Annotated in this window: 90 protein-coding genes, 2 tRNA genes and 2 pseudogenes; 24 read left to right on the top strand and 70 right to left on the bottom strand. The window is 61.2% G+C overall.

Annotated elements, in window-relative coordinates:
* Positions 1-354 precede the first annotated feature (354 nt).
* The gene (locus tag HGEM_RS01435) at positions 355-732 is read left to right on the top strand and encodes a MerR family transcriptional regulator (protein WP_019127619.1); all 378 of its coding nucleotides are present in this window, start codon (positions 355-357) and stop codon (positions 730-732) included.
* 220 nt (positions 733-952) lie between these two features.
* On the opposite strand, the gene HGEM_RS01430 is transcribed toward HGEM_RS01435, so the two are convergent.
* Positions 953-1,501 (bottom strand): TetR/AcrR family transcriptional regulator, encoded by a 549-nt coding sequence (locus HGEM_RS01430; protein WP_035100934.1) that lies wholly within the window; start codon positions 1,499-1,501, stop codon positions 953-955.
* 133 nt (positions 1,502-1,634) lie between these two features.
* Between HGEM_RS01430 and HGEM_RS01425 the strand changes: the two genes are divergently transcribed.
* Entirely contained in the window at positions 1,635-2,336 is a 702-nt protein-coding gene (locus tag HGEM_RS01425) for an ABC transporter ATP-binding protein (protein WP_019127617.1), read from the top strand.
* Between the two features lie 9 nt (positions 2,337-2,345).
* Complete coding sequence (locus HGEM_RS01420; protein ID WP_019127616.1) at positions 2,346-6,230, top strand: FtsX-like permease family protein; 3,885 nt, start codon at positions 2,346-2,348, stop codon at positions 6,228-6,230.
* A 460-nt stretch (positions 6,231-6,690) separates the two neighbouring features.
* On the opposite strand, the gene HGEM_RS01415 is transcribed toward HGEM_RS01420, so the two are convergent.
* Together HGEM_RS01415 and HGEM_RS01410 are read right to left on the bottom strand one after the other, a co-directional pair.
* Positions 6,691-7,716: an aspartate-semialdehyde dehydrogenase gene (locus HGEM_RS01415; RefSeq protein ID WP_019127615.1), complete on the bottom strand. Its 1,026-nt coding sequence runs from the start codon at positions 7,714-7,716 to the stop codon at positions 6,691-6,693.
* Between the two features lie 429 nt (positions 7,717-8,145).
* Positions 8,146-9,540 carry an aspartate kinase gene (locus tag HGEM_RS01410; RefSeq protein ID WP_019127614.1) on the bottom strand — a complete coding sequence of 465 codons (1,395 nt, stop codon included), beginning with the start codon at positions 9,538-9,540 and terminating at the stop codon, positions 8,146-8,148.
* A gap of 96 nt (positions 9,541-9,636) precedes the next feature.
* On the opposite strand from HGEM_RS01410, the gene thrC reads away from it, so the two are divergent.
* The 3 genes from thrC to HGEM_RS01395 all read left to right on the top strand — a co-directional run bounded on the left by thrC (position 9,637) and on the right by HGEM_RS01395 (position 14,352).
* A complete protein-coding gene (thrC, locus tag HGEM_RS01405) occupies positions 9,637-11,160 on the top strand; it encodes a threonine synthase (protein ID WP_019127613.1) in 1,524 nt (507 codons plus the stop codon).
* A gap of 6 nt (positions 11,161-11,166) precedes the next feature.
* Complete coding sequence (gene thrB / locus HGEM_RS01400; RefSeq protein WP_019127612.1) at positions 11,167-12,048, top strand: homoserine kinase; 882 nt, start codon at positions 11,167-11,169, stop codon at positions 12,046-12,048.
* 117 nt (positions 12,049-12,165) lie between these two features.
* On the top strand, positions 12,166-14,352 hold the full coding sequence (locus HGEM_RS01395; RefSeq protein ID WP_019127611.1) for a YgiQ family radical SAM protein: 2,187 nt from the start codon (positions 12,166-12,168) through the stop codon (positions 14,350-14,352).
* Between the two features lie 304 nt (positions 14,353-14,656).
* Here HGEM_RS01395 and yihA read toward each other — a convergent pair whose 3' ends face one another.
* The 8 genes from yihA to HGEM_RS01355 all read right to left on the bottom strand — a co-directional run bounded on the left by yihA (position 14,657) and on the right by HGEM_RS01355 (position 22,054).
* On the bottom strand, positions 14,657-15,247 hold the full coding sequence (gene yihA / locus HGEM_RS01390; RefSeq protein ID WP_019127610.1) for a ribosome biogenesis GTP-binding protein YihA/YsxC: 591 nt from the start codon (positions 15,245-15,247) through the stop codon (positions 14,657-14,659).
* Between the two features lie 50 nt (positions 15,248-15,297).
* The gene (mtnN, locus tag HGEM_RS01385) at positions 15,298-16,029 is read right to left on the bottom strand and encodes a 5'-methylthioadenosine/S-adenosylhomocysteine nucleosidase (RefSeq protein ID WP_019127609.1); all 732 of its coding nucleotides are present in this window, start codon (positions 16,027-16,029) and stop codon (positions 15,298-15,300) included.
* Between the two features lie 435 nt (positions 16,030-16,464).
* Entirely contained in the window at positions 16,465-17,355 is an 891-nt protein-coding gene (locus HGEM_RS01380; protein ID WP_019127608.1) for a MurR/RpiR family transcriptional regulator, read from the bottom strand.
* A 492-nt stretch (positions 17,356-17,847) separates the two neighbouring features.
* Positions 17,848-18,750 (bottom strand): ketose-bisphosphate aldolase, encoded by a 903-nt coding sequence (locus HGEM_RS01375; RefSeq protein WP_019127607.1) that lies wholly within the window; start codon positions 18,748-18,750, stop codon positions 17,848-17,850.
* A gap of 129 nt (positions 18,751-18,879) precedes the next feature.
* Positions 18,880-19,743, bottom strand: a complete 864-nt coding sequence (locus tag HGEM_RS01370) for a class II fructose-bisphosphate aldolase (protein ID WP_019127606.1) — start codon at positions 19,741-19,743, stop codon at positions 18,880-18,882.
* Between the two features lie 142 nt (positions 19,744-19,885).
* The gene (locus HGEM_RS01365) at positions 19,886-21,013 is read right to left on the bottom strand and encodes a PTS fructose transporter subunit IIC (protein ID WP_019127605.1); all 1,128 of its coding nucleotides are present in this window, start codon (positions 21,011-21,013) and stop codon (positions 19,886-19,888) included.
* Between the two features lie 38 nt (positions 21,014-21,051).
* Complete coding sequence (locus tag HGEM_RS01360; protein ID WP_019127604.1) at positions 21,052-21,360, bottom strand: PTS fructose transporter subunit IIB; 309 nt, start codon at positions 21,358-21,360, stop codon at positions 21,052-21,054.
* Positions 21,361-21,562: 202 nt separating this feature from the next.
* Entirely contained in the window at positions 21,563-22,054 is a 492-nt protein-coding gene (locus tag HGEM_RS01355; RefSeq protein ID WP_019127603.1) for a PTS sugar transporter subunit IIA, read from the bottom strand.
* 378 nt (positions 22,055-22,432) lie between these two features.
* Between HGEM_RS01355 and HGEM_RS01350 the strand changes: the two genes are divergently transcribed.
* Positions 22,433-23,323 (top strand): ROK family protein, encoded by an 891-nt coding sequence (locus HGEM_RS01350; protein WP_035100927.1) that lies wholly within the window; start codon positions 22,433-22,435, stop codon positions 23,321-23,323.
* 192 nt (positions 23,324-23,515) lie between these two features.
* Here the strand turns inward: HGEM_RS01350 and HGEM_RS01345 are convergent, their stop codons facing one another.
* Together HGEM_RS01345 and pflA are read right to left on the bottom strand one after the other, a co-directional pair.
* A complete protein-coding gene (locus HGEM_RS01345; RefSeq protein ID WP_019127601.1) occupies positions 23,516-24,505 on the bottom strand; it encodes a hypothetical protein in 990 nt (329 codons plus the stop codon).
* A 215-nt stretch (positions 24,506-24,720) separates the two neighbouring features.
* Positions 24,721-25,518, bottom strand: coding sequence for a pyruvate formate-lyase-activating protein (pflA, locus tag HGEM_RS01340; protein WP_035100921.1), 798 nt, complete (start codon positions 25,516-25,518; stop codon positions 24,721-24,723).
* Positions 25,519-25,854: 336 nt separating this feature from the next.
* On the opposite strand from pflA, the gene HGEM_RS01335 reads away from it, so the two are divergent.
* The gene (locus tag HGEM_RS01335) at positions 25,855-26,775 is read left to right on the top strand and encodes a ketopantoate reductase family protein (protein ID WP_019127599.1); all 921 of its coding nucleotides are present in this window, start codon (positions 25,855-25,857) and stop codon (positions 26,773-26,775) included.
* A gap of 436 nt (positions 26,776-27,211) precedes the next feature.
* Here HGEM_RS01335 and grcA3 read toward each other — a convergent pair whose 3' ends face one another.
* From grcA3 to HGEM_RS10565, 3 genes are all read right to left on the bottom strand, one after another.
* The gene (gene grcA3 / locus HGEM_RS01330) at positions 27,212-27,463 is read right to left on the bottom strand and encodes an autonomous glycyl radical cofactor GrcA3 (protein ID WP_019127598.1); all 252 of its coding nucleotides are present in this window, start codon (positions 27,461-27,463) and stop codon (positions 27,212-27,214) included.
* 149 nt (positions 27,464-27,612) lie between these two features.
* On the bottom strand, positions 27,613-29,709 hold the full coding sequence (gene pflB, locus HGEM_RS01325) for a formate C-acetyltransferase (RefSeq protein WP_019127597.1): 2,097 nt from the start codon (positions 29,707-29,709) through the stop codon (positions 27,613-27,615).
* 273 nt (positions 29,710-29,982) lie between these two features.
* Positions 29,983-30,114, bottom strand: coding sequence for a hypothetical protein (locus tag HGEM_RS10565; RefSeq protein ID WP_019127596.1), 132 nt, complete (start codon positions 30,112-30,114; stop codon positions 29,983-29,985).
* Positions 30,115-30,676: 562 nt separating this feature from the next.
* Here HGEM_RS10565 and HGEM_RS01320 point away from each other — a divergent pair.
* The 5 genes from HGEM_RS01320 (at position 30,677) to HGEM_RS01300 (ending at position 35,131) form a co-directional block, all read left to right on the top strand.
* Entirely contained in the window at positions 30,677-31,711 is a 1,035-nt protein-coding gene (locus HGEM_RS01320) for an SPFH domain-containing protein (protein WP_019127595.1), read from the top strand.
* A gap of 151 nt (positions 31,712-31,862) precedes the next feature.
* Complete coding sequence (locus HGEM_RS01315) at positions 31,863-32,051, top strand: type II toxin-antitoxin system antitoxin (RefSeq protein ID WP_019127594.1); 189 nt, start codon at positions 31,863-31,865, stop codon at positions 32,049-32,051.
* Positions 32,052-32,142: 91 nt separating this feature from the next.
* Positions 32,143-32,970, top strand: a complete 828-nt coding sequence (locus tag HGEM_RS01310) for an ABC transporter ATP-binding protein (protein WP_019127593.1) — start codon at positions 32,143-32,145, stop codon at positions 32,968-32,970.
* Entirely contained in the window at positions 32,971-34,647 is a 1,677-nt protein-coding gene (locus tag HGEM_RS01305) for a hypothetical protein (protein ID WP_019127592.1), read from the top strand.
* Positions 34,648-34,849: 202 nt separating this feature from the next.
* Positions 34,850-35,131: a hypothetical protein gene (locus tag HGEM_RS01300; RefSeq protein WP_019127591.1), complete on the top strand. Its 282-nt coding sequence runs from the start codon at positions 34,850-34,852 to the stop codon at positions 35,129-35,131.
* A 467-nt stretch (positions 35,132-35,598) separates the two neighbouring features.
* Here HGEM_RS01300 and HGEM_RS10560 read toward each other — a convergent pair whose 3' ends face one another.
* The 4 genes from HGEM_RS10560 to HGEM_RS01285 form a co-directional block, all read right to left on the bottom strand.
* On the bottom strand, positions 35,599-35,721 hold the full coding sequence (locus tag HGEM_RS10560; RefSeq protein WP_019127590.1) for a hypothetical protein: 123 nt from the start codon (positions 35,719-35,721) through the stop codon (positions 35,599-35,601).
* Positions 35,722-35,825: 104 nt separating this feature from the next.
* Positions 35,826-38,024: an FtsX-like permease family protein gene (locus HGEM_RS01295; protein WP_019127589.1), complete on the bottom strand. Its 2,199-nt coding sequence runs from the start codon at positions 38,022-38,024 to the stop codon at positions 35,826-35,828.
* Entirely contained in the window at positions 38,014-38,835 is an 822-nt protein-coding gene (locus HGEM_RS01290) for an ABC transporter ATP-binding protein (protein WP_019127588.1), read from the bottom strand. The genes HGEM_RS01295 and HGEM_RS01290 overlap by 11 nt, the downstream gene beginning before the upstream one ends.
* 226 nt (positions 38,836-39,061) lie before the next feature.
* Positions 39,062-39,256, bottom strand: coding sequence for a hypothetical protein (locus tag HGEM_RS01285; protein WP_019127587.1), 195 nt, complete (start codon positions 39,254-39,256; stop codon positions 39,062-39,064).
* Between the two features lie 320 nt (positions 39,257-39,576).
* Here HGEM_RS01285 and vsr point away from each other — a divergent pair, with 320 nt between their 5' ends.
* Positions 39,577-40,425: a DNA mismatch endonuclease Vsr gene (gene vsr / locus HGEM_RS01280; RefSeq protein WP_019127586.1), complete on the top strand. Its 849-nt coding sequence runs from the start codon at positions 39,577-39,579 to the stop codon at positions 40,423-40,425.
* A gap of 708 nt (positions 40,426-41,133) precedes the next feature.
* Here vsr and htpG read toward each other — a convergent pair.
* A complete protein-coding gene (gene htpG / locus HGEM_RS01275; RefSeq protein ID WP_019127585.1) occupies positions 41,134-43,167 on the bottom strand; it encodes a molecular chaperone HtpG in 2,034 nt (677 codons plus the stop codon).
* Between the two features lie 968 nt (positions 43,168-44,135).
* On the opposite strand from htpG, the gene HGEM_RS10165 reads away from it, so the two are divergent.
* Positions 44,136-44,975: a hypothetical protein gene (locus tag HGEM_RS10165; RefSeq protein ID WP_154646788.1), complete on the top strand. Its 840-nt coding sequence runs from the start codon at positions 44,136-44,138 to the stop codon at positions 44,973-44,975.
* A 66-nt stretch (positions 44,976-45,041) separates the two neighbouring features.
* Here HGEM_RS10165 and HGEM_RS01265 read toward each other — a convergent pair whose 3' ends face one another.
* The 6 genes and pseudogenes from HGEM_RS01265 to HGEM_RS01245 all read right to left on the bottom strand — a co-directional run bounded on the left by HGEM_RS01265 (position 45,042) and on the right by HGEM_RS01245 (position 51,446).
* Positions 45,042-45,554, bottom strand: a complete 513-nt coding sequence (locus HGEM_RS01265) for a GNAT family N-acetyltransferase (RefSeq protein WP_019127582.1) — start codon at positions 45,552-45,554, stop codon at positions 45,042-45,044.
* A gap of 235 nt (positions 45,555-45,789) precedes the next feature.
* Complete coding sequence (locus HGEM_RS01260; RefSeq protein WP_019127581.1) at positions 45,790-47,211, bottom strand: sensor histidine kinase; 1,422 nt, start codon at positions 47,209-47,211, stop codon at positions 45,790-45,792.
* Positions 47,212-47,249: 38 nt separating this feature from the next.
* Positions 47,250-47,930, bottom strand: a complete 681-nt coding sequence (locus tag HGEM_RS01255) for a response regulator transcription factor (RefSeq protein ID WP_019127580.1) — start codon at positions 47,928-47,930, stop codon at positions 47,250-47,252.
* A 401-nt stretch (positions 47,931-48,331) separates the two neighbouring features.
* A pseudogene (locus tag HGEM_RS10645) lies at positions 48,332-48,580 on the bottom strand (ATP-binding protein); the annotation flags it as partial.
* Positions 48,581-48,988: 408 nt separating this feature from the next.
* Positions 48,989-49,315 (bottom strand): annotated as a pseudogene (locus tag HGEM_RS10640) (histidine kinase dimerization/phospho-acceptor domain-containing protein); the annotation flags it as partial.
* A gap of 1,435 nt (positions 49,316-50,750) precedes the next feature.
* The gene (locus tag HGEM_RS01245; RefSeq protein WP_035100908.1) at positions 50,751-51,446 is read right to left on the bottom strand and encodes a response regulator transcription factor; all 696 of its coding nucleotides are present in this window, start codon (positions 51,444-51,446) and stop codon (positions 50,751-50,753) included.
* A gap of 392 nt (positions 51,447-51,838) precedes the next feature.
* On the opposite strand from HGEM_RS01245, the gene HGEM_RS01240 reads away from it, so the two are divergent.
* Entirely contained in the window at positions 51,839-53,200 is a 1,362-nt protein-coding gene (locus HGEM_RS01240; protein ID WP_019127577.1) for a D-alanyl-D-alanine carboxypeptidase family protein, read from the top strand.
* Positions 53,201-53,292: 92 nt separating this feature from the next.
* Here HGEM_RS01240 and HGEM_RS01235 read toward each other — a convergent pair whose 3' ends face one another.
* From HGEM_RS01235 to HGEM_RS01210, 6 genes are all read right to left on the bottom strand, one after another.
* Positions 53,293-54,573 (bottom strand): PHP domain-containing protein, encoded by a 1,281-nt coding sequence (locus HGEM_RS01235; RefSeq protein WP_019127576.1) that lies wholly within the window; start codon positions 54,571-54,573, stop codon positions 53,293-53,295.
* A 226-nt stretch (positions 54,574-54,799) separates the two neighbouring features.
* Positions 54,800-55,765, bottom strand: a complete 966-nt coding sequence (locus HGEM_RS01230) for a TatD family hydrolase (protein ID WP_019127575.1) — start codon at positions 55,763-55,765, stop codon at positions 54,800-54,802.
* Positions 55,762-56,715, bottom strand: coding sequence for a 16S rRNA (adenine(1518)-N(6)/adenine(1519)-N(6))-dimethyltransferase RsmA (rsmA, locus tag HGEM_RS01225; RefSeq protein ID WP_019127574.1), 954 nt, complete (start codon positions 56,713-56,715; stop codon positions 55,762-55,764). Before rsmA ends, HGEM_RS01230 begins: the two co-directional genes overlap by 4 nt.
* A gap of 375 nt (positions 56,716-57,090) precedes the next feature.
* Positions 57,091-58,713 carry a methionine--tRNA ligase gene (gene metG, locus HGEM_RS01220; RefSeq protein WP_019127573.1) on the bottom strand — a complete coding sequence of 541 codons (1,623 nt, stop codon included), beginning with the start codon at positions 58,711-58,713 and terminating at the stop codon, positions 57,091-57,093.
* A 185-nt stretch (positions 58,714-58,898) separates the two neighbouring features.
* Positions 58,899-59,813, bottom strand: coding sequence for a 16S rRNA (cytidine(1402)-2'-O)-methyltransferase (gene rsmI, locus HGEM_RS01215; RefSeq protein WP_019127572.1), 915 nt, complete (start codon positions 59,811-59,813; stop codon positions 58,899-58,901).
* An 18-nt stretch (positions 59,814-59,831) separates the two neighbouring features.
* Positions 59,832-60,893, bottom strand: a complete 1,062-nt coding sequence (locus HGEM_RS01210; RefSeq protein ID WP_019127571.1) for a glycoside hydrolase family 5 protein — start codon at positions 60,891-60,893, stop codon at positions 59,832-59,834.
* 201 nt (positions 60,894-61,094) lie between these two features.
* Between HGEM_RS01210 and HGEM_RS01205 the strand changes: the two genes are divergently transcribed.
* A tRNA-Phe gene (locus HGEM_RS01205) sits at positions 61,095-61,167 on the top strand.
* Between the two features lie 687 nt (positions 61,168-61,854).
* On the opposite strand, the gene HGEM_RS10630 is transcribed toward HGEM_RS01205, so the two are convergent.
* The 13 genes from HGEM_RS10630 to HGEM_RS01135 all read right to left on the bottom strand — a co-directional run bounded on the left by HGEM_RS10630 (position 61,855) and on the right by HGEM_RS01135 (position 75,823).
* Positions 61,855-62,163 (bottom strand): hypothetical protein, encoded by a 309-nt coding sequence (locus HGEM_RS10630; protein ID WP_338081876.1) that lies wholly within the window; start codon positions 62,161-62,163, stop codon positions 61,855-61,857.
* A 125-nt stretch (positions 62,164-62,288) separates the two neighbouring features.
* Entirely contained in the window at positions 62,289-64,334 is a 2,046-nt protein-coding gene (locus HGEM_RS01190) for a translocation/assembly module TamB domain-containing protein (RefSeq protein ID WP_019127568.1), read from the bottom strand.
* Positions 64,306-64,788, bottom strand: a complete 483-nt coding sequence (locus HGEM_RS01185; protein ID WP_035100903.1) for a TadE/TadG family type IV pilus assembly protein — start codon at positions 64,786-64,788, stop codon at positions 64,306-64,308. Before HGEM_RS01185 ends, HGEM_RS01190 begins: the two co-directional genes overlap by 29 nt.
* 34 nt (positions 64,789-64,822) lie before the next feature.
* The gene (locus HGEM_RS01180) at positions 64,823-65,050 is read right to left on the bottom strand and encodes a hypothetical protein (protein ID WP_019127566.1); all 228 of its coding nucleotides are present in this window, start codon (positions 65,048-65,050) and stop codon (positions 64,823-64,825) included.
* 91 nt (positions 65,051-65,141) lie between these two features.
* Positions 65,142-65,516 carry a hypothetical protein gene (locus tag HGEM_RS01175; protein ID WP_019127565.1) on the bottom strand — a complete coding sequence of 125 codons (375 nt, stop codon included), beginning with the start codon at positions 65,514-65,516 and terminating at the stop codon, positions 65,142-65,144.
* 341 nt (positions 65,517-65,857) lie between these two features.
* Entirely contained in the window at positions 65,858-66,046 is a 189-nt protein-coding gene (locus HGEM_RS01170) for a class III signal peptide-containing protein (RefSeq protein ID WP_035100897.1), read from the bottom strand.
* Positions 66,047-66,156: 110 nt separating this feature from the next.
* Positions 66,157-66,654 (bottom strand): type II secretion system F family protein, encoded by a 498-nt coding sequence (locus HGEM_RS01165; protein ID WP_230197198.1) that lies wholly within the window; start codon positions 66,652-66,654, stop codon positions 66,157-66,159.
* 149 nt (positions 66,655-66,803) lie between these two features.
* Positions 66,804-67,751, bottom strand: coding sequence for a type II secretion system F family protein (locus HGEM_RS01160; protein ID WP_019127562.1), 948 nt, complete (start codon positions 67,749-67,751; stop codon positions 66,804-66,806).
* Complete coding sequence (locus tag HGEM_RS01155; protein ID WP_035100519.1) at positions 67,727-69,082, bottom strand: TadA family conjugal transfer-associated ATPase; 1,356 nt, start codon at positions 69,080-69,082, stop codon at positions 67,727-67,729. Before HGEM_RS01155 ends, HGEM_RS01160 begins: the two co-directional genes overlap by 25 nt.
* Positions 69,079-70,620 carry a CpaE/TadZ family protein gene (locus tag HGEM_RS01150; protein ID WP_019127560.1) on the bottom strand — a complete coding sequence of 514 codons (1,542 nt, stop codon included), beginning with the start codon at positions 70,618-70,620 and terminating at the stop codon, positions 69,079-69,081. Before HGEM_RS01150 ends, HGEM_RS01155 begins: the two co-directional genes overlap by 4 nt.
* Complete coding sequence (gene cpaB, locus HGEM_RS01145) at positions 70,617-71,375, bottom strand: Flp pilus assembly protein CpaB (protein WP_019127559.1); 759 nt, start codon at positions 71,373-71,375, stop codon at positions 70,617-70,619. The genes HGEM_RS01150 and cpaB overlap by 4 nt, the downstream gene beginning before the upstream one ends.
* 315 nt (positions 71,376-71,690) lie before the next feature.
* The gene (gene rsgA / locus HGEM_RS01140) at positions 71,691-72,854 is read right to left on the bottom strand and encodes a ribosome small subunit-dependent GTPase A (RefSeq protein ID WP_420870374.1); all 1,164 of its coding nucleotides are present in this window, start codon (positions 72,852-72,854) and stop codon (positions 71,691-71,693) included.
* A 293-nt stretch (positions 72,855-73,147) separates the two neighbouring features.
* The gene (locus HGEM_RS01135; protein WP_019127557.1) at positions 73,148-75,823 is read right to left on the bottom strand and encodes a cation-translocating P-type ATPase; all 2,676 of its coding nucleotides are present in this window, start codon (positions 75,821-75,823) and stop codon (positions 73,148-73,150) included.
* Positions 75,824-76,606: 783 nt separating this feature from the next.
* Between HGEM_RS01135 and pyk the strand changes: the two genes are divergently transcribed.
* Positions 76,607-78,076, top strand: a complete 1,470-nt coding sequence (pyk, locus tag HGEM_RS01130) for a pyruvate kinase (RefSeq protein WP_019127555.1) — start codon at positions 76,607-76,609, stop codon at positions 78,074-78,076.
* Positions 78,077-78,525: 449 nt separating this feature from the next.
* On the opposite strand, the gene HGEM_RS01125 is transcribed toward pyk, so the two are convergent.
* The 5 genes from HGEM_RS01125 to HGEM_RS01105 all read right to left on the bottom strand — a co-directional run bounded on the left by HGEM_RS01125 (position 78,526) and on the right by HGEM_RS01105 (position 86,524).
* On the bottom strand, positions 78,526-79,590 hold the full coding sequence (locus HGEM_RS01125) for a hypothetical protein (RefSeq protein ID WP_051008417.1): 1,065 nt from the start codon (positions 79,588-79,590) through the stop codon (positions 78,526-78,528).
* 507 nt (positions 79,591-80,097) lie between these two features.
* On the bottom strand, positions 80,098-80,937 hold the full coding sequence (locus HGEM_RS01120) for a hypothetical protein (protein WP_019127553.1): 840 nt from the start codon (positions 80,935-80,937) through the stop codon (positions 80,098-80,100).
* 316 nt (positions 80,938-81,253) lie between these two features.
* The gene (gene pheT, locus HGEM_RS01115; RefSeq protein WP_019127552.1) at positions 81,254-83,749 is read right to left on the bottom strand and encodes a phenylalanine--tRNA ligase subunit beta; all 2,496 of its coding nucleotides are present in this window, start codon (positions 83,747-83,749) and stop codon (positions 81,254-81,256) included.
* A 78-nt stretch (positions 83,750-83,827) separates the two neighbouring features.
* Positions 83,828-84,904 carry a phenylalanine--tRNA ligase subunit alpha gene (gene pheS / locus HGEM_RS01110; RefSeq protein WP_019127551.1) on the bottom strand — a complete coding sequence of 359 codons (1,077 nt, stop codon included), beginning with the start codon at positions 84,902-84,904 and terminating at the stop codon, positions 83,828-83,830.
* A 483-nt stretch (positions 84,905-85,387) separates the two neighbouring features.
* Complete coding sequence (locus HGEM_RS01105; RefSeq protein WP_019127550.1) at positions 85,388-86,524, bottom strand: C45 family autoproteolytic acyltransferase/hydrolase; 1,137 nt, start codon at positions 86,522-86,524, stop codon at positions 85,388-85,390.
* A gap of 335 nt (positions 86,525-86,859) precedes the next feature.
* On the opposite strand from HGEM_RS01105, the gene HGEM_RS01100 reads away from it, so the two are divergent.
* Entirely contained in the window at positions 86,860-88,368 is a 1,509-nt protein-coding gene (locus HGEM_RS01100; RefSeq protein ID WP_019127549.1) for a carboxypeptidase M32, read from the top strand.
* Positions 88,369-88,677: 309 nt separating this feature from the next.
* Here HGEM_RS01100 and HGEM_RS01095 read toward each other — a convergent pair whose 3' ends face one another.
* The 3 genes from HGEM_RS01095 to HGEM_RS01085 all read right to left on the bottom strand — a co-directional run bounded on the left by HGEM_RS01095 (position 88,678) and on the right by HGEM_RS01085 (position 92,676).
* A complete protein-coding gene (locus tag HGEM_RS01095) occupies positions 88,678-89,511 on the bottom strand; it encodes a class II fructose-bisphosphate aldolase (protein ID WP_019127548.1) in 834 nt (277 codons plus the stop codon).
* An 87-nt stretch (positions 89,512-89,598) separates the two neighbouring features.
* Positions 89,599-90,738, bottom strand: coding sequence for an alpha/beta hydrolase (locus HGEM_RS01090; protein WP_019127547.1), 1,140 nt, complete (start codon positions 90,736-90,738; stop codon positions 89,599-89,601).
* A gap of 24 nt (positions 90,739-90,762) precedes the next feature.
* Entirely contained in the window at positions 90,763-92,676 is a 1,914-nt protein-coding gene (locus HGEM_RS01085) for a glucose PTS transporter subunit IIA (protein ID WP_019127546.1), read from the bottom strand.
* A 193-nt stretch (positions 92,677-92,869) separates the two neighbouring features.
* Here HGEM_RS01085 and HGEM_RS01080 point away from each other — a divergent pair, with 193 nt between their 5' ends.
* Positions 92,870-93,730, top strand: a complete 861-nt coding sequence (locus HGEM_RS01080) for a MurR/RpiR family transcriptional regulator (RefSeq protein WP_019127545.1) — start codon at positions 92,870-92,872, stop codon at positions 93,728-93,730.
* Between the two features lie 391 nt (positions 93,731-94,121).
* Here HGEM_RS01080 and HGEM_RS01075 read toward each other — a convergent pair whose 3' ends face one another.
* Positions 94,122-95,117, bottom strand: a complete 996-nt coding sequence (locus HGEM_RS01075) for a DMT family transporter (RefSeq protein WP_019127544.1) — start codon at positions 95,115-95,117, stop codon at positions 94,122-94,124.
* 351 nt (positions 95,118-95,468) lie between these two features.
* On the opposite strand from HGEM_RS01075, the gene HGEM_RS01070 reads away from it, so the two are divergent.
* Positions 95,469-98,603 (top strand): insulinase family protein, encoded by a 3,135-nt coding sequence (locus tag HGEM_RS01070; RefSeq protein WP_019127543.1) that lies wholly within the window; start codon positions 95,469-95,471, stop codon positions 98,601-98,603.
* A 320-nt stretch (positions 98,604-98,923) separates the two neighbouring features.
* Here HGEM_RS01070 and metA read toward each other — a convergent pair whose 3' ends face one another.
* The 11 genes from metA to HGEM_RS01015 form a co-directional block, all read right to left on the bottom strand.
* Complete coding sequence (metA, locus tag HGEM_RS01065) at positions 98,924-99,871, bottom strand: homoserine O-acetyltransferase MetA (RefSeq protein ID WP_019127542.1); 948 nt, start codon at positions 99,869-99,871, stop codon at positions 98,924-98,926.
* Between the two features lie 430 nt (positions 99,872-100,301).
* Entirely contained in the window at positions 100,302-101,420 is a 1,119-nt protein-coding gene (locus tag HGEM_RS01060) for a Gfo/Idh/MocA family protein (protein WP_035100514.1), read from the bottom strand.
* A 369-nt stretch (positions 101,421-101,789) separates the two neighbouring features.
* The gene (locus HGEM_RS01055) at positions 101,790-103,787 is read right to left on the bottom strand and encodes a RecQ family ATP-dependent DNA helicase (protein ID WP_019127540.1); all 1,998 of its coding nucleotides are present in this window, start codon (positions 103,785-103,787) and stop codon (positions 101,790-101,792) included.
* Between the two features lie 10 nt (positions 103,788-103,797).
* Complete coding sequence (locus tag HGEM_RS01050; RefSeq protein WP_019127539.1) at positions 103,798-104,520, bottom strand: GntR family transcriptional regulator; 723 nt, start codon at positions 104,518-104,520, stop codon at positions 103,798-103,800.
* A gap of 121 nt (positions 104,521-104,641) precedes the next feature.
* The gene (locus tag HGEM_RS01045) at positions 104,642-105,271 is read right to left on the bottom strand and encodes an HAD family hydrolase (protein WP_035100512.1); all 630 of its coding nucleotides are present in this window, start codon (positions 105,269-105,271) and stop codon (positions 104,642-104,644) included.
* A gap of 105 nt (positions 105,272-105,376) precedes the next feature.
* Positions 105,377-106,360: an SIS domain-containing protein gene (locus HGEM_RS01040; RefSeq protein ID WP_019127537.1), complete on the bottom strand. Its 984-nt coding sequence runs from the start codon at positions 106,358-106,360 to the stop codon at positions 105,377-105,379.
* 139 nt (positions 106,361-106,499) lie between these two features.
* Positions 106,500-107,327, bottom strand: coding sequence for a PTS system mannose/fructose/sorbose family transporter subunit IID (locus tag HGEM_RS01035; RefSeq protein WP_019127536.1), 828 nt, complete (start codon positions 107,325-107,327; stop codon positions 106,500-106,502).
* Positions 107,328-107,341: 14 nt separating this feature from the next.
* Positions 107,342-108,145, bottom strand: coding sequence for a PTS mannose/fructose/sorbose/N-acetylgalactosamine transporter subunit IIC (locus HGEM_RS01030; RefSeq protein ID WP_019127535.1), 804 nt, complete (start codon positions 108,143-108,145; stop codon positions 107,342-107,344).
* Positions 108,146-108,214: 69 nt separating this feature from the next.
* A complete protein-coding gene (locus tag HGEM_RS01025) occupies positions 108,215-108,706 on the bottom strand; it encodes a PTS sugar transporter subunit IIB (RefSeq protein ID WP_019127534.1) in 492 nt (163 codons plus the stop codon).
* Positions 108,703-109,152: a PTS sugar transporter subunit IIA gene (locus HGEM_RS01020; protein WP_019127533.1), complete on the bottom strand. Its 450-nt coding sequence runs from the start codon at positions 109,150-109,152 to the stop codon at positions 108,703-108,705. The genes HGEM_RS01025 and HGEM_RS01020 overlap by 4 nt, the downstream gene beginning before the upstream one ends.
* A 201-nt stretch (positions 109,153-109,353) precedes the next feature.
* Positions 109,354-110,346, bottom strand: coding sequence for an SIS domain-containing protein (locus HGEM_RS01015; protein WP_019127532.1), 993 nt, complete (start codon positions 110,344-110,346; stop codon positions 109,354-109,356).
* Positions 110,347-110,556: 210 nt separating this feature from the next.
* Here HGEM_RS01015 and HGEM_RS01010 point away from each other — a divergent pair, with 210 nt between their 5' ends.
* Positions 110,557-111,276 (top strand): GntR family transcriptional regulator, encoded by a 720-nt coding sequence (locus HGEM_RS01010; RefSeq protein ID WP_019127531.1) that lies wholly within the window; start codon positions 110,557-110,559, stop codon positions 111,274-111,276.
* Between the two features lie 86 nt (positions 111,277-111,362).
* Positions 111,363-112,472, top strand: a complete 1,110-nt coding sequence (locus tag HGEM_RS01005; protein ID WP_019127530.1) for a YitT family protein — start codon at positions 111,363-111,365, stop codon at positions 112,470-112,472.
* A 207-nt stretch (positions 112,473-112,679) separates the two neighbouring features.
* Here the strand turns inward: HGEM_RS01005 and HGEM_RS01000 are convergent.
* Positions 112,680-112,755: transfer RNA gene (locus HGEM_RS01000), tRNA-Arg, on the bottom strand.
* A 161-nt stretch (positions 112,756-112,916) separates the two neighbouring features.
* Between HGEM_RS01000 and HGEM_RS00995 the strand changes: the two genes are divergently transcribed.
* Positions 112,917-113,549 (top strand): TetR/AcrR family transcriptional regulator, encoded by a 633-nt coding sequence (locus tag HGEM_RS00995; protein WP_019127529.1) that lies wholly within the window; start codon positions 112,917-112,919, stop codon positions 113,547-113,549.
* Positions 113,550-113,618: 69 nt separating this feature from the next.
* Here the strand turns inward: HGEM_RS00995 and HGEM_RS00990 are convergent, their stop codons facing one another.
* The 3 genes from HGEM_RS00990 to HGEM_RS00980 form a co-directional block, all read right to left on the bottom strand.
* Positions 113,619-114,158 (bottom strand): hypothetical protein, encoded by a 540-nt coding sequence (locus tag HGEM_RS00990; RefSeq protein ID WP_154646786.1) that lies wholly within the window; start codon positions 114,156-114,158, stop codon positions 113,619-113,621.
* A 69-nt stretch (positions 114,159-114,227) separates the two neighbouring features.
* Positions 114,228-114,671, bottom strand: a complete 444-nt coding sequence (locus HGEM_RS00985; RefSeq protein WP_019127527.1) for an aconitase X swivel domain-containing protein — start codon at positions 114,669-114,671, stop codon at positions 114,228-114,230.
* On the bottom strand, positions 114,671-115,343 hold a 673-nt coding region (locus tag HGEM_RS00980), incomplete at its 5' end, for an aconitase X (RefSeq protein ID WP_035100507.1). The genes HGEM_RS00985 and HGEM_RS00980, both read right to left, overlap by 1 nt.

Raw genomic sequence — 115,343 nt, 5'->3', positions numbered from 1 at the left:
GGCATTCGCCAAATTTCACTCTGCGACAGGGCATTTTTGCTGAACGAGCCCTCCAAACAAGGTTCGTTCCACTTTTGGGAACTTCTTTTCTACAAACCGTGGCCACAGCTCGTTCGTACTAACAAAACCGCAGGATTCGTTTCACGTGGTAAACGAATACTCCAGGCATTTGAAAAAGATATTCCCAATAGTGGAACGAACTCTGCAAGAGCACCTCCAACCGCCACATTTCAAGTTCGAAAGCGCCCGAATAGCCCGGCGCAACCCTCGCGAGGACCAACCTAACGCGTCTCTTGACTTGGAGTTCGCTTCAAGCACTATGGTGTACAGTGAGCGAACAGAAGGAGAACCACCATGCGCATTGCGGAAGTTTCCAAAAAGTACGACATCAGCGCGGACACCCTGCGCTATTACGAGCGCATCGGGCTCCTTGAGCACGTACGACGCAACGAGAGCGGCATCCGCGATTACAGCGAGGCGGATTGCGCGCGCATCCAGTTCATCAAGTGCATGCGCGGCGCCAACGTATCCATCGAGGCGCTCATCGAGTACATGCAGCTCTTTGCCGAGGGCGACTCCACCGTCGCCGCACGCAAGGCGCTCCTTGAAGAGCAGCGCGATCTCGTGCAGGAACGCATCAACGAGATGCAAGCGGGCCTCGATCGCCTCAACTATAAGATTGAGAACTACGACAGCATCATTCGCAAGGCGGAGCAAGGGCTCGAGAACTAGAAAGCTCATCCCGGCACGGCGAGCCAGCTAGGCAGCTTCGCGATCCGACGTCGAAGCTCATCCCGGCACGGAAAGCCGGTCGGGCAGCTCCGCAGGCCGAACCAGCCGGGCAGTTCCGCAGGCCGGCGACGTCTCCCAGCCGCATCGCCCCAGCACCAGAATGACCAGGGCTGCGCAGTCCCGGCCAGCACCGCCCGCATGCCAGAACAGCCAAAGCCGGCTAGAGCCCAACCGCCTTCACGATAAGCGCAATAAGCCGGTCGATGGGCATGCGCTCGGCTGGATCGGTCATCATCCAAGCGATAATGGCGCTCAGCACGCCGCTCGTGTAGAACTCACGTACAAGGTAGCGCTCCTCCTCGGAAAGGTTACGCGCCGGCAGGATGAACCGGTCGAGCAGCGGGGCGATGATGACCTTAAGCCGCGCCGAAAACGACGGATCGCTCGTAAGCAGTTTCGGCATGTAGGTCGCAAATCGCTGGGCAAGCTCAAGGATGAACCCCATATGGTGCGTAAAGTCCAGCGTCTCCTCCCCTAGGAGGCGATCGTTGACCAGCTGCCGGACCTGGCCCAAAATGCTCTCTTCAAGCTGGTCGAACAAATCGTACACGTCGCGATAATACAGGTAGAACGTCGCACGGTTGTAGCCCGCGCGATCCGTAATCTCCCGTATGGTGATCTTCTCAATTGGTTTTTCGAGGTAAAGATCCCAGAACGCCTGCATAAGATTCGCCCGCGTCTGTTCGGTCACCTGCGGCTGCTTTCTCATGGCGGCCCCCATCGCTCGACAATTCGTTTCCATGTGTCGAACATTCCTCGCCTTCCCCCTACGCCGCCACTATACTACATTTAGACAACATGCTGTCGAGTAATATCGCAGCACGACATAGCTAGGCGGACCCATGGCATACATCGAGTTCAACGACGTCGTTAAAACATACGGCGCAGGCGAGTCGCAGATCAACGCGCTTGATGGCGCGAACTTCACCGTCGAGCGCGGCGAGCTTGCCGTCATTCTCGGCGCATCCGGCGCTGGCAAAACCACGGCGCTCAACATCTTGGGCGGTATGGACACAGCCACGTCGGGAACGGTCATGGTCGACGGGCGCAACATCACCCATGCAACCGAACGCGAGCTCGTGGAGTACCGCCGCACCGACGTGGGCTTCGTGTTCCAGTTCTACAACCTTGTCCCCAACCTCACCGCGCTCGAAAACGTCGAGCTCGCGGCACAGGTGTGCGCCAACGCCCTCGATGCCGAGGAATCCCTCTGCAAGGTGGGCCTCGCCAAGCGCCTGGGCAACTTCCCCGCCCAGCTTTCGGGCGGCGAGCAGCAGCGCGTCTCCATCGCTCGCGCTATCGCCAAGGCCCCCAAGCTCCTGCTCTGCGACGAGCCCACGGGCGCCCTCGACTACCAAACAGGCAAGCAGATCTTGCAGCTCCTCCAAGATACCTGTCGGCGCGATGGCATCACCGTCATCATCATCACGCACAACTCTGCCCTCGCCCCCATGGCCGACCGCCTCATTCGCTTCAAGAGTGGCCGCGTGACCGACATGAAGCTCAATCCGAACCCAACGCCCATCGAGCGCATCGAGTGGTAGGGGCGAGCGATGAGGGCGTTTTCCAAGGACATCCTGCGCACGATCGGCGGCAGCAAGAAACGCTATCTTTCCATCGTAGCGATTTGCGCGCTTGGCGCCACGATGCTCACCGGGCTCTCCATCGCCTGCCTCGACCTGCGCGAATCGGCCGAGGCGCTCTACGAACGCCAGCATCTCTACGATATCTCGGTGCAATCGACGCTCGGTCTCACCCAGGACGACGTCGATGAACTCGCCGGCATCGAAGGCGTCGCCGTGGCGGAGGGCGGCTACGAGATCGAAACCTACACCGACGTCGATGGCATCCGCTCGACCGTAATGCTCAAGACGCTGCTCAGCTCTGGCATCAACGAACCGTATGTGGTGGAGGGCTCGCTTCCCGACGCGCCGAACGAAATCGCGGTCACGGAAAACTACCTGCACGCGGCGAACAAATCGATCGGTGACACCGTGACCTTCGAGGATGCCGTTGCAGAAGACCCCACAGGACTTTCCGACCTCAACACGAGCGCAGACACCGGAAGCGAAGCGGATCCAGGCGAATCGGACGACGAGCAGGGCTCCGCCGACGACCCGCTCATTCCCGGCGGCACGTATACCATCGTTGGCGCGGTCATCGACCCAACCAATATCACGCAGCCTGAAGGCCCCATCGCGTTTCGCGCGAGCACCTCGAGCGATTACACGTTCTTCGTAGACGAAAGCGCCGTGGCCGATACAAGCTCCTATACCGTTGTCTACCTCACCGTTTCGGGAACCGAAGGGCTCTCCTCGTATTCGAGTGAATATGAGGCACGCGTGGACGAGGTCCAGAGCCGTGTTGAAGACCTGGCACCCCAGCGCGAGCGCGCACGCACCGAAGAGATCAAGTCGGATGCCCTTGACGAGATCGCTGTAAGCGAAGCCGACGCTCGCCAGCAGCTTGCCGATGCCGAGCGGGAGCTCATCGATGGGCAGGCAACGATTGACGAGAGCCTCGCCGATGCGCTCGCCGGGCAACAGGAACTCGACACGCAGCGTGCCAACGCCCTTAGCGAGCTGAACGACGCCCAGGCAACCATCGATGAGCAGCGCGCAGCAGCGCTTGACGGCATCGAGCAAGCACGCGAAGGCTTGGCGACGATCGACCAGACGCGCAGCGAGTTGAACGGGCAGCTCGACAGCCTCGATGCGCTTGCAGACACGAAATATCAAGCAGAAGCAGGCGCGGCCGAAGCCAAGCAGCGAGGCGACGAGCTCGTGAGCAGGCTCAGCAACGACCAAATCGCCGCCAGCGCCGAGCTGGCCGCGACCTGGAACACGCTCTCCTCCTGGACAGGAACGGAAGAGCCCGTTGCCGAGGAGCAGGCCTTCATCAATGCCGTCGACGCCTACGCTAGCGAGGTCTCGCAACTGCTCAGTCTTGCACGACTCGGCCAGCAAATTATGGAGGCCCAGTACGCGCCCGAGCTTGTACGCCGCACCGAGATCGATGAGCGCCTACAAGAGATTGCGGCACGCGCCGGCGAGATCTCCGACCGCCAAGCGGCTATCGATGAGCGCCTCGCCCAAATTGAAGCCGAACTAGCATCACCCCCCGATGGCGACGCCCAGCGCACCGAGCTACTCGACGAGCAGACTACCCTGCAAGAAGAGCAGCAAACGCTCAGCGCCGAGCAGGAGACACTCGCCAACGAACAAACTACGATCACGCAGGAACGCGTGGCGATCACCGAAGCGCTCGTGCTTTCCTATGGCGACATAACCATTCACTACGACGACCTACCGAGCGTGATTGCGCAGCTTGAGCAGGCGCAAGAGCAACTGCAGCAACTCACCGCCGGGGGCGAAGAGAGCACAGTCGCCCAGCTCGCTCAGGGCATGGGCCAAGCTGCCTCCGGCCTCGCCCAAGTCAACGCGGCGATCGCACAAATCGACGGAGGCCTCGAGGGGGCCCGAGCCCAGATCAATGCCGGGCTCAAAGCGCTCGATGCAGCCGAGCGCGACGCCCGCGCCGGCCTCGCCACCGCGCAAAGCGGTCTCGGGCTCCTCGATGCTGCGCAATCGGAGCTCGCCACACAACGTGCCTCAGCACTCGCCCAGCTTGCCGACGCTCAGCAGACCATCGACGAAGGCCTGTCCCAGCTTGCCGACGCCCAAGCCGAGCTTGACGAGGGCCGTGCCACCTTTGAGACAGAGCGCGCCGATGCCCTGCAGCAGATCGCCGACGCCCGCGCGCAAGTAGATGAGGTCGAGAGCGCCACCTGGTACGTGCAGGACCGCAGCGCCCTCGGCAGCTTCTCGAGCGTCGATTCCGATGCATCATCCATCGAGGCCATTGCCCGCATCATCCCGGTCATCTTCTTCGTTGTAGCCATTCTTGTGAGCCTCACCACGGCGACGCGCATGGTAGAAGAGGAGCGCGGGCTCGTTGGCCTCTACAAGGCGCTCGGCTACTCGAACGCGCGCATCCTCTCCAAGTACCTCATCTATACGGGTTCCGCGGCGCTCATCGGCGGCATCATCGGCGATATCGCTGGGTTTGTGGTCATCCCCTACGTGCTGTTCTATATCTTCCAGGCCATGTACCTGCTGCCCCTCTTCAGCCTGCACTTCGACCTGTTCTACGCCGTCCTTGGCATCGTGGCGTTCGTGGCAGGCATCGCGGGGGCGACGTTCATCACCTGCCGCAAGGACCTCACCGAATCGCCCGCGTCGCTCATGCGCCCACGCGCGCCGCGAGCGGGATCGCGCATTTTCCTCGAGCATATCCGCCCGCTTTGGCGGCGCCTCGGGTTCCTCAACAAAGTGACCGCGCGCAACCTCTTCCGCTATAAGAAGCGCCTCGCCATGACCATCTTCGGCATCATGGGCTGTACGGCGCTCCTCATCTGCGGCTTCTCGATTAAGAACACCGTCGAGTCGCTTGCACCGCGCCAGTACGAGCAAATCTACCGCTACGACCTCATGGCGGTCACCTCGGCCGACGACTTCGAGGCGGCGCGCAACGTGCTCGAAGGCGCGGATGAGGTCACGGACCTCGAAGCCATTGGCGTAGACACCATCACCGTCGAGTACGAAGGCGGCAAGGAGAGCATGCAGCTCTACATCATCCCAAGCGGCATGCAAATCAGCGATTACGTGTCGCTGCAAACGCTTGAGGGCGGCCCCATCAGCCTCGACGACACTGGCGTTGTTATAACCAACAACGCTGCGACGGTGCTCGGCCTAAGCGCGGGCGACACAGCGAGCATCACCACGAGCGCCCTCAACAAGGCCGAGGTAACGGTCGAGTCCATCACCCGCAATTACCTGGGTAATGCCATCTATATGACCGAAGACGCCTATGAGGAGCTCTTCGGTACGCTCGAGTTCAACGGTTTCTTCGCGCACCTTACCGGCGGCGACACCGAGCAGCGCGCGTTCGCCGACGAACTCGAGGGTGATGACATCTTCCTGAGCATCACGAGCGTGGCCAAGATGCGCGAGCAATTCGAGCAGAGCTTCACGCTGATCAACGTGGTCGTTTACGTTGTCATCGGTCTGGCAGCCGGTCTCGCCTTCGTAGTTCTGTTCACCCTCTCCACGGTGAACATCGGCGAGCGCGAGCGTGAGATTGCCACCATCAAGGTGCTCGGCTTCCGGGCGGGCGAGGTGCGCACGTACATCAACAAAGAGACGCTTGTGCTCACAAGCCTCGGCATCCTGGTTGGCCTGCCCGCCGGTTGGGCGCTTTCCGAGAGCTTCACGTACATCCTCAAGATGCCGTCGATCTTCTTTGACGTGGTGGTGGACCCGTGGTGCTACGCGCTCGCAGCGGCGTTCTCCATCGTGTTCGCGCTCGCCGTAAGCCTCATCACCAACCGCATGCTCGCCCGCATCGATATGGTCGAGGCGCTCAAGAGCCCGGAGTAAGCGGAGTAAGGTGTGCTGGGCAACGGCGCGGGGTACGAGCCGGCATACGGGCCGCTCCTTCATACAACACACGATAGCCTCTGAGACAGTTTGACCTGGCACAGTTGTCTCACTCTGAGACAGTTTGACCCGGCACAGTCGTCTCACTCTGAGACAGTTTGACCCGGCACAGTTGTCTCACAGCTGCCTCAGAGCGGCTGCGGGGCACCGGGATAGCAGCTCATCGCGCCGCAGGAAAGGGGCGCCCCGCGGAGCCTTTCAACTTTTGGGCACTTCCAGCGCGGCCTCCCGTATATAGGAGCATATGGCGATATCGTTTCCGCAGGTAGACGGGCACCATCTATCGCGGATACTCGGCCCGCCCTCGTTGAAGTGCCCAAAAGTTGAAAAGGCATTCGCCCTACACCGAGCGCGGGGGCATACCGACGTCCCAGCAGGCGTTCGGACGGCCTTCATGCAGCTAGCCGATCAGGAGCCTCAGGATCTGCACGGCGTTGGTCGCGGCGCCCTTGCGAATCTGATCGCCGCAGCACCAGAAGGTGATACCGCGGTTGGGCTCGGGGTTCGAGATATCGCGGCGCACACGGCCCACCCAGATAAGGTCCTGGTCAGAGGTATCGATGGGCATGGGGAAGCGGTCGTGCGCGTTCTCGGCCTCGCGGTCGTCCACGAGCTTCACACCCGGTGCGGCGGCAAGCGCCTCGCGCGCCTCCTCGAGCGTGATATCGCGCTCGAATTCAAGCGTGATGCTCTCGGAATGCGAGCGCAGCACCGGCACGCGAACGCAGGTGCAGTTCACGCGGAGCTCCGGCAGGTGCATGATCTTTCGACCCTCGTTCTGGAGCTTCATCTCCTCCGAGGTGTAGCCTTCTTCCTTGAAACCGCCAATCTGCGGAATGAGGTTGCTCACCAGCTGCGCCGCGAACGCGCGGGGCTCGGGCAGCTCTTCCCCGCGGCCAAGCGCCGCCATCTGCGCCTCGAGCTCCGCCATGCCGGGAGCACCGGCGCCGCTCGCAGCCTGGTACGTCGACACGACCATGCGCGTCACGCCCGCGAGCTGGTGAAGCGGCCACGTGGGCACGAGCCCGATGATGGTCGCGCAGTTGGGATTTGCGATGATGCCCTTGTGCCAGGCAACATCGGCGCCGTTGATCTCGGGCACCACGAGCGGCACCTCGGGGTCCATGCGGAAGGCATGGCTGTTATCCACCACCACAGCACCGGCCTTCACGGCCTCGGGCAGCAGCTCTTTGGCAATGGCGTCGTCCGCCGCGCCGAGCACGAAGTCGCAGCCCTCGAACGCCTCGGGGCACGCCTCTTGGATGGTGACGGTTGCCCCACGGAACTCCACCGTCTTGCCCGCGCTGCGCGCACTTGCCAGCAGACGCAACTCGCCAACAGGAATCTCCTGCTCGTCGAGGCACTGGAGCATCTGCGTGCCCACCGCGCCCGTCGCACCCAAGATGGCGATCGTGTACTGCTTCATGAGTTCCTCCCGTTGTGCCCGCGCCAGCAGCTCGCGCGCCCTGCGCAGGCTCGCGGTGCCATGTTTTGCCGCTATGTTTCGCCGCTGCGTTTGTCCAGTTAAGCGAGTGTACCGTGCCCATGTTTCCATTTAGAAAACAAGCACAGGTACTCGCGAGAGAAAAATCCAGAGAACGAGCGCGGCAGCCTGCTCTCTGTCCATAAACCGTTCACAAACGTGCTGAGTGTGGCGAGTCGACCACACTCGTCACGTTTGCGAACGATATTCGGCACGTTTGTGAACGATTCTGCGCGTTGCCTGCCAAAAAAAGCATCCAGCCGGGCCGGGCTCTCCGCTTCGAGAACATCCAGCCCGGCTGGGTAGCACCAACTCGTGAGGATTCCGGAACAGGTGGGTCGCAAACGCCCGCGCCCCATGCAGCGCCCGGGCCTAGCGATTCGCGAGCACCGCCGCCTCGGCGCGGGCCTCTTCCTCGGCCCGCTTGAGGTCCGAGAGCTCCAGCAGGTGGTCGCCATCGGAAAACGCCCGGTAAATAGCGCGAATGGCCCGCTCGAAATCGTCGTCGCGCACGCCCACGATGATGTTGATCTCGTCGGAGCCCTGCGCGATCATGCGGATGGAGATTCCCTCCTGGCCAAGCGCCGCAAACAGGCTGCCCGACACACCCGGACGGCCAATCATGTTGCGGCCCACCGTGGAGATGAGTGCGAGGTTGTCCACGACCTTGATGCTATCGGGCGTGGCCTCGGTCTTGATGTCGGCCACGATCGACCAGAGCGAGTCCTTCACATCCGAGCCCTGCACCACCACGGCAAACGAATCGATGCCCGAGGGAATGTGCTCGATCGACACGCGATAGCGCTCGAAGATCGAGAGCACGCGGCGCAGATAGCCGACCTCGTTGGACATGTGGTCCTTGAAGATGTGCACCGCTACAAAGTTCCGCTTGCCCGTTACACCCGTGATGATGGGCTCGTCGGAAACGAAGTCCTCGCGGTCGGAGATGATCGTTCCGGGGTCGAGCGGGCGGTTGGTGTTCTTCACCGCGATGGGAATGCCCGCCTCCATGACGGGGAATACGGCCTCCTCGTGCAGGACGCTCGCACCCATGTACGAAAGCTCGCGCATCTCCTGGTACGTGATGCGGCCGATGGGCTGGGGATGCTCGACGATGCGCGGGTCGGCGGAGAGAAAGCCGGAGACATCGGTCCAGTTCTCATACAGATCGGCATCCAGGCACTTGGCAAGAATCGAGCCCGAGATATCGCCGCCACCGCGATCGAGCAGCTTGATCTGCCCCTCACGCGTGGCGCCGTAGAAGCCCGGCATCACGAAGCCGCCCGGAATGCCCCGTTCCTGGATGAGCGCGTGCGTGCGGGTCATGGAAAGCGAGCCGTCGTGGTGGAAGGCAACGACGTCGGCGGCGTCGAGGAACGGCAGGCCCAGGTATTCGGCCATCAGCTGGGCGGTAAAGTACTCGCCGCGGCTCACGAGCTCCTCAGTCGTAAGCTCCCCGGCACGAGCCCGCTCGGCAAAGGCCGCAAATTCCTCGTGAATGGGATAGTTGAGCCCCAGCTCTTCGGCGATATCGAAATAGCGCTTGCCGATGTCTTCGAGCAGATCGTCGCACGACACGTGGTAGCGCACGTGCGCGGCCACAAGATACAGCAGGTCGGTGACCTTGGCATCGGACTTGTAGCGGCGCCCGCAAGCGGAAACCACCACGAAACGGCGGGAAGGATCGGCGTCGACGATCTTCTTGATCTGGCGGAAATGCTTGGCGTCGGCTACCGACGAGCCTCCGAACTTGGCAATCTTAATCATAACGAAGAGGTTACCTTTCTGACCCAGCCACCGGACGCATATGCGCTCTGATACCATGAGCGTATTGCTAACACCGGGGCCTACGAGGAGCTTCACATGAATTCGTATCATAGTACACGTTCACGTGCGGTGTCGTGCACAGCTAAGGAAGCGATTCGCACAGGAATCGCACCAGACGGCGGGCTTTTCGTCTCGGACGCGCTCGGTTCGGAAAAACTCGACGTAACAGGCCTTACCGAGCAGTCCTATGCAGACATTGCGAACTCGGTGCTCCAATTGTTACTACCTGATTACACAGCGGATGAAATCGCCGCGTGCGTGCATGAAGCGTACGATGGCACCTTCGCCTCGGCCGAAGTCACCCCCCTCGTGCCCCTTGTTGGCCATGAGGCCGAAGAGGACGGCCAGCCCTTCGTGCTTGAGCTCTTCCACGGCCCCACGAGCGCCTTCAAGGACGTGGCCTTGCAGATGCTGCCGCGCCTCATGGCGCGGACGGGAAGTGCCTCGGATACTCCGGCAGAGAGCATCATGATCGTAACCGCCACCTCGGGCGACACGGGCAAGGCCGCGCTCGCCGGTTTTGCGGACGCTCCCGGCACAGGCATCACCGTCTTCTACCCCGAGGGCAAGGTGAGCCGCGTTCAGGAGCTCCAGATGACCACCCAAACGGGCGATAACGTCTCGGTGTGCGGCGTGCGCGGCAACTTCGACGACGCCCAGAGCGCCGTCAAGCGTATCTTCGCCGACCGCGAGCTTGCAGAGCGCCTGGCCGAGCGCGGCGTGGTGCTCAGCAGCGCTAACTCCATCAACGTTGGGCGCCTAGTGCCGCAGGTTGTCTACTACTTCGCCGCATACGCGCAGCTTCTGCGCGCCGGTGCCATCGAGGCGGGCGACGAGGTCGAGTTCTGCGTGCCCACGGGCAACTTCGGCGACGTGCTCGCCGGCTACTACGCCAAGCTCCTGGGCCTGCCCGTTGCCAAGCTCATCGTGGCGAGCGATAAGAACAACGTGCTCTACGACTTCCTCACCACCGGCGTCTACGACCGCAAGCGCCCGTTCTTCACCACCATCTCGCCGAGCATGGACATCCTCATCTCCAGCAACCTCGAGCGCATGCTCTACTACCTGAGCGACGGCGACTGCGAGCTCGTGGCCTCGCTCATGGAGCAGCTTGCCCATGAGGGCCGCTACGAGGTGCCCGCCGAGCTCCTCGCCCGCATCCAAGAGGTGTTCGCCTGCGGCTGGGCAGATGAGGACAAGGTCCGCGCGGCCATCGGCTCCTGCTGGCGCGACCACCGCTACGTGATCGACCCGCACACCGCGTGCGGCTACCACGTCTTGGAGCAGGTTCCCGCCGCGTCCGCGGCCCGCGCCCGCGTGCTGCTTTCGACCGCGAGCCCGTACAAGTTCCCGCGCGCCGTGGCCGAATCGCTCGGGCTCGACGTGCCCGCGGACGATTTCGCCTGCATGGAGGTCCTGGCTAAGGCGACCGGCACCACCCCGCCTATGCAGCTCGCCACCCTGCAACAAGCCGCCGTGCTGCACGACGACGTGGTGGATGTGGACGGCATGGCCTCCTATGTCGAGCACGCCTGCCATGCAAAATTAGGACAGAGGTAATTTCGCATGATCAAAGTTACCGTTCCCGCAACGAGCGCAAACCTCGGTATTGGCTACGACACGCTCGGCATGGCGGTCTCGCTCTATTCCCACTTCACCTTCGACCATGCCGATACGCTCACGATCACCGGCTGCCCGGAAGAGTTCCAAAACCGCGACAACATGGTCTACGTGGCCTTTGAACAGGCACTTGAGCAGTGGGGTATGGAGCCCTTCCCCATCTCTATTGACATCCAGACCGAGATTCCCGTTGCCCGCGGCCTTGGTTCCAGCTCGACGTGCGTGGTCGCGGGCATCATGGGCGCGGCTGCGCTCACGCGCCGCACCGTGACGCGCGAGGAGCTCGTCGCCATGGCGACCGCGCTCGAAGGGCACCCCGATAACGTTGCGCCTGCGCTCCTTGGCGCCGCCGTGTGCTCGTTCACCCCCGAGGGCGAGCTGCCGCGCTGCCTTCGTTACAACGTGAGCGAACGGCTGCGGTTCATCACCATCATCCCGCCTTACGAGGTGCATACAAGCGAGGCGCGCAAGGTTGTTCCGCAGGAGGTGCCGCTCAGCACGGCCGTGTGGCAGATGGGCCGCATCGCGGGACTCACGCGGGGGCTCGAAACCGGCGACACCGAGCTTATCGCCGCCGCCAACGACGACCGCCTGCAGGAGCCGTACCGCCGCAAGCTCATTCCCGACTACGATGCGATCCGCGCCACCTGCCTTGAGGGCGGGGCGAAGACCATCTGGATCAGTGGTTCGGGCTCCACGCTCATGGCAGTGACCGACGACACCATTGTGGCGAAGTTTTTGCAGGTGCGCCTGCGCGAGCAGTTCCCCACGTGCGAGACGCACATCCTCACCTGCGACACCCAGGGCGCGCAGATTGAGTACCTGTAGCGAGCGTGAGCGGCATGCCCTCCGGTGACAAACGTGGGCTCGCGGCCAAGCGCTTCAACACATTGCCTGCATGCCGCCTCTGCTAGGATGTGAGCATTACATCTGAACAGGAGCACCATGCAGAACGCCTCGTCCAAGCAAAAGAAGCCATCGCGACCGCAGAAGCGCGCGGGTAGCGCGGCGCAGGGCGCGTCGCGGCCGGGTAAGCACGGTACGGCGCACACCCCCAACATCGACCCCACGGGCCCCACGGCGCTCGGCCTCACACGAGCAGACTTCCTCCCCACCACGCGCGCCGACATGAAGGCCCGCGGCTGGGACCAATGCGACTTCGTCTACATCTGCGGCGACGCCTACGTGGATCATCCCAGCTTCGGGGCGGCCATCATCTGCCGACTGCTCGAGGCGCACGGGTACAAGGTGGGCTTCATCGCCCAGCCCGACTGGCGCGACCCCGCAAGCATCGCGGCGCTCGGCGAGCCGCGGCTTGCCTTCCTCGTCTCGGCGGGCAACATGGACTCCATGGTCAACCACTACAGCGTGAGCAAGCACCGCCGCCGCACCGACGCTTACACACCCGGCGGCCGCATGGGCGCGCGCCCCGACCATGCGACCATCGTGTACGGCAACCTCATCCGCCGCACCTTCAAGAACACGCCCATCATCTTGGGCGGCATTGAGGCGAGCCTGCGCCGCCTCGCCCACTACGACTACTGGCAGGATCGCCTGAAGCGCTCCGTCCTGCTCGATTCTGGCGCGGACCTTATCATCTACGGCATGGGGGAACGCCCCATCATCGAGCTCGCCGAAGCACTTGACGCAGGGCTGCCGATCGAGCAGATCACCTACATCGACGGAACCGTGTACCGCACCCGCTCGCTCGACGAGGTCTATGACGCCGTGGTGTTGCCCTCTTGGGACGAGCTCGAAGCAGACCCCCTCACCTACGCCCGCAGCTTTAACACGCAATATGAGAACATGGACCCGTTCAGCGGGAACCGGCTCGTTGAGCCCTACCCGCACAACGTCTTCGTGGTGCAGAACCCACCTGCGAAGCCGCTCGCCACCGAAGCGTTCGACGAGGCTTACGACCTCCCCTATACGCGAACGTACCATCCGGATTGCGAGGCGGCCGGCGGCGTTCCCGCGCTCGCCGAGGTAAAGATGTCGCTCATCTCCAACCGCGGCTGTTTCGGCGAATGCAGCTTCTGCGCGCTCACCTTTCACCAGGGGCGTATCGTACAGGCACGCAGCCACCGCTCGCTCTTAGCCGAGGCGCGGCGCATCACGCAGGATCCGGATTTCAAGGGATACATCAACGACGTGGGCGGCCCGACGGCGAACTTCCGCCAGCCCGCCTGCGCAAAACAGCTCACGCGCGGCGCCTGCGTGCACAAGCGCTGTCTCTGGCCCAAAGTGTGTCGCAGCATGAAGGTCGACCACAGCGACTACGTGCAGCTCCTGCGCGAGCTTCGCGCGTTGCCGGGCGTGAAGAAGGTCTTCGTGAGAAGCGGCATCCGTTTCGACTACGTTCTCGCGGACCCCGATCCCAACCAGACCTTCCTGCGTGAGCTCTGCGAGCACCACGTGTCAGGCCAGCTCAAGGTGGCACCCGAGCACGTGAGCGACGCCGTGCTTTCGGTGATGGGCAAGCCGAGCCGTGACGTCTACGACCGCTTCGTGGGCGAGTACCGCGCCATGAACCGTGAGCTTGGGCGCGACCAGTACTTGGTTCCCTACCTCATGAGCAGCCATCCGGGCAGCACGCTTCGCGAGGCTGTCGAGCTCGCTGAATACGTGCGCGACATGGGCTACATGCCCGAACAGGTGCAAGACTTCTATCCCACGCCGTCGACCATGTCTACCTGCATGTACTACACCGGCGTGGACCCGCGCACCATGAAACCGGTCTATGTACCGAAAACTGCGCACGAGAAAGCCCTGCAGCGGGCGCTCATCCAATACCGCAAGCCCGAGAACTACGAGCTTGTGCGCGAGGCCCTGCAGAAGGCTGGACGAACCGACCTCATCGGTTACGGGCCGAAATGCTTGATCGCGCCCGTCAAGGGACAGCGGCCGCATGGGCCGGGAAAGCGAGGGGGAAGCAAGCGCGGCTCCGGAACGAGCGGGCAGGCACAAGGCTCATCCAAGCAGGGCGGACACGATACGCGCACTCGAAGCGAGCGGCGCGGTTCCAGCAAGCAATCCCCATTCGCTCAACGGGGCAAGCGCGGTTCAAATGCTGTGGGCCGCAACCGTGCAGGCCAGGGACGCGAGGCTAACCGTGGCGGGCACCGCGGGTAGGTGGTGCTGAGCTATGCTCGCTCGCCAAAGCGGCGCCTCCTAAGCCTCTTATGGCACGGACCTCGGCCCCTCCACGGTACGGAATTGTTCTCATGAAAAAGTTCAAGGCTCGAGTCGGAAGGTTTTTCGCGAACCGCCAAGTAGACCAGCCTCTACGGGCAATAAAGCCGCAGGAAATGCGTACGAAAAAGCGGGTGTTACTCGAAGACTGCTAAAAAACCTTCCGATTCGAGCCTCGAACATATTTCTGCCGCCAAACGGGGGCCAAAACGGCTTCTCAGCGCAAACTGCGCAGCCTTTGCGCTTACAAACACGCCGCAGCGATGCGCTCCTTAAGCTTGTCTATGCCCAGGCCCGTCTCGGAACTCGTCACGATGATGTCTTCCGCAGGCACATTGAGCTGTTTGCGGATGGCGGCAAGCTGCTGGTTCTGCTTGCCACGGCTGAGCTTATCAGCCTTGGTGAGCGCCACCACGAAGGGGAACTCGCCTGCCTGCAAAAACTCAATCATCTGATGGTCGAGGGCACTCGGGTCATGACGGATGTCCACGAGCGAGACCACCAGGTTGAAGCTGCGATCAAGGTCAAAGAAGTCGCCGATCAAACGCGCCCAGCGCTCGCGCTCCGCCTTGGAGCGACGCGCAAAACCATATCCGGGGAGGTCAACGAAATGCACGCCGTCAGCCTCAAAGAAGTTTACATTGCTTGTCTTTCCTGGCGTGCTCGACACCTTGACCAGGCCCTTTCGGCCAAACAGCTTGTTCATAATTGACGACTTGCCCACGTTCGAGCGCCCCACGAAGCTCACCTCTGGGCAGGTCGACGGCGGAATCTGAGATGCCTTGCCGTAGCTCGCCACAAAATGGGCAAGCTGGTAGTTAATGGAATCGGCCATGGGAACTCCTATCGTGGTGAAAGCGTCCTCATTGCTTACGAGCAATTCGGCTATGCGATGCGACGAACGATTTCAAGAACGACGCTGCTTGCAGTCCGCGCGTAGTCTTCGAGTTCGAACGCGCGCTCGCAAAGCGCGTCGTACGACTCGTCGCAGTTATCTGAGATTGCGCGCAGTACCAAGCACGCGGCGCCATTCTTGGCTGCGATGTGCGCGACCGCGGCGCCCTCCATCTCGGCGCAATCCGCGCTGGTCTGAGCCACCACGGAGTCGCGCAGGTCGCCCGTAATGAACCGATCGCCCGTAGCGATCGTTCCACGCAGGTACCGAGGGGCATCGTCGCCAGGCGCAGCGGGGTTCACGGCAGCATCGACAAACCCCTTGTCACGCAACACGGCCTCGGCAGCATCGACCAGCGCGGGGTTCGAGGCGAATTCCTCCAAACCGGGAGCCGACTCGGCAATGAGCGAGGTGTCGGTGTCGAGATAGCGGAGGCGCTCGCCGATCACCACATCGTTGATATGAAGCGCTGGGTTAAGCCCTCCCGCAATGCCAGAGAAGATCACCGTACCCGCCCCGTAACGGCTCAGCAGGTGCTGCGTCGCTGCAGCGGCATTCACGGTGCCCATGCCCGCCGTGCAAGCCACCACCTGAACGCCTTCGAAGGTGCCGCGCGCAACGGTGAGACCCGCCTCTTCAACCATTGAACGCTCGGAAAGTGCATCGTAGATCTGCGATACCTCTTTCTCGAGCGCGCCGATAATTGCGATCGTTCCTGCCATAGTGCTCCGTCCCGCGCGGTGGGTGCCGCGCCTTTCCCGCGCGAACCGAGCCGCACCCGTTCGATATTCAGCAGCCCATGATAGCAGGCAGAATGTTACACACACCTGGCAAACGGTCGAAATTCATCGCTGAACGGCAATTAATCCGCCGAACCTTGACACCTTCGCCAGGCAGCGCCTCGCTGCTTATCGCTGGCGCCTTTGCGAGCACCATGAGCCGCCATGCCTATGCGTACGTGAATCCCTGCATCTTCTCATTGTTCATTCTTGGGCAAAATTGTGCCGTTAATCGCCTTTAATACCCCCACTTTTCGACACATTCTTGCCCAAGAATATTGACACAGCAGAAAGCTCTTGAGATTAGCCGCAACGCAGACATCAACTAATTCGTTCTGCATGAGGCGAGGGGCTCTGCCATGGCAGGACCCCCATGTGCTACCGCATACCGCCGGTGGCTCCGAAGACCTCGCCGGAAACACCCTTGTCGTCGCCGAGGGATTTCCACAGCAGGCCCGCGTGCGCTTGGAAGTTAGGCATATCAGAACAAAGCAGCAGGAACACGACCTCGATAACGAAGTTCATGGAGTTATGCGAGAACGGAAGGTCGCTGTTAAGCATCTTATCGCGCGTCGCGGTCTGCAGAACGCAGGCCGCACGGCGCGCAAGCGGCGAGTCCGGCACATTGGTGATCACAATCGTAGGCGTCTGCGAATCGATGGCATTGTCCATCATATGGTTTAGCCGCTTAGAGTGACCGGATTTAGACATGAAAACAAGCACGTCTCGTTTGGTGAGCGACATGGACGAAAGCACCATGGCCTCGGTTGTAGGGGCACAATGCGAGCGAATGCCAAGCTGAGCGATAAGGAACGAAGCCGATAAAGCCGCCGGAATGGTGTTACCCACCGCTCCGAACACCACCGAATCGGCTTCCTCAATAAGGCGCACCGCATAGGTAAGATCTTGATCGCTAATGAGATTGAGCGTATCGAGCAGTTCGCGATTCTTTGCTAGGAGCACCGTCTCCATAGCAGCTCGCGGAGCATCGAGCGAAATGACGTTGCGCGGAACCTCATCGGGGTCGTGCGTGCCGTTATCGCGCTGCATCGCGCTTCGCAGCTCGGAAAAGCTCTCGTATCCCAAATGACGCACAAAGCGGGACACCGTGGCTGCCGACGTCTGGCTTCGTGCAGCAATCTCACGCGTGGTCAGCGAGGGCATTTCTCCTTGGTACGCCATGACAAAATCGGCGATGAGCTTCTCGGTGTCGCTCAGCCGGTCGTACAGCAAACAAATCTCGTTGATGACGCTTCCCTTACGCTGCATGATAACTCCCGGAACTTTGTCCTCTGCTCCCATGATAGCAATCTACGCTGCCATAGTGCGGCATTCCTTACGACTCCCCGCCGAACGGTCCTTGCCGCACGAATCTGCTCCATGCTTGAAGCCGCTGCAGAGCCGCTGGGCAGCCGCCAGCCCGGCAGGCCTCCGCCAGCCCGGCAGGCCTCCGCCAGCCCGGCAGGCCATTGCGGGCCACATGCCCGTTCCAAGCCGGGCGAGCCCCCACCCCGGCAGGTCGCCCGCCCCAGCAGGATATCGCAGGCCACAAGCCCGCTCCAAGCTGAACGGACCGCCCCACCCCGGCAGACCACCGCACACCGCGAAGCCGCCCCAAGCCCTGCCAAGATACAACTACCCGCGTGACAAGAAGAGGGCCCCATATGGGACCCTCTCCATAGATGATGCAGCGGCTAGGGAGCGAGGACGCGAAGTGCTCGGCCTACGCAACCCCAGGGGAGTGCGCGCTGCACGTATGAGCTAGTTGAGCTCCTGACGCCACTGGGGCATGACGGGATCGCGATAGTACTTCGCGGCGCCGACGCAGTTGAAGAGCTCCATCTTCTGCTTGATGACTGCCTTGCCGGCCTCGATGCACTCGGGGAAGAGGTTGTTCGGATCCCAGCCGGAGCCCTCCTGGGAGAGGATCTCGCGAGCCTTGGTGAAGAACGCGCTCTTGTAGTCGGAGGAGATGTTCACCTTCTGGATGCCCAGACGCACGGCCTCGGCGATCTCGCTGTCGGGGTTGCCCGAACCACCGTGGAGCACGAGCGGGATGTCAACGACCTTGGTGATCTCCTCGAGCACGTCCATGCGCAGCTTCGGGGTGACGCCCTTGGGATACAGGCCGTGGCAGGTGCCGATGGCGACGGCGAGCGTATCGACGCCGGTCTGCTCGACGAACTTCTTGGCATCCTCGGGGTTGGTGTAGATGACCTCGGTCATGCCGCCCTCGATGGAGGTGCCGGTGTCACCGATGGTGCCCAGCTCGCCCTCGACCGAGACGCCGACCATGTGGCAGTAGTTCACGACCTCGGCGGTCTTGGCGATGTTCTCCTCGAACGGAAGAGCAGAGCCGTCGATCATGACGGAGGTGAAGCCCACGTGCACGGCGCGCATGATGCTCTCGATGCTGTCGCCATGGTCCATGTGGATGACGAACGGAACCGGGCTGTTGCCAGCGCGGGCGATCATGTACTTGACGAAATCGTCCTTGCAGTAGGCGAGCTCGGTGGGGTGCACCGCGATGATCGCGGGGGCGTCGTTGGCCTCAGCGGCCTCGACCACGGTGCGGAACAGATTGCTCTCGGACACGTTGTAGGCGCCCACTGCGAAGTGCTTCTCCTTCGCGACGCTGAGCATCTGGTTCATGTTGATGAGCATAGTCTCATGTCTCCTTTTACTTGTCGTACTCGTTGACTACCAACCATATGTGCTGTTCACCGTATACGAGATGAGGCACATGTCCTTTATCTCAGCCTCTGCCTCACGCGGCAAACGTAACACCACTGCTTACGAGCGAGCCTTTCCGGCAGAACCGGAAATCTCGATGTAGCGCTTGATAACCTCGATACCGGCCTTCCAGCTGTCCTCGACGAGCGTCGGGTAATCGTAGCCGGGGTTCTCGGCAAGCGCCTTCGCGACGAACTCGCGCTGGGCAATCATGTAGTCCGTGCCCACGTTGATCTTGTTGATACCGGCCTCGACGGAGCGACGCATGTTCTCCTCGCCAGCGCCGGAGCCGCCGTGAAGCACGAGCGGAGCGCCCGTAGCCGCCTTAATCTTCTCCACGATGTCGAAGTGGAACGTGGGAACGTACCCCTCGGGATAGTCGCCATGCGTGGAACCGTACGAAATAGCAAGCGCATCCACGCCGGTCTCCTGGATGAACTTGATTGCCACATCGGGGTTCGTGTACATCTCGTCATCGGTTAGCACCGCCCCGCTCTCGTCGATGCGGCCCATGTTGCCCACCTCGGCCTCAACAGAGGCGCCGTAGGTCTGGGCGAGCTCGACGATGCCGCGCGTCACGCGAGCGTTCTCCTCGGGCGAAAGCGCGCTCGCGTCGCACATGACGCTTGAGAACCCCTCATGCAGGCAGCGCTTGAGGTGCGCGATATCGTGGCCATGATCGAGGTTGATTGCCACAGGCACACTCGCCGCCTGCGCCATCTTGATGATGGGCTGGGTGAGGATATCGCAATCGAAGAACGATTTCACATGATCCTGAAGCAGGTCGATGATGATGGGGGCGTTCATCTCTTCGGCCGCCGTGATGACGCCACGCGCCGTCTCGAGGTTGAAGGCGTTGATTGCCATGACGGCATAGCCCTCGGCATTGGCCTTAGCGAGCATGCCCTTCATCGATTCATACATGGAATGGGTCCTTCCTTGACCGTACGTACATCATGCCAAGCGCGTTACGACGAATGCGAAGCGAGCTTCCAAGGTGACTCAAGCGCTTCCGTGCGACGCCGGGAGAATGGCGGCGGAGCCGAAGCCCCGCCGCATGCAAACCTTAGGAGAGGCTGAAGCCGGAGAGGTCAATCTCTTCCTCGGTGTCGTCCTCGGCCATGCCAAGATCGTCAACCTGCTCGGGGGTGAGGCGCTTCTTGATGAGCACCAGGAGCACGGCGGTGACGCAGGAACCCACGAGGAGCGCGACAACGGCCATGAGCGGGTTGGTCATAGCGGGGATCACGAAGACGCCGCCGGAGGGAACCATGGACTCAACACCAGCGGAGAAGCTGATCGCGCCGCACACGCCGCAGCCGATGGAGGTGCAGATCACGGTACGGATGAGGTCGTTCATGGCGATGGGAATGACGCCCTCGGAGATCATGCAGATGCCCATGGGGAAGGCGACCTTGATGTTCTCCTCCTCGGAGTACTTGAAGATCGGCTTATTGATGGCCTTGGAAAGCAGCCAGCCGAGCGTCACGCCGATGGGCGGGACCATCGCGGCGAGCACCTTGATACCCTCGGGGCCATAGATGCCGTCGGCCATGAGGCCGTCGCAGATCAGGTTCGGGACCTTGGAGATGGCTCCACCGTAATCCAGGCAGCCGATCCAGCCGATGATGAAGCCGTAGAGAGCCTTCTGGCTCTGGTCAAGACCGGTGATGAAGTTGGTCAGCGCACCGGTGAGCATCGTGATCGGGGTGCCGAGCACGAAGAACATGATGAGGCCGCCGAGCGCAGAGGACAGCAGCGGGACGATCATCATGGGCATGAGCGCCTGCGCCCACTTGGGAACCTTGAGATAGGTCTCGATGACGAGCGCGATGTAGCCCACGAGCAGGCCGCCGATGAGGCCGCCGAGGAAGCCGGAGTTCAGGAACGAGGCGATCATGCCCATGAGGAAGCCGGGCGCGATGCCGGGACGGTCGGCAACGGAGTAGGCGATGTAGCCGCCGATGAATGCCGGGATGAGGCCCATGCCCATGCCGCCGAGCGTGGTGAGCGCCGAGGGCACCGTCATCGCGTCGAGTTCGTCGATCGAAGCGACGGTAACGCCACCGGTAAGGTTACCGATAGCGATGAGCAGGCCGGAGGCCACGATGAGCGGAAGCAGGTAGCTAATGGCGGTAAGCACGTGCTTCTTAATCTCGGAGGGAGCGAACTTTCCCTTCAGTTTTCCTGCCATGAGGAAATCCCCCTTTCACACGGGATATAGCCGGTTGACTACTTGCCGATGGACTCGGCAACCTTCTGGATGACCTGCTTGGGGGCCTTCACCACGAGCGAGGTCGGGATCTCGAGCGTGGGCTTGCCCTCGAAGCGGCCCTTCTCGACCTTGATGTCGACAGCCAGGATGACGGCATCGGCCTCGGCGATTTCCTCCGGGGTGAGCGGGTCCTCAACGCCGATGGTGCCCTGCGTCTCCACGTGGATCTCGTGGCCGAGTGCCTGGGCGGCTTTGACGAGCTTCTCCTTTGCCATGTAGGTGTGCGCGATACCAGAGGTACACGCGCAAACGCCGACGAGCTTCATGAGCTCCTCCTTCTCTATCGCCTCTCCCCAATTACCAACCACGGCGTGCGGGCGATAGCGTCGCGCCGTGGATGTTGCAAAGCCACACGCGCTGCCAGCCGGCGATCAGGCTGCGCGCGCTCATTGCCTGCAGTGAATGCGCGGGACCATCCGCAGGGCAGCTGCCTCAGCTGACGAATGGCCGCACCTGCCAGCTCGGCCCCTAGTCGTCGTAGTCGTCCGGGCTTGACTCGAGCAGCGCCAGCATCTCCTGCGGGCTCGTGACCGCATGCAGCTTCTCAACGAAGCTCTCATGCGCGAGCAGCATGGCCACATGCTGGAGCAGCTTAAGATGCACAACGTCGGAATCGCCCTCGGTAACGGCGAACAGGATGACAACCGTAACCGGCTCGTCGTCGAGCGACTCCCACGCAAGCGGGTTCTTCGACGTGCCGATAGCGAGCGCGGTCTCGTTCACACCCGCGGACTTGCCGTGCGGGATGGCGACACCCATACCGATGCCGGTCTGGCCCTCGCCCTCGCGCCACATGACATCCTTGAAGAAGCCCTCACGATCGTTGAGCTTTCCCTGCTCCTCGAACAGGTCGGTCAGAGCGTTGAGCATCTCCTCCTTGGTGTTCACGTCGAGGTCAAGCGCGATGAGCTTCTCGTCGATCACGTTGGAGATGTTGAACCCCTGGGTTCCCTCTGCCATGACATTCCTCCTCCCAAATGTCTTTCTCCCTCGTTGTTTCACAACTATACAATCTTGTGAAACATATTTGTGATTCATGGGGCGTTTTAGGGTGAACGGTAGGTATTTTCAGGTGAACGGTTTCAGCATTTCTCATTTGATGAAACAGAATTGATTCAGCAGCATTTTATTGACAGCCGTTATTATTCTCTGCTTCGACCTGCACGTATCTGCATAATGTGCGCTTGCCGCATGCAAGGGACTTTATGTAAACAAGACCTCTGTTTCATCCCGTTCACACCGAACAGGGCCCCGCTCGCCCAATATCATGCCCTTCTGCGTTTCATCAAACTATAATAGTTGAAACGGCAAGGTTATCTGGCTGAAAGGAGCCCTATGATGGATAAGGTCTTGCTCGGCGCGCTGGAAGCCGGCGGCACCAAGATGGTATGCGCCACGGGCTATGCCGACGGCACCGTCGTCGAGTCCGAGTCGTTCCCCACCACCACCCCGGAGGAAACAACCGCGATGTGCGCTGCTTGGTTCAAGGACAAGGGCATCGCTGCGCTGGGCATTGGCGCGTTCGGCCCCACCGCGGTGAATCCCTCTTCGCCTCGTTACGGCCAGATTCTCGAAACGCCCAAGACCGCGTGGCGCTATTTTGACCTGCTGGGCAATCTGCAGGGACCCCTCGGCATTCCGTGCGGATACGACACCGATGTGAACGTCGCGTGCCTGGGCGAGGTCACCTTCGGCTGCGCGCAGGGGCTTACCGATGTGGTGTACCTCACCATCGGTACGGGCGTGGGCGCCGGCGTTCTCTCGGGCGGGAAGCTCCTCCATGGCATGATGCACCCTGAGGCAGGCCATATCCCGCTGGTTCCTAATCCGGATGACCCCATCGCGGGCGATGGTGCGTGCCCGTACCACAAGAACTGCCTTGAAGGCCTCATCGCCGGTCCGGCAATCGCCAAGCGCTGGAATGGCAAGAAGGGCAGCCAGATGGCGGACGATCCGGAAGCCATGGACCTTCTCGCCGGGTACCTGGGGCAGGCGCTCGCCACGTACATCCTCTGCTACTCGCCGCAGCGCATCATCATTGGCGGCGGCGTGGGCGACCACACCCCCATCGTGCAGCTCGCGCGCGCCAAGACGGCCGAGGTGCTCAACAACTACATCGTCACGCCCGAGGTGGCAGACCTCGACACCTACATTGTGAACAACAGTCTTGAGGGTAAGCAGGGCGTTATGGGCTGCCTCGAGCTGGCCCGCCAGGCGCTAGAGGGATAACGCCGCCGGGGCGGTATCGCGCCGCAACGTGACGCCGCCTTCCCGCTCTCTCCCTATTCATTCTTGGGCAAGATTGTGCCGTTACAGCCACTTATTTCGGCCAAGTTCGACACATTCTTGCCCGAGAATGAAAGACAATCAAACAGCGTACGGCCGCGTGTCCGTACCTGTGCACCCACGCGGGCCCTACAATCAAATTCCACGAGACGCGACGCGCGGTACACCGTACGCATCCAAGAGCCGCGCTAGCGCTCCGGGCGTCATCACGGTACGGTAATCAAAACGAATCACGGCATCACAGACCGCCGTCAGACGAGATTCGCGCTGGCGCTCATGCATCATGCGCGCCACAGTGTCGCCGTGCTCTCCTGCGAACCGCGTATATTTGTCTTTGCCGTCAAACTCCCATACCAGCTTTGTCCCGTCTTCCAAAATCCACGCACCGTCAACGTAGAACGTTCTCCACGGCTCCAGAACATCCGGGAACGCCACCTGAAGCTCGGGGACGACGAAGCCCTCTTGGATCATAACGCCGCGCGCGATGGACTCTCCCCCGCTTTGGCTGCGCGCGTCCGCATACGATGCCACGCGCAACGCGCTCCTGACACCTCGCTTGCGGCCGCCATATCGCCTCACAAGCTGCACAAGCTCTTCGCTCGATATGTCGAGAAGGCGCAACGCAGCGTCCGCAATGGCCAGTGCCTGGGGAAACGGCGCTGCACATAGGCAGTCGACAACCGTTTGCTCAGGTGAGGTCACGTGGATCCCGCTTACGACGCCACGCGCAAACGTTGGTATTCCTGGTGTAGCGCGCACACCGCAGCGCACAAATCGGCCCGTCTTCCCAGTATGGGACCCGGGCGACACCGCGAGGTACACATCTTCCAGCAGCTCAAGCGACACAGGAAGGCCAAACACGCACGCCGCGGAAAACGAGGAGAAAATCAATTGTTCATCGTAGCGCGCAAGGGATTGGATGATGACATACGGCTTGCGCCACAATTCCAGCCCTGCCCAAAATGTACAGTGCCCAAACAGCTGAGGAAATGGCTCGACCAGCTCGCCCGTATCCACACGCCGGCGAAACGCACGGATTTCTTTTCGCGGCGGACGAAATAGAATCCCGTCCTGCTCCGCCTGTGCGACGTGACGGGCGATTCGCTCCGAAACGCTTGAGCGCACGGCCCTTGCCCCCTAGGTAAGCGTAGCCCGCACGCACAGGCGTGCGGACGACACGGTTCGTTGCTAAAACGTAGACCCTCTCTGAAGCGTAGCCCCTCTCTCATTCTTGGGCAAGATTGTACCGTTACGGGCCTCTGTAGAAGCCGTTAACGACACATTTTTGCCCAAGAATGAACGGGCGCGGTCAGGCCGTCCGGCGTACGGCCGATGATCGCCTACTCGCTTGCGCGGGCCCCCTTCATGGCGCGAAGCACAGCAGCACGCAGCTCGGGGATGCGGCCCTTGTCCATTTGCGGAACGCCCTCGAGCTTGTAGGGGATGCCGAGCTGCTCGTACTTCACCACCCCCATGGTGTGGTATGGCAGCATCTCGAGGCCGACGACGTTATGCCAGGGAGCGATCAGCCGACCGAGCTTTTCGCACTCCTCAACCGAATCGGTATAGCCCGGCACCACAACATGCCGGATCACCGTCTTAATGTTTCGGCGAGCAAGCTCGTCGCCAAAGGCGAGGATTCGGTCCATGCTACGTTCCGTAAGCGCACGATGGCCCTCGGAATCCGCGTGCTTGATGTCGAGCAGCACGAGGTCGGCTGCGCGAAGCAACGCGTCAAAACGCTCAGGGGAATCGGGCGTGTACGCGTAGCCGCAGGTATCGAGACAGGTGTGTACCCTCCCGGCCGGACGGGCGTGGGCCTGGCCAAAGAGGGCGGCCACGAACTCGGGCTGGAGCAGCGGCTCTCCGCCAGAAACCGTGATGCCGCCGTTGCGATAAAACTGCCAATTGCTCTCGAACGTGCCCATGATGTGCTCGACGGAGACGGGCGTGCCCGCCTGAAGCGCCCAGGTATCGGGGTTGTGGCAGTAGGCGCAACGCATGGGGCAGCCCTGGACGAACACCACGAGCCGCGTGCCCGGCCCATCGACCGTGCCCATGGTCTCGATGGAATGAACGCGCCCCAACGGGAACTGCGATTGGTCTTCTACCTGCGCCTCGAGCTCAACCTTTGCCACCGCGCCCACGCTCCTTGCCTCACGTTGCTTGTCCGCCATCGCTATTGTACGTCCTCCATCTGCGTCCGGCGCGCACAGAACAATGGGGGAAGTCGATACAGAAGAGAAATGACTTCCCAAGGAAGGGGCGGCGCCGCACAAACAAAAAGCGCCCGCGCGCTGCAATCGATGCGGGCACGCGGGCTCGATGAGTCAAAACGACCCCGTCCCAAAATGGCCCAAAATGGCCAATCTGGCAGCCGTGATGTAACGAAATGAGTAAACGCATGAACCCCACAGCGGCAGGGCTATACTGGCAGGCGCGACCACGGAACCAAACGAGCATAGGGAGCAGGCATGGCAATCGAACGCATGGCAATAGTAGGCAAGGGCGCGGTAGGGCTGCTCTACGGCAGCATTGCCGCAGCACATCTCGATGCCGGAGCGGTTACCTATGTAATGGATGATGCACGGTTCGAACGGCATCGACACGACCGGACGCTCATCAATGGCGTGCAATGCGATATCGAAACTTTGCCCGTAAGCGACTTGGCAAGCGAGCGTCCGTTCGACTTGGTCGTGCTCGCCACTAAGGCAACGGGTCTCGACCAAGCGCTCAGCACCATGGAAGCCCTGGTAGGCCCGAACACATGCATCATTTCGCTTCTTAACGGCATTCGAAGTGAGCGCATCATAGCCGAGCGATTTGGCTGGCAACATACGGTGCTCAGCGTTGCGCAGGGCATGGACGCCGTGTTTCTAAATGGCGAGCTCACCTATACGCATCCGGGCGAGATCCGGTTCGGCGCGGCAGAGGAAACCAATCCAGACGTCGTCGACAGCATTGCCGCCTTCTTCCGTCGAGCAGGCATCCCCCATACGGTCGAGGCGAACGTCGAACATCGTCTATGGACGAAATTCATGCTCAACGTAGGGATAAACCAAACCTGCATGGCATATGGAGGCACCTATGGTACTGCGACCGCGCCTGGCGAACAGAATCGCTGCTTCATCGCCGCTATGCGCGAGGCCATGGCCGTCGCACAGGCGGAAGGAATCGAGCTCACCGAGCAGGATCTGGGCGACATGGTAGACCTCATCGCCTCGATTGACCCGGCAGGCATGCCCTCGATGGAGCAGGACCGTGTCGCGCACCGCCGAACCGAGGTCGAGGAATTCGCTGGGACCGTCATTCGCCTTGCCGAGCAGCACGGTATCCTCGTCCCGCAGAATCGATGGCTCTACGACCGCATTCGCGAGATCGAGACAAGCTGGTAGCCAGCGCAGCAGGGAAAATTTAACTGCAGACACAAACCTATCAATCGCGCATCGGGGAGCGAGTCGAGAACCACCCCCCCCGCCGCGGAAACCACCGTGCCACAAAGGGCGTTTCTCAACGTATTTCGCGAAAAATGGCTAACTTTGTCGATTTTCTGCACTCGGATGGCGGTCAACGTTCTTACAGAGGCCAAAACAGCTCCTGTGTGGCTCGCTTTTCTTTATAACAAGGCGTTTCGCGCGGAAATGAGCCGGCCTGCGCGTCATCGGAGAGCAGAAAATCGACAAAGTTATCCATTTTTGCTGTTCACATTCAAATTTCTGCGCCCCGCACGCAAAGGGCCGGCTGCGAGGCGCATCTCGCAGCCGGCCCTTAAGCTCAGCTCTGTTGGAATCTCAGGAGCGTTGCCGCATTCTAGCAGGCAGAACGCGTGAGTTACATCCCCTGGTGGAAGGTACGGGAGATGACCTCGTCCTGCTGCTCCTTGGTGAGGTTGTGAAAGTTCACCGCATAGCCAGACACGCGGATGGTGAGCTGCGGGTACTTCTCGGGATGCTGCTGCGCATCGAGCAGCGTGTCACGGTTGAACACGTTAACGTTCAGGTGGTGGCCACCCTTCTCGGCATACGCATCGATCATGTTAACGAGGTTGTCGGCCTGCGCCTGGGGGACGTCGGTGACGTTCATGTGCTTCTCCTTTTCGAAGGGGCGCGGCAACCCGTCGCGCCGCCACATTAGGAATCGTTACTAGTATAACGCCAAATTGCTTCTAGTACACTAGCAGTTGGCAATGGGACTGGAAATTTCCCGCCCCATTGCCAACGTTGCCGGCGTTGTTAGCACTCGGCGCAGTCCGGGTTCTCCACAGAGATCTCGGCCGTGGAAAAGTCGAGGCTGTCCAGATCGATATCGCCGAAGAACACCTGGTCCTCCTTGCCGAGCGCGCCCGGGATGATGGAGAAGGTGTTGGAGATGCCGTCCTGGGCATCGCGGAACGGAAGCTTGGACACGGAGCTCAGGCTCGCGATGGCACCGTGCGTATCGCGACGGTGCATGGGGTTCGCGCCCGGGGCGAACGGCACGCCCTTCTTGCGGCCGTCCGGCGTGGCGCCGGTGTTCTTGCCGTACACCACGTTGGAGGTGATGGTGAGCACCGAGGTGGTGGGCACGGAGTTGCGATAGGTGTCGTTCATGCGGATGTACTCCATGAACTGGTGCACCACGTCGTGGGCGATCTTGTCCACGCGGTCGTCGTCGTTGCCGTACTTGGGGAACTCGCCCTCGACCTCGAAGTCCACGATCACGCCCTGCTCGTCGCGAACGGGGTGAACCTTGGCGTACTTGATCGCGGAAAGCGAGTCGGCCACGACGGAAAGACCGGCGATGCCCGTGGCGAACCAGCGGTGCACGTGCTTGTCGTGCAGCGCCATCTGGATGCGCTCGTAGCAATACTTGTCATGCATGTAGTGGATGATGTTCAGCGCGTTCACGTACACGCCGGCAAGCCACTGCATCATGTCGTTGAACTTGCTCACGACGTCGTCGTAGTCGAGCGTGTCGCCCTCGACGGCGCGATACTTCGGGCCGATCTGCTTCTTGGAGATCTCGTCCACGCCGCCGTTGAGCGCGTAGAGCAGGCACTTGGCCAAGTTCGCGCGGGCACCGAAGAACTGCATCTCCTTGCCGATGCGCATGGAGCTCACGCAGCAGGCGATGGCGTAGTCGTCGCCATGGTACACGCGCATGAGGTCGTCGTTCTCGTACTGGATGGAGCTCGAGGCGATGGAGGTCTTGGCGCAGAACTCCTTGAAGGCCTGCGGCAGGTTCTTCGACCACAGCACCGTCAGGTTGGGCTCCGGCGAGGTGCCCATGTTCTCGAGCGTGTGGAGGTAGCGGAACGCCGTCTTGGTGACGAGGGTGCGGCCGTCCACGCCCATGCCGCCGATGGACTCGGTGACCCACTGCGGATCGCCGGAGAAGAGGTTCTGGTACTCGGGGGTACGAGCAAACTTGACCATGCGGAGCTTCATGATGAAGTGATCCACGAACTCCTGGATCTGCTCCTCGGTGAAGGTGCCGCGGGCGAGGTCGCGCTCAGCGTAGATGTCGATGAAGGTCGAGGTGCGGCCCATGGACATGGCGGCGCCGTTCTGCTCCTTCACCGCAGCGAGGTACGCGAAGTACATCCACTGGATGGCCTCCTGCGTGTTCTTGGCCGGGCCGGAGATGTCGTAGCCGTAGAAATCGGCCATCATCTTGAGCTCGCCGAGGGCGCGGATCTGCTCCTGCAGCTCCTCGCGGTCGCGGATGTTCTCCTCGGTCATGACCTTGGGCGTGGAGGCCTTCTGGGCCTCCTTGTCCTTGATGAGGTAGTCCACGCCGTAGAGGGCCACGCGACGGTAGTCGCCGATGATGCGGCCGCGGCCGTAGCCGTCGGGCAGACCCGTGATGATGTGCGACGAACGGCAGGCGCGCATCTCGGGAGTGTAGACGTCAAAGACGCCCTGGTTGTGGGTCTTGCGACGGAAGGTGTAGTTCTCCACCACGTCGTCGTCGATCTTGTAGCCGTGCTGCTGGGCCGCCTGCATAGAGATGCGGATACCGCCGTTGACGTGCAGAGCGCGCTTGAGCGGCTTATCGGTCTGCAGACCGACGATGGTCTCGCGCTCGGGGTGCTCGTTGTCGATGTAGCCGGCCGGGTGGCTCACGATGCCCGTGACCACCTTGGTGTCCATGTCGAGGCAGCCGCCCTTCTCGCGCTCCTTGGTAAGAAGACCCATGACGTAGTCCCAGAGGTCCTTGGTGCGCTGGGTGGGACCAGCGAGGAACGACTCATCGCCTTCATAGGGGGTGTAGTTGCGCTGGATAAAGTCGCGGACGTCAACCTCGTCGGTCCAGGTGCCGCCCTCGAAGCCTTCCCATGCTTCCTGCATCGTGTAACCACGCTCCTTGTTCGCGCCGGCAGACGCCGGCTTGCTTACTCGGGACCCGGCGCACACGACGAAGCAACCGTGCACACCGACTGTGGTACGGGCCGGTGCAATTTGACGCTCGCGCCGCATTTTTGACCGTTTACCGAGAACTTATCTGATGTGAAGAATACCATAGGCACCTGCTGTTAAGGGCAGCGATTTGGGATGAGATAGACCCGTTCGCAAGGTTTTTTGCGAACGGGTGATGCACGGCCGCGCGTCGGGTCCCGCGTGCTACAAATCACCAAAGAGCGCGTTGAGGTCGAAGGTGCTTTCTTCCTCGACACGGCGCCATGCCTCAGCCGGCCAGAGCTCGAGGGCCTCCCCATTGCCGACCACCGCAAACGCCTGCTCGCCTGCCCTCAACAACGATCCTCAATAACACACTTACATGCCGTTTTGCGCAATAAGAAGGTGAATTAAGCCCCTTATTGCGTAATTCGGCATGTAAGTTGCCCGCACTGGCCGCAGACCGGCATGCAAGTTGCCCCCATGAGACCTCAGCCGGCAACTCGCCAACCACCGCAGTTCTCCGCCGCACACCGCCGCTCGCCAATCGGTGAACGGTAGTTGACTTGGTTTCAATGTGATATCACAATGGCATCACCACGGAGGTCGACAGGAAGCACGGAATGCCTGTCGGCGAAGCGGCACGAGGCTGTGAGCTGCGAAGTGTCTGCCAGCTGCGCAACGCAGGCGCAAAGCGGCGAGGCGGCAATCACCCGCAGCCGAGCGGCGCGAGCGCAAAGCGGCGGGACGCGAAACGCCCACCGGCACAGCGAACGCGCTGGCAGAGCAACGCGAGCACGCAGCACTCGACCGCTCGGCGCCCTTCGGCGCCCGTGGCCGGGGAGTCGCCCCCCCCGAGGAATATCAGGGGCAACGCTTCGCCGTCACGCCGGCGGGGCGCTTCGCGAAAGGAACACCCATGAGCGTGGAAAAGAAGATCAAGGCCGCATCTGGCTGGGGCATGCTTGGCGTCGTTCTCATCGCCTTCATCGCCATCGTCGCCGTGTTCGTCCTGAGCATCATCGGGCTCGTGAACGCCGACGAGGCCGGTGTGGCGGCAAGCCCTCTCTCGGGCTGGGGCCTGGGGCTCAGCATCACCGCCTTCTGCCTGATCTGGATTCCCGTATCCGGCTTCTTCACCCTGCAGCCCGGGCAGGCGCGCGTGTGCATCCTCTTCGGTGACTACAAGGGCACCGTGCGTGACGAGGGCTTCCGCTGGGCAAACCCGTTCTACAGCCGCAGCATGGGCTCCAACTCTGCCACCGAAGATGCCGTAGCGAGCGCCGTGGGTAAAAGCGGGCTCTCGCTGAGCAAGAGCATCGAGACGGCGGCCAAAGCAGCGAGCGGCCTTTCCACCAAGGTTTCGGTGCGCGCACGCACGCTCAACGGCGACATCCTGAAGGTCAACGACAAGATGGGCAACCCCATCGAAATCGCCAACGTGGTCGTTTGGCACGTGGCCGATACCGCCAAGGCCCTCTTCGACGTGGACAACTACGAGCAGTTCGTGGCAACGCAGGCCGAAACGGCGCTCCGTCACGTAGCGAGCATCTATGCCTACGACCACGCCGAGGACAGCTCGGACTCCATGGATTCCATCACGCTGCGCAGCAATATCGAGGAGGTCTCGACCGCCCTCAAGCACGAGCTCACGCAGCGCCTGGCGCCGGCTGGTGTCGCCATCGACGACGCGCGCCTCACGCACCTCGCCTATGCGCCCGAGATCGCTCAGGCGATGCTCCGCCGCCAGCAGGCCGAAGCCGTCATCGCCGCACGTAAGAAAATCGTTGAAGGCGCTGTCACCATGGTCGAAATGGCTGTGGACGAGCTCGGCCAGCACGGCAAGATCGAGCTCGACGAGGAGCGCAAAGCGCAGATGGCATCGAATCTCATGGTGGTGCTCTGCGGCGAATCCGAAGCGCACCCCATCGTGAACGCAGGATCTCTTTACTAGCCTTCAAGGTCGAATAACGATGGGCCGGGGGAAGCAGTCTCGGTACAGCAGCCTCCGGCCCAGCCTTCCAAGGCAGACAGCATCCGGCCCGCTCTTCCAAGATTGACCGCCACTCGACTCCATTGTTAACTCTCAGCAGCAGGTGACCGCCATGGCGCGCAAACAATATCCCCTTCGCATTGACCCCGCCATATGGGAGGCGGTCCAGCGCTGGGCCGACGATGAGATGCGCAGCGCCAACGGGCAGGTCGAGTGGATCTTGCGCGACGCACTCAAGCGCGTCGGCCGCCTGCCTAAAAAGGGTGCCGCCGATACCCCGAAGCCACCGAAAGCACAATGAGACAGTTGTGCCGGGTTAAACTGTCTCATACATAGCAACAGAGAGACAGTTGTACCCGGCACAACTGTCTCACCCCCATCAAGGAGATATCATGAACGCGCAAAGCGCCCCCGAGGTGCCCATTCTCGCTATCGATCACTACCAGAAGCGCTACGGAGACGCCGTAGCCGTGCGCGATCTTTCACTCGAAGTAGAGCCGGGTGACATCTACGGCTTCATCGGCCATAACGGCGCAGGCAAGACCACCCTTATCCGCTCGATCGTGGGCGTGCAGAGCATCGACGGGGGCAACATCCGCGTGTGCGGCATCGACGTTGCGCGCGACCCCGTGGCCGCAAAGCGCCTCATTGCCTATGTTCCCGACAACCCCGACGTCTACGAATTCATGACGGGAATCCAGTACCTCACCTACCTTGCCGACATCTTCCAGGTCCCGGCCGGTGTACGCACCGAGCGCATCACCGAGCTTGCCGAGCGCCTTGAGCTTATGGGCGCCCTTGGCGATGCGGTGGGAAGCTATTCTCACGGCATGCGTCAAAAACTCGTGCTCATCGGCGCGCTCCTGCACGAACCCCGGCTCCTCGTGCTCGATGAGCCCTTCGTAGGCCTCGATCCTGTTGCCTCTCACGAGCTCAAGCTCATGCTCGGCGAGCTCGCTTCCCGCGGCAGCGCGGTCTTTTTCTCGTCGCACGTACTCGAGGTAGTTGAGAAGCTTTGCAACAAGGTGGCCATCATCCGTGGCGGCGAGCTGCTTGCTGCCGGGCCCACCGAGCAAGTGCGCGGCGACGAATCGCTCGAGGCGGTATTCCTCGACCTTGTAGAGGACCCTGAGCATCCGAGCAACACCGGACAGGCTGCCCAGCCAACAACCGGCAACGCTCGCCCCAATGGGCGCAGCCACCTCAAGGGGATGAAGTAGATGAATGGTTTCGCGCTGCTCTGCCGCGTGCAAGTCCTCGCACTCGTCAATTCCCTCGCACCCGAGCGCCAAGGATCGAAGAGGCGGTCGCGCACCACACGCCTCGCCCTGGCCGGCGTGGTGGCAATCGCGCTCGGTGCCTTGATGGCGGCATATGTCGCGCTCATGGGCATGGGGCTCGTCGCCATGGGCCTCACCGAGGTCATCCCGGCATTCGCCCTTGTTGTCGGTTCGCTCGCAGGCATTGTGTTCGCCTTCATGAAGGCGCGCGGCACGCTCTTTGGACTCGCCGACTGGGACCATGTGATGTCGCTGCCCATCTCGAGGCGCGCAGTCGTTGCCTCGCGCCTGGGAACGGTCTTTCTTGCCGCCATCGTGCTGAGTGCCGTGCTCATGACGCCGCTTTTCGTCGTCTACTTCCTCAATACTCCCGCAGACCCCGCCTCGATCGCCCTCGCCGTGCTAAGCATCCCGCTTGCCCCGCTCGCGCCGGTAAGCGTCTCCGTGTTCGCCGCGTTCGGTGTTACGGTCCTCACGGTCCGGTTCCGCCATGCGAATATCGCCTACATCGTGCTCGCGCTCGCGTTCTTCACCCTAATCTTCGTTGGCGCCTATGCGCTCTCTTTTAGCGCGGGCACCGCCAGCGACCCCGCTGCTAAGCTGGCTGCTTTCGGCAGCGTTGCGTCTGCCATGGGCGCGGGCCTCACCGCCCTGTACCCGCCGGCCGCCTGGGCATGCGAGGGCATCATTTCGGGCAGTGCGCTGCCGTTCGTTGTCTTTGCGGCGTTCTCGCTTGGCGTTGCACTTGCATGCCTGGAAATCATGCAGCGCCTCTACCTTCCTATCAACGGCCTGTTGGCGAGCAAGGGAGGCGCTCGGGATCGCTATACCGCGGAGCGTCTGCGCGAGCGCCGCAGCGGGGCATCGCCGTTCCGCGCCATGATGAACAAAGAGTTCCTAACGCTCATCGGCATCCCCTCCTATGCGTTCAACTGCCTGTTCGGCTACATCCTCATGGTCATCGTCGCTGTTGCGCTTTCGGCCATGGGCATGCGCGAGCTCCTGACCTCAGGGGTAGTGGACGGCGTCGAAATCACCGATGAAGCCGTGCGCGCATACGCCAGCCGCCTTGTGGTGCTCATCCCCTGGGTCTACGTGTTTTGCTCCGGCATGTGCCCGAGTGCCGCATGCTCAGTGTCGCTCGAGGGACGCGCGGCCTGGATTATGTCGACCGCGCCCGTGCCGCCGCGCACGATCCTGGGCGCGAAGCTCGCCACCAACGCCCTGCCCGTCGCCGTCGCCCTTGCAATCAGCGCAGCCGTGCTGCTCATCTCGGGCGAGGCAGGCGTATTGCAGGCCCTCGAGATTATCGTGCTGGGCTTCGGCGTCTTTTACCTGCTTGTCAACATCGCCCTGGCCATCGACGCCACCTCGCCGAACTTCGTATGGAATACCCCGAACGAAGTCGTGAAGCGCAGTATGCCCATCATGGTTACTGTGTTTGGCGGCATGGCCGCCGCTTTCGGCGGGGGCTTTGCATGCTGGATGCTCATGGATACCCTTGGAGCTGCGGCGGCGGGCGACGCTCTCAACCTCGGGCTGGGCGTCGCCTGCGCCGCAGCGGGGCATCTCGTCTTTAGGAGGCTCTGCCACCGGACGGTTCTCTTTACGCGGTAGGCCAAGCGTACCTGTAGGAAAACCGTACCTGGGAGCTAACCGTCCCTGTAGAAATAGCGCAGGGCGCGGGATTAAGCAAAGATTAGGTTTATTGTCCGCGCCGGGTGGTACAAACCAAATGGCATTCGATACACGACCGTCGGGCGTCCAACATGCCAAAGCAAAACAGACGGCCCGGCAACGCTGAACAGGAGCATATCGCATGCATCGCAAGCATTCATCCTCCCGCACGGGGACCAAGCGCCAAGCAGGCCCCCTTCCCGCCGCCAAGGCCGCCGCGCCGGACACCACCGGGGCAACCAGGCAAGCAGGGCGCGCGAGCGGAAGCGTCATCCGCATGCGCACACCGCGCAGCCGCTCCGAGGACCAGCGCGCAAACCTGCGCCGTTCTTACGAAGCGCTCCTGCGCAAGCTGCGGGCGGGCGATGGCGCGAGCAACACTCACCAGTCTTGGCCCGTGCGCCCCTATGCGGCGTCGGTGTAAGCTGAAATTGCTCCTGCGGCACATGGGTCTGCAGGGTTCCCCCTGATTTCAAACCCTTTCATGCAAAGTGGGCGGGGCTGCAGTTGCAGCCCCGCCCGCCTTGTTGCCCTTATCCTCCAAACAGAGGTTCAATCTATGCGCAGCACGCGCGGGAAACGCCCGAAATCCGAGGTTCGGAAGACCACTCGGAGCCCCGCCTGAAAGCTTTTTCAACTTTTGGGCAGTCTATCCAACGAATACGAAGTAGAGACTGCCTCAGCGCGAACAAATTGCCTGGTCAGCGACGAGCGCCGTAATCGTATACTTCGCACATCGTCATTGAAGTGCCCAAAAGTTGAAACCGGACCACCGGGCGAGCCAAAAACGGGCCCCAGGCGGGCCGAAACGAAGCGGAGGGCACGCACAACGAAGCACGCGCCCCCGCTCCAACATCAAAGCCTGCAGAATCCTCGGCTGGAGCGCAGACCCTAGTCGTCGCGCCTTTGCGAGCGGCCGGAAACCAGCCACATGGCAACCCCAGCTACCACCCATCCTGCAATAGGCAGCCAGACGCTCGTTACGCTTTGCATAACAGCATCGATAATCATCATCCGGCCCTCCTCTCAACTATAGATACGGGGGCCAAGCTAATACCCGCCTGGCCCGTCGAAAGCCCTCACATAGCCCGGGCGCGGGAAGCCATCCGGACGACGCGCTACAAACTATGCCGCGCCCTGATCGCATCCCTCACGATGCCCTTGCTCATGAGGTAGGTCACGTAGAAGTACCCACCATATGCCACCAAGAAGATGAACGCCGTGAGGCCGACCGCGCCGCCGATGGTGAAGCCGCCGAACAGCTGCACGAGCTTGACGATCACGCTCAGCGCCACGCACGAGTGCGCAACCCCGATGAAGAGCGGGAACACGAAGAAAATCGCCTGCTGCACGAGCGTCGAATGCATGATCTGGCGCGTCGGCGTACCCAGCTCGGCAAGTATCCGATAGTTGGGGCTCGCATCGGCCACGCCCGAGAGCTGCTGGATGGTCAGAATCGCAGCGCACGCCAGCACCAGCACGAAGCCGATGTAGATAGCCAGGTAGGAGATCAGGCCGTTCATAGAGTCCACGCTCTCGTAGCTCTGGGTGCGAGTAGCCTCGGACCCCCATCCCGCCACGATCTCGCCCGCATCGTTGGTGATGGGGTGATAGGTGCGCAGCTCGTTGATGAAAGCGTCTCCTTCCTCGGTCGAAATGCCATCGGCGTAATCGACCATCAGGTAGCCGTAATAGAGCGGCAGGTTGGCTTCCTCGACATAGGAATCGGGCACTACGATTGTTCCCGTGTTCATGCCGAACATCGCGTTTTGGAAGGCGCTCGCCTCTTCGTTCACGCGGTCGCTTACCGGACGCAGCGCGTGTCCGTTGAAATCGATCTCCACACCCTGCGCGAGCGCCGCGTTATAGATATCGTTGAGCGTAGCTCCCATGTCAGAGATGATCGTGTAGCCGTTCGCGCCCAGATCGATCTCGTCCATGCCTCGATAGCGCAGGTACGCGTTGTATACGCTCTCCTTCACCACGCCAAGGCCGAGCTCCGCCGTGCCCGTCGAATCCACGCCCGAAGGCATCTCCATGTCCGTCGCATCGCACAGCTGGTTGAGCGTCACGAGCGGCGCGTCGGCACCGAGCGGCGTCGAATCGTATACATCCACCTGCACGTGTCCGCCGGCAATCTGCGACACGTCAAACGGGTGCGCGTCGGCCGTTCCCTCGCCCACCGTATCGGCCTTGCTTGCCTCGACGAGGTCGATGGGCTCGGTCGCCACCGCGTAGCGGGTCGAGTCGCCGTTGGCCTCGGCGTAGGCGTTCTCCTCGGCAACCGCTTGCGGACCGAAATAGACGAGCACGCGCGTGTAGTCGAACGGCGTGCCGCGCTCGACGCTCTCGTTCATCACGCTTGCAAGCGACATGCCAGCGGTCACCGAGGTAATGGCTAGGAAGAGAATCATGGCGATCATGGCCATCGAGAAGCTCACGGTATTCACCTTGGCCGCGAGCTGGCGCATCGTGACCATATTGAGCCCGCGCCAGTAGAGCCCGCGTGCCGCCTGGAGCGCCTTGAGCAAAAAGCCCGAAAGCCCCAGGAAGAAGAGGATCGTGCCCACCACAACCATGATGGTCGTCACGAGAAACGCCGTCATGGCCTCCGGCTGGCCGTCATAGGGCAGGCCGTCCTGCAGCAAGCGCGCGTACGAGACCCCGATGAGCGCCACGCCCACCACGAAGACCGCGGCCGAGAGCCAGGGGTTGCGAACCTTGATGTTCTCGTTTTGACGGCTCGCGCTCATGAGGTCGATGATCTTTGCCCGCGCGACCACGCGCAGGTTGAAGACGAGCGTCACGAGGAAGATCGCCAGGAGGCATCCCACCGTGATCATGAACGCGCCGAACGAGAAGAAGAAATGGAAGTTCGCGATCTGCGTCTTGAAGAGCGAAGCTGTGAAGAACACCATGAGCTGCGAGAGCCCTACACCGAGCACGAGCCCCAGCACGAGCGAGACGAGCGAGACGAAGAACGTCTCGAGCGCCATGATGCGCGCGACCTGCCCGCGACTCATGCCGAGCACCTGGTAGAGGCCGAATTCCTTTTTGCGGCGCTTCATGATGAAGTTGTTTGCGTAGACCATGAGAAAGCCCATCACAAACGCCAGGAACAGCGTGAGGCCGTTGATGATTCCGCCGAGCAAATCGCCCATGCCGGAGTTCTGCTCGGTCACGCCGGCAATGTCCACCTGGAGGGATATGGTGTTGAACGCATAGAACACCGTTACGGCAAGCGTAAGCGTGAGCAGGTAGACCAGGTAGTCCTTGCCCACGCGGCGCACGTTGCCCAAGGCTATTTTACAGAGCATCGGATCCCTCCCCGCCCATCATGGCCACAACCTCCATGATGCGGTCGAAGAACTCCTGGCGCGTGGACCCGCCGCGCCGAAGCTCGGTGAAGATGCGCCCGTCGCGAATGAAGAGCACGCGCTGCGTGTAACTCGCGGCGAAGCTGTCGTGCGTGACCATGAGCACCGTCGCCCGGTACGTGCGGTTCATGGTCTCGAAGCTCTCGAGCAGAAGCCGCGCATTCTTGGAATCAAGCGCGCCCGTGGGCTCGTCGGCCATGATGATGGCCGGGTTGGTAACCAGGGCGCGTGCCGCGGCAACGCGCTGCTGCTGGCCGCCCGAAAGCTGATAGGGGTACTTGTCCAGCGTCTCACGGATGCCAAGGCGCCCGGCGACCTCGGTCACGCGAGCGAGCGTCTCTTTGGCAGGCACGCGGCTGATAGTGAGCGGCAGGGCAATGTTCTCTCGCGCGGTAAGCGTATCGAGAAGATTGGAATCCTGGAAAATGAACCCCAGCTGCTCGCGGCGGAACTTGGTGAGCTGCTGGCTCTTGAGCCTCGTGACGTCTTCGCCGTTCACGATCACGCTGCCGCTCGTAACCTTATCGATGGTAGAGACGCAATTGAGCAACGTCGACTTGCCCGAGCCGGATGCACCCATGATGCCCACGAAGTCGCCCTGGTTGACGGTAAAGGAGACATCGCGCAGCGCATGCGTCACGTTGCTGCGGCTACCATAGATCTTTTCAATATGCTGAACGTCGAGCACGGGGGCGCCGGCGACTCCGGCGGCGCCCGCCGCATGGCGTGCTTGCTGGGTAAGTACAGGCATCTTCGTTCCTTTCAGTCATTCTTCCATTATGGGGCATTAGCAGCGGACCTTGCTCCCATGCTGGCGACGGTGCGCCGAGTCGTTTCAGCACCGTCACCAGCCAGGGGGGGGGAGATGCTCCACAGGACTCAACCGAGCTCCTCCGGCCGCCTCCGCGTGAAACGCTGGCACCTGGTGTCTGCGAACCACATGTGAAACGCCAACACCCGGTGCGCGCGAACCACTGCTAGCGGGAGACGCTCCACAAGAGCACGATCATGCCAATGGAGAGCGCCGCCATGACCACAAGCCATGCCACCATCTCAACCACCGACATGCCCGCCCTGACCACGGGGTTATGCACCTCATGCGCAGGCTCGACATCATAGGGGCTCGCGTAGGCAAGCTTGCGATCAGTTGCGTTTACGTTCGTGGTTTTCATCGGGACCACCTCCTGATGCTATCCTCGCAAGATGGCCTTCGAGGTGCCATCGATTTGCCTTACAGGCGGATTGCAGTTTTGTAAGGTAGGGTGAAGGAAGGCTTAAGGCTGAGGTTGTACCTGGTTTCGAGGCGCGCGGGCCCCCGCTCCGCCGGCTTTTCTTAAACGCCTCGGCACCCCCGCCGGCTTTCCGCACTCGCAGTCGCGGCGACTCGCCCCCGCCGGCTTTCCGCGCCCACAACCGTCATGGTAAATCGGCGAGGGCCGCCCAAGATGCGTACAATACGGTGAGAACCAAAGTCAAGCTGGGAGTACGTTGCATGAAAACAGTCCGTGTGGCAGCGGGAATCATCCATGAAAACGGCGACAGCAACCGCGTGCTCGCCGTTCGACGCGGCTACGGAGAGATGTCGGGCCTCTGGGAATTCCCTGGCGGCAAGGTGGAACGCGGAGAGACGGCCGAAGACGCATGCCGGCGCGAACTTGCCGAGGAGCTCAACATCCGCGTGACCGGCCTCCGCGACATCTACACCGTCGAATACGACTACCCGGATTTTCACCTCTCGATGGAATGCTATTCGTGCCGCATCGAAGAGGGCGAACCCCAGAAGAGCGATCGCCAACTCGAAATACGCTGGATCGAGCGCCGCTCTCTCGCCACCCTCTCGTGGATGCCCGCAGATGTAGAGCTCGTCAATACGCTCTCGCGGACATCAAGCGACGAAGACCTTGCTGCCCTCGCCAAGCGCCGCCACGACAGCCGCCATTCCATGCAAGGAAACAAGCGGCAAAACACCAAACCCGAACTGCTCGTGCGCCAGCGCCTGCGAGCCGCTGGCCTTACCGGCTATCGCCTTCAGTGGAAGAAGGCTCCAGGCAGGCCGGACATCGCGTTTCCCGGACGCAAAATCGCCATCTTTGTGAACGGATGCTTCTGGCACCGATGCCCGCACTGCAATCCTTCGACTCCAAAGCGCAATACCGAGTTCTGGGAGGCAAAGTTTCGCCGCAACGTCGAGCGCGATGCCCGTGCGATCACCGAGCTGAAAGAACTCGGCTGGACGCCCATCACTATTTGGGAATGCGAACTCAAACGCGACAAAATTGACGAAACCATGGCCCGCGTCATCGCGACTATAAACGAGCATGCACCAAAAACGCGCAGGTGATTCGTCTGTTTCTGCCGTGCATTGGGCCTCCACGCTTATGTAAGCGATTCTTAGGCATGTCATAAGTAACTGTCTTGCGCCTTGCGGACATAATGGGGCTGTGCATCCAAGAGCAGCACACGGATGCACCCGTACCGGTGGATGAACGAGGAGGCCGTGCATGCATTCTTCCAAAGACGCAGCACGCATGGAACTCAGGGCCTCAACCCGACATGCGAACCCCTATTCCTTCCCCCCGACACCAGGATCCGGCCTCCTCGGCTCCACCACCCGCATGAATGCTCCTAAGCCTTCTTTCATGCCAGCCATTCGGTCAGATGCTCGGCGCTCTCCCAACCAATGCGATAATTTGCGCCATAGCTGGCAAGCAGCACTTCAAAACCTAAGCACCGAACCACTTGGGCACGCAGCGACCCTTCGCGCGTAGCGCATGGCCTTCGACACACCGAGCGGCTGCAAAAGATATTCCCAAAAGCGGAGCGAGCGCACGGCCTAGCTATGCGCTCGCTCCGCTTTTGGGAATATCTAATGGGCTAGCACCGCAAGACAGCGAGTAACCGCCCCCTTCCCCGATGCCGCTTCACAAAAGAAGGCCCCCGCAGGGGCCTTCTTCAAAACTGAATGTGCCAAGGAGGTGACCACGGTAACAAGCTTCCGCAGCCCAAGCCTCAGCAACCTTCGAGCAATCGCAAGCCGAGCAGTCGCGGCCTACATCAGCTCGCATACGCGCTGCGAGAACGCCACCGGATCCTCAGGCAGAATGCCCTCTACAAGCAACGCCTGGTCGTAGAGCAGGCCGGCATACAGCGCGATCTTCTCAGAATCGCCCGCATCTTGCGCGGCTGCAAGCTTGGTAAACACCGGATGCTTTGCATTGAGCTCCAGTACACGCTGGGTCTTGGGCAGGCCCTCGGCCTCGCCCTCGGGACCGCGCTTGAGGACCTTCTCCATCTCGAGCGAAAGCGGGCCTTCGGTCGTGATGCACGCGGGAGCTTCGCCCTCTCCCACCAAACGTGACGAGACCGCAACCTTCTCCACCTTGTCGCCAAGCGCCTCCTTCATCGCATCGAAGAGGTCGCTGTGCTCCTTGGTAGCCTCCTCGGCCTCCTTCTTCTCGTCCTCGCTCGCCAAATCGAGGTCGCCCGTCGCCACGTTCTTGAGCTCCAGGTGGCGATCCTCGGTCTCGGGCTCCGCGCCGTCGGCCTGAGCCTTCTCGGCCGCCTCACGCGCAGCGTCGTCCTCATAGATCTTGGGCATGTCGCGCGCCACGTACTCGCGCATAGCCTGGAAGGTAAACTCGTCAACGCCCTGCGTGCACAGCAGCACGTCGTAGCCGCGCGCGAGCACGCCCGTCACCACGGGCATCTTGCTCAGGCGCTCGCGGTCGTCGCCGGCAGCATAATAGACGGCCTTCTGCCCCTCGGGCATGGCCTCGGCGTACTCGCGGAGCGTGACCATCTTCTGCTCTTTAGCGCTCCAGAAGAGCAGCAGATCACCAAGCTCGTCCGCCTTGCCGCCGTACGTGTTGTAAATGCCAAACTTGAGGCCACGGCCAAAATTCTCAAAGAACTTCTCATACGCCTCGCGATCGTTGTCTCGCATGTCGCAGAGGTCATCCGTAATCTTTTTCTCGATGCGCCGCGCGATGGCGTGAAGCTGGCGGTCATGCTGCAGGGTCTCGCGGCTGATGTTGAGCGAGACGTCTTCGGAATCCACAACGCCACGAACGAAGTTGTAGTAGTCCGGCAGCAGGTCGGCGCACTTCTCCATGATCATGACGTTGGAGCTATAAAGCGCCAGGCCCTTCTCGTAATCCTTGCTGTACAGGTCGAACGGCGCGCGGCCGGGAACAAACAGCAATGCGTCGTACTCGAGCGCGCCCTCGGCATGGAAGCTGATGGTGCGCGCCGGGTCCTCGAAGTCGTGGAACGTGCTCTTGTAGAACTCGTTGTAATCCCTCTGCTCCACATCCGAGGCGCGCTTTTTCCAGATCGGCGTCATGGAGTTGATAGTCTCGAGCTCCTGATAGTCCTCGTACTCGGGCTGGTAATCGTCGCCTGCATCTTCCGGCTTGGGCTTCTGGCGGCTCTTGGTTACCATCATCTGAATCGGATAGCGCACGTAGTTGCTATAGCGCGTGATAAGGTCCTTGAGGGCCCATTCGCTCAGGTAGCGGTCATAGTTCTCGCCGGGTTCGCCGTCCTTGCCGGGTTCATTGTCGCGGAGCGTAAGAATCACATCGGTGCCGTGGCCCGCGCGCTCGCCGGGCTCGATGGTATAGCCCTCGAGGCCATCGGACTCCCATACGTTCGCCGCATCCTCGCCATACGCGCGGCTCACAACCTGAACGCGCTTGGCCACCATGAACGCAGAGTAAAAACCGACACCAAACTGACCGATGATATCGACCGCGTCGCCCTGGCTCTCGGCGTTCTCGGTCTTGAACTCCTGGCTGCCAGAATGGGCGATGGTACCCAGGTTCTTCTCAAGCTCATCGGCCGTCATACCGATACCATTATCCGAAACGGTAATGGTACGCGCATCGCGGTCAAAACTCACACGGATCGAAAGATCGTCCTGGTCGACCTTCATGCTATCGTCTGTAAGGCTCTTGAAATTGAGCTTGTCGACCGCATCCGACGCGTTAGAGATGAGCTCGCGCAGGAAGATCTCCTTGTTGGTGTAAATCGAGTTGATCATGAGATCAAGGAGCTTCTTGCTCTCTGTTTTGAACTTGCGCATGCGCTGCGTTCCCTTCCTCCCTGTGGATGCTTGTTGAGCGCGCGGCACGTACTAAGTAGCAGGTCGTACAGCACTCAACAAACCTAACATGTTGAGACTTAGATTTTATATCCCTATTGTGCTCATATATGCACTGCTCACGTTATTTCCTCGTGATAATTCCAACCCGGATGGAACTATCTAGTAATCGAGCTAACAATCATTTCAAAATTTGAAACGGGGGTTATGTAGTTAAACCCCCGAGCTATTCGGCACCGCGACGATCAATTCCCCGTACATTCCGGCCGCAAGCACCTCCTGGATATAATACTTGGCCAACTTTTGCCATCTTTTAACTGCTTTGGCCAATTAGATACGATTGGTGGAATTCGCTACCTCCTGCAAGGTTCTGTAGAAGCGTCGAGCTTCCTTATATTGAGCATATTTCGCCGCTTACCCCCGGAAAAATCAGCTGGCTGCGCGCAACGGCAACTCCACCAAACCAACCGCGCCTTAAACTTTATCTGGAATTACCACCATTCGTATCTATTTGGCCAAACCCGCCATAATCTATAGTCCATCTCACCAGCAAGGCGCTGTTTTCACTTGTCAGGACCCCGACCCTCATTTAGCATCCCCTGTCCGGCCGATCCATTCTGATGGCCCGAAAAGATCCCGCAATGGTAGTTACCAGCGGACCACATGACTTTCTTCACCTCACTTCCTCATGTGTGAAGGGCATGCTCACAAAAACGCATCGAACGACATACCCGTTTAGTGCTTTGTCAGCTTTACCAGGATTTCGACTGGTTCGTATTTACCAGCTCACGTAAAACGACTGACAGCACGTCTATGCTTAGCCTATGAGGAAGTGCTTTTGCAACATATCGGCCCTTGAGCTATACCGCGCAAGTGGGCGTCTCGCGCCGGACATCCTGCATAAGCCACGAACCGCCAAGCTTAATGATTGCTCGGTGCCTCCGCGCCCCATGCTTGAGGACGACCTGAAACGATACGGCATCAAGACTCATCCTTGCCATGTATTGTGTGAAACCAAAACCGGACATGCCCCTCGCTTTGTTGCTCGGCATACGCACCGCCATCCTCTTCCAGCACGATCGCTCATCGTTCTCAACAAAGATACGCTGGTAGTCACCCCGGAGCTGCTCTTCCTTGAGCTTGCGGCTTCCCGCGATATCGACGACATCGAGCTGTTGCGAATCGGATTTGAGCTCTGCGGTACCTACGTTCTCGATGTATCGGAAGATTCCTGGGACAGCTACACCAGTACAGATGCCCCTATAACGAGCGCGAAAAAGATATCCGCCTTTCTTGAACGCTGCTCTGGTATGAACGGTTCAAAGCGCGCTCGACGGCTCGCCCGCCTTATCGCTGACGGTTCACACTCCCCCATGGAAACCGTTGCTGCCCTACTGGTAAGCCTTCCGCACTGCATGGGTGGATGGAACCTCGGTAGGGTGAAAATGAACCAGCGAATTATGACCGCCGATGGACCAAAGTGGGTGGACATTTTCTTTTACAAGGAGAGAGTGGGCCTGGAGTACAAGGGGCGGCGCGCACATTCGATAGAACGAACGGCGCGCGACGATCGCCGGCAGAATCGCCTCACCGGCACGGGCATCACGCTGCTCAATATCTGGTACGAGGATCTTGCGCAGGAGCATCTTTGCGAGAAGCTCATGCTCAACATCGCACACTCCCTTGGAAAACGCATAAGGTTACGCAGCGCTACCTACGAGGCTCGACGTCGAGTGCTCTACGCAACGCTCATGCCATCGATACAACGCTATGAGCAGTTGGGCGGTTAGGGGAAGGCCAACTCGGAGAACCTAGCCTAGAGCCCCATAATGGCGCAAAGGCGGCGCAGACCAGCTCTACAGCCGCTTGGCCATCCAGAGGTGGGGCTGGCCTTCGTCTTCGTAGTCCACCTCGCTGATCTGTTCGTAGCCCTCGGCTGCGTAGAGGTCGCGAATGTACTCCTGCGCATGGAGCTTGATGAGGCGGGCGCCGGCCTCGCGCGCGGCGCGCTCGCTTGCACGCACCAGCTCTCGGGCAAGCCCGCGGCGACGCATGGCGGGCATCACGGCAACGCGCCCAATGATGTAGGTCTCGCCTTGCTTCACGCCCGCATCAAGCGAGCATGCAGGCGACTGGGGCATGCCGGGATTCAGCGTGCGCTCAAGCTCCTCGGGAAACACGCGTGCGCACCCGGCAAGCTCCTTACCAGCATAAAGAACCACATGGATGCAAGAGGGGTCCTCATCAATGGGCTCGAACTCATTCTCGTAACCCTGCTCTTCCATGAAGACCGCACGACGAACCGCAAACGCGTCATCGTGCACCTGCGGCGAACACGCCCCGCAGCTCATTTTGACGGTGGTTTCCACGGCACACCTTTCGCCTGTGATGGGTGCCGCCATCATACGACAATTGAGCAACGCGCGCAGGGCTCGTCTGCGAGGCCTGGTTGCGAGGCCCGTTGCCCAACGCCCGATGACGGGGCCTGGCGCAGGGTCTGCTTGCGGGGCACGATAGCTCAACGCGCGATGACGGAGCCTGATAGCAGGGTCTGCTAGCGGGGCCCGCAGCCCAACGCCCGATGGCGCAGGCCCAATGCCGTACCTATAGCTCAGGCAGCTCCTGCACGGGGAAGGTCACGGTGATGCATGTGCCCATGCCAAGCTCACTTGCCAAATCGATGCTCGCGCCGTGGTAGACCGCGGCATGCTTCACGATGGCAAGGCCCAGGCCCGTTCCGCCGCGCGCCTTCGAACGGCTCTTGTCCACGCGATAGAAGCGCTCGAAGACCTTGTCCTGCTCCTCGGGCGCGATGCCAATGCCCGTATCGATGACTTGAATGTAGGGATGTCCCCCCTCGTCGATTCCGCACGAAAGCGTGACCGAACCGCCCGGTAGGTTGTAGCGTATGGCGTTGCTCGCCAGGTTATACGCAAGCTCGTCGAGCAGACGGGGCACACCCACCACCATCGCCGGCTTGGTTTCAAGCAGTATCGTCACATCGGCTTTCTTGGCAACCTGCTCCAAGCGCTGCGAGATAGATTCGAGCATACGAGGCACGTCAACCGGCTCGGTGGAGCCGAGCACGTCGGCCGAGTTCTCTGAATCCGTGCGCTCGGCCTCGTCGAGATTCGAGAGCGTGAGAATGTCGTTCACGAGCGACGTGAGGCGACCGGCCTCACGATGGATGCGGCTGCCAAAGTCACGCAAATCGGCCTCGTCGGCCACCATGCCACCGGCGATGAGCTCGGCGTATCCGGAAATCGTCGTGAGTGGCGTCTTGAGCTCATGCGTGATGTTTGCCGTGAACTCGCGGCGCATGCGATCGTTGTCGGCAAGCACGCGCATCTGGCGCTTGAGCTCTTGACGCTGGCTCTCGATACGATTGAGCATAGGTTCCATCTCGGAATACACATCCTCGCTGTTGCGCTTGGGATGATCCAGATCGACCTCGAGCAGCGGAGCGATGATCGAGCTCGCCGACCGGCGCGCCGCCACGAACGAAACGAGCAGCAACACGACAGCCAGCAGCACAATAGGAAGCGCCATCGAGGCGAGAATCGCCAAGATGCCGTCCTGCTCCTGCGCAAGGCGAACCACGGTGCCGTTATCGAGGCGAACTGCCTCGTAGAGCATAATCTCGCCCAGCGTAGAACTCGAGCGTTCCGACGATCCGCTCCCGGCCTCGATCGCATCGGCAACCTCGGGGCGGTTCGCGTGGTTCTCCATTTCCTCCGCAGGCTCTTCGCTGTCGTACAGGACCGAGCCGTCGGGGTTGATAAGCGTGACGCGCTTGCCATCGAGGGACAGGCGCTCGAGCACCGTGATATCGTCGACCGTTTCGTTGAGAGAAGCAGCGACGATTCGCGTCTCGTCGCGCAACTCGCTACGCGTAACGCGGGCCACGTTGCCCTGGAGGTAACCGGCCCCCGCCAAGGTGAAAATCGCGACCACCAAGAGCGCGATGCAAAAGATGGTTGCAAACACACGCCTGAACAGTGATTTTTTACTCCCGATCGGGCTCATGGGCTAACTCCTCTGCGCCGGCCCCACACACCGAGCGCCTACGCCACGTGGTCGGTAAAGCGATACCCCACGCCGCGAACGGTCTCGATGCAGCTCGATCGATCGCCGAGCTTTTGGCGGAGCGTCTGCACGTGCACATCGACCGTGCGCGAACCACCGTCAAAGTCCCAGCCCCACACGCTCTGCAGCAGCGCCTCGCGGCTAAACACCACGCCTGGCTTGCGCATGAGATACTCGAGCAGGTCGAACTCGCGCAGCGTGAGCTTGACGGGCTTGCCGTCGACCGTAACCTCGCGATGGCTTGGGGAAAGCACGATACCAGAACTCGAAAGAACGTCGCTCGTCTTCTTGATCATGCCGCCGCGGCGCAGGAGCGCCCGGCAACGGCTCGTGAGCTCCATGAGGCTAAAGGGCTTGGTGAGGTAATCGTCTGCGCCGCCATCGAGAGCAACAACCTTATCGAGCTCGGTGTCCTTGGCGGTGAGCATCATGATGGGCACCGTGGCGGTCTCTTGGTCTGCGCGCAGGCGGTGGAGAATCTCGAGGCCATCGGTGTCGGGCAGCATGATATCGAGAAGCACCGCATCGGGCACGCGGCGCGCCACGGCGGCCTTGAACTCGCTGTCGCAAGAAAAGCCCTCGGCCTCTATGCCCTGCTGATGCAGCGCATAGAGCGTGAGACCCCGGATGTTGTCGTCGTCCTCGACGTAGTAAATCATAGCTGCCGTCACTCCAAACAAGATGCGCGCCCGTTTGCCAGAGCCCATCGCCAGCAGAAGCGTCGCGTTCTCGCGGTATGTTCTCGCTCCATCATACACCGGCTTTACATTACGCCGGCTGAAGGTAGTCCCTATGGTTACCAGATGGTACGCGCTGCGGTTTATCCTGCTGAAAGGGCATTGTCAAGGGAATGTAAAGAGCCCTGCGGGGCGCTGCGCGCGGGCCGCCTACCCTCGCGGGGGGCGTTGCGCGCGGGCCGCCTATCCCCACAGGGGCCGTCCTCAATCCCGCCACGCCGGTCGGTCTTCGGGGGCGTTGCGCGCGGCACGCCCGCCCCCGCTCATGCCAAATGAGGAGCAACCCCCGTTTGCGCAGCCCCTCGTTGGACATAAAGACGGACCTACGCAGGGAGCACGATCGTGAACACCGTATGCTCCGGTGTGGACTCACACGAGATGGCGCCGCCGTGCGCGGTCACGATCTCCTTGGCGATGGCGAGGCCGAGGCCAGCGCCGCCACGATTGGTCGCACGCGCTGCATCGAGACGATAGAACTTCTCGAAGATCACCTTGAGCTTCGGCTCCGGAATGGGGTCTCCCTGGTTCTCGAATCGGATGATGACCTCTCCGGCATCCTTGGCACGCGCGGACTCTCCTACGGCCACCTTTGCTACAGCCGCGCGCTTCGCCGCCACGGCCCCGCTCGGTGCGTCCGTGTGCCCTGCGGCCGCGACCACCTTCGCCTCAACCCCGCTCGCAGCAGCAGGGGCGGCGGCAGCGCTCGCATCCACGTCATCTTCCATGCCTGCCCGCTCGGCCGTGATGCGAATCGCCGAGCCCTCGTAGCTATAGGCGATGGCATTTTTCATAACGTTGTTGAACACGCGCGCCATCTTATCGCCGTCGATGAGTGCCGTGAGCCCCAGGGGCACCTCAAGATCAACGGTCTTTCCCTGCTCGGTGAGGGTTGGGTAAAACTCGTCAACCACCTGGCCCAACATGAGATTGAGGTCCACATACCCTCGCGTGAGTACGATGTCATGGAAATCGAACCGCGTGATATCGAAGAACTCCTCGATAAGCGCATCTAGGCGATGCGCCTTCTCGAGCGCGATGCCCGTGAAGTGCACGCGCTGTTCAGCAGGCAAATCGGGAGCCTCTTCAAGAAGCGAAAGGTATCCGACCACGCTCGCAAGCGGCGTTTTGAGATCGTGAGCAAGATAGGTTACAAGGTCGTCCTTGCGGCGGGCCTCATCGCGCCCCGCGCTCTCTACCGCGCGCTGCCGCTCGCGCACACGGTTGATAGCGCTCTCGCATTCAAGATAGTCACCGTCGAGGCCGCTCCAATCATCGGGATGGTCGATAAGACGCCCCACGATATGCATCGCGATGGAGCGATCTGCCTCCTCCTGGCCACGCGCCACGCCATGCTCGTACATTGCACGCCCGATAAAAAACGCCATGCACACCGCGAGCGCAAAGAGGAAGCCGCAAAACATAAACAGATAATCGATGCTGAAGAAAATGGGCACCAACGTGCTGCCGATAACGAGGTTGCCCAGCAAGATAACCACAAGCCACGCCACACCGCCCAAGACGATGCACTGGCGCACGTTGACAAACCGGTCGAGCAGCAGATATCCAACGAAGAACATGACGAGGAAGAGCATGAGCTCATCGAGCCCTACGATGGCGAATAACAGGGCGAAGAGGATAGCGGTTGCAACCACGCGGCTTCCCGCGGCTGCCTGCAAGCGCTCAAACAGGGCGTCGTTATCGGTGGCGGCGGAAACGGGAGGCTGCGCCACCGAAGCCGAAGCGGATGCCCATACCGGAGCATCCCCCGGAGCGGAGCCCCATGCCGAAACGGGTGGCACCGAAGCAGGCTCCTGTTCGGACGAGAAGCTCCGTTCCCCATCCGTACCCATATAAGCGGGGTCGCGCTCCTTATTGTGAAGGTTGGGTGCTGCCGCGGGTGGAACGGTCGCCTTGGGAGAATCGGAAGCAGCGGCCCCTGCGGAGCCCGGCGCTGCTGTACCGGAAACGGCCTCAGGCGCATTCGGCAACCCCGTGAGCGGATTAATAGGGGGATGAGCAGGCCTTCTTTGGGCAATATCGTTTAGCTTCATTGCGTGCTCCTCGAATTACACCAGCGCGCACACCTTGCATCGAGCATTGCAGGCGCATCGCTGAGACCTTGCATCGGGTTGTTTGTTCCAGTATAAAAAGCCCGCTTTCGCTGGATACTGAAGACTTAGTTAATTTGGCTCTCCAACTCGATGCGCCTGGGCGCCGCATGCGCCCGCAAGTGAGCGATGCAGATGAGGCCGGTTCGCTTGGGCGCTACGAGCGCACGACACGATTGAGAACGGTGCGCTTGGAAACGCTGGCGAGCGGGGTCGTGCTGCGACGAGAGACCACGATCGAACACGTGGCCCGATTGTCGCCCGTCTCATTAATGCTCGCTGAAATGCATCTTCCATGCCGATTTACGCAATAAGAGGCACGAAATTCGCTCTTACTGCGTAAAACGGCATGGAAGATGAGTTGAGCGGGCGCGCCTTCGACGCACTCCGGCGCCGTGCGAGCCCGCCGACCGCCGCTGAGGCACGCCCGACACCAAGCGGGGCCGCCGACAGCCGCCGGCGCATCGCTGGCATCGAACGGAGCAGCCTACCGCCGCAGGCGCATCGCTGGCATCGAACGGGGCAGTCAGCCGCCGGCGCGTAGTCAACGCAAAATGAGGGTGCCGACCGGCCAGCGCACAGTCAACGAAAAACGAGGCCGTCAGCCGCCGCTGCGGCTGCTACCTCGAACGTCCTATTCAATCGTGTAGCCCACGCCCCAGATATTCTTAATGAAGCGCGGGTTCTGCGCGTCGTCACCGATCTTCTCGCGCAGATGGCGGATGTGCACCATCACCGTATTGTTGGAGCTCGCCATGAACTCTTCGTTCCACACGGCGCGGAACAGGTCCTCAACCGGCACGACGCGGCCACGATTCTCCGCCAGATACAGCAGAATCGAATACTCGATCGGCGTGCATCGCACGGGCTTCTCGTCCACCGTAACAGACCGCGCATCTGGGTTGATCACCAGCCCGTTGATAGAGATGAGCTGCTGCTCCTCCGCTTGGTCGCGGCTTCCATAGCTCGTACATCGGCGAAGCTGCGCCTTTACGCGCGCCACGAGCTCAAGCGGGCGGAACGGTTTAACCACGTAATCGTCTGCGCCGAGCGACAGACCCTCGATTTTGTCGGTCTGCGAATCGCGCGCGGTAAGCATGATAACCGGATAGGTATAGTCTGTACGAATGGTTCGCAGCAGCTCAAACCCATCGATATCGGGCAGCATGATATCGAGAATCGCAAGGTCGAATTCCTGTGTGAGAATGGCCTGGGCGGCGTCGGCGCCGTTATAGGCAAGCTGGACCTCGTAGCCCTCGTTGCGCAGATAGATGCCCACGAGGTCGGTAATAGTCTTCTCGTCGTCCACGACGAGGATACGCGTTTTCACCAAATGGCTCCTTTCCCCCCTTCCATTATGCCCGCGGGGAAGTCGGGTCAAAGATAGCCCTCGAAGCTTAAGTTAACCTTAACGGCTTTCCGACCATTCTCCCATACCGTTGGCGGAATGATACGGGGCTTAAGGTGGAACGGAGGTGCGCGAGGCGGTGCAGGACAGCCCGCGTGCCGTACTTACGCGAAACCGCCCATAACAGGGAACGCGCGATGCCGTCCGTCTGCAAAGCGCATGTGGGACTGCCTCAGCTCCGACCACGCGCGGACCGCCCGATACGGAGCCTTGCCTCAACGAGTCGTGCCACGCGCGATGCGCTCGCCGCAGAACCGTATAATGGAGCGCAGCCACCAACTCGATGCGCCCGCCTCGCGCCACAAGGAGGAACCGTGCTCGAATCATTCCAGCTCCCCGCGCGCCGTGCCCATAGCGCCCGCGTCCTCATGCCGCGGCTTCTCGCGGTCCTGAGTCTCGCATGCTGCGTGCTGCTTGGCACGCCCGCCCTCGCCGGAGCGGAAACGCGCATGACGGACATCGTCTGCGGAGTCACGGCGGAAGAGCGCGGGCTCGCCGACGCCGATCTTCCCGATATCGAAGCGGCACAGGCAATCGTCATGGACCCGAACGGAACCGTTTATTTTGAACGCGATGCCGACACGCAGACCAAGATCGCCTCGATCACCAAGGTCATGACCGCCATCGTTGCGCTCGAAAACGCCGACCTCTCCACCACGATAACCGTCGATCACGCAGCGGCCACGGTAGGCGAGTCGACCGCCCACCTGCAAGAAGGCGACACGCTCACCCTTGAGACGGCGCTCAGGGCGCTCCTCATCCCCTCGGGCAACGACGCCGCCATGGCCATCGCCACGACCGTGGGAGCAATCATCGACCCGGCAAGCACCGACCCGTACGCAACCTTCATCCAGGCGATGAACGACAAGGCGGCCGGGCTGGGCATGGACGCCACGTTCACCAACCCCCATGGGCTTGACTTCGGAGACTGGGTTGGCGATATGCACGCCTCCGCGCGCGACGTGGTGACGATGTTCAGCTACGCGATGAAAAACGACACGTTCCGCGAGATCGATGGCAGCGGCGACAACACTATCACGGTAACCGGTGCTGACGGCGCCGAGCGCGAGGTCACCTTCAAGGTGCGCAACGACATCCTCGGACAAGAGGGCAACGTGGGCGGCAAGACAGGAACCACCTACGATGCGGGAACCTGCTTTGTGGGAACGTTCCAGCGCGACGAAAAAGAGGTCTACGTCGTTGTCTTGGGTTGCAGCGACAACGATTCCCGCTTCAGCAACACCCTAACACTCGCCAACTGGTACTACGAGCACCTCAAGACCGTTCCGCTCTTTGAGAGCAGCAAGCTCACGCCCGACGGCGACCCGCTCATCGCACGCGCGTCCGATACGGATTGGACCGACAAGACCGTTGATGTCACCGTTGCCGACGCCAACGCTACCGCTAGCTACTTCGACCTCGAGGGCGATATTTCGCTCAAGGTCGATACCGTCGATTTTTCTGGCGATGTGCAGCGCGGCGACCATGCAGGGACCCTCGCGCTTTGTCAGGGAGAAACGGAGCTCGCCTCCGTTGAGCTCGTTGCCGCAGAGGAAGTCCGGGCCCCTTCGCCGCTTGAATGGCTCCTTGTGCAGCTCGACCGCTTCACGCGTTTCTTCACGGGAGAGCCGGGCGCAGCAGAAACCGAGGTCATCGCCACGACGCCCAAGGCGTAGCGGAGATTGAGATTATCGCCCGGCGCCCAAGGCGTAGCAGAAACCGGGGCAATCGCTCCGCGCCCAAGGCGCAACATGCGCGTGGATGCGGGCTACGAAAGCGCGGCCTCGCTGGCAAACAGCCCCTCGACCTTGCTTCCCGCCTCTTCAGGGCACACAAAACTCGTTCCCAGCGCGGGGGAGCTACCGTACTTGCCATGGTAGTCGCTGCCGCCCGTCACGAAGAGACCAAGACGCTCGGCGAGCTCGAATGCCAGCCCCTCTTCAACGGGCCCGTGGTCCGGATGGAACGCCTCGATGCCCATGAGCCCTGCGCCAACGAGCTCCGGCACGATGGCCCACGACTTCGTCTGCCCCGGATGCGCGAGAACCGGCACGCCCCCTTGCTCGCGGATGGCGCGCACCGCCTCGACCGCCGTCGGATATTCGACGGTGCGATTCGCCGGGCTATCTCCCTTGAACCAGCATTGATAGCAGAACTGGTAATCGGGGTCGGTATGCGGGCGCCGCGTGAGCGCCTCCATGATGTGCTGCTTGTAGATGCCCGTGCTTGCCCTCGCGACATCGTACACCTCGTCGAACGAGAGCCTGTGACCAGAGAACTCAACGTCTTCGCGCTTGAGTACCCATGCCTGCCATAGGCTGGTCGCCGTGCGCGCGAACAGCGTGGGCGCGACGAGCCGCTCAACCGGCCCCGAACCGTCTGCGGTCGCCTCCAGCCCAAAGCCCAGGACGTGCACCTTGCGCCCCGTCGCCGGATCGTGCGCCGACACCTCGACGCCCGCAAGCACCGGAAAACTTAGCTCGCGCGACCTCGCGCGAATAAAGGAGAGCTGGGAGAGACAATCGTGATCGGTAATGGCAATACGCGTGAGGCCTGCCGCCCGCGCCCCGGCAATGAGCTCGTCGACCGTACAAGAGCCGTCCGAGAAGACCGAGTGATTGTGCAGGTCCCACGACCCCAGCGCCGTGCGCCCCGCGACAGGACGTGGGGCAGAGTAGCGCGGCGAGAGGTGGCGCGCCGCCTCTTGCGCCGCGCGCGCGGCGGTCTGGGCGGCAGTATTCGCCGCATCAACAGCCGCCTGAGCGGCAATGCTCTTGATGGCTCGATCGGTTTCCCTGCGAATGGCCTTGCTGGCCTCGGCATGCTCGCGCGCCTCTTCTCGTATGATGGCACGCGCGTCCTTCTTCGCCTTTCCGTGCTTCTTCAGCTCGCGCTTCAATGCCTTGCGCCGGGCTTCCTCGCTTACGCGGGCATCGGCATCGAGCGACGCATCCGCCCGCTCCCTCATCTTCCTGCTGGCTTTCGCGCGCTTGCGAGCACTCTTCTCTGCCTCTTTCGCCGCCGATTTTGCACCCTTTGTCTTCGCCATGGAAAGCCCCCGCTTCTCAGCATCGTTTCGTGCAGTTGTTATACCCGCTCTGGAGGCATCGATTTAGTAGAACAGACGGCGTGCGTTCTCCCATGCGGCACGCACGGCCAGGCCAGGGTCTTCGCCCGTGCGCTCGGCACGGTCGTAGGCGACCGCATTGAAACGCCAACACCCGGTGTCTGCGATTGAAACGCCAACACCCGGTGTCTGCGATTCACGATGCGTTTCAGGCGAAGAGCGCGCGGGCGTTATCGTATGCTGCCTGCGCGATGGCTGCGGGGGCCTCGCCCGTGCGCTCGGCACGGTCGTGGGCGAGCGCATCGGCGGTGAATCCGATCATCGCGGGCTCGCACTCCACCCCTCGAATGGGCTCAGGGGCCATATAAGGACAATCGGTTTCGAACAAGATGCGATCGAGCGGACAGGCGGCGAAGGCCTCGCGAATGCCCTCGTTGCGCTTGAACGTCGCAGCCCCGCCGAACGCTATATAACAGCCGAGACCATAAAAGCGCTCCGCAGTGGGCAGATCTTCAGTAAAGCAGTGGAGCACGCAGCCAGCCTGCGGAACACCGTGCTCTTGCAGCACGCGGTAGGCATCTTCGTGCGCCCCGCGCGCCTCGTCGCCCGCATCGTTTCTCAGATGCAGCTCGACGGGAACCCCGTTCTCGCTGGCAAGCGCGAGCTGCGATTCCATGCAAGCAATCTGAACGTCATGCGGAGCCGCTTCGATGTTGTCATCCGCGTCGAAGTGGTAGTCGAGACCAATCTCGCCTATCCCCGCACACAGCGGATCTAAAAGCGCCTCGCGGAGCTGGCTGAGCACCTGGGATTCCCGGCTCATGAAATCGAGCGCTCCATAGGGGTGCACACCCGCAAGGAATCGGACGTTGTCAAAAAGGTCGAGGGGCGAGCCATCTCGCTCCGCCTGTTCACGCGCCACGGCGAGCTGTTCGGCAAGCCATGCGCGAAATGCAGGAAAGGAATCGAAGTCGTCTGCGATGGGATCCCAGAGCGTAACGAGCGAACGCACTCCCGCGCGAGCGGCGCGCGCAAGCGCCTCGGCGGGCGTTTTGTTCCAGAAACAGGTGAGGTGCGCGTGGGTATCGGCAAGCGGGGCCGCAGGTGCGGGGAGCTCAAAGGAACGCTGCTTTTTCTTGACCGTTTTGGCGAACGAAAGCGGTGCGAGAGTCATCGGTTTCCCCTGCCCCGCGCTCCCGGCTCGGGCAGCCCGCCCAGGCGAGCAAGTTCCTGGGCAAGCGCAACGAATCGCTCGGTTGAGAGCGTCTCGGCACGAACGGTCGGCGCGATACCCGTGGCCTCGAATGCGGCGTCGAGCGCATCTTTGGCAAACCCGCTTGATCCCATGGAATTCCTGATGGTCTTGCGTCGCTGCGCGAACGCCGCATCGACCACCCGGCACACCTTGGAAACGAAGTCCTCTGCATCTGAGCCATGTTGTGCCTGCACGGAGCCAGCGCCGGCGCTCGCAACAAGGCCCTCCGCTTCGTACCCAAGGCGATCGAGCCGCACCACGGCGGAATCGACGTGCGGGGCTGGCATGAAGCAGCGCGGGAGCACCTCAAACCGGCCAGTTACCTGTGCGAAGAGCGAAAGCTTGACAGTGTAGGCCCCGTAGTCTTTGCTACCGGGCTGTGCGGAGATGCGGTCGGCGACCTCCTTTTGCACCATCACGACGGCGCGCTCGAGGTTGGGCATCTTCTCAAAGAAGTCCAAGATGATTGTCGCTGCCACGTTGTAGGGTAGATTCGCCACGAAATGCGTCGGCGGGGCGCCCGCTGCCTCCACGATGCGCTCTGGCGACACGCGAAGAGCGTCGCCCATGAGGTAGCGGAAGTTGGGATAGTCTGCCGCGTGCGCATCGAGCACCGGCTCGAGCGCGCTGTCCATCTCGATGGATACGACACGCGCCGCTTCTTGCACGAGCGCTAGCGTAAGCGTTCCGATGCCCGGCCCCACCTCGAGCACGTGCTCCGTGCCGGTAAGCTCCGCCAACTCGCAGATGCGCTCGATCACATGGTTGTCGATGAGGAAATTCTGCCCGAAGCGATGCTTGGTGGCGAGGCCAAACTCATCAAGCAGCTCGCGCGTGGCAGCACGATTGGCAAGCGGAGATATGGTCATGGGAGCTCCTTTCATCGCGGCGCGTCGCGCAAATGCATCAGCCTCAGCCGATTCTGGCTAAAAATGTCGATTTATGGCGCTGGGAATGGCAGCGTAGCCCACACTATGCAGTCCGATCGCCCCTTGAACCAGCAAAAAGCCGCAAAAGCATCAATAAAGCTCAGGAGATTGGCTCCAAACCGCAGCATCCATCGCTATCCCCGCGACACCGAGCGCCATAAATCGACATTTTTAGCCAAGATCGGCTTTACCAATCTAAAAACACCGATACCATGCAAGCGCCCTCCTGCAACTCGGCGCAGAAGGGCGCAGCAAACCAGAACCAAAGAACGCAATGCTGCCGACCGGAGCAAAGCGGCAGGCGCTCCATTGCGGCTAGTCGACCAAGCGCGGGAAAAGGGGCTCGCCCTTCTCGACGGGCTGGCCACCCACCAGGCCGCCCCACTCGCAGGCATTGCGTAGGTCGCGCGACGGCTCCGGATCGAGCGCCAGGCGGCGACGAACCTCGGCCGAGATCTTCGGCATAAACGGATCGTAGAGCTCGCTTGCGATGCGGATGACCTCGAGCAGATTCCAAATCACGCTCGCCAGCTCACCGGCCTTCTCGGGATCCTTGGCAAGCGCCCATGGCGCCGTGTCCTCGATGTAGTGGTTAGCGGCCGAGACAATCGCAAGCACCTCGGATGCGGCGGTGCCGTAGTCCATAGCCTCCATCGCCTGCGCATAACGGTCGAACACGCCCTCGCAGGCATCGCGCACGGGCGATGCGCCGCCCAGGTCCGCCGGGCGCACCGGCGAGCACCCATCGAAGTACTTCATACTCATGTTGAGCGTACGGCTTACGAGGTTTCCCCAGCTATTGGCCAAATCGGCGTTGTAAACCTGGCGCATGCGGCCCCAGCTGATCGGTGCATCCGTGCCGTGCGCGACATCGCTCATGAAGTAATAGCGGTACGCATCCACACCCAGAAGATCGATAACCTCCTCCGGTGCGATAGCGTTGCCGCGGCTCTTCGACATCTTCTCGGCCTTGCCCGTCTCCTCGTTGCGCACGGTCAAAAAGCCGTGAACGAACACGCGCTCAGGCAACGGCAGGCCCGCCGCCATGAGAAGCGCCGGCCAAATGACGCAATGGAAGCGGATGATGTCCTTGCCAACCACATGGACCTGCGCGGGCCAGCGGAACGCGAGGCTGTCGGCAGCTTCATCGCCCTCGGCGCCGTACCCAACGGCAGAAAGGTAGTTGATGAGCGCGTCGACCCACACATAGGCAACGTGCTTGTCGTCAAAGGGGAACGGCACGCCCCAATCGAACGTGGAGCGGCTGATGGAAAGGTCCTTGAGGCCGCCCTTTACGAACGAGATGACCTCGTTCTTGCGCGTTTCCGGCTGAATGAAATCGGGATGGGCCTCGTAGAAGTCGAGGAGCGGCTGCTGGAACTCGGAAAGCTTGAAGAACCAGCTCTCCTCCTCGATGCGCTCGAGCGGGCGATCGCAATCCGGGCAGAGCGGGTGCGCCGGATCGGCCGGGGACTCTCCAGCCGCTACGCGGTCTTCCTCATGGTGGCGCACCTGCGTCTCGGTGAAGTAGGTTTCCTCCGGACGGCAGTACCAGCCATCATACGAGCCCTTGTAGATATAACCCCGATCCAGCAATGCCTGCAGGAACTTCTGCACGCTCGCAATATGGCGAGGCTGCGTGGTGCGAATGAAGTCGTCGTTAGAAATCTCGAGCGTCTCCCACAGATCGCGGAAGGCGGGCTCCATGGAGTCGCACCATGCCTGCGGAGAATCGAACCCGTTCTTCTCGGCCGCCTCGGCAACCTTCTCGCCATGTTCATCCATGCCGGTAAGGAATTTGACGTCCTTACCGCATGCGCGCTGGAAACGAGCCTGCACGTCGGCAAGGACGGTGCAGTACGCCGTGCCCAGGTGCGGCTTGGCGTTGACATAGTAAATGGGTGTCGTGATGTAATACGAAGGCTTCGAATGCTCCATAACGGTGCGGTCCTCTCCCTCATGACGGGCTGACGTGCAGGGGATAATGATACCGCAGGCGAACGTTGGGCGCAGAATGATAAAACGAACTCGGTTTGTTTTATCATTCTGCCTCGATCTGAGAGAGTGATAAAACGAACCGGGTTCGATTTATCACATCGCACAACCTAGCCTACCGGACTTTATCAGTTCCCTTCTGATGCGAGGATGAGGGCGTAGACCTCCCGCTTGCGGCGAGAGTACTTCTGGGCGAGGCGCTTGGCCAGGGCATTGGCCGGCTCCCCCGAAGTGAGCCCCTCGGCGATATCGGCGCGCAAAGCCTCCTCGGGATCCGGCGCAGCACCATCCACGGAAAGCGTGCTCATGCCCGCCGCCGTGCGGGCGGCCATCTCGGCCTGTTCCTCCGCACTCGGCGGAGCCACCACGACCACGCACTCCCCGCGCACCGGCTCACCCGCCTCGATACGAGCCGCTACCTGCGAAGCGAGCTCTGGCGCGGGAGCGCGGAGCACTTCCTCATGCAGCTTTGTCAGCTCGCGGCAAAGCGCCGCAACGCGCGTCGGGAACACGCTGGCCACGGATTCGAGCGTTGCAGCGACGCGATGGGGAGACTCATAGAACAAAAGCGCTCCCGGCACCGTCATGAGCTGCTGCAAGCGCCGCACGCGCTCGCCCGCCTTACGCGGCAGGAATCCCTCGAAAAAGAAGTGGTCACAAGGTATCCCCGATGCAACGAGCGCTGTCACACATGCCACCGGACCGGGAACGACCTCCACCGACACGCCCGCCTCTCGCGCCGCGTCCACGAGCACCTGCCCGGGGTCCGACACCCCCGGCATGCCCGCATCGGATGCAAAGGCGAGCGTCTCGCCCGCCAGCATGCGATCGACCAAGGAAGGGGCGCGCCCAGTAATCACGTTCTCGTCACAGCGAATGAGCTGCCGCGACACGCCCGCCGCCGAGAGCAGCTTCCCCGTCACACGCGTATCTTCGCAGCACACGGCGTCGGCCACGCGAAACGCCTCGACCGCGCGGGGCGAGAGGTCGCCCAAATTGCCGATCGGCGTTCCTACAATGAAGAGTTTTCCCTGGTTAGCCATGACGTCTATGAAGTTTCGCTAGTCGAGCATCGCGCGCTCGAGCGTACCGAGCGCAGCACGGGCGTCCCATGCCGCTATGCGCTTCTCGGTCTTCCAAGTCTGGAAGAACCAGCCATAGGCATCCGCAAACGAAGCCATCTGGTTCGAGATGAACACGCGCTCGTATGCTGCGCGGCCCTCGGGCGTGACCGACACGTTCGAGAACACAGCGGCTCCGGACCACTCGCCGACGATGACTGGGAAGCCGGCCGCACGAGCCTCTTTAATCAGCCGCCTGTTGCGCGCGATCGCAGACGAGAGGCCCTTGGGCGTCGTGATGTCAATCGCCATCTCATCGCGGTAATGGTACAGGTGAACGTCCATGCACACGTTCTTATACTGGTCGCCCCGCATGAAATGCTTCCATGCAGACGGATAGCCAGAGGCCGAGAAAACTACCATCTTCTCTTCGGGCATGTGCATGCGCACGATTCCGTAGGCGTCGCGGTAAAAGTTTCGCAAGTAGTGACTCGGTATGCCATCGGTCGTGGTGAAGAGGTTCTTGCGCACGCTCATGATGGGCGAGTCGAGCAGCTCGATGCCCATGATCTCCGCACGCATACCATATCGCGTAGCCAGGCGGTCGAGCACACCGAGAGCGATGTGCCGCCCGTTGGCCGAGGAATGCCAATCGACCGTGGATTCCGGCGTGCTCCGAGAATTATTCGAATCTCCTTGACCGCCCGGAACCGTTGCCAAATCGAGCAGCACCTGCATACCGAACTTCTTCGCCCATTCGAAGGCGCGGTCGATGTAATCGACAAGCGGGATATAGACCTCGCCATCGCCCTGAGAGCCAAAGGCGTACCACGGCACCGGCAGGCGCACTGCATTGAGGCCAATAGCCGACATGCAGCGGAAATCATCCTCGGTGATGAACGTCTCATAATGCTGGCGCATGCGCTCGTTGTAGGCAACCGAGCCGAGCGCGACCTGCAGCTCCACTTCGTTCGAAGCACCTGTGGCGGCGAACAGCGAGGGGGTGACCCACGGCTCGGGTATGAACCATCCCGAAAGGTTGACTCCACGGATTCGCTCCATCGCTTCCCTCTCCTCATCAACGGTGCGCTCGATCTATTCAATCCGAAAACCATCTTGCTTGCCGCGTTTTACTCGCCTAACGCACCTAGGTGAACTATGAGTATAGCGCCATGGAACGAACTTTGTTCGATATCGCATATTTTGACTTGACGCTTACCGTCGATTTGGTATAGTTATCGAGCTGTCCTGCTTACAGCACCCGGTCAGATAGCTCAGTTGGTAGAGCAGAGGACTGAAAATCCTCGTGTCGGGGGTTCGAATCCCTCTCTGACCACCTTCGAAGTTTGCGGCCCCGGAAACGGGGCCGTTCTTGTTTTCCACCCAATCCGCGACCCGGCATGCTGCGAGGGGGCTTTCCGCTCAACGGCTTCTCGCATCATCTTTCCGGGTACCGCCATCGATCTGCTAAACCGTTGTTGCCGCCGGGCGCCGCTATCAACCCGCAGAGAACCGCTCAATTGCATACCGAGCCCCTTGGCACGACCGAATGCGCCACGGCGGAACGCCATCGAACCGAGCCAGCACTTCGCCTTCAGGGCCAGCGAAAACGATATCAATCGCCCTTCGCATAAACCATGTATGCACCGACGCGCAGCTCGGAAACACCATGACGATCGAAGCATCATCCAGCCCATCTATCTTTGATGGAACGCACGCCGCCAAACCAAGCAACCGGCGTAGCGGGCTTGCCGCGATGACGACCATGCGATCGTCCCAGCCCAAGCGCCGCACAACGCGACGGATTGCTTGCCCATCGAGACGATTGGCCCTCGCAAGCCTCTTTATGTGCGAGCGACCCTCTCTCTTCATCACATCACCACCCCCGGTCTCCAGGGATCGACCGTCACATCGCGATGATGCGCCAGCGCGACCGGCGCACCGAGGTCGACACCCGCAATGGAAAGAGAACTCGGCCAAGGCCTCATGCGCATCGAACATCGATAGGTTCGCAAGCCCCCAATCAGGTGAGGAGGTCATCCCCCGAGCTAGCTCCCCCTTCGGTGCACGTCACCTCAATCTCCACGTCGTAGCCGGCCATGGCACCCTCTATCCGAGATTCGATCACACCCACGCTGTCATCAGCTGGGCCGTCGCCTTCGCCCGAGGGCGAGACGGCATGCGCGGCCACGATATCGGGGGCGATTCGATCGAACCGAGCTGTCGCAACTACAAACAGCATGATGTTGTATACGATGAGCGCGAGAACGAGGAGTACGGGAACGACGACTGCCATCTCAACAGTCGCCTGCGCCCGTTCTTCTCCTGCCAAACCGCACCGCTGATTGGCTCGATCTGTGAGAGCCAGCCATATGCCACCCTTACGTCGCAGCCACGAGGGCGTAGCGCACGTCCCGCGCACTATCGCAAGCAAACGCGAATGTAATCGCATGCGCATCATGGTTTGCCCTCCGCCGACCCGACCACATCCGAAAGACGTATGGTAAGGGGGATTGACCCTCCTCCCGGCAGGGGAATCTCCGCAATCGTGAAGGAGGCGGACAAAACCTCTTCGCTGACCTCGTACTGGAGCGCCCGCAACAGCGCCGAGGGGTCGGTCGTTCCCAAGGGAATGGAGCGCAAAAGTTCCTGAGCATTAGTTAGGGCAGGAACATCTGCATGGGAGAGAACGTTACCGCTATCGGTAAGAACCGGCTTAAGCGAACTCAGGTCAACCGGCTCGAAGCCAAGGCCGCGCACCGCGCTGTCAATCCGGTCACTCAGCCATGACGCTATGGGGCCCATCCCAACAGCGGATAGCCCGCCGATAAGATCATCCATGAGCGCCGATAGCCCGGCACTCACATCCCCGTACGAAACGAGCAGCGAGCCCCATAACCCCATAACGTCATCAATCAACCCAACCGCGCCGCCTCCGCCGGTTCTATGCTCAAGAGAGCTGAAGAACGATGACAAGACGTTGTTCGTATTGGTCGCGGCATCGGGCGCGAGCACGGCAGCGGACAGCGCACCCCGTCGCGACAGGTTCGGGCTTTCGGCGAATGCCGAGTCAAGGCTATCCGGGGAAGACAGCTCGCCCGACACCACAAGGGAAACCACGCCGTATCTTCCGGGAGGAGCGATGCGCGGCCGCTTTGTCGAAAGAACCGAAAGCGCCTCATCGAAGGCGTCGCCGGCCGTTTCCGCCGCGCCCTGCGCCGCCCGCTCAAGCTCGAGCTCCTGATTTCGACATGATACGTATGCATCAAGAGCCTCGGTAAAGGCGCGCAAATGGTATTCATAGCCGTTGTCAATCGAAGTCGATGCAGCAGGAACCCTTCCAACATCGCCGATCCCGAAATGGCACACAGGGCATTCGCGAACCGCTCCCGTCTCGACATCGGCGAGAGATCGCAACGGTCCAGCAGCGCCCTCAGCTCCGGGGCAAGCCTCCCCATAATGAAGAACAAACCCGCTTCCTTCGCGAGTCGTTGGCCACACGCTCTCGGTATAGAGCGTTGTCTCGCGGACTTCATCGGTATTGCGCGGCAAGAGCTCCACCGTCGATGTCACCCTGCCGCCAGACTCAACGACATGGGCGCTTCGAAAATGATCGACCGCATATCGATAGAACGCCTTGCGGGCAGCAGAATCTGCAGCCGCCTCGACGCTTGCGTTCTCCGGTTCGTCGTGCTTGAGACGCCATGCGTAATATGACCGCGTTCGATTGAGCGCGACCTCGGGCTCCCAGGTGATGCTCGAGGCGTAGTCGGGGTTTTCCGTTCCGGAAAGCGCCGAGAGCTTCCCGGCACGCTCTTGCATGTTCCGCCCTTCGCTGCCGCAATCGGCAAGCCAGGCCTCCTCTTTTGCCTTCGCCGTCTCCTCTGCAGCTGCGGCGAGCTCTTGGGCGGCCTCGTCGAGCTCTCCCGCAGCGTTCTCGATGCCTTCCGTGGAAACCTGCTCCCCCTCAAGCGCGGGGAAATCGGAGCCAGACGAAAGCGGCACGGCAAGCGCGGTCCCCGTGAACACCACCTCATCGCTTCCCTGAGCCGCGCACGCGCGTGTGCCGTTTGCAGCAATGACGAGCGGCAACGACGACTCGAGCGCCTTTAGCCCCTTCGACGCCGAGGCTGCCAACTTGTTGCGAGCCTCGAGCATGCGCAATCCCGCATTAATCGTCTGAGGCGCAACCGCGTTCACGCCTGGGATCAAGAGCCCAACCAGCCCGGCCCCTGTTACGCAGAGCCCTGCAAGCCCCATGCTCAGCACCGAGGCGTCCAGCACCGTAGCCGCCGTGTGATACGACGACACGACGTTCGCCCCGGCAAGCGCGGTCACATCGGCTGCCACCTGGGCATCTCCGGCGCGCGACATGCTCCAAATCCCACTCGCGATGGCAAACAGCAAAGAGAGAATCACAAGAATCGACACCGCAGAGGTGAGCGTCGTATACGCGCCGTCTTCAAGAAACAGATCAATCCCAGCGCTGCGTCCACGTTCCATAATCGCCCTCCAGCCAACTCGGCCTGCCGTCATAGCCCGCCCGGACCGACATCTCCACATCTCCCTGGCCGTTCACCGCACCGAATGCGTGCGCGAAGGCTCCGATTACCGGCAGCGGCGTTATCGCGCCCGTAATGCAGACCATCACCTCGCCGTCCCCGCTCGATGCCGCCTGCATCTCGATACCCCATGCAAGCGGACCTCCTGCATGGAATATCGAGATATCGGGTACAGCTGCCAGGCGCCTCAGAGCGAATGCCCGAATGCTCTCGTCCGTTTCCCCTTCAGCCGTAACCATCAGTCGCGCTGTTTCCGCCGCCGCAGACTCCATCACGGCGCGCGTGTACAGCACGCAAACGGGCTGCACGGCGAGAAGCAGCAGGGTGAGGAAGACCGGTAGGAGCACCGCGGCCTCCACCGTTGCCTGAGCGCGCTCTTCGCGCGCTGCGCTCAAGGCGGCTGACGCCCCGGGCCGCCGCAACCCCTGCCTAATACAGCGAGATATCCAGCAACCCCAACCCATCCAGCGCATGCGATGCTGCCTCTTCGACTGCGCGTGCGAGCGCTCCGTCCGCGCCCGCATGCCAAAGCAACGCCAAGCCCGAGACCATCGCCATGAAAGCGATAACGGTGAGAGCATACTCAAGCGTTGCTTGGGCACATGATTCCTCGGCAATCTCGCGCAGGACGATTGCGCGGCGCTTTCTATCGTCCATATCTCCCTCCCCAAGATGCCCCCTCACCAGACCGAACCCAGCAAGCGCCCGCACCGGCGACACGCTTGGAATGGCCCCCTCTCGCCCGAACCTAATCCTCTGCATCGTCTGTAGCGAACATCCGAACCGCGCGCACCGTCGAAGCCGAATCTTCTTCCAAGGCAGCCACCGTAACCACATCAATGCAGCCAGAACGAGCCTGAACGATGGCGCCCCAAGCATTTCCCTTTAGGTCGAGGTAGCCACTGGAATACAAGCGGGCGCCTTCGACACCCTGATACACCTGGAGCACAGAGCGGGCTGCAGGAACAAGTCCCTCGTCCATGCGAAGCTCAACCGCCACCTGGCCTTCTCCCGCCTCACGATCCGCCGAAAGCCGATCCAACTCGGCGAGAAGCGAAGCGGCTGTCGAAGCATGGGAATCGCCGGCGCCCGCTTCCTCTTCCCCCGCACCCGAACGCCCCAACAAAGAATCCTGGTCATATGCGGCGTCACCTTCTCCTACGTCATCGGCTCGAGAGGATGTGTCGGCAGAGCCTTCGCCGCTAGAAGCACGTTCCCCTTGGACACCCTCTTCAACAGCAGACGACACCTCCCCATGCGCCGCCGTACCCTCTAACCGCCCACGCGCAATCGCCCCAAACCCCAACAGAGAGGCAGCAATCACCGCAAGGCAGAGCAAGGGGGCGGCGCACCAAGCAAGCCACGTTCTGAGAGAACCGCCGGCGCGCAGCCCATCCCCAACCGTTGCCCGCAATCTTCCCTGCGAGCGCACGAAGTCTTTGCCACGCCCACGCATTCGACGCGCTACAAACTGTTAATGCCATCTGATATGGCATTCCAGAGCTCGCTAACCCGATCCCGGAATGCGATGATCGCAATTATTGCGATTACAACTAATACGCCAACCAAAATGGCGTACTCCGTCGTTCCCTGCGCCTTTTCTTCTGCAACCAGCCTGCTTGCTTCGCCCAGCCGCCTGTTTATGGCATGCATCACGCGCACGCGAATGATGTCCCTTTTCATGGAAAACCACGCCCCTCCGCTTTCAATGGCCCTTCGGCAACTCTGTTGAATCCTCAGCCAACCCTTCATGAACACCCTCCTTACAACATGCCACTCGCAGCGAGCAGCGGACCCACGATTGACAGCAAAAGCGCTGGTAGAATCAACGTTCCGGTGGGTATGAGCAACTTGACCGGAATACGCTCGATCTCTCGCTCAACATCGGCCCGATGCGCTAACCTGATTTCCCTACTTTGCCCGGCAAGCGTTTCGCTCAGCGGGGCACCCAGCCCAAGCGCCTGTGAGACCGTTGCGGCAAACGACTCCAAGGCCCTTTCACCCAGCACGCAGGCGACCCTCGAAAGCTCCTCCTCGCGTGTTCCAAGACCCATCTGCCACGACATGCGTGCTTCACTCAAAAGGTCCGCGAGTCGCCCGGTCCGATTGGCGCAATACAACTCGAGCGCAGCATCAAACGAAAGCCCTGCAGACAGCCCGAGCCGTACAACATCAATCATTTCGGAGATCTCTCCAAGGGACGCTCGGCCGCGAGCAGCATCGGGTGCAAGCGGAACCAGCTCTACGAGCCGGCTTCCCACGGAGCACGCCCTTCCCGCAATCGCCTCGCCAACTGCAACCATCCTGACCAGAGCCTTCTGTCGCTCACTCGGCTCGACCCCCTGAAAAAGCCACAGGAACGTTGCCCATGCACCGCCGACCGCGCAAGGCCCCAACCACGACGCGGACATCACACATCAACCTCCATCATGTGCCGGATGATCCACCACGCGAGCAGGTTTAAGGCAAGGGCAACGGCCACGCTGCCAGCCCCAACGGGCGTTGCAAGGCCCGCCCTGAAGTCGCCTGAGAGCAGTGTGAGCAGACCGACCATCGCCACCGGCATGAGGGCCACCAAGCGCGCCGACATACGTGCTTGAGACGTTTTCACATCGAGCCGGCGCGCGAGCTCCATGCGTTCGCCCACCATCTCCGCGGCATCTGCGAGTAGGTCGCGCAGCGGAGCGCCCGTGCGCTGGGATATCTTCAAAGCGAGCGATACGAACCCCAACCCAGGGGCAGGCAGGCGCTCGAGCAAATCGTCAAGCGCCGACGCTGCGGGGACCCCGCAATCTATCGCGTGCGAAACCCTCGTGAACTCCGATTTGACAGGCTCTTGAGCATGACTTCCCACGAAGCGCATACCTTGGGCAAGCGAGTGCCCCGAACCGAGCGCGATGGCAAGCGCTGCGAACGCCTCCGGCATCTCCGCCTCTATGCGCCGCTCTTCCGAGCGCTTCCTCCGAGATGACCGTAAGCCCAGAATGCCCCAAAACGCCACAAGGCCTGCGGCGAACCCCCACAAAGAGAACGAGACGATAGCTCCCGCAAGGCCGCAGGAGGCATCGGCGCACAACAGCATGCCAAGCTTGGTAACGTAGTCCCCACCATCGAAAGGAATCTCCATCACGTAACGCCGTACCACGGAATTTCCCGAGATCTGCTGCGGAACCATCTCGCCCAGCCTTCTCGAGAAAGCGAGCAGCCCCTCTTTCATCCCTGCTACCGAGACTTGCCGTGCATCCGCAGAGGTGGGCACAGAGCGCCCTGGCACGCCCCCTACCGAAAAGCAGCCAAACAGGCAGGCCGTACACACAGCCACAAGTGCCCCGATCACGAAGGGCATATATCGCGCCATGCCGATACCTCCTCTTCTGTAAGAACATGAGCCTCGAGCGCTTGGGCGATAAACGGCGGCTCCCGCACAAGCTTCCACGCTCCGGCAGCACGGTCGAAGGTCACATACTGCTCGAGCTCTACGCCTCCCCCCGCCCCTCTCGCCACCCCTGAATACGACGACACGAATCTCCTGCCATCGGCCCGGCGTTCAGACATGACGATTCCATCGAGTGCCATCGCGATCTGCTCCTCGATAAGCTCGGAGGGAAGATTGATGCCGTAACGTGCAAGCAGCGTGAGGCGCACGACGGCTTCCTCCTCGGTTCCTGCGTGCAAGGTCGTGAGCGATCCGTCATGCCCGGTGTTCATGGCCTGCAGCATATCGATGCATTCCGCCCCTCGCACCTCTCCTACCACGATGCGGTCGGGCCTCATGCGCAGGGCGTTTGTCACCAAGTCTCGTATCGTCACCTCACCCTCCCCCTCTATCGATGCCGCACGGGCCTCGAGCCTCACCACATGCGGGTGCCGCGAGAACTTGAGCTCCGCGGAATCCTCAATCGTCACGATGCGCTCACCTACGGGAATCTCGCATGACAGAGCATTGAGCAGCGTGGTCTTGCCCGACCCCGTGCCGCCTGCAACCGCAAGGTCCTGGCGGAGCGATACCGCGCATGAGAGAAGCTGCGCATACCATTCGGGCAGAGAGCCCAGGTCAACGAGCTCTTTGAGCGAACTGATGCGATCGGAAAACTTACGGATGGTGAGGATGGGCCCATCGATCGCGATAGGTGGAATCACCGCGTTAACGCGGTAGCCCTGGCTCAGGCGCGCATTGACGATGGGGCTCCGTTCGTCGATACGCCTACCCAAGGGAGAGATAATGCGATCGATGAGAATACGAATCTGCTCGTCATCATCAAAGAGCCTCCCCATGGCATGCAGCGTTCCTGCCTGCTCAAAATATGTCGACATGCAGCCGTTGACCATTATTTCTGTGACCGAATCGTCTTCGATGAGGGGCTGGAGCGGCCCAAGCCCTACTACATCGTCCAAGACCTCGACAACGACCTCTTCACGGTCCTCTTGGCTGAGCTCTCCCGTATCTCGTGCGTTAATCACCGCTTCCACCGCGGGACGCAGCTCTTCGCGAGAATGCCTTGTGTCGGAATCTCGAGCTAAACGCGCCACCTCGGCAAACCCCACGCGGTCGAGCATATCGCGCTTCGCATCTCGCACAATGGCGCGAAGAGAGCGCGACGCCCTTCCCCGCGGCGCGTGGCCTCGCCCGCCCGAATCGAGCTGGCCCTTACTCCTTCTTACGCGCTCAAATCGTTCAAAGACGCTCACGAGGCCTCACCGAGCCTCTTCCAAGGCAACCGCAGGCGAGGCCGCGCAGAAACCTCCTGGACGCCGTCTGGCACATCGGCACCTATCGAGCAACCAAGCTCACGCAGCAAGCTGCGGGTAAACGCATGGATGCTTCTGCCGAACGCATCCTGAGCGCGCACGGCATCCTCTATGCGTCCAAACGAGAGCAGTGATGCGAGCGCACTTCCCCCGTCGGGGATGCGCGTCTTCGCGCTCAGCGCCGCCGCCATCTCCAGGCGCATCGCCTCCTCTTCGGTGCAGGCGCGCTGCCCGAAGCGATTTACGACGCAGACCATGCGCGTCCGCGGAACGCCTAGCCGGCTGACCATGCTCACCGCTCGCTCGAGCGCCGTCACCGCACCCACCGCATGGCCGCATACCATAAGGCAACGATCGCAGCCTGCGACCGCCCCCGCCACGGCATCAGTCCACGTGCGGGACGTGTCAACGAATACGACATCCGATTCCCGGCGAAGAACGCCGATGAGCATCTCGACCGCGCGCCCAAGCAGCTCCGCGCGCTCGGGTGTGGCGATGGGGCCCCACAGCGTTAGCCCGGGCCCCACGCGCATCGAAGACCTCACGATCGCAGCCTCATCCAACGGGGCACTTCCCATTTGGTTCGCAAGCAAACCAAGGTCATGCAGCGTTTCTACGCCAAAGAGCTCGTAAAGATTGCCGAACATGAGATCCAAGTCGAGCACGGCGGTCCGAAGGCCGGCATGCGCAGAGCAAGCCGCCATCGCAGCGATGAGCGTTGTGGCTCCGCTCCCTCCCGCACCGGAAACCGCACAGACTACCGGCGCTCGACGTTCGCTAGCGCCCTCCGCATGAGATGTGTCCACGTGCGGCGAAATCTCCTCGCCACTCGGTTCAGGCGCCGCATGATCCAGGCTCGCAGCTTGAGATCCTCCCATGCACCACAGGTCCTCCGCGCGGCATGGCGCAAAAGGCACCTCATCCGGCTCATCGAGGTCGGCCAGGTCATCTTGCGTATAGGACGGCGAACATCCATCCTGGACCCGAGGCACCGGTTCGTGAACGGCTTCCGTTGCGTTACAGGCAAGCCTCGTGGGTGCACAAGGCACCTCGAGCCCAGGCGTGGTATCGAGAGGCGGCGTCTGAGCCTCGCGGTTGCAATCCCTTCCCATGCATGCCCCATCAGCGCATCCGCGCCGCATCTCTTCCCTCGAAACAGGCACAACCTCCGCTGCGCCCGCGCGAAATAGCTGGGCGATCCACGCTGGATCGAGCTCGGAAACCATAACGACGGCACGGCACGGCACCTGAGATGACGCAACCTTGGCCAGCAAGGCAAGCAGCTCATCGCGCATGCCTTCGTCGTCCAGCGCTACCACGCCATCAACCGGCTCGGATAATGCCGAGAGCACCTCCCCAAGAGCCTGAACCCCATCAAGCCAGAGCAGCCGCGCACCCACCTCTCGCGACTCTATCTCACGCTGAACGATCCTGCGTTCGCTACGCGGGCAGCACGCAAGCCATACCGCATCCTTCATCGCGCGTCGCCCCCTTCATCCAGCTCATCCGTCGGGGTACCAGCGCTCGCCGCGCTGGACCCTTCACCGACAGCATCGCTCGAAGCCTCGGTATCTACTGAATCATCTGAAGCGCCCGCATTGGCTCCCTCACCAGGAGCCGCAAGAGTGATCGTCCCCTTTGCCGTTGCAGCCAGCACTTCCGTTACGCGGGCGGGCTCAATGGCCAGCGTTACCCAGCTCAAATCTCCGCTCGCCGCTCCCTGCCCCTGTGCGCTGGTATCGATTACATGCGCCCCGCATAACCGATCGGCCACGCCGTTTGCGGAAACATAGACGTCGACGCTCGTGCCCGGCTCGATAGAACCTCCCACGGCATGGGCGGCATCGACGCCCACCGAGACCGCAACCCGGCCTTCGGGTATATCCAAAGACCCGCTTCTCGTCTCGAAGTACAAGGGGCAGAGCACCGCCTGCTCCGGAATCGCCGAAGTCGCCTGCCTCCCAATCACATCATCGGCCGAGGTGAGCGCACCGGAAGGGAGCATGCCTGCAACCCATTCCTCAACGCGCACGCATCCTTCATCGATCGTTTCGCCCGCATCGATGTCGCGCGACGCCACACAGACGCTCACAAGATCCCCTCCATAAGCTGCGAGCATCTCCTGTCGTTCCTGCTCTGCCCCCGCCTGCAGGGACGCTCCGTACCACAGGCTCAGCGCAGCGGCAAGAAGACCCGACGCAACGCTTGCGATCAACCGCTTTCCCTGCTTCATCTGCCACCCCTCGCTTGAACCATCGTGAGGAACTTCGTCCTTGATGCCATTTTCGCGAGGGACCAATCCAGGGCAGACATCAACCCGATAAAGTGAGAGACCCGCTGACAAAACGCAGGTGGAAAACTAAACGCCCAGCTCCTATTCAGTTGTTTCTTTATGCATTACTCGAGTGCAAAAGAAGCGAGGCGGCCACTCAGCCAGCCCCGCACGTACAGGAAACGAAAAAGGTATTCATCTTTTGGAAGAGCCGATGCATCACCGATCAAGCGCGTCGGCGCCTCCCGGCATCCCAGACACCGCAACAAGACCAATCTACAGGTGGATATCAGGGTCCAGACTCTGCGCACTTACGCGCATTTCAGACGCCAGCCCCTTGAACACCTCGAGGCGCAACTCGTCAATCTCTCCCGCCTCTACCGCAGCCCGTACCGAGCATCCAGGCTCATGCGTATGCGTGCAGTCGTTGAACCGGCACCCTCTTGACGCCTCGACAATCTCGGGGAACGCCCTGGCAAGCCCGCGCTCATGACCCACCAGGGGCAGGCTGCGCAGCCCGGGAGCATCCGTCACCACACCGCAAGAACCCGGCAGCTTGACCATCACGCGCGCGACCGTCGTGTGCCTGCCCGCATCGTCACGGGCACGTACCGCACCGGTTTCGAGCGCATCGTGTCCCAGCAGCGTATTGAGCAGCGTCGATTTGCCCGCGCCCGATTCTCCCAGAATCATGGAGCAGGTACCCGCGGGCACGCAGGCACGCACGCCGTCGAGCCCCTCTCCCGTCGCGGACGACGTCACCACGACGCGGACCCCGCCGCCCACAAGGCGCCGCACGCGAGCCACCTCGCCCTCGCGTTCCTCCTCAGAACAACGGTCTGCCTTGGTGAGCACCACGATCGGCTCGGCGCCACAGTCTGCCGCGAGCACGAGCGAGCGCGCGATACGCCCAAGCAGCACCTCGCCGGCGCCAAGTGGCTGAACGACAAGAATCGCATCAACGTTCGCGCACAGAACCTGCCGCTCGCCGCGATTTTTACCGCGCCACCGCTCGAACACCGTGCGGCGGGGCAAAACGCGCTCGATGACGCCCATATCGTGCCCGGGAGCAAGCCTCAGCGCAACCCAATCTCCCACGGCGGGGAGCAGGCCATCGCCCTTCTCCTTATCCTGTTTGGCGAATCCAACGGCATGTTCCGCGCGCAGCATGCGCTCCGCAGTCACCACCAACGGAAATCCGCGGTCAAGGCGAACTACACATCCTAAATGCATTTCACCAGGCGTTTCAGCCGCCGCGCAGAAGGCCTCGAACGCCGCGCGCTGCTCGTCGCTCGGCCGCACATCCGTGAACGCCGGCACGTCCTCCAGCGCATCGATCTTAGGCAGCGCGGCGCCTACACGCGCAGCATCGGCCTGCCCCATCGTGGCCTTTCCACGCTTGCCGCGGCCAGCACCTTTGCTCCGCGCCCGTTTTGCCATGCAACCGCCCTTCAACACGTCGACATACGCTGCTCATCTTACCGCACAGCCCCTCACTCAAAAACGCTCGAGACTCGAACTCATTTCAGAGCCCGCCGGTAAGTAAACAGGAACAGAACGCGCTGCAGAAGCGCACACTATCCCACACAGGTCCAGAGAATGGTGGCGCGTCAACGAAGAAGGCCCCGGCGAGTTCCGAAGGGCGTTACCCGCAGCTGCTTGGCATCGCCAAGCAGCGAGGACCACGCTCGAAGGAATCGCCGGGGCCTTCGGTCAGGTTGACGTTCGGGAGCCTACTCCTTCTCGACCGCCCTCATGATGGCCTTGTAAATCTCAACCAACGGGATGATCAGGAAGCCGAGCGCGAGCGCGGTGATCATGCCCTTGGGCTCAAGATGCTCCACACCAAAGAAAATCATGGACAGGGCATCGACCTCGACCACAACGAGCGTGAGAACGAGCGCCAGGAACGCCGCGCCCCACAGCCACTTGTTCTGCTTCTTCATATGGAAGATGCTGGCACGACGGCTGCGCATGTTGAAGCAGTGGAAGATCTCGACCATGTTCAAGGTAATGAACGCCATCATGACGCCCTCTTCGTCGGCCATGGAAGTGGCCAGCTTGGAAAGATCGATGACGCCCAGGTCGAAGTACACGCCGCAGAAGAAGCTGGCGAGCACGAGCACGGTGATGATGAGGCCCTGGACCACGGTATCGAGACCCATGTTGCCCGCGAACACGCCGTCAGTGGCATTGCGCGGCTTGCGCTTCATCACGTCGCCCTCGGCCTCTTCCATGCCGAGCGCGAGCGCGGGGAAGCAGTCGGTCACGAGGTTCACCCACAAAAGCTGGATGGGCTGGAACAGCGTGAAGCCCATGAGCGTCGCCGCGAACACGCTGAATACCTCGGCCAGGTTCGCGGACAGCAGGAACTGGATGACCTTACGGATGTTGTCGTAGATGCGACGACCCTCTTCGCACGCATTGATGATCGTGGCGAAGTTGTCGTCGGCAAGCACCATGTCGGCAACGTTCTTGGTGACGTCGGTGCCGGTGATGCCCATGCCGATGCCGATGTTCGCGTGCTTGATGGAGGGAGCATCGTTCACACCGTCGCCCGTCATGGCAACGATCTTGTTCTTTGACTTCCACGCCTCGACGATGCGGGTCTTGTGCTCGGGCTGAACGCGAGCGTACACGCCGTACTTCTCGATGTTCTGATCGAGCTCTTCCTCAGACATCTTGTCGATCTCGGCACCGGTGATGGCCTGGCTGCGATCCTCGACGATACCGAGGTTCTTTGCGATGGCCACGGCGGTGTCGATGTGGTCGCCCGTGATCATGACGGTGCGGATGCCGGCGCCGTGGGCCTCCTCGATAGCGGGAGCAACCTCGGGACGCTCGGGGTCAATCATGCCGGAGAGACCGCAGAACACGAGGTTGTTCTCGAGCGCTTCGGCAGCGAAGTCCGCAGGCTTCTCGGTGTAGGTGCGGCTGGCGAGCGCAAGCACGCGCAGCGCCTGGTCGGCCATGGCCTTGTTGGCAGCCAGAATCTGCTCGCGACGCTCGTCGGTCATGGGAACAATCTTGTCGCCGTCATACACCTGCGTGCAAAGCCCCACGACCACATCGGGCGCACCCTTGGTGTACTGCTCGAAGTTGCCATCGGCTTCCTCGACCACGACGGACATCATCTTGCGGCCGGAGTCGAACGGAGCCTCTCCCACGCGCGGGTGCTCCTCGTCCAGTCCCTTCATGCCCATCTTGGCGGCGTCGTTCACGAGCGCGCACTCGGTGGGCTCGCCCACGGCCTCGCCGGCCTCTTCGTCCCACTTGGCATCGGAGCACAGCGCCATGCCCGCGAGCAGCTTCTCCTCGGGAGCGGCAAGCTCGTGGTTCACGACCGTCATCTTATTCTGGGTGAGGGTACCCGTCTTATCCGAGCAAATGACCTGCGTGCAGCCAAGAGTCTCGACCGCGCTGAGGTTGCGGATAATCGCCTGGCGCTTGGCCATCTTGGTCACGCCGATGGAAAGCACGATGGTCACCACGGCGACGAGGCCCTCGGGGATGGCCGCAACGGCGAGCGACACGGCAACCATGAAGGTGTCGAGCAGCATGTGCGGCTCGGCGGTGACGGTGCCGATGCCGGCACGCAGCACGTCGACGGCGAAAACGACCACGCAGATGACAATCACCAGGACGGTGAGGATCTTGGAAAGCTCGGCGAGCTTCACCTGAAGCGGCGTGAGCTCTTCCTTGGCGTCGTTGAGCGCACCAGCGATCTTACCCATCTCGGTATTCATGCCGGTCCCGCACACCACGGCGCGGCCGCGGCCGTACACCACGGTGGAACCCATATAGCACATGTTCTTACGGTCGCCGAGCGGAACGTCGTCGGCACCGTCGAGCGCGATCGGGTCGGTGTGCTTCTCTACCGGGACGGACTCGCCGGTAAGGGCGGCCTCCTCGATCTTCATGGAAGCGCTCTCGAGCACGCGGCAGTCGGCGGGAACCGCGTCGCCCGCCTCGAGCAGCACGATGTCGCCGGGCACGAGCTCGCTGGAGTGCAGCGAGATCTGCTTGCCGTCGCGGATGACCTTGGACTGGGCGGCGCTCATCTCCTGAAGAGCAGCGAGCGCCTCTTCGCTCTTGGCCTCCTGGATCACGCCGAGGGCGGAGTTGATGATCACCACCGCCATGATGATGACGACGTCGGCCCACTCGGACTCGCCCTGGATCATGCCGGTCACGGCGGAGATGACGGCCGCGACGATGAGCATGATGACCATGGGGTCGGCCATCTGCTGGAAGAAGCGGATCCACAGCGGGGTCTTCTCTTCCTCCTTGAGCTTGTTCGGGCCGAACTTCGCCTGGCGCGTTTGCGCCTCGGCAGTGCTCAGGCCCGCATCCGCGCTCGTGGATTGCTCTTTGAGCACGTCCTCAGCCGAAGCTAGGTACTCTTTCAAACTGTATCCCTCCTGGTACGTCTGAACTCTGGGTGCCCGGGGCACCCCCTATACCTACACAACGCCCAATCGTAATTCCCGGAGGCAAGGGCTCGTCATGCAAGCTTCTATTTTACCCAAGCGCGCGGGCCACAAGGCCCAGAAGCTCGGGTTTCTGCCGCTTACCTCAGTGGCGGCGTTTTTCGAGCAGCGCTCTGCTGGATGCGGCGTTGCCGGGCGACATTCTGCCGCGCGCGCCGCTGCCGGGCGACTCGGGGACGATCGCGCCGCTGCCGGGCGACTCGCGGACGACCGCGCCGTTGCCGGGCGATGTCCCGCCAAACGCCACGTTGCCGGGCGACATTCTTCCACCAGCAGCGTTATCGGGCGGCTTTCGGACGCTCGCGGCGTTATCGGGCGGCTTTTGGACATTCCTGGGCCCCAAAACGTCCATTTATCGCCCGACAACGAATCGCATGTCCAAATATCGCCCAAAATCGGCGGGAGCATCCGGGTTTCGCCCGGCCCCGCCGGAGCGCCCAGCTCGGCTCCGCACGGCAACGCCGGGGCGCCCAACCCGCCATCGTCCGACACTCCGTCCGGCATTCCGCGCAGCTCACCTTCGCCGGCATCCGACCTCTTCAGCAAAAAGCGCGAAATATAATCCCCGTATTTGTGTTATGTAATGCAGATTCGGTAATCGGCTGTTTTTCTTCGATGAGCGGCTATCTTTCCGGCCAGTTCACCTATAATGCACCGCTGAATGAGAAGACCCGTAAACGCAGTGTGTAATTGGAGGACTGCATGTATAAACGCACGAAAATTGTCTGCACGATGGGCCCTGCCTGCGACAACGACGAGACGTTGCGCGAGATGATGAAGGCGGGCATGAACGTCGCCCGCTTCAACTTCTCCCATGGCTCGTATGAGGAGCATCACGGCCGCATCGAGCGCGTCCGTCGCATCGCCGCCGAGCTCGACATGACGATCGGCATCCTGCTTGACACCAAGGGACCCGAGGTCCGCACCGGCCTGCTCAAGGACCATCAGAAGGTCACCGTCAAGACCGGCGAGAAGATCGTCGTCACCGCCGCCCCCACCTCTGAGGACTTCCTCGGTGACGCCAGCCACATCTCGCTCGACTACCTCAACCTCCCCAACGAGGTCGAGCCCGGCTCCCGCATCCTCATCGACGACGGCATCGTCGAGCTCGTCGTCGAGAGCGTCGACGGCCAGGACATGCACTGCGTCGTCAAGAACGACGGCGAGATCGGCGAGCGCAAGGGCGTGAACCTGCCCAACGTCGAGATCGGCCTGCCCGCCATCACCGAGCGCGACCGCCAGGACATCCTCTTCGGCCTGAAGGAGGGCATCGATTACATCGCCGCCTCCTTCATCCGCAACGGCGCCGCCGTGCGCGAGATCCGCGAGCTCTGCCGTGAGAACGGCGGCGAGCACGTGGGCATCTTCCCAAAGATCGAGTGCGCCCTGGGCGTCCAGAACTTCGACGAGATCCTCAAGGCTTCCGACGGCATCATGATCGCCCGCGGTGACCTGGGTATCGAGATCGAGCCCGAGCTCGTCCCGCACCTGCAGAAGAAGATGATCAAGAAGTGCAACGCCGCGTACAAGCCGGTCATCACCGCCACGCAGATGCTCGACTCCATGATCCGCAACCCGCGTCCGACCCGCGCCGAGGTCGCCGACGTCGCCAACGCCATCTATGACGGCACCGACGCCGTGATGCTCTCCGGCGAGTCCGCCGCCGGCAAGTACCCGGTCGAGGCCGTTCGCATGCAGGCGAGCATCGCGCATGAGACCGAGCAGTACCTGGGGGCGCACGCCGAGCTCAAGGTGCCCGAGGGCAGCCAGAGCACGCGCGTGATCAACAACGTCGTGGGCCTCTCCGCCGTGAACATGGCCACGACCGTGGGCGCCAAGTGCATCGTTGTTCCCACCACCACCGGCCGCACCGCGCGCCTCATCTCGCACTTCCGCCCGAGCACGCCCGTTGTCGCTTTCTCGCGCCACCAGTGGGCCGTGCAGAAGATGCTCATGTACTGGGGTATCGAGCCGCACCTTGCCGCCATTACGCAGGGCAGCGTGGACGACACCGTGGCGAAGGCCATCGACTGCGCTAAGGAGCGCGGCTACGTGGACGCCGGCGATGTTGCCGTCGTGACCGTCGGCGACCCCAAGACCGCCGTCGACTCCACCATCGGCGATGGGAAGCGCAGCTCCACGAACGTGGTCTACGTCGCTCAGGTGCGCTAAGCAGCTAGAACATTGCACCAGCAAGCATCACGCTTCTCAAAGGGCCGCAGGCATGCCTGCGGCCCTTTTCGTATGCCTCATGCACGTTGCGTTTTCCCACATTAACGCGCTGTCTCCGCGCCGTTCGCCGACGCCGACCTCCCGCGTCACGCTTCTACGGCTCTCTCACGCTCCACGCCCCCGCAGCTCTCTCCCATGCCCACCACGCCACGCCCCCCGCGGCAGCCCTGCCGAGGCCTATAAGCCCGTGTTTGGTACCCGGAATGCAGTTCGAGGCTCGAGTCGGAAGTTTTTTGCCAACCTTCCAAGTAGACAACTGTTTTCGGGAGTTGTTTCCTGCGGTTTTGTTACCTCCCAAGACCGGTCTACTCACCGATCCCGAAAAACCTTCCGACTCGAGCCTTGAACTTTTCCGCCCCGTCTCTCCCGGCAAGCGTGAGCCCCCATAATCAGGCAGAACCAAGCCGCCACCAATCCGTGAGCACGTCGGCGCGCAGTTCTCGCTCCTTCTGCTCGAGACGCTCCGTTTTTGGTGCCCACACTCGCCCGTGTTTTCCCAGCAGAAAGCTTGCAACCTGCTGAAGCCGCCAGGGATCGGCAATCTGCTCGTATCGTAAGCGCACCACCGTTAAACCCATACTTTGCAACGCCAGCGCTCGGTTATCGTCCATTGCATTCCGCTCTGACCCACCGTGATAACCTGCTCCTTGACATTCAATGGCTATGGGCGGGAGACCCTCTGGCCCCTCTGCATACAAATCGATGCAACACGTCTGTTGGCGCGCTATAGCGCGCGCCGCATCCGAAAGCCGTATAGCTTTATTCAGTTCAAAGCTGCCAAATCCGTAGCCACCCCTCCGCCTCGGAAGACCAAGCAGCATTGCCGCCTGCACCTCGAACGGCGAGCGCGCCACACCCCATACGTCATCAAGAGCTTGGCGAAGCCGGCCAATGCCGCGCATGCCTCGAAACTGATCGCAAAAGCGCTGGACTTCATCGATGGTAATGAGGGGAGGTCGGTCCCATAAATCGGTAATGTTCCCGTTATTGTCCAGCATCGGCTTCCACCCATCGATGATAGGAAATGAGCCTGTATCGACGAGCTTCTGCAGGTACTCCCGCTCGCCATGGCGCGCACGGTACACCGCGAACAATCCCATCAGCTCATAGAGCATCATGGTTACCTGTGCAACAGGCGACATTGCGGCAAGACACAGCATCGTGAGCACAGGCGATGTGACCGCAAAGCCTAGATCGGTAGCGCGAATCATTCCAGGGGCAATCTCACCGGACCAAATATGCGGTATGCAAGTTTTTGTCGCCTTCACATGAGTCTTGCTGCGAACGAGCACGTGAATCGGTATGTCAAGGGGGCCGAATGAACCCGAACCTCTGAGCGCACGGCGACGCTCCCGCGACACATCGATACCGTAGCAATCGCCGTACAGCGCCAACACCACGGGCGGTGTGCGGTAGTAGCGGAATGCGGAGCTATGTGACAACACGATATTCATGTTCAAACCATAACCGCAACGCCAACCTGCTTGGGTCTGTGCCCAACATATTGCCGCTCCAGCTGACAAACTGCTGGCCAAAACTTGAACACGCAGAACATGGCCACTGCGCTATCTATGCACTAAATGGCAAACAATCATGGGTAGACAGTCCCATATATTCAATTTACATCATAAATAATGCGCCACAAACAACCTAGACAGCACCTCAGGCAGCAGCGCCCGCCTCGCACACGCCGTGACAACACTCCGATAGAACACCAACTCACACAACATCAAAAAAGTTCGCGGCTCGAGTCGGAAGGTTTTTCGGGAAACGCCGAGTAGACCCGCCCTCCCGGGCAACAAAACCGCAGGAAACAGCTCCCGAAAACGGGTGGCTACTCGGAAAATCCGCAAAAACCTTCCGACTCGAGCCTCGAACTTGTGGAACGTGACGTGAGGATCGATTTTTGACACCGGAAGCGCTTCATGCGAACGCGTTTTACACCGCTGACTGCTCCAAGCCTATGGTTGCAACCGCTCGGCGAGGAGTCGGTCGGTGGTCTCGACAACCTCAGCGGACACGGTCGAAAAGAACTCGCTGGTGAGCAGGCGATAGGGCGGGTGGTCGAGCGCGCCTTGGTTCTCCCGGACAATCTCATGTGCGACGCCGATGGTCATAAGCACCGTGCGCTCGTCGAGCTCGTACTGCGGAAACGCTGCGGCAGCCGCAATGAGCCTCGGCGTATCGCGAGGAAACGAGGTAATGGGCAGCGTCTTGCCGAACCAGTCGAAATCTCCCTGCTTTTTAATGCGAAACTGTTCGCTGGGCTTATCGCCAAGCGCATCGAGAAACTCGTTGACGCGCGTATTCCAAATGTTATCGGCCAGAAGGTGTGTCCATACGCCAAGCAAGAGATCAAAGCCCGAGCGCTCAAGTGAGGCAGGCGAGCAATCATCGTCGGCAGGGCTCCCCTGCTTGGGGGGATTGATGGTCACGCCCTCGTAGCGCTGGGGATAGTGGATGCGATTGACCGTTTCGCGCTCGATAGCAATCGAAGCGGGAGCGATGGCATCGGCAATGGGAACGCGGCCCTCAACGATACCAAGGCGCTCTGCAGCGGGGGCGACGTAATCCGCCCAGAACTCGTGCTCGCGCGGCTTGGGGATGGGCTCGGGCGTTGCGAAGTGCGTGATGCGATACGCGATGGGCTCGCGCACGTCGGGGACCATGTAGCCCACCGGGATGTCCGGCACGAGCGCACCAAACAGGAAGGCATTGCGGTCCCGCACGGTGCAAGCGACCGCGCCATTGCGGGAAAAGAGCTGCTCGCTCTGGGCAATATGGATGTTCCAACTTGGCACAAGAGCTCCAATCGCTGTTTGCTCTCGGAGGGCGCCGGGCAGTTCTTTCGCTCGTGGTCCTCGCAGGTCGGCGATGCCGACCTGCTGCGGGAAACTCGCTACAGAAAGCCCGGCGCCCGGCGCGCACATCGTTCTCGCTAGAAGTATAGGGCCGAACGGGCTCATACGGCTGCACTTGCATCGAAACCGCAGGGGTTGGAACAAGGCCTGCGGCGGGTTTCCCAGGTGCCGCAGGTTCGCCTGAAAGAGGAGGGAGGACGCCTAAGGGCGCCGACCGACGATTGGAGGCGAAGATGCGGCACCTGGGAAAGACGCGCTAAGCGCGGACTTCGCCGCCGGTAGCCTTGCACACCTTGGTCACGAGCTTCTGGTGCACCTTCTCGACCTCTTCGGAGGTAAGCGTGTGGTCGTCGGCGCGATACGTAAGCGCGAACGCCATCGACTTCTTGCCCTCGCCCACGCGCTTGTCGTCGCGGTACACATCGAAGAGGCGCACACCGCGCAGGAGCTTGCCTCCGGCAGACTGGAGGCGGCGCTCCAAATCCTCGCAGGTAACGCCCTCGTCCACCACGATGGCGAGGTCCATCTCGACCGCCGGGTACGACGAGAAGTCGCGATACGCCTGCTGGTCGCGCGAGCACGTGATGAGCGCGTCGAGGTTCAGCTCAAACGCCACGACCGGAAGATCGATGCCGTACGCATTGCGGACCTCAGGGTGAATCTCGCCCACCCATCCGAGCACGGTACCACCCGCCAGCACTTCGGCGCCGCGGCCCGGCTGCAGGAAGGCATAACCGTCGCCCTCGGCCGGGCGGAACCGAACCTTCTCGACTCGGAGCTGAGCGAGCAGCTCTTCCACCACACCCTTACCATCAAAGAAACGCAGCGGCGCGAATTTCTGCTTCCACGTCACATCGCCCCACGCGCCGGACAGCACGCCGGCGAGCGAACGGCGTTCCTTGGGCAGGCTCGCGTTCTCGCGACCGCAGAAGAGCGTACCCATCTCGTACAGATGCACGTTGGCCGTGCCGCGCGCGTTGTTGTAGGCAACCGACTGCAACAGACCCGGAAGCAGCGAACGACGCATCTCGGTCTGCTCGGCCACGAGCGGGTTCATGATGACGACCGGCAGGCCGCGGCCCTCGGTGCTCATGCGAGTCTTCTCCAGGTCGCCGGGCGCGGCGAACGAGTACGTCGTGGTCTCGTTGAGCCCGCAGGAGCGCAAGATGGCGCCCACGCGGCGAAGCAGACGCTGCTCGTGCGTGAGGCCGCCGATGTGATTCTTCGCTGCAGGAATGGTCGCCTCCACGCAGTCCATGCCCCAAAGGCGCAGGACCTCCTCAATGAGGTCGATCTCGCGCTCGAGGTCCGGACGGAAGCTCGGCGGCACCACGTGGAACGCGCCCGCAGTGCCGGCGCCACCAGCGGCCGCCGCGCTCGCGCCCGCAGCGTCCACGCGCACCGTGCAGCCGAGCCGCGTGAGCGCGCGCTCGATGAACTCCGGCGAGATCTGGGCACCGCAGATGAGGTCGACGCGCTCCTGGCGCAGCACGAGCTCCGGCTGCACCTTGGGTGCAGGATAGAGGTCCACGTAACCCGGCGCGACCTCGCCGCCCGCGAGTTCCTCGATGAGTGCGGCCGTGATGTTCGCCACATCCACGCAGCCCGCCTCGTCTACCTGGCGCTCGAAGCGAATCGAAGCCTCGGAAATGAGCTGCAGGTCGCGGCTCGTATGCGACGTGCGCCCCGCATCGAAGCACGCGCTCTCGATGAGCACGTCACGCGTATCGTCTTCAATCTCGGAATCCATGCCGCCCATCACGCCGGCCAGCGCCACGGGGCGCTCGCCATCGGTGATGAGGCCCATGCCTTCGTCGAGCGTGCGCTCAACGCCGTCAAGCGTCTGGAAGACCTCGCCCTCGTGCGCCCCGCGCACCACCACGCGGCGGTGCCCGTCGCGCTCGGCAAAGGTGTCGAGGTCGAAGGCGTGCAGGGGCTGGCCGGTAAGCATCATCACGTAGTTGGTGATGTCCACGATGTTGTTGATGGAGCGCACGCCGGCTGCCGCCAAGCGCTCGACCATCCACTCCGGCGAGGGCCCCACCTTCACGTTGCGCACAATGCGCGCCACGTAGCGGCTGCACAGCCCCTCGTCAGCGATGGCGAGCGAGACCTCGTCGGCCGTCGGACGCCCAACCTCCTGCTTGATGGTTGGCAGCTCGACATGCGTGTCGCGATCGAAGATGGCTCCCACCTCGCGGGCCATGCCCGCCATGGAGAGGCAGTCCGGGCGATTCGGGGTAATCTCGCAGTCCAGCACGGTGTCCGACGTGCCGCGATACTCGGCAAACGGCACGCCCACCGGCGCGTCCGCGGGCAGAATCATGATGCCGGAATGATCACCCGAAAGACCAAGCTCGCGCGCCGAGCAGTTCATGCCGTAACTCACCACACCGCGCAGCTTGCTCTTCTTGATCTTGATGCCACCGGGGAGCTCCGCCCCCACCAGCGCGGTCACGATGTGATCGCCCTGCTCGAAGTTCTGAGCGCCGCACACAATCTGCAACGGCTCGGGCGAGCCGTCTTCCCCCAGGTTATAGTTCCCCACATCGACCATCGTGACCCACATGTGGTCGGAATCCGGATGGGGCTCTTTAGACACGACCTTCGCCGTCACGACATGATCGAACGATTCGCCCACGATGTCGATGGCCTCAACCTCAGTGCCCGTACGGATGAATTCGCGGCCGAGCTCTTCCGGCGACTCCGGAACGTCGATGAGCTCCTGCAGCCAGTTATATGAAACGCGCATTGCATTCTCCTTCTGCGTAACAATGGTGACAACGGGGCGACAGGACTTGCCAGCCCCTCACCTGCGGTACTGCTCGGTTTAGAACTGCTCCAAGAAGCGCATGTCTCCGGTCATGAGCGTGCGCAGGTCGGGCAGATCGTACCGGAGCGCCGCAACGCGCTCCACGCCGATGCCAAACGCGAAGCCGGTATAACGGTCGGGATCGACGCCGCAGTTGATAAGCACGTTCGGGTCGATCATGCCGCAACCGAGAATCTCGATCCAACCGCTGTGCTTGCAGAAGCTGCAACCCTTGCCCCCGCAGACGTGGCAAGAAACGTCGAGCTCGCAGCTCGGCTCGGTGAAGGGGAAGAAATGCGGGCGATAGCGCGTCTGGCGGTCCTCACCGAACATCGCGCGCGCGAAGTAGTCCAGCGTGCCCTTGAGGTCGCCGAACGTAATGCCCTCGTCCACCACGATGCCCTCGACCTGGTTGAACTGGGGAAGATGGCAGGCGTCGGCGGTATCCGGGCGGTACACGGTGCCGGGAACGATGGCATAGATGGGCGGCTTCTGATGCTCCATGATATGAATCTGCGCGCCGGACGTCTGGGTGCGCAGGAGCACGTCGGACTCGCCGTGCGCGTGCTGCTCGGGGTGCGCCACGGATCCGGGCGCGTTGTCCACCACGTAGAACGTATCGCGCGCGGAACGGCTCGGATGGTCCATCGGGGCGTTCAGCGCAGTGAAGTTATAGTACGAGGTCTCCACCTGGGGGCCCGATTCGACGGTATAGCCGATACCGCAGAACACGTCCTCGATCTCCTCTTTGATCTGGTTGATGAGGTGGGCATGACCGATGGTCGGGCGCGCCCCCGGAAGCGTCACGTCCACGGATTCGGTGGCCATGAGCTCGCGCATAGCCTGGCGCTTGAGGTCGCCGGCAGCGTGCTCGATGAGGCTCTCGGCCATGCGACGCAGCTCGTTCGCGCGCTTGCCGAGCACCGGGCGCTCTTCAGGCGCAACCTTGCCCATCATGTGCATAATCTGCGTGATCTCGCCCTTTCGGCCGAGGAGCGCCACGCGTGCCTCTTCAAGCTTTTTCGCATCTGTCGCGGCGGCAATCATCTCCTGCGCGCGCGCCTGCAACGCATCGAGATCGTCAATCAGACCCATGTACTTCCCCTTTCGAAATCTCCCGGTGCTCGAGGTCTCTGGAACATCGCCCGAGACGAAAAGAAAAATCCGCCCTCGAGCTCACTCTGCTCAAGGACGGATGCAATTCCGCGGTACCACCTTGGTTGGCTGCGGGATGTCGTGCCCCGCATACCCTCTTTAGCCTGATGTCGCCCAGGCGGCGGCTTCCCTACTCAGCGCAATGAGACAGTTGTGCCGGGTACATCTGTCTCGCACATCTGCCACGCGGCCGTTCAGGTCGCTACTCGGGAGTGAACGCTGCATCCTTGCCTCCGCAGGCGGGCTTTCAGCCGGTGACCCACCCTCTCTGAACGGCGACGCGGCGGGTGCAACCCTCTCCGTCAACGCGTTGGTCGAAATGATAGCACAACGGGTGCGCCTCCCACGTGCAATTATGCGGAATGCGGTGTGCTCAGCTCGCAACGCCGGCGGGGCGAATGCCCCCGGTCGGGGCGAATGCCCCTACTCGCGCAGGCTCACCTCGTAGACATTCTCGTAATCTCGTCCAATGGCAATGGTCGCGCTCTGCTTGTCGAGGTTATACACCACCGACCATTGCGTCTGGCTCTCCTCCCCACGGCTATTGATATGCGGCTCCTGCGAGCACGCGGCGAGAAGGCTCATGGCCTCATCCTCGGAAAGAACGCCGTCCGTCGCCCCAAGCCCCTCAGTCACAATCTGGTAACGGTCCTGGCCCGTTCCGAAATCATACTCACCGGGCGTGAGCAGGAAGTTCGTAGCCGCCATGTACGTGGTGCCCGCAGCGGGCTGGCCCGCAGTAGTCACGTCGTCGGGGTCGAGAACCGACATCTCGTTATCAACATACTCGACCACCACGGTATCGCCCGAGGCATCGGCAATCTGGAAGTGGTAGCAGCTGTTGGCACTCGAATGCATGTCGTACTGCTCAAGCAGGTCAAGCGCTTCGTCTACCGTCGCGCACTTATCGAGCATAAGGCGGATGGCCGTCGTAGTTGTGATGTCCACCCTGTCGGTTTGCTGATTAGTGGGATCGGTGTCGATGAGCAGCACCCCCACGGCCAGGCCAGCTTCGTTCACGCCATCAAGCGGCGCGTAAGGGGCTGCAAGCGCCGTGATGCTCGAAGTGGGAGAATCCGGCAACTTGTCTTCACCGTAGCCAAGGAATCCTAGGTTAACCATGGAAATCGATGCGTAGCCATCCGCCGGATCGGTGCGCACCAGCATGCTCGGCGAATAGCTCAGGTCGAAGTTACGGCCAAAGATTGCGTCGCCTTCTGACGTGGTAGCGTTGAACGTCGAGCACGCGAGGTCGGGCAGCTCGATCGTTATGGGAAGCCCTTTCATGAGATGCTGCACGACGAACCCGATGAGCTCGGCATCGCTGGAAGCGCCTCCCTGGGCTATGAACTCGTCAATGCCGTAATCGCCCTCGTAGGTCATGGTGTAGAAGGGGTAATCGTTCACCTTCTTGATGGATGCCACGGTCGCGATTTCATTGCGGAACATGAATGCAATGCCCGCCACCGCAAGGACGACGAGTGCAACGAGCGCGATGAGCACGCGGACAACGATCTTTCTCGCGCGACCCGATTTACTCGGCTTCGCCTGTTCTTCCATGTCATCCCCCCTTTCTTCCATGTCATCTCCCCTGATAGACAACACAGAGGCGCATCATGCTAGCACAGGATGCCCATGCTAGTGACAATTCTCACGTTTTCGTCAATTTATATGCGGGAAAAGCCGGCACTTGAAGGCATCGCAGGCCACAGCGCGCAGGTTACTCACCTCGCTCAGCGCGGAAAACCTGTTGCGAAAAACTTCGGCCCGGCCAGCAGCCTATCAGTTGACTGACCAAGGGCTCAAGACACTCGGGCTTGCATAGTGGCTTGGCTCGGCAGTCGCGTCGAAGTACACTGCTGCAAAGCTCGGCACATCTTCCTGAAAGGATTGTCATGGCAAACAATTCAAGCGTCCAGCAGCTCAAACGCCTCGAGCGCGATCTGTGGCTGCGCACCTACCTTATGGGCATCCTGGAATTCGACGGGGAAACCAAGGCGCCGCCGAAGGGCGCACCCGCGCGCGCGGAGGCCATGGGTGCACTTGCCGGCGAATACCATGAAGCGCTTACCAGTGCTTCGGCGCAAGAACTAATTGCCCAGCTCAAAGAGGCGGCAGCCGCCGGAGAACTCGACGAGCAAACGGCAACCGAGCTTCGCGTCCTCGCCCGCGAGCAGCGCGAGGCAGTTGCCATCCCCACCGAAGAGGCTGCAGCGTGGTCGAAGCTCACCAGCGAAGCGAACGCTGTCTGGCACAAAGCGAAGCTCGCGAACGACTGGGAATCGTTCGCCCCGTACATCGATCGCATCCTCGCCGCGCTTAAGCGCCAGGCCGCCTGCATCGATTCGACGCGCGACCCTTACGATGTATGGCTCGATCAATACGAGCGCGGCATGGACTCGGCCGCCTATGATCGGTTCTTCGACCAGGTCAAGGCTACCGTCGTGCCACTTGTGCACGAGGTAGGAAAGCGTCCCCAGCCCGAGGCGCCGTTCCTCACCGCCCGCGTGCCGGAATCCGTGCAGCTTGCCATCGCTCGCGAGCTCACGGACATCGTGGGCCTTGATCCCGAAGCCTCCGTTCTCGATTGCGTCGAGCACCCCTTCACCAACGGCATGGCGCCCGGCGACGTGCGCATCACGACGCACATCTACGAAAACAACCTGCTCAGCAACGTGTTCTCGGTCATCCACGAGGCTGGCCACGCCATTTACGAGCAGAACATCGATCCCGCGTACGCCTACACCTGCTTGGGCACCGGCTCCACCATGGGCATCCACGAAAGCCAGTCGAGATTCTTTGAGAACATCGTCGGACGCTCGCGCGCATTTATGGGCCCGCTTCTCGCCGTGCTGCGCAAGCACGTTCCCGAGGCGTATGGAAGCGTCTCGGAGGACCAGCTTTACCGCGCGGCAAACATCGCGCTGCCGCAGCTCATTCGCACCGAAGCCGATGAGCTCACCTACCCGCTGCATATCATGGTGCGCTATGACATCGAGCGGATGCTCTTCACAGGCGAGGCAACCGCACGCGACATCCCTGAGCTCTGGGCGCAGTTTACCCGTACGTACCTGGGGCTTGACGTGCCGAATGACACGGATGGCTGCCTGCAGGACACGCACTGGTCGGGCGGAAGCTTCGGGTACTTCCCGAGTTACGCGCTTGGAAGCGCCTATGGAGCGCAGATGGTACCCGCCATGGCGGCGGACGGTGTGGATGTTGATGCCGCCTGCGCCGCAGGCGACCTTGCGCCCGTGCGCACCTGGCTGCGCGATAAAATCTGGCGCTGGGGCGCGGGGAAGGACGCGCCCGAGCTCATCCTGAACGCATGCGGCGCTCCGTTTGACGCCACGTTCTATTGCGATTATCTGCAAAAGAAATTCAGCGAGCTATACGGGCTGTAGAGGATCCGGCCGCGCCAGCAACAACTCGCTGGCGCGGCCTTTTGCTTCGTGCCCTGTTTAGTCCCTGCCGGCCTTCGTCGCATGTTTCTCGCTCGGCGGGCCCAGATTGGCGGGCGCGGCTCGACAGACCCAGCTCGGCGGGCCCAGATTGGCGGGCACGGCTCGACAGACCCAGCTCGGTGTGCCCAGCTTTGCGCTCTGAGTAAACTTCCATGCCGAATTACGCAATAAGAAGGCGAAAATTGGCTCTTATTGCGTAAAACGGCATGTAAGAGCCATCCTCCGATTCAAGGACATGCAAGCGATGCCCTATACCTTGCCAGCAGAGCCGCAGATGTCAATTGCGTGAGCTGCAGCCGCCTCGATGCCATGGAAAACCACGTTATAGAGGTCATAGGCTCCGTTACCCGTAAAATCTGCATCCTCAAGGGCACGGAGGGTCCCGCAATATAAGTCATGGGCGATGTTGAGTTTCGCCACACCCATACGACAAGCGTTCCGTAGGTTTTCCTCGCCCGACCCCGAGCCTCCATGCAACACGAGCGGCACCCGCACCTTCTCTCTCAGCTCGGCGAGCAAACCAAATTGCAACTCGGGAGTTCCCTCGTAGGCTCCATGGGCCGTACCGATAGATACCGCGAGCGCATCAACCCCCGTCTCCGAAACGAAGCGCACCGCTTCATCGGGATCGGTATACACGCTATGGTCCGCCGTCTCGCCCGTGCCGAGCCCCATGCCCACATGGCCGAACTCAGCCTCAACGCCCACGCCAACCGCATGGGCAACCCGCACCACTTCGCGCATGCGGATCGCGTTCTCCTCATAAGGTAGCGCTGAGCAATCGAGCATCACATCGGGAAATCCAAGCCTAATGGCATGCATGACCTGCTCGAACGTTTTTCCATGGTCGAGAATAACCGATACCGGAACGCTCGCCTCTTCTGCCACGCGGAGTACGCCCCTGCCAATCGTCTCGAACGAGGGGACCACCTCGTAAATTACCAACAGGATAAGCGGCGAAGAAGCCTGCTCGGCCGCCGCGATACAAGCACGCGCCTGATGCTCGTTCCCGCACCCCAGAGCGGGTACGCAGTATCCCTGCTCACGAGCATCGCGCAGCATCTGAACCATCGAAACAAGCATGGTAGCCAACCTTTCTTGCAATGCACCAACCACGCCGAATAAACCCAAGCAAAAAGCGGGTGTCACCCATAGGCGACACCCGCGCGATTACAGGGGCTTCAACTCGTCCGCCAGCGTTTGGCAGAGCTCCTCGGCTTGGACATAGGTTCCAAGCATATCGAAGAATCCATGATCACAGCCGCAGTAGCGCATGTTGCGAACCTTCACACCCAGGTCCTGCATGCGCTTCACCAGGTGGTCGGTCCCCACGCGAAGGTAGTCGTATTCCGACGAGATGGCGAGCACCTCAGGAAACTGCTCGAGCACCTCGTCGGACGCTGCCGCAACATTCACAAGCGGATTATCCGACGTAGTCTTACCCTGCAGATACAGATTAGAAGAAGAGGTCTCGCTCCCCTCCACGCCGCTGCGAATACGTTCGATGCGGCTCTTCACAAGCTCGAACTGATCCTCGCGAACCGGATACTCATCGTACGACCAGGTATATTCGTCCAGCGTACGCCAATCGCGAAGATCCCACCCAGGATAGATGCCAACGATCTTTTTGATAATGCGCTCCGCCCCTGATGCCATGCGCTCGAGATCCCTCTGCACGCACGCCGCGGTGAGCGAACCGCCTGCCGAATCTCCAGCGACCATGATGCCCTCTGGATCGACGCCCAGCTCGGCAGCATGCTTGTACACCCAGCGCACGGTACCCCACGCATCATCAATCGGTCCAGGGAACGGGCACTCCGGCGCGAGACGATACTCAGGGAAAATTGCGACCGCCCCCGAAAGCTCCGCAACGAGCTTCATTTGGTTGGCGTACAAACGCATGTCACCCGCCGTAAAACCGCCGCCATGCAGATAAATCATCACGGGACAATTCTGCGGCGCTCCCTCGGCGCGATATATGTAGATATCAATGAGATGATCGTCGTCGATGGGAATGAGCCGTTCGTCTACGCCAACGTCCGTCGTCGTGAGGTCGTATGTCACCTTATCGGGACGGTAGCGCTCGTTGGAAAGCCGCCATCCTGCCTGAGCGCGCTCGGAGAACATCTTGCGCTTCTTCTCCATAACAGTTTCCAGGCGCGGGTCGACAACATGCTCCTCGTCCACATCGGGCACCGGCTTAAAGAGCGTTTCGACTCCATAAACCTCCCCCGTATACTCTCGCTCACGAATCCGACCGACAAGCGACGCGTCGTAGAGCCGGCCATCTGCATGCTCAACTTGCTGCATATGGACCTCCTTAGTTGCTGTGCCCTACACCGTAGCAATCATGGGCGCATCACATTGTTGGAAGGCAACGCTCGCATAATCTTTGCCGTTGATGAGCGAGCACACGATAGTAGTATCAACGCCCGCCTTCTCGAACACATCTTTGTCGAAAGACGCGATGCGCTGGCCCGCAGTCACGCGGTCGCCCTTCTGAACAAATGTTTCGAGGCCAGCGCCATCAAGCTTGACCGAGTCGATACCAATGTGAACAAGCACCTCGGCGCCGCCATCGGTCACGATAGTCACCGCATGCTTGGTGCCAGCGACCGCATAAACCGAACCAGCAACCGGAGAAACGACATCACCGTCTGTCGGCTTCACTCCAAAGCAAGGACCAAGAATACCCTGCGCAAACACGTTGTCCGAAATATCCGCCTGAGCGATGTACTCGCCCTGTGCGGGAAGGACGAAGGACTCGTTTGCCGTTGGAACCTTCTTCGCCGGCTCTCCCTCAGACTCAGGCAGGGGGTTACCGTCCTCATCCTCCTCGTCGTAGATGGAGTCATCGAATCCGATAACCCATGTGAGCACGAAGGAAGCGACCGCCATGAACGCCACAAGAATAAGCGCGTTGGTAAAGTTTGCCATATCGCGATCGGGCCCCATGTAAAGCAGGATGTTCGTGAGAGAATATCCACCGAACGCATAGCACTTGAGCTGCATGATGCCCGCGAGCAACGCCGTTGCGATGGCAACGATTGTATGTACGTAATACGGACGAACCATCTTATAGGAAATGCCGTAAGTCGTGGGCTCGGAAATGCCGCCGAACAGCGCCGAAAGCGCGGCCGGGAACGCGATCTGACGCAGGTTATTGCTCTTGGTCTTGAGCGCAACCGCGAGCGCGATAAAGCCAGGCGTGATGGTGCAGCAGAAGAACGCGATGTTCAGCAGGTTGTCATAGCCGATCGTAGCGATATTCGCCGTAGCGATGGGCACGAGCGCCATGTGGAAACCAGGAAGCACGACGCCAACGGTCGTGAAGAAGATGACCATAGCGGCAACAGTAAACCAGGGCGCAACTTCGCTGATCCAATTGATAAATGCCGTGAAGTAGTCGGTGATGAGCGCACCGAGCGGACCAGTCACGGTCAGGGTAATCACGCTCATGATCAAAAGTAGCAGGAACGGCTTGAGGAAGTGGCGAACTACCTCGGGGATCGCGCGCTTGAGGAACATGTCGATCTTAGACATCACCCAGACAGAAAGGATGATCTGCACCACAGCGCCATTGTAGGTAGTAAGCGTAACCGGCAGGCCGAAGTAGCCGACAAACTCCTGGCCCTCCGCCGTCAGGGTGTTCACCATAGTCACCCAGTCGGGGTACAGAAGCGCGCAAGCGAGTAGCATCGCGAGCACAGGCTCGGTATTGAAGCGCTGAGCCGAAGTGTACGCTACAAAAACCGGCATGAAGTAGAACACAGCCTGCGAGAAGTTGTACAGGATGGCGTACGTGGAGTTGCTCGAATCGATCCCGAAGAACACCGACATGATGGTCAGAATCGTGGCAAGGAAGCCTGCGGCAACGAGACCGGGGATGACCGGGCTCATGATGCTCGCGAGCATGGACATGAAGCCCGCAACGTAATCGAGAGGCTTCTTAGGTTTGTCTGGTGAGGCTACCCTCCCCCCTGCCTTTCCTGCAAGGCTTCCAACCTGCTTCTCAACCGCCAGATACAGGTCTTCAATTACCTGTCCAACAATTACCTGAACCTGGTTGCCAGCCACCTCGAGCCCAAGCACGCCATTAACTTTCTTTACAGCCGCTTGGTTGATTTTTGCCGGGTCTTTCACCACAACACGCAGGCGGGTGGCGCAATGCGTGACGTTGGTCAGGTTTCCTGTGCCACCAAGGCCCTGGATAATGCTCGTGGCCATGGCTTTGTAATCAGATGCCATGTTTCCTCCTTTTCCCTGCCATCGGCTCTCCTAATACGAACATGGCCCGATTGTAAATGACGTGTTTCTTTTATGTATTCGAAATCTGTGAAAGGTATTTTCTTAGCGGTAAACGCGCTAGGAGTCGCTGGTCAACGGCTTGTACTACAATCAAAGCCGTTGCCAAACGGTCGAACGAGAGGATGGGAGGCCCATGGAGGAACCGGCTACCAGCGCGCTAGACATGCTTTGCTCGGATATCGAGTTGTTCGACGCAGAGAAGCGCATCGTGCAGTACATCCTCGATCACCCGAGACAGGCCTCGAACATGACTTCGGCGGCGCTCGCACAGGCAAGCGGAGCATCGGAGGCAACAGTCTCACGCCTAAGCAAGCGCCTCGGCTTTAATGGCTATCGCTCTTTTCAACTCTCGCTCAATCGCGACATCGCCAAAGAGCGTCCCGGCATTGCGCCGAGCGAGATATCCCTTGATAACGTTGGCGGCTCTCTTCAAACGATACTCAGCACGAAGTCTTCTGAGCTCGAGATGACCGCTCAGCGTCTCGACCATAGCGAGCTGCGCGCCACGCTTAGGCTGCTCAGTGAAGCATCAATCATCCAGATCGTGGCAGTAGGCAACACCATTCCCGTCGCGATGGACGCTGCCTTCAAGTTCAACCAACTTGGACTTCGAAGCATAACGAGCGAAATTAACGAGAAAGCCTCCGCCTTCTCGCTCACCCTCACCAAGCAAGACCTGCTTGTACTCATCTCCAACTCAGGAAAATCGAGAAGGCTCATGCAAATTGCTCAGGTAGCCCGCTCGAACGGAGTTCCCATCGTGCTGCTCACGAGCGAAACCGAATCCCCGCTCGTTCACATGTCAGATCATGTGCTCACAGCAGTGAATCGCGAGCGGCTCCTCACCACGCGCGAATTCCAGCTCTCGCGCATCCCTCTTACCTTTGTTGTTGAGGTGCTGTATTACTTCCTGTACTCCATGCTGCCGGACCCGAAGCATCACATCAGCCTCCACGAATCAATGATGGCATCAGATAAGAAGCTCGATGCTTAGGTGAACGCTGCCAGCCCCTCCGCAACACCGCCACGGTGTCGCATGTTGAACAACGCTGGATAAACTTCCATGCCGAATTACGCAATAAGAAGGCGAAAATTGGCTCCTATTGCGTAAATCGGCATGTAAGAGCTTGCGCGGAGCCCGGCAGGGGCGCATAAAACACATTCTTTCATGCCGAGCCTTCAAAAACCGAGCTGGAACATGCAGCCGCGTGCCGGCATGCCATGCGGGCACGACGCACACCGTCGTGCGCAAGTCGCCACGCATGCAGCCTCACGCAGGAACGCCGCGCTCACGGAACCATGGCGCACGATAGCTCACGCCGCACCCACGGAGCCCCGGCGCACGATAGCTCACGCCGCACCCACGGAGCCCGGCGCGCAATAGCTCACGCCGTGAGGAACACCATCACGATGATGCAGGCAAAGCCGGCAATGTCCGGCATGGTAAACACCGTTCCCAGCACAACAGCGCTTGTCACCGCAGCTGAAACAGGCTCCACCGTGCCAATCAGGCTCGCACGCATGGAACCGATATCTTTCACGCCCTGCATATACAGCGAATACGCAAGACACGAGCCCACGGCGGCAAGCACGAAAAACGCGCCCCAGCCCATGCCGTCAAGCTGCGGCATGTTCGCCCACGGATGAAAGAGGCACGTTGTCACGATTCCCGAAAGCAGCATGCCCGACCCCGTGACCACCGAGGCTCCGTATTTAGGAAGGATGCGCGCCGGAATGATCGACATGCATGCAGCGCCCACCGCCGCAACAAGGCCGATTGTCAGGCCCTCGAGGGGAATCGCCAGGTTGGAGGGGTTGCCTCCGGTCGCGAGAAGATAGGTGCCCGCCAGCGCCAAAATAACCCCCGCAAATTCCCTCCGGCGCGGCGCGCGGCGCGACCTCAAGCACGAATACACCATGATCATCACAAGCTGGAGGCATTGCAGCACCGTCGCGGTGCCCGCGTTGGTCAGGCGAACCGCCATGAGATAGCCGTACTGGTTGAGGAGCACGCCGAGCGCCGCGAACACCACGAGCACTGCCACATCGCGCTTCGTGGTGAGCAGGCGCACCAGATTACCCCGATCCGTACGGCGCGAAAGGATAACGATCAAGAAGATCAGGCCCGACACAATCTGGCGGGCGCACATGAGCCAGGTCGTATCAACGGTATAGTTCTCGAACAGAAAGCTTGCGCATGTGCCGGAAAAGCCCCAGAAGATACCTCCGAAGAGCGTCGCAAGCACGCCGGTAACTGCGCGGCGGTCGCGCTCGGCATTTGATCGGCTGCGTCGGATGCGGCGCCATGCGCGCGACGCTGCATCCACGCCGAATCTGTTCACCGATTTTTCTTCAACCGTCTCCGTCGCTTCTGCCGCCACGCTTTGCGCCCCTTTCCAATACCTTTTCCATCCTTCACCTTAACGTAAGATTCAGCAGGTTAAAAGGCATGTTTATGCAAAGTTGAGCAGGTTCGATCACATGCTTTAGCCCACCGGAGCATGCCCTTGGAAAACGCCGGCATGCCGCGGGAGCACCGTTGCCCAAGCCCCGGCGGCATCACATTCTCACCACGATTGGACAGTCCGAGGGTCGTCAGCGCTATGGTCGCAGGCGGGCGGGGCACTCATCTCGCGCTGTAGGCGCGACCGAAGTCGATCCATGCGCAAGTGGGTCGCTCCACGCGCAATCGGGGTATAAGCGTTACCAGGCTATACACCGTAAGGAGAACCATGGAACCCAAAACCGCCCCTTCTGAAAACAATCCGCAGGCCGCGGAAACCGCCAACCCCCGCGCTGCCGCTGCTGCGCTGCTCGCACCTGGAACAACAACCTGCGGCTTCACCGTCACGCATGTTGAAACCATAGAAGAGCTCGATGCCGACGCCTACGTGCTCTTCCACCATGCATCCGGTGCGCGCCTGCTCTACCTCGCCTGCGACGACGAGAACAAGGCCTTCGCCATCGGCTTCAAAACGCCGCCCGCCAACAGCACGGGCGTGTTCCACATCCTTGAGCACTCCGTCCTCGATGGTTCGGAAAAGTTCCCGCTCAAGGAGCCGTTCGTTGAGCTCATCAAAGGCTCCATGCAGACGTTCCTGAACGCCATGACCTACCCGGACAAGACCGTCTACCCTGTTGCCTCCACCAACGAGCAGGACCTGCTCAACCTCATGGACGTCTATATGGACGCGGTGCTCAACCCGGCCATCTACACGAAGCGCGCCATCTTCGAGCAAGAGGGGTGGCACTACGAGCTCGACGTACCGGAAGGCAAGCCGCTCACCGAGGGTACGCTCCGCTACAACGGCGTGGTGTTCAACGAGATGAAGGGCGCGCTCTCCGACCCCATGAGCGTGTTGGACGACGCCGTGGGCGCGGCCCTCTTCCCCGACACGGCGTATGCGTTCGAATCCGGCGGCGACCCGCGGGCGATACCCGAGCTCACCTATGAGGAGTTCCTCGACACGCATGCCCGACACTACAACTTGGCCAATAGCTATCTCACCCTGTATGGAGACTTCGCTGACGTGCGGCGCGAGCTCGCGTTTCTTGACGAGCGCTACCTCTCGCAGGAAAACGCCGCTGGCCGCCGCATCGCTGCCGAGCGTGCCGCAGGAGCCAGCCCCGCAGCGCTCGCGCCCAACCCGCTCGCCATGCAGGAACCGACCGTGTGCGACTACAAGCGCGTCGAGATGCAAACCACTCCCGAAAACGCACTCGTGGGCATGGGCTATGTCATTGGCCAAGCGCTCGATACCTTCCGCACCGTTGCAGCCGATGTGCTCTTCGATGCGATCCTCGGCTCCAACGAGGCCCCGGTCAAGAAAGCGATTATCGCCGCGGGCTTGGGCGGAAATGTGACGAGCTACACCTCGTCCGCCTGCCAGCAGCCCTATGAGCTCATCATCTTGCAAAACGCGCGGCCGCAGGCGGCGCAGGAATTCCGGAACGTGATTGAGGATACCTGCCGTGACCTTGTGGAGCATGGCGTACCGCGCGACCGGCTCGAAGCGGTGATCAGCAGTAACGAGTACGCGCTGCGGCAGCGCGACTACGGCATGTCGGACGGTGTCGTGCTCGCCTGCGAAGCGCTCTCCACCTGGCTCTATGATGACGATGCTGCAACCGATGCCCTCAAATACGCCGACACCTACGCAGCGCTTCGCGAAGCCCTCGATGGCCCGTTCTTCGAGGACCTGCTGAGGGAACTCGTGCTGGAAAGCAATCACTGTGCTCTGGTTGAACTCGTGCCGGTTGGCGCCGGTTCGGGCGAGGGCGCAGCAGACGCGCCCAAAGCGGGAGAGGCAGCGGCCCCGATCGACTCCGCCGACAGCGCCGAGGCAGCAGATGGCGGCACCGGCTCCACCACCGACACCGAAGCGGCAAAGCTCGCCAACATCAAAGCGAGCATGAGCACCGCCGAGCTCCAGGCAATCCTCGACGACGTGGCAGAACTTCGCCGCCAGCAGGAAGCCGAGGACGCGCCCGAGGATCGCGCGAAGCTCCCGCGCCTCCACGTGGAGGACATCGGCGACGCTCGCCCGGATCCCGCCTGCACGCTCGATGACGCCGCGCCCATCCCCTGCCTTCGCCATAGCATCCCCACGCGCCGGCTGGCCTACGCACTCACCTACTTCGACCTTACCCACGTGAGCTATGCCGAGCTCCCCTACGTGAAGGTACTTTGCCGCCTCATGCAGCAGCTTCCCACGGTACAGCACACCGCCGCCGAACTCGACAGCTTCATAGGCTCCAACCTCGGCTTCCTTACCTTTACCACGGAGGTTTTCCAGCAACCTAATTGGAAGCTCGCCCGCCCGGTACTGCTCGTCTCGGCGGGAGCGCTCTCCGAGAAGATCGATGCGCTCGCGAGCATTCCCCGCGAGGTTTGGGCAGAGACCATCTTCGAGGATACCGATCGCATGCGCGACGTTCTCACGCAGCTCAAGATAGGTGTGGAGCAGACATTCATCACCGCGGGGCACCAAGCGGCGCTCGGGCGCGCGCTCTCGTACGTGTCGCCCGCAGCAGTCATCTCCGAGCAGCTTGGCGGCGTGGACTTCTACCGTTTCCTGCGCGATCTCCTCGACCACTTCGATGAGCGCACGGGTGAGCTCTGCGACAAGCTGCGCGAGCTGCAGCAGCGTATCTTCACCTCGACCGGCACCGTCGCGAGCTTCACTGGCTCCGATGAGGACTATGCCCGCTACTGGGCGGCTGCCGGAACGCTGGGGCTTGCCCCGCGCACCGCTCCTGCCAAGGAGCTCTATGTGCCCATGCCCGAGGACAAGCACGAGGCGTTCGTGATTCCCAGCGACGTATGCTACCTGGGACAGTCCACCGACCCGCGCGCGCTCGGCATTGCGACGGACGGCAGCTGGGGCGTTGCAGCAAACGCGCTCTCTTACGGCTATCTCTGGAACGAAATCCGCGTAAAGGGCGGTGCGTATGGCTGCGGGTTCCGCGCCGCCGCAGACCGCCAGCTCGCGTTCTACACGTATCGCGATCCGGCAATCGACCCCTCGATTGACCGCATCGCGGGCGCCGGCGCATGGCTCGGCGAGCTCGATACGGACCGCGATACCTTTGAGGGCTACATCGTCTCGACCGTCTCGAGCAACGACGCGCCCGTGAAGCCGTATGCGCTTACCAAGCGCCTGAACGGGGCGTATTTCTCGAAGCGCACCCCGGGATACCGCGAGCAGCTGCGCTCCGAGATGCTCGCCACCACGCCCAAGCGCCTGCGCGAGCTGGGCTCGGATGTTGCGCAGGTTGCCGAAAAGGCCCCGCGTTGCGTCTTCGGCGGACGCGAGATCATCGAGGCAAGCAACGCTGGGTGGAACGTGGTGGACCTGCTCGGGTAACGGAGGCAGGCGACGGGCGCTCCGTCTCCCCAGCGCCCGGATAAGGCGCCGGGTACTTTACCCCCCCAGCGCCCAGGCAAAGAAACTGACCATCTGCCTCAGAAAAGCGTCGCGTAACTCGCAGGTGAAGGGCAAATTCAAGCTTCACCGTCGAGTTATGCGACGCTTTCGCATCGACGAGGCAGGGCGCGCCCTCTCGAGCGGCTCGCCCCCGGTCCTGTTGTGGAACATGGGCAGGAAACGGAAGGAACGTGTTTTTAATGCCCCCTCTTTTTATCCGTTTCTTGCCCCTTTTAAAATGAAGGAGAGCTCCCCCGCCCTTATACCAGTCCTGCCTTGGCGCGGGCGATGCGGCCGGCCAGGCGGATGTCGTACGGCGTGGTCTGGTACACGTAGTAGTTGAGCCAGTTAGTGTAAAGCAGCTGCGCCTGGCTGCACCAGGTGTTGAGCGGCTCGCGCGCGGGATCGTCGCCGGGGAAATAGTTCACCGGCACCTGCGGATCGATGCCGCGCTTCACATCGCGCTCGTATTCGAGCCGCAAGGTATCGGTATCGTACTCCGGATGACCAAACACGAAGAATTGGCGGCTGTCGACGCTCTTCACGATATAGAGCCCCGCCACCTCGGACGCCGCGACCACCTCAAGCTCGCTGCACGCCTCCACATCCGATGCGCGCACCTCGGTATAGCGCGAATGCACCGCATAGAAGCGGTCGTCGAAACCGCGCACCAGAGGCGACGAGCGCTTGACGAGGTAATGCTCGTACACGCCCGAAAGCTTGGCCGGCAGCTCGTGCTTGTTGATGCCGTAATGATGGTAGAGCCCCGCCTGGGCGCCCCAGCAAATGTGCAGCGTCGAATGCACGTTCTCCACCGACCAGTCCATGATGCGCTGAAGCTCGGGCCAGTAGTCCACATCCTCGAAATCGAGCTGCTCAACGGGCGCGCCCGTGATAATCAGGCCATCGAAGTGCTCATGCTCGACCTCTTCGAACGTGCGATAGAACGTCTCCAGATGGTCTTCGGACACGTGCGTCGCCTCGTGACTCACCGTGCGCAGCAGCTCGACCTCGATCTGCAGCGGGGTGTTGGACAGCTTTCGCATAATCTGCGTCTCGGTGGCGATCTTCGTGGGCATGAGGTTCAAGATGAGCACGCGCAGAGGACGAATGTCCTGGTGCAGCGCGCGGTACTCGGTCATGACGAAGATGTTCTCGCGCTCGAGCGCCTGGGTGGCGGGCAGCGCATCGGGGATGCGGATGGGCATGGGTGCTCCTTACATGCAAATGGGCTCGCACTGCAGCGCGAGCCCAGACGCGCCGCGCGGCAACGTGAAATTCAATCTTTTCACGCGTTCATCGGGCCGTCAAGCAGTCGGTTGAGCAACTTTTTTCGTCAGAAGCCGATTTTGTGGCAGTTATTTCAGATGTGAACGATTCACGCGGCAAAGAGGGAGGCGCTGCACTGCCTTGGACAGACAGCTGGCAACAAAAGCGCAGGATTCGAAAGCCTGCATCCCATTGAAGGGCTGCTTTTGTAGCCTCGTACGCCGGACAATCGTTCATATCTGAAATAACTGCCACAAAAAGACGCAAACGAAGAAAAACAACGGGCCGAGGACGGCAACGCGCCCCCGGCCCTGTCCAGAGCGCGCGTGGAGCTGTCCCAACCATGCGCGCCTATAGCCTGCTCAGAAATTACGCCCCCGCGGCCTCCACACCGGCGGCAGCCGCCAGCTCTGCCTCCTCGGGGTAGTACACGCCCCACTCGTAGCGGAGGCGCGTCATGATCTCCATCACATCGGCAGCGTAGTCCAGCAGCTTAAGCTTATCGGCATCACCCGCCACCGCCGCCTCGAGGTCGGCGATCTCGTACGCCAGCGCGTAGCCCTCCTCGCCAGCGCGAACCTCCTCACGGCGCCCGTTGTTCGTCCACACGATGGTCGCATGGTCGGCACGCGGATAATCGGTGGCCTCGATATAGCAGTTATCGAAGCTAATCATCGCGCGCTTGGGCTGCTTGGAGTGGAGCGAGAGCGAGAACACGCCCAGCTGCCCCTCGGCGTTGCGCGTCACGAAGCCGCTCGTTTGATCCACGCCGGTCGTGCTGCGATTTGCAAGCGAGACAAGCTCCTTCGGCTGGCTTGCCATGAACAGTCGTGCGATGGAAAGGGCGTATACGCCGATATCGAGCATCGCGCCGCCGGCAAGCTTGGGGTTGTAAAAGCGATTGGTCAGGTCGCCGTACTCTTTGAAGCTGCCGAAATTCACCTGCGCCAGGTTCATCCGACCGAACTCGCCCGTGTTCATGCGGCGCACCAGCTCCTGGTACAGCGGCATGTGCAGAATGGTGGTCGCGTCCATAAGCACCACGCCGTGCTCGTGCGCGAGGGCGCGCGCCTCGTCGAGCTCGGCGCTGTTGAGCGTGATGGACTTCTCGCACAACACATGCTTGCCCGCGGCGAGCGCCTGGCGCAGGTACGTGATATGCGTGTTATGGGGCGTAGTGATGTAAACCGCATCGATGCTCGGGTCTGCATAGAGCTCATCGTAGGATTCGTACACGCGCTCAACGCCATAGCGCTCGGCAAACGCCCGCGCCTTCTCGATCGTGCGGTTGGCAACGCCCGCAAGCGGACGCCCGGCGAGCGCCATGACCTGCGCCATCTGGTTTGCAATTACACCGCAGCCGATAACCGCCCAGCGCAGCTGGGGCGCCAAGAAGATATCTTGGGGGAACGGCTGCGAGCTAATACGCGCGAACGCAGCGTCGGATGCAGCGGCGGCGTCGAGCGGGGCGGCAACTTGATCGGACATGTGCTCCTCCTTCTGCACGGAGATGAACGCGATGACCGCAGGGGCAGATGCGGCTACCGTGAAAAACGGCCCCATTGTATCAGCTGAAACCCGCATGAAGCCGGCGTTTGCCGCAAAGCGAGCTCTTGTAACGCACCCACCGTGCGGCCCCCTGCCCCATGTATCCAAATTTGCGCTAAGTCGGTCTTTTTTCCTGCATTTCTTCCGTGCGAATTGTCCACCGCGCTGGTAGAAGCATGTGCCATGGCCCGTCTACCAGGCATGTGAAGAATCGTCACCCATGTTTTCGCAGGATCAAAGACCGACTTAGCGCACATTTGGATACTTTTCTCAAACCTGAGGAGGTATTAAATTGAAAATGCGCGCCACTTAGCCGCGGTGCTCGTCCTCGAACTCCGAAATAGCTTTGAGGAACGCCTCGCCAAACTCATCCGCCTTGCGCTCGCCGATGCCCGAAACCTCCAGCAACTCCTCGCGCGTCGCCGGACGCTGGCGACACAGCCCGCGCAACGTTTTATCGCTGCAAACGATGTACGGAGGCACGTCGCGCCATTCTGCAAGCTCACGACGAAGCGCACGAAGCCGCTCGAAAAGTTCGGCATCGTCGCCGATCCGCGGCTTGCTGTCGAGAGCCGCCTCGTCGCGCAGCAAATCCACCGCGCGGCGCGCCCGCTCGGAACCAGCACGCCCACGTTTGCGGCGCTTGATGCTGAAGGCGAACTCCTCCGGACTGTTCAGCGCCGCTAACCCTAAGTCACCCATGCCGATTACCGGATACTGCCCCATCGAAACGGTCAGGTATCCGCTGCCAATAAGCTGCTCCACCGTGTCCCTGACGCGTGCGATCGGCAGTTCGGCGAGCTTTCCATATTCCGAATCGCTATCAAGGCGAAGCGAACGAATGCGCTCGGTATTCGCCCCGTGCAACACGTCGGCAATAAGCGCTTTTCCAAAGCGGCCCGGATGTCGAGAAACGAAGCGCATGATCGCGCGTGCGGCCTCTGTGACATCATCTGCCTCGAACGGCGTCAGGCAGTTCGAGCAATTGCCGCAGCCGCGCGCCCCCGCCGGAGCCGGGCTAGCCCCTTCCCTATCACGCTCATCTTCGCCGAAATATCGAAGAATGTACGCTCGAAGGCAATCCGTAGTACGGCAATAGCCCTCCATTTGGGAAAGCAGCCTGAAACGGTTGCGCTTGGCCTGCTCACGCTGCCCCTCATCGAGCTCAACGTCTCCAGGATCGCGGTCGATGAGCCGCCGCCGCAGATTGAAATCGGCGCCATTCCACAGGAGCACGCACCCCGCCGGGTCGCCATCGCGCCCCGCGCGACCAGCCTCTTGATAATATGCCTCGATACTTTCCGGCGCATTCAGATGAATGACGTAGCGAACGTTCGGCTTGTCGATGCCCATGCCGAAGGCGTTCTTTGCCACGATTACCGGAATCGCATCCGTGATGAATCCCTCTTGGTTTACCCGGCGCTCCTCGATGGAAAGGCCCGCGTGGTAATGCCCCACGCGAACACCCAGGGGCGCAAGCTCATGCATCAGATCCTGCGCAAGCTCGTCCACCTTCTTGCGCGTTGCGCAGTACACGATGCCGCTCTCCTGCGCATGCGAGCGCACGTAGTCGCGCACCCAAGCAGCCTTCGCCTTATCGCCCAGCTCCTGCACTTCGAAATAAAGGTTGGGACGGTCGAATCCCGTCGTGACCGTCTGCGGCGCACGAAGGCCGAGCATCGTGGAAATATCCGCCCGCACGCGCTCCGTTGCCGTCGCGGTAAAGGCGGCAAGCACCGGACGCTGGGGAAGCGCGGCAACGAACGAAGCTATCTCGAGGTACGACGGGCGGAAGTCTTGCCCCCATTGGGATACGCAATGCGCCTCGTCAACGGCAACGAGCGGTATGCCAATTCCACCCGGCCCCGCCGCCGCCCGTGCGAACGCGAGGAAGCGAGGATCGGCCAAGCGCTCGGGAGCCACGTACATAATCTGGTACCAGCCCTCGGAGGCTCGTTTGAGCACGGTGTTCTGCTGCGCCGGCGTAAGCGTTGAATTGAGATATGAGGGGCGTGCGCCCGCCGCCTTAAGCGCGCTCACCTGGTCGGCCATGAGCGAGACGAGCGGGCTCACGACCAGGTTAAGCCCGGGCAGCATGAGAGCGGGAACCTGATAGCAGATAGATTTTCCGGCGCCCGTGGGCATGACGCCGAGCGCGTCGCAGCCAGAAAGGATGGCGGAAACCATGCGCTCCTGCCCCGGCCTAAACGAGCTGTAGCCAAAGTAGCGCTTGAGCGTATCGAGCGCCGCGGCCGGCGCATACGAAGCCGAGGGCTCCCTCCCATCGCTCTGATGCGAATATGCCAACGCTCGCCCCCTAGAGCACGAACCGGTACCGACTCCCTACATAATACTGTCGGCCGATGCACACCGGCTCGCCATGTTCATCGGCGAAGTGCACGTTTAGGTAGAGCAGCGGGTCGTTGGCAGCAATCGCCAGTCGGGATGCCTGCTCACTCGTCGCGCGCACCGCCTCGATGGTGCGCTGGGGCGTATGCGCGGGAATGCTCCCGTGAATCTCTCCGATCAAATTGAAGATGGAGACGTCCTCGAGGGAGCGGTGCAGAAGCGACTCGTAGCCAACGTAGGGCAGGAAGATGTTCTCCTCGAAGATGGGCTGACCGTCGGCGGTGCGAACGCGCTGCAAGTACAGGAGCAGGGCGTCTTCGTTCAACTTGAGGAACTGCGCCTCTTCGGAACGAACCGGCACAATCAGGCGGTTAACCAGATGCGCCCCCGCCTTCATGCCGTTGTCCTCGCACACCTGCGTGAAGCTCCGCGCAAATTCATATTGCAGAAGGCGCCGGTTGATGCGGGGCATGCTCACGAACGTTCCGCGCCCCTGCTGCTTAACCAGGTAACCTTCGCTGCACAGCTCCTCGATGGCGCGCCGCACCGTAATGCGGCTCACACCGTAGCGCTCAGAGAGCTCTGGCTCGGACGGGATGCGGTCCTTGGGGTCATACTCCCCGCTCTCTATAGCACCTTTTAGCTCTTCGAAGATCTGCTGATACAGCGGCGTCACCTTGGAGCCAGCCATCCCCTATAACCCCTCTTTCAAAACAGCTATAACGTCTTAACTATAACAACGTCTATGATGTTTTAGAAAAAAGGCCTCCTCACACAATCATTTTGCATAACTAGCGCGCCGTTCGAAGCTCTCAGCCGAGCTCGTTAAGGATGTCCCACAGCGAATCGATAACCATATCAGCACCCGATTGGTCGAGATGAACGCCCTCATGCGGCTTCAGCGCCAGCACGCGAGCCCCCGAGCGCTTGCCCGCCTCGATGCCCAGGGGCGAATCCTCAATAATGAGGCATTCACCCGGCTCAACGCCAAGTTGACCCATGGCCCGCAGGTAGATCTCTGGATCGGGCTTGAACGCGGAGCACTCGTGCCCACTCACCGTGTAGTCGAGCACATTCGCCACATCGGCGATTTCCACCAGCTCGTTAATGAGCGAACGATACGATGAGCTCGCAATCGCCTGCAGCACGCCACGGGCATGCAGCTCCTCCATCACCGGTTTAGCATCTTGGTTGAGCAGCTCACCGTAGGGAACCGGATGCGTCTTCTGGTAATCCCGGTATCCCAGCCGCAGCTCCTCGCGGCGCACCGGGTCATCCGGCACGAAGAACTCCCAGATAGCCGTCTCATTCGACCCGGAAAGATCCGGGATCTCGTCGAACACGAACCCATGCTCTTCCAGATAGGCGCAGCGACGACGGTTGTAGAACCACTCGGTATCGACCAGCACGCCGTCCATGTCGAAAAGAACCGCACGAACCATGACCACTCCAAACATCCTTGCACAAGAAGGGGCGCGTCCGAAGACCCGCCCCTCTAGCTATTGGCTATGAAGCCGCTATGACACCCACCTTTTACCTGGTGAGTTTTAGTAGGTGAGCTTCCACATGTAGCGGCGCTTGGTCAGCGGGTGCTGGCGGGCATCGGCGATGTGCTCGGCGAACACGCGCATGACGGCAGTGTGCACGAACGGGTTGAAGTAGGTCGCAACGCTCGAGGGCACATAGCTGGTAAGGCCGAAGTCCTTGGCGTCGATGACCACATAGCGCGAATCGAAGCGCTGCAGGAACGTGAGGGCGCGGGCATCCATGGCACGCGTCTTGCCATCGGCCATGAAGAGCACGAAGTTGTGGTCGGGGTCGGTGAGCTCGAACGGGCCATGGAAGAACTCGCCGCAGTTGAAGTTACCGGAGTTGATCCACTGCATCTCCATCATGAGGAAGAGGGAGGTGGAGTACGCGACCTTCTCGCTCGCGCCGGAGGCCAGGAAGTGGATGCAGTCGTCGTTCTTGTGCTCCTGAGCCCACTCCTCGGCAACCTTGCCCACGGACTGAGCGGCCTTCTCGGCGCACTCGAACACGCCCGCAAGACCGGCCTGCATGTCGTCGTACAGATCGGTGCCCTCGGTCTGCTGGAGAATCTCGAGCGCGAGCGCGAGCGCATAGCCCATCTTCTCAGTCTTGGCAGCATAGTTGGCCTCGAAGCCGTGAACGATCACGTGGTCGACGCCCTTGGTGAGCGCGGAGCCGGCTGCATGGGTGATGGCAACCACCGGAGCGCCCGCCTGCTTGGCGGTCTTGTTGGCCTCCACGGTCTCGGGAGTGCCGCCGCCGAGCGAGCAGGTAATCACGAAGGTATGCTCACCGAGCCACGAAGGGGCATCGTAGTTGAACTCGTTAGCGGTGAAGATCTGAACGTTCAGCTTGCTCGTGTTGTTGGCCAGGAAATACTTGGCCGGGTAGAGCTCAGACATCGACGCGCCGCAGCCGACGAACGCAACGCTGTCGATCTCGTGGTTAGAGAGCACGTCCGCCACAATCTGCTTAGGCAGGTTCACATCGATCTCGTACATGAAAGAAAGTCCTTTCTATTCTCGGGAGACAACCTCCCCGATCTATACGGATCCCGCATCGTTACGGTCTCCGCGCCATACACTGCTCGCGGCCGCGGCACGGCCGTAAACTCGCCGCGCCGCGCCCATGCGCGAGCGGTTACGCAAGGATGCCCAGGACGTTGAGCAGGATGCCGCCCACGATGCAGATGATAAGCAGCCAGCCGGTCTTCACACCCTTCTTGACCAGCCAGTACATAACGCCGGTAAGCGCCAGCGGAATCATGTTGGGCATGATGGAATCGAGAATGTCCTGGATGACGAGCGTACCATCCGAGAAGGTCGCCGGCGTGGTCGAGCCGATAAGCGTCGCAATCATGCCGCCCACCGACATGAGGCCCACGATGCCGCAGACGTACATGACCTTGTCCATCATGTTGCCGCTCTGCAGCTTCTCGAGGTACTGGTGACCGCCCTGATAACCGATCTTCGCCGCAAACCAGGTGATGAGGATCGAGGGGATAGCCGAGATGACCATGGCCAGGATCGGGCCCATGAGGGAGCCCTGCTGCGCAAGCTGGACGCCCAGGCCGAAGGCGATAACGCGGATCGTTCCCTGGAAGAACGAGTCACCGATGCCCGAAAGCGGGCCCATGAGTGCCGTCTTCATGGCGTTGATGGTGTCGGGGTTGAGGCTCTTGGGATCCTCGGCATACTCCTCCTCCATAGAGGCGGAAAGGCCGAGAACGAAGGCGCTCGTCTGCGGGGTGCAGTTGTAGAACGCCATGTGACGACGGTACGCGTCTTTCTTGCGCTCGAGCTGCACGGGGTCGGACTCATCCGGATAGCAGCGGTCGAGCGTCGGCGCCATGCCATAGAGGAAGCCCAGATTCATCTGGCGCTCGTAGTTCCAGGAGTCCTGGATGGCCCAGGAGCGCCAGAAGAACTGCCAGATCTTCTTATTCAGCGAAACATCTTTCGTTGCCATTGTTCCATTCCTCCTTACTCGTCGTCGTCTTCAAGCGGATCGTAATCGGAGGCTGCCCCGCCCTCGACGGCAAGCTCGGAACCGCCGCGGAAGCGCAGGCTCACGAGAATGATGGCGAGGATCACGCCGAAGATCGCGACGGCGGTGACGGAAAGGCCGAGGTACGAAGCGAGCATGAAGCCGAGGATCAGGTAGACCGTCATGCCCTTGTTGAGCATCATCGAGAGCAGCAGCGCAAGACCGTAGGCGGTAAGCAGCTGGCTGGCGGTGTTGAGGCCGTTGGTGACCCAAGCGGGAATCATGTTCACGACCGCCTGCACAACGTCGGTGCCCACATAGACGGCAACGAAGATCGGCAGGAAGTACATGAGCGAGTACAGGATGGTGCCGAAGACGATGTGCATCGAGCGGGCCTTCTTGAACTGCGCCTTCTCGATGGCGTCATCGGCAACGTGACCGAGCACAACGATGATGGAGCGGAACACGATGCCCAAAAGCTGGCCGAGCACCGCGACCGGGATGGCGATGGTCATAGCCGTCTCGGCAGAGGCGCCGGTGAGGCACGCGAAGGCCGCGGCCACGATACCACCGAGCACCATATCGGGCGGAACGGCGGCACCAACCTGAACGAGGCCCATGCTCACCAGCTCGGTGGCGGCGCCAACAGCAAGGCCGGTGGGAACATCGCCCAGCACCACACCCACGAGCGTCGCGCCGATCAGGGGCTGCTCAAAGTTGAGGCGGCCGAGCAGGCGCGAGTCCATCATGCAGAACACGCCGACGAGGCCGACGAGCACCGCACTTACGAGCGTATCCATAACCTTCTCCTTTCAGATGATTGGATGCAGCTAATCCCTTGCGGGAGTTGTTGCCAAGTACGCGGGGCCCTAGAGCTCTGTGATATCCGTGCGCGGCTGCGTGGGAGTCTGCTGCTCGTAGATCTTGACGCCGAGCTCTAGGAGCTTCTTGGCATCGGCGATCTCGGCATCGTCGAGGAAGACCGACGTGTCCTTGCCGCCCACGGGCTTCGCGCCGTCGTGGTTGGCCGCAGCGCCGAAGTTGACTTCATCCAGCTTGTAGGACTGGCAGAACTCCAGCATCTCGTGCACATTGCCGAAGATGAACATGACGCTCTCTCCGAGCGTGTTGAGCTTGGGCATCTTCTTGAGTGCGCGCTCGACCGTGAAGATGTTGAGATACACGCCCGAAGGCTTGGCAAGGCGCAGCGCGCCCTTCTTCACGTCGTCAGTGGCGGCGTCGTTGTCCACCACGATGATGCGCTGCGCGCCGACCGTGTTAATCCAAGAGAACACAACCTGGCCATGGAGCAGGCGGTAGTCGAGACGCGCGAGCTTAATGTTGGCCGGCCCGGCATTCACATGGGCGCGCTTGGCGGCAGCGGCACCAGCCGGCTCCTCTTCGGCCTCGGCGCAGTTGCGCAGGCCGCGGCGCAGTTGCGCAGGCCGCGGCGCGCGTCGCGGATAAGCTTGGCGAGCTCAGCGCCCTGCACCGGCTCGGTCGCCGTGACGAGCGAGAGCACGAGGGGCATGTTCATGCCGCTGATGACCGTGATGTCGCTGCGCTTGCCCATGAGCTCGACCATGGAGTTGTTAACGCTGCTGCCCAGCATGTCGGTGCAGACGTACACCGTATCCGCCGGGTCGAACGAGTCGATGAGCGCTTCCACCTCCTTGGTGATGGGATCCTTGTCATCACGCTTGAGCGAGACGACGTGGACGTTCTGCACGTCGCCGAGGACCATCGACAACGTGTCGCGGGCGCCTTCGGCGAGCCCGCCGTGCGATGCCAGAATTAACTGATTCATCACGCCTCCTCTTAGTCGTTATGGTCATTATAGATGTCTTAGTAGTCATGACTTATCTAAACATCATATTCGTCTGTTTTTAGCTTGAGAAGACCGTTTGCGGGTGGATTCTAACCGTTTACCGCTTCGAAACGAACGGGCCGCCCACCGGACGGCCCGCCTGTTGAGCAAATGCAAAAATCCCTCTGTCCTGATTTCTCATTAGTAGGGGACCTTCCACATGTAACGACGCGTAAGGTAGTCTTTGCGCGTCACAGCCGAAAGCGCCCGCATGTACACGTTGTTCAGGATTGGCGAGAAGATTAGGTGGTTGAAATACTCGGACACGCTATCCGGAATATCGTTGAGCCCGAGCTCTTTGCCATCGAGAATGTAGACATTCTCTCCGCCATATTGCTTGAGGAACGCGACCGCGCGCTCGTCCACCGGGCGGCAACGCCCCACCGACACCAGCTGGAAGAGCGACGTGCGCTTATCGAGAATCTCGAACGGACCATGGAAGAACTCGCAGCTGTTGATGGTGCACGAATCGATCTGGAGCATCTCCTGGATGTTGCAGATTGAGAACACGTAGGCCGCCGCGAATGCCGGGCCGCTGCCCATCACGTTGATGGTGGGACGGCTCGCATTGCGCTCTGCCCATGATGCAGCGAGCGGCGTTGCGTACTCGACCGCCTTGCGATAGATCGGATCGACCACATCGAAGGCCGCCATCGCCGTCTTATACTGCTCATACCCTTCCGTCTGCTGGACGAGCTCCATGGCCATCATGAGCACTACGGCCGAATTAGTGCGCGCCATGTCGCTTTCGTCGAGGGCAAGGCTATCGTAGCGAACCCTATAGTCGCATACCTCGGTGAGCCCGGATTCGTCAACGTACACGGCAACGGTCGCGGCTCCGCGCTTCTTGGCCACGCGCGCCGCCTCGATGGTCTCGGCCGTTCCGCGCATCGAGACCGCCACAACGAGCGTCGAAGCATCCACGTACCCGGGCGTCGCGTAGACGAACTCGCTACTCGTGTACATCGCCGAAACGATATCCCGCGCCTCATGCTCCATGAAATACTGCGCCGGATAGTTGCCGCCGTTCGATCCGCCGGCACCAATCCACACCACGCGCCTAATTCCGCCCGAAGCGCTCCTGTCCGCAAGCACGTTTTTGATGATGTCAGAAACTTGTTCCCTAGTTGTCATACTTATACTCCTCTTCCTTTCTTGATTTCATCAATATAAATACAAGTCGAATACAAGTGTGACCACTATAGCAAGCCGGATGGATGAGAGCAAGAATGCGCTGCAGAGCAAAACACTTAAGCTCATGTATCTTGTTTAGACGCTGGAAACCACCGTTCCCATCATCTACAATCATGCATACAAGTACGTAATAAGTTGGATGGAGCATGCATGCAGATTCGGGAGAAGGCCAGCACTCCACTTTATCGCCAGCTCGCCGACACGCTTCGAACCCGCATCCTCACAGGATCCTATGCCGCCAACGCGAAGATCCCCTCCGAAGCAGAGCTGCAAGAAGACACTGGACTCAGCCGCAGCACCGTTCGCAAGGCGCTCGATATGCTCGTGGATGAGGGCCTTATCCAAAAAGAGCGCGGCAAGGGGGCCTTTGTTGCCAGCGATGTGCATTCCCATGCCAACGACCTGCTCTTCTCGAGCTTTACGGCCATGATGGAGCGCCAAGGCAGCACGGTAACCACCAAGGTAGTCGACGCCGCGCTCTCTGCGACGCCTGGAGGCGTGGCCTCGTTCCTGCACATCGCGGCTGGCGAAGACGCGGTGAAGCTCACGCGGTTGAGGTACGTGGACAACGAGCCGTTCTGCGTTGAGACCACGTATCTGCCGTCACGCTTCGCCGAACTCATCGACGAAACCACCGAAGGCTCGCTCTATCAAGCGCTTCGCGAGCGCTTCCATGAACTGCCCGGACGCGGCCATAAGACCTTTGAAGTCTGCTATGCCACGCCTGCCGAAGCGTTTCTCCTCGACGTGAAGCGTGGCGACGCCCTGATGCTCGTCATCGACTTTGTGCAGGATTCCGACGGTGCTCCCCTCCACGTGTCCAAGCGCGTGATGCGCACCGATCGCGCGAAATATGTTGAGCCTATCTAGTTTCAAAATGGCGGCCGCCGCGCCGTGCGGGATGCCACAATAGGCCCGTGAACGCTCGGGGCCACGAATGAGTTGAGGAACAAGATATGGACATGCCCACATCGGAACATGAGCCGGCGGCGGAGGCATCGGAGGCGGCTGCCGCCGAACCTCCTTCCCTTCCCGATGGATCGCGCGCATGGGACAGCCAGCGTTCCGCGCGCATAAAACGGCTGGGGCGCTATGTTGCCATCCGCCGCTTCGTTACCCTCTGCTGCGTCTTTTGCTCCGCGCTGCTGCAAGCATTCGTTATTCAGGCGTTCGTTAATCCGGCCAACCTGCTTTCCGGCGGATTCACCGGGCTCGCCATCCTCATCGACCGCGTGACGCAGCTCTTTGGAGTTAGCTTTCCCACCTCGCTCGGCATGATCGTGCTCAACGTTCCCGTCGCGATGCTCTGCTGGCGAAGCATCTCCAAGCGCTTTGTGATGTTCTCCATGCTGCAGGTGTTTCTCGCCAGCGCCTTCCTCAGGTTCTGTACCTTCGAACCGCTGCTCAACAATACCATCCTGTGCGTGCTCTTCGGCGGCGTGCTGCAAGGGATAGCAATCTCGATCGCGCTCAAGAGCGGCGCCTCCACCGCGGGCACCGATTTCATCGCGCTCATGGTGTCGAACCGCACCGGAAAGACCATCTGGCAGTACGTATTCGTGTTCAACTGCACGATACTCGCGATCTTCGGCGTCATCTTCGGGTGGGAGCATGCGGCGTACTCCATCATCTTCCAGTTTCTTTCCACGAAGACGATCGACAGCTTCTACCACCGCTACGACCGCGTGACGCTGCAAATTACCACTGAGCACGGAGATGCTGTGCTGAAAGCCTACAGCCGGATCTTCCACCATGGGTCGACGCGCTTCAAGGCGCAGGGCGGCTACAGCGGAAAGCCCGTCGACTTCATCGTGACCGTGGTCTCTGCGTATGAGGCCGATGACATCGTGCGCTTCGTCCGGCACATCGATCCCCATGCAGTCATCAACGTGTGCAAAACCGAAAACTTCGTGGGCAACTTCCACCGCGCCCCCGCCGACGAGCCATTGCCGCTCGAAGCCGAGGACACGCCGCAGAACGACCCCGTGCTCGAGTTTATCGACACCGTGCGCAGCAACGTGGAGCGGGAGGCGTCGAGGCCGCGGCGGCGCTACTTCAACGGATAGGACACGGGCGGCCCGAATCCGCCGTGCGGCCCCTCGAAACCAGAAGCGGCGCCGCTCGCGCGACGCCGCCGGATGCGCCTGCCCCCGGGCGGATTCGAAAACGACACCCGCGGGGAAGATGGCGGGCGGGTGCCGGCGGCCCGAATCCGCCGTGCGGCCGCCTCAAAACCAGAAGCGGCGCCGCTCGCGCGACGCCGCCTTATACGCTGGTGCCCCCGGGCGGATTCGAACCGTCGACACCCGCTTTAGGAGAGCGGTGCTCTATCCCCTGAGCTACGGAGGCAAGTAGGTAAAGTCTAGCAGAAACCGCCTGCGCATGGGCGCGTCGCGCAGATCATCCAACCCGGCCACCCATGACAACTGTCACCGATTATGCATTGACGTTTTGTCAATATTGCTCAACAATCAAAGATGCAGCAAATTCAGCGAAGAAGGAGTTAGCCCATGGCAGAGAGCCCCGGCCACGCGCGCCAGGCACGCCATTCGCACGAGGTGCGCCGCGAAGAGATTCTTCAGGCGGTCATCGATGTCTGCTCCGCCGAAGGCATCGGCAAGCTCTCGGTCTCCAACGTCACCTCCCGCGTTGGTTGCGCGCGTTCGCTTTTCTACCATTACTTCCCCAGCAAAGAGGTCGCCCTCGAGTCCGCGCTCGACTACACCATCGACGCCTTCATCGCACGCCTCCGCAGCTGGAACGAAGGACGCACCTTCGGCGATATCGAAGGCGCCCTCGACGGCATCTCCCATCTGCTCAAAACGCTCGTCCTCGAAATGCCCGGTATCTCGGGCTCTATCACCGAGGGCGGGGACGCCGTGCTCTATACCACGTTCGTGAACCGCGTGGCGGAACGCTGCGCGCGCTACATATGCGAATCGACCGTCGTTGACTTCGCGCGGTACCACGAGGTCCTCATCGATAACGTCTACGAAACGTTCTACGTGCTCATCAGCGGGCTCATCCTCTACATTCGCTCGCATAAGGACGTGCCGGAGCCCGTCATCAAAGACATCATCGCCTGCACGCTGCATATCGAGGGCTATACCGAGAAGTACAAGGACCGCCGGCCCGAGCACTAGCATGCCGCTGCCGCCGAGCCCCATCGCGGCCGGCAGCCCACGCCTATCCTAGCGCGGGTGGCGCCAACGTCAATCGGCGTCCCGCAGGCTATCGTAGTGCTCCATGAGCGCATCCCTCTGCTGCTGGCGCGCCTCTTCAACGCGTGCCTCGGCGGCACGGTCGGCAAAGCCCATTGCCACCGAAGCCGCGCCCAAGATGATGAATCCGCCCACCGCCATCACCAGCAAGCATCGTATGCCCACGCGCATGAGCTCGGGACGAAGCCGCTCATTGAGCTCGTTGACATTCTCTATGTTCGCCCATCTTTGCGCGCCGCAATGCGGGCACCACACCTTCTTGGAAAAACGCTGATACCTTGGCTCATCAACAAGAGCTGCGCCACGGCGCCTCGTCTTGGTAACGCTTCGCGACTTCGAGACGAAGGTTCGCGCAAGCTCGGCAGCATCCACGTCGAACCGCGCCCCACACGTATCGCACGTCGCCTGCGCCACAAGACCAGAGCGCGACGCGGAGCTCCGCAGGCGCCGAACAGCCATGACGCCGCAGAAGACAACCCACGCGAGCAGTGCGACGCCCATCACCATGAGCACTATCAAACGCGGGTCCACCGTTACCGCCCCTTTCACCGGCACAGCAAAACGGGGCAGAGGCCTACCCCCTGCCCCGTAAAGCTCGGCCTAGCCAACCTCAACTACGCCGCCCTCGCGCACGGTCACTGCCATACCGTCCTGCACGTAACTCAAAAACTCATCGCCCAGGCTATCTATGACCGGCATCGATACATCGTCCAACCATACGTCGGCGAGCACGGCGCCCGCCGCCGCCAACGAATCGATGGGCTCCGAGAACAGCATGCAGGCAGGCTGGCGCTTCATGGCGCATGCGCAGTACAGCACGAGGCCGCCCGTGGTGGAACCGATGGTCTGCGGCAGGCAGAGCGCGCGGCCCGCCATCTGCTTGCCGTAAAGATCCGGATTGTTCTGGTCGCCGCACGTGGCCTTCTTATCGCCAAATTGCAGCGCCTTCTGGAACGACGCCAGCGTGTTGAGCCCGCCGTGCGTCACCACGGCCTCTGCCGTGGTCTCTCCGGGTGAAATCACACGCCCTATAAACGTCTTCATCAGCGCTCGCCTCCCTTGGTAATCTGCTCGAGAATCTCGTCGTCGGTGTAGTAGCGCGCGGTGGTATATGTGCGCAACTTGTTGCTCGATGTGATAACCGGCATGCTCGCGCAGAGCGGGTTGTTCATATACATGAGCGGGCAGATATAAGAGGTAATCACGCCCGTCGCCTTGAGGCGCGCGGCATAGGGCGTCTCGCCGAAGCGCTTGAGCACCGCGGGTGCCGCCGTGAAGACCGTCGGGATGACCACGCGGTCGCGGCCCAGCTCCGCAAGCGCCTGCTCGATGCGCTCGGTCCACGTGACGAGCTGGTTGAGGCTCATGTGCGGGCACCCCATGAAGCAGAGCTTGGGCCGAGCGTCACGCTTCTTCCACACCACCGGGTAGCTGTCGTAGACACGCTGGAGCTCGGCGTCGTCGACCACGTACGTGCGGGCGCCCGGCTTAACGAGGCCACGGCCCTGCCGCACCGCCTCGGGCGTGATTCCCTCCACGTGGTAGAGGCCCACCGCACCGTTTGATGCCGTAGCTGCGCCGAAATCCTTCAGATACGTGCGCGCGTCCTCATCGAGCTCGCCCAGCCACCGGTCGAGCCCCACGATATACGGCACGTCCTCCATCACCTTCATACCGATAGCCGAACCCAGGAGCTGCGCCTCGGGGCGCTTTGTG

It is taken from the genome of Enorma massiliensis phI, from assembly GCF_000311845.1.
Classification (GTDB): domain Bacteria; phylum Actinomycetota; class Coriobacteriia; order Coriobacteriales; family Coriobacteriaceae; genus Enorma; species Enorma massiliensis.
Note: the sequence above shows the minus strand (reverse complement) of the source record. Positions and strands in the feature narration are given on the sequence as shown.

Coding starts and splice junctions, on each gene's coding strand:
- HGEM_RS01435 (WP_019127619.1), top strand. CDS start 355: ATGCGCATTGCGGAAGTTTCCAAAAAGTACGACATCAGCGCGGACACC.
- HGEM_RS01430 (WP_035100934.1), bottom strand. CDS start 1,501: ATGAGAAAGCAGCCGCAGGTGACCGAACAGACGCGGGCGAATCTTATG.
- HGEM_RS01425 (WP_019127617.1), top strand. CDS start 1,635: ATGGCATACATCGAGTTCAACGACGTCGTTAAAACATACGGCGCAGGC.
- HGEM_RS01420 (WP_019127616.1), top strand. CDS start 2,346: ATGAGGGCGTTTTCCAAGGACATCCTGCGCACGATCGGCGGCAGCAAG.
- HGEM_RS01415 (WP_019127615.1), bottom strand. CDS start 7,716: ATGAAGCAGTACACGATCGCCATCTTGGGTGCGACGGGCGCGGTGGGC.
- HGEM_RS01410 (WP_019127614.1), bottom strand. CDS start 9,540: ATGATTAAGATTGCCAAGTTCGGAGGCTCGTCGGTAGCCGACGCCAAG.
- thrC (WP_019127613.1), top strand. CDS start 9,637: ATGAATTCGTATCATAGTACACGTTCACGTGCGGTGTCGTGCACAGCT.
- thrB (WP_019127612.1), top strand. CDS start 11,167: ATGATCAAAGTTACCGTTCCCGCAACGAGCGCAAACCTCGGTATTGGC.
- HGEM_RS01395 (WP_019127611.1), top strand. CDS start 12,166: ATGCAGAACGCCTCGTCCAAGCAAAAGAAGCCATCGCGACCGCAGAAG.
- yihA (WP_019127610.1), bottom strand. CDS start 15,247: ATGGCCGATTCCATTAACTACCAGCTTGCCCATTTTGTGGCGAGCTAC.
- mtnN (WP_019127609.1), bottom strand. CDS start 16,029: ATGGCAGGAACGATCGCAATTATCGGCGCGCTCGAGAAAGAGGTATCG.
- HGEM_RS01380 (WP_019127608.1), bottom strand. CDS start 17,355: ATGCAGCGTAAGGGAAGCGTCATCAACGAGATTTGTTTGCTGTACGAC.
- HGEM_RS01375 (WP_019127607.1), bottom strand. CDS start 18,750: ATGCTCATCAACATGAACCAGATGCTCAGCGTCGCGAAGGAGAAGCAC.
- HGEM_RS01370 (WP_019127606.1), bottom strand. CDS start 19,743: ATGTATGAATCGATGAAGGGCATGCTCGCTAAGGCCAATGCCGAGGGC.
- HGEM_RS01365 (WP_019127605.1), bottom strand. CDS start 21,013: ATGGCAGGAAAACTGAAGGGAAAGTTCGCTCCCTCCGAGATTAAGAAG.
- HGEM_RS01360 (WP_019127604.1), bottom strand. CDS start 21,360: ATGAAGCTCGTCGGCGTTTGCGCGTGTACCTCTGGTATCGCGCACACC.
- HGEM_RS01355 (WP_019127603.1), bottom strand. CDS start 22,054: ATGGCAGAGGGAACCCAGGGGTTCAACATCTCCAACGTGATCGACGAG.
- HGEM_RS01350 (WP_035100927.1), top strand. CDS start 22,433: ATGGATAAGGTCTTGCTCGGCGCGCTGGAAGCCGGCGGCACCAAGATG.
- HGEM_RS01335 (WP_019127599.1), top strand. CDS start 25,855: ATGGCAATCGAACGCATGGCAATAGTAGGCAAGGGCGCGGTAGGGCTG.
- grcA3 (WP_019127598.1), bottom strand. CDS start 27,463: ATGAACGTCACCGACGTCCCCCAGGCGCAGGCCGACAACCTCGTTAAC.
- pflB (WP_019127597.1), bottom strand. CDS start 29,709: ATGCAGGAAGCATGGGAAGGCTTCGAGGGCGGCACCTGGACCGACGAG.
- HGEM_RS01320 (WP_019127595.1), top strand. CDS start 30,677: ATGAGCGTGGAAAAGAAGATCAAGGCCGCATCTGGCTGGGGCATGCTT.
- HGEM_RS01315 (WP_019127594.1), top strand. CDS start 31,863: ATGGCGCGCAAACAATATCCCCTTCGCATTGACCCCGCCATATGGGAG.
- HGEM_RS01310 (WP_019127593.1), top strand. CDS start 32,143: ATGAACGCGCAAAGCGCCCCCGAGGTGCCCATTCTCGCTATCGATCAC.
- HGEM_RS01305 (WP_019127592.1), top strand. CDS start 32,971: ATGAATGGTTTCGCGCTGCTCTGCCGCGTGCAAGTCCTCGCACTCGTC.
- HGEM_RS01300 (WP_019127591.1), top strand. CDS start 34,850: ATGCATCGCAAGCATTCATCCTCCCGCACGGGGACCAAGCGCCAAGCA.
- HGEM_RS10560 (WP_019127590.1), bottom strand. CDS start 35,721: ATGATGATTATCGATGCTGTTATGCAAAGCGTAACGAGCGTCTGGCTG.
- HGEM_RS01295 (WP_019127589.1), bottom strand. CDS start 38,024: ATGCTCTGTAAAATAGCCTTGGGCAACGTGCGCCGCGTGGGCAAGGAC.
- HGEM_RS01290 (WP_019127588.1), bottom strand. CDS start 38,835: ATGCCTGTACTTACCCAGCAAGCACGCCATGCGGCGGGCGCCGCCGGA.
- HGEM_RS01285 (WP_019127587.1), bottom strand. CDS start 39,256: ATGAAAACCACGAACGTAAACGCAACTGATCGCAAGCTTGCCTACGCG.
- vsr (WP_019127586.1), top strand. CDS start 39,577: ATGAAAACAGTCCGTGTGGCAGCGGGAATCATCCATGAAAACGGCGAC.
- htpG (WP_019127585.1), bottom strand. CDS start 43,167: ATGCGCAAGTTCAAAACAGAGAGCAAGAAGCTCCTTGATCTCATGATC.
- HGEM_RS10165 (WP_154646788.1), top strand. CDS start 44,136: ATGCTTGAGGACGACCTGAAACGATACGGCATCAAGACTCATCCTTGC.
- HGEM_RS01260 (WP_019127581.1), bottom strand. CDS start 47,211: ATGAGCCCGATCGGGAGTAAAAAATCACTGTTCAGGCGTGTGTTTGCA.
- HGEM_RS01255 (WP_019127580.1), bottom strand. CDS start 47,930: ATGATTTACTACGTCGAGGACGACGACAACATCCGGGGTCTCACGCTC.
- HGEM_RS01235 (WP_019127576.1), bottom strand. CDS start 54,573: ATGGCGAAGACAAAGGGTGCAAAATCGGCGGCGAAAGAGGCAGAGAAG.
- HGEM_RS01230 (WP_019127575.1), bottom strand. CDS start 55,765: ATGACTCTCGCACCGCTTTCGTTCGCCAAAACGGTCAAGAAAAAGCAG.
- rsmA (WP_019127574.1), bottom strand. CDS start 56,715: ATGACCATATCTCCGCTTGCCAATCGTGCTGCCACGCGCGAGCTGCTT.
- metG (WP_019127573.1), bottom strand. CDS start 58,713: ATGGAGCATTCGAAGCCTTCGTATTACATCACGACACCCATTTACTAT.
- rsmI (WP_019127572.1), bottom strand. CDS start 59,813: ATGGCTAACCAGGGAAAACTCTTCATTGTAGGAACGCCGATCGGCAAT.
- HGEM_RS01210 (WP_019127571.1), bottom strand. CDS start 60,893: ATGGAGCGAATCCGTGGAGTCAACCTTTCGGGATGGTTCATACCCGAG.
- HGEM_RS01190 (WP_019127568.1), bottom strand. CDS start 64,334: ATGGAACGTGGACGCAGCGCTGGGATTGATCTGTTTCTTGAAGACGGC.
- HGEM_RS01180 (WP_019127566.1), bottom strand. CDS start 65,050: ATGGACGATAGAAAGCGCCGCGCAATCGTCCTGCGCGAGATTGCCGAG.
- HGEM_RS01170 (WP_035100897.1), bottom strand. CDS start 66,046: ATGCATGCCATAAACAGGCGGCTGGGCGAAGCAAGCAGGCTGGTTGCA.
- HGEM_RS01160 (WP_019127562.1), bottom strand. CDS start 67,751: ATGGCGCGATATATGCCCTTCGTGATCGGGGCACTTGTGGCTGTGTGT.
- HGEM_RS01150 (WP_019127560.1), bottom strand. CDS start 70,620: ATGAAGGATGCGGTATGGCTTGCGTGCTGCCCGCGTAGCGAACGCAGG.
- cpaB (WP_019127559.1), bottom strand. CDS start 71,375: ATGAAGCAGGGAAAGCGGTTGATCGCAAGCGTTGCGTCGGGTCTTCTT.
- rsgA (WP_420870374.1), bottom strand. CDS start 72,854: ATGGCAAAACGGGCGCGGAGCAAAGGTGCTGGCCGCGGCAAGCGTGGA.
- pyk (WP_019127555.1), top strand. CDS start 76,607: ATGTATAAACGCACGAAAATTGTCTGCACGATGGGCCCTGCCTGCGAC.
- HGEM_RS01125 (WP_051008417.1), bottom strand. CDS start 79,590: ATGAATATCGTGTTGTCACATAGCTCCGCATTCCGCTACTACCGCACA.
- pheT (WP_019127552.1), bottom strand. CDS start 83,749: ATGCGCGTTTCATATAACTGGCTGCAGGAGCTCATCGACGTTCCGGAG.
- pheS (WP_019127551.1), bottom strand. CDS start 84,904: ATGGGTCTGATTGACGATCTCGATGCGTTGCAGGCGCGCGCGCAGGAG.
- HGEM_RS01105 (WP_019127550.1), bottom strand. CDS start 86,524: ATGGAAGAACAGGCGAAGCCGAGTAAATCGGGTCGCGCGAGAAAGATC.
- HGEM_RS01100 (WP_019127549.1), top strand. CDS start 86,860: ATGGCAAACAATTCAAGCGTCCAGCAGCTCAAACGCCTCGAGCGCGAT.
- HGEM_RS01095 (WP_019127548.1), bottom strand. CDS start 89,511: ATGCTTGTTTCGATGGTTCAGATGCTGCGCGATGCTCGTGAGCAGGGA.
- HGEM_RS01090 (WP_019127547.1), bottom strand. CDS start 90,738: ATGCAGCAAGTTGAGCATGCAGATGGCCGGCTCTACGACGCGTCGCTT.
- HGEM_RS01085 (WP_019127546.1), bottom strand. CDS start 92,676: ATGGCATCTGATTACAAAGCCATGGCCACGAGCATTATCCAGGGCCTT.
- HGEM_RS01080 (WP_019127545.1), top strand. CDS start 92,870: ATGGAGGAACCGGCTACCAGCGCGCTAGACATGCTTTGCTCGGATATC.
- HGEM_RS01070 (WP_019127543.1), top strand. CDS start 95,469: ATGGAACCCAAAACCGCCCCTTCTGAAAACAATCCGCAGGCCGCGGAA.
- metA (WP_019127542.1), bottom strand. CDS start 99,871: ATGCCCATCCGCATCCCCGATGCGCTGCCCGCCACCCAGGCGCTCGAG.
- HGEM_RS01060 (WP_035100514.1), bottom strand. CDS start 101,420: ATGTCCGATCAAGTTGCCGCCCCGCTCGACGCCGCCGCTGCATCCGAC.
- HGEM_RS01050 (WP_019127539.1), bottom strand. CDS start 104,520: ATGGCTGGCTCCAAGGTGACGCCGCTGTATCAGCAGATCTTCGAAGAG.
- HGEM_RS01045 (WP_035100512.1), bottom strand. CDS start 105,271: ATGGTTCGTGCGGTTCTTTTCGACATGGACGGCGTGCTGGTCGATACC.
- HGEM_RS01040 (WP_019127537.1), bottom strand. CDS start 106,360: ATGTACGAGATCGATGTGAACCTGCCTAAGCAGATTGTGGCGGACGTG.
- HGEM_RS01035 (WP_019127536.1), bottom strand. CDS start 107,327: ATGGCAACGAAAGATGTTTCGCTGAATAAGAAGATCTGGCAGTTCTTC.
- HGEM_RS01030 (WP_019127535.1), bottom strand. CDS start 108,145: ATGGATACGCTCGTAAGTGCGGTGCTCGTCGGCCTCGTCGGCGTGTTC.
- HGEM_RS01020 (WP_019127533.1), bottom strand. CDS start 109,152: ATGAATCAGTTAATTCTGGCATCGCACGGCGGGCTCGCCGAAGGCGCC.
- HGEM_RS01015 (WP_019127532.1), bottom strand. CDS start 110,346: ATGACAACTAGGGAACAAGTTTCTGACATCATCAAAAACGTGCTTGCG.
- HGEM_RS01010 (WP_019127531.1), top strand. CDS start 110,557: ATGCAGATTCGGGAGAAGGCCAGCACTCCACTTTATCGCCAGCTCGCC.
- HGEM_RS01005 (WP_019127530.1), top strand. CDS start 111,363: ATGGACATGCCCACATCGGAACATGAGCCGGCGGCGGAGGCATCGGAG.
- HGEM_RS00995 (WP_019127529.1), top strand. CDS start 112,917: ATGGCAGAGAGCCCCGGCCACGCGCGCCAGGCACGCCATTCGCACGAG.
- HGEM_RS00985 (WP_019127527.1), bottom strand. CDS start 114,671: ATGAAGACGTTTATAGGGCGTGTGATTTCACCCGGAGAGACCACGGCA.